We start from the raw sequence: 115343 nt of genomic DNA, 5'->3' as shown, positions 1-115343 counted from the left end.
TGCTGTAGTCATTGCGGCTTACGAGTGGAGGATTATGAACGAAAAGAAGTTACGCAAACGGAAGCTCCAACAGAGGACATAGGATGGGAAGAAGAATTAGCGAGGATATTCCATCAGGGGAATTTGCATGTTTGAGCAGTTGAATCAGAAAGAGATCATTAAGTCTTTGTCACAGAAAGATCTATATATAAACCTATACTTTACGCAAGGCATCTTCTTATTCCTGACGCTCTTGTTCTCATTGGTTTTCAACCAAGGTGTAGACGAATGGGTGGCGTTGTTCCATTTAGAGTGGGGTTCACTTCTTATTTGGACCCTACCTACTGTCGTTATCATTGTTGTACTGGACGTTCTTTTGTGGATAAAGGTACCGAAGAAATGGATCGATGATGGAGGGATCAATGAGCGGATCTTCTCGAATATATCCGTTTTTCACCTCTTTTTGATTTCAATCATTATAGGTGTTTCAGAGGAAATCTTGTTTCGTGGAGTCTTACAAGTGAACATTGGATATGTCGCTTCAAGCTTGCTCTTTGCATTCATGCACATCCGGTATATTACGAAACCTGTCTTACTTCTATTTGTTACTCTATTGAGTTTTCTGCTTGGTTGGATTTTCATGGTCACTGGGAATTTGTTGATTCCGATCGTTATTCATATATGCATTGATTTTCTATTAGGATTGATCATTCGCTATAATTTGTTTTCTGTCCGTAAGGCTAATGAACAATGAAGGTTTTGACCATCAGTGAAGGGGGCTACTCATGTTGAATCAACATGATCAAGCATCGGATTTGCGAGCGAAAATGAACAACGGACATGTGTCTGAGAAAGATGAGGTGGATATCCTCCATCTACCTCCTAGAAGTGAAAAACATCGTTCCAATAAAAAAACCAAGCAAAAAGAGACGACACCATCAGGTAAAATCCACATTTGGATCACCAGGATCATCGTCGTTGCCTTTCTCGGTTTACTCGTATTTACCGTTTTCTATTTTTCGAACGGTTTTGACTTGAATGACGAGTTGAAAAAAGATGCCGTAAAACTGATTGATATCGTGCGTTAAAAGGGGTTTGAAGTGCATGTATACGACATTCCCTCCTAGCATAGGTTTGAATAGGAGGGAATTCAAATGGATGGATTAAGAGTTTGGAAATTCAAGCAATATCAAATATCTGAAGTGACGCTGGAAGTGATCAAGAGTTTGGTGGAGAAAAGACAAAAGGAACAACGATTCGAACAGATCCTGTTGAAATGGTCGTTGTCGCTATTCGTCATCTTGTTCTTTGCGGTCTTATATATCTACTTCTATAAACTTCCTACTCTCGAAACCATGTTCATGAACAATCGCAAGGTCAGTGAGTATTTCATGCAGGATATGCTGTTGTTCGTCCTTTTTGTTGGAGGACTCTTATGTTTTGTCCAAATCATCCTTTATAAGAAGAAACATGTAAAAGCTGAAAGTGAATTCGAAGAGCTCAGGATAGCAACGATTGAAAGAGGAGAAGAACTGTGGGATAAACCAGTTCCATGGAAACATCGTCACGAGGTGTTTGAATGGTTGAAAAAAGACCATGATGTCAACTTATATCATAAGTGATGGTATTGGCAGCCGGTTACATCGGGCACGGGCAACCGAAAAAAGCGTTTGCATCTCTGCAGAAAAGCTGATCGTTGACGCGTACATGTTGTTTCGTAATCAATTGGATTCTTCCAAATGCAACGGTTTCATGATCCTTCATACAGAAAACTTCTACTGGGAGTCCGATTTTCTGGCTGTATTCCAAATCCTGATCGAGAACGAGAGACTTATTCGTAAACTTGGATATGGTCATGGTGTGTCCTCTCCTAACTTTAAATTTTAGAATTTTCTGAAGCGCTTTATCTTACTCATATCTTAATGTAAATTTACATAATTTTCAACCTCTATTGTTTAAATATTCTGATAAAAATTAATTTGTTACACATTCTAGTAGGAAATATCCAAGTGAATCTCGAATGGGTTATAGTACGAATATATCAGGGGGGATACCATGTTTGTCAAAAGCGTCATGATACCAAAAGAAAAGGCTTATATCGTCCAATCTTCCGAGAATTTGAAAGAAGTGTTACATAAGATGGAAGAATATCAGATTGACGGTATGCCCGTAGTGAACGGAAATCATTACGGTGGTCTTGTCACACTCAACAAGATCTATAAGGCGTTTTTCGAATCCGGTATGCAAAGGGATGATTTCCTTGCGCAGACTGTGGCAGGTGATGTTGCTGCTTATAAAGAAGAGTATATCGATGAAGAAGAGATCTTCGAGAATACGTTCTTAAGAGTGAAGGACCGTCCTTTGGTCGCTGTTGTAAACCAAAGTGGTGAACTGAAAGGGGTTATCACAAGGTCAGATATCCTGGAACAGTTCCAGAGCGCATTCGGTATGAAGCGTAAAGGAGTAAGGATTTCATTCTCCTCCTCTGAAGCGGAAGGCCGAATCGCCAGACTTGCAGAGATTGCGAAGCAATTTCATGAGAACATCATTTCACTCACGACGTTCGATGAAACGGATAAGTTCATCCGCAGAATCGTCATGAAAGTGGAAAAGCAGCAGAACATCGATAAGTTCGTAAAAAAACTGGAGGCATCTGGATTCAGGGTCCTCGATATCAAGGAAGATTAAACATGAAAGTCCCTTTCTCTACATAACGTGTAGGGGGAGGGATTCTCTTGTTTACACGATTCTTTTCTCTTATAATCGGATATTGGTCTTTCTATATTGTTGTTATTGAAATTCCTACCACGAATATGCAAGAATTCAGAAGGTGGCTAGGTACATTAATTTTTCAACCTGTTATGTTCGTTACCATTTCGTTTATGAGTATGGTCGGTATCTTAGCTTACGGATTTATGATTAAGAAAACCATCCGTGATTTGAAAGATCGTTCGAAAGGAAGCCTGTTTCAGAAAGCGCTATTCGTAGTCTTACTCCTGACAAGCTGGTATTTTCTTTTTCAGATGAACGTGGTAGTGATGCTGATATTATTACCATGCACCTTCTTTTATGGTATCATTTCGATATTACAGGCGAATAAGCATGTACGAAGACAGGAAGGTGTGGAATGATTTACTTCATCGGTTTTCTATTGTTATGCGGAATCCTATTGATTGTCCATATGTGGGTTGAAGCCCATAAAGTGACTATTGAGAAAAAGGAGATTCAACTTGAACATTATCCTGTAAGCTTCAATGGCTTAAAGGTTTTTTTTATTTCGGATATCCATACAAGGACCATCGATGACCGTCTATTGGATCAGATTGACGAGCCGATCGATTTGGTTGTCATCGGGGGCGACTTGATGGAAAAGGGTGTTCCTTTTGACAGGGTTTCAAGGAATTTAGACAAACTATCAGAAATTGCTCCTATTTATTTCGTGTGGGGGAATAATGATTATGAGGTTGATTTTCGAAGATTGGATGTCCTATTGAAAGATAAAGGTGTTACAATACTTGATAACACTTGTGCACGTTTTGAAACAGATGAAGATGTCTTACACTTGATCGGAGTAGATGATCCGACACTGGATCGGGATGAATTGAGACTCGCTCTGCAAGACATAGATGAGAGAGGATACAGGATCCTGATCAGCCATAACCCGAATATTATGGAGAAACTGCAGAGAGAAGATCGAATCGGTGCCGTATTGAGCGGACATACCCACGGTGGCCAAATCCGCTTTTTTAAATGGGGGATTGCCGCACGAGGTGGCATTAGCCGACATGCCGGTACATTACTATTCATCAGTAACGGATTCGGATATACGCAGCTCCCTTTCAGACTTTGTGCACCGGCACAAACCCATGTATTGACCTTTTCTCGATCGACATCTTCAAAAACCTGAAGAACAACATGACCATCATGAACCTTATTCTTGCACCATCATATAGTGTAGAAAGGGTGGAGTATTGCTGTTAAGGAGGACCATATATGCGATTGGAGCGTTTGACATATAATAAGATAAAAGTGTTCTTAACGTTGGATGACCTTGACGAGCGTGGTATTTCAAAAGAAGAAATGTGGCAAGACCTCCCTAAGGTACATGAGCTATTCAGGGATATGATGCTGGAGGCGGATGATGAGCTTGGCTTCAAAGCTGATGGTCCTATAGCTGTCGAAGTGTTTTCATTACCAGCTCAAGGTATGGTCGTAATCGTTACGAAGGGGCAATCGACCAATGAAGATGAGGACTACGATGATGAATTTTTGGAGCTTCAAGTGACGATGGACATCAGCGACGACGTCTTTTATGAATTCGACGGATTCGATGATCTCATCGCATTGACTTCACGGTTGTATCCGTTAGGGGTCAAAGGTGGAGAGATCTATCACTATAATGGACGCTACTACGCTTCCTTCGAAGAGGAAGATTATGAACGTCTCGATGTTGATATGTTCGTAGCTCTGTTGTCCGAATTCGGAAGTCCATCGACCATAACAAAATGGCGCGTCAGAGAATATGGAAAATTGATCTTAGATGACGATTCAGTCGGAAAGATCAATCACTTCTTCTTAACCGGAAAAGAATAAATGGTTCATAAAGCTTGGCTTCTGCCAAGTTTTCTATTTAGAGGCGTAAATATGGAACTTTGATTCAAAAGCTCAGAATAGTGAAAGAAGGCTTAAGAACAAGGGGGAAATGAACTTAAATACGTGATTCGGTATAGAAAAAGTCGTTCAACCTCAACATAAGAAAGCGTTTACAAAATAAAATGGAAAACTTATATATATCACTTCTCATAATCAGTGCTAGGGTGTATACTATGCATTGAGAAATTGAAATCATACTTATATTTATGGATTTTTCACGGGAGGTAAACCATGTCTGCCAATGAACACGATAACAATGGACAAGACAACGTATTAATATCAACACAAACTGTAATCAATGATGCTTTAGATAAGCTCGGTTATCCAGAAGAGGTATTCGAGCTGTTGAAAGAGCCTGTCCGATTGATGACCGTCCGCATCCCGGTAAGAATGGATGATGGATCGATCAAAATCTTTACAGGATATAGAGCACAGCATAATGATTCTGTTGGACCAACAAAAGGTGGCGTAAGGTTTCACCCGAATGTAACAGAAACAGAAGTAAAAGCATTATCAATTTGGATGAGTCTGAAGGCAGGAATTGTCGACCTTCCATACGGTGGAGGTAAAGGCGGAATCATCTGTGACCCGCGTGATATGTCTTTCCGTGAGTTGGAACGATTAAGCCGCGGATACGTTCGTGCAATCAGTCAGATTGTGGGACCTACAAAGGATATCCCAGCTCCTGATGTGTTCACGAACTCTCAAATCATGGCTTGGATGATGGACGAATACAGCCGTATTCGTGAATTTGACTCTCCTGGATTCATTACAGGTAAGCCGCTTGTATTGGGTGGTTCTCACGGTCGTGAGTCTGCGACAGCGAAAGGGGTAACCATTTGTATTCGGGAAGCGGCCAAGAAGAAAGGGATCAACATCGAAGGCGCTCGCGTCGTGATCCAAGGATTCGGTAACGCTGGAAGCTTCCTAGCGAAATTCATGTACGATGCCGGAGCGAAAGTGATCGGAATCTCTGACGCTTATGGTGGATTACATGATCCAGATGGATTGGATATCGATTATCTATTGGATCGCCGAGACAGCTTCGGAACAGTGACGAAGTTGTTCAAGGATACGATCTCAAACCAAGATTTACTTGAGTTGGATTGCGATATCCTCGTACCAGCAGCGATCGAAAATCAAATTACAAAGCATAATGCCCACAATATCAAGGCATCGATCGTCGTGGAAGCTGCAAATGGTCCGACGACGATTGAAGCGACGAATATATTGACAGAACGCGACATCTTGTTGGTACCTGATGTCCTTGCAAGTGCTGGTGGAGTGACTGTATCCTACTTCGAGTGGGTACAGAACAACCAGGGTTACTACTGGACAGAGGATGAAGTTGAAGCGAAATTAGAACAAGTCATGGTAAAAGCATTCAACAACATCTTGACTACAGCCACCAACCGAAAAGTGAACATGAGACTAGCTGCTTATATGGTCGGTGTTCGTAAAATGGCTGAAGCATCCCGTTTCAGAGGATGGATTTAAGACGATTAAGTTGAAACACACATTAAAATCCCCTATCATCTATATGTATGGTAGGGGATTTTTCCTATGTGTAAGGTGTTAATTACCTTAAAATTAAAGGCTCTCTCCAAAAGGTTATTTGCATTTGAGTCAAGTGCAAAAGCAACCAAGTTTGCGAAAACATCCAAATCAAAAAGCCATACTCACTAATTAATCGTTAATGATCGTGTAAGATTTTATAGAATAAATGTTGTAAATGATAAAGATATAGACATGAAGTTATTAGGAGTGAAGAGAAACCATGCAAGCGGATGCAATCATCGTCGGTGGAGGCCCCTGTGGATTATCTACAGCAATCGCCTTAGAGGGAATTGGTCTCAAACCGATCGTCATCGAGAAAGGAAACATCGTCAATTCCATATATAATTACCCGACACATCAACAATTTTTCAGCACAAGTGAGAAGCTGGAAATCGGCAACATGCCATTCGTTATCGAACAAAGAAAACCGAAGCGAAATCAAGCTCTCTCCTATTACCGGGAAGTGGTGAAACGGAAACAGCTCACGGTTCATACGTTTGAAAAAGTTCAAAAAGTCGAAAAGACGGCTGACGGATCTTTCATTGTCAGCTCGACGAAACAGGATGGGTCTGCAGAGACATATGAAACACCATACGTCATCATCGCTACTGGATATTATGATCATCCGAACTATATGAATGTGCCTGGTGAGGACTTAGACAAAGTTTTCCATTACTTTAAAGAAGCACATCCTTATTTTGATACAGATGTCGTTGTGATCGGCGGTAAAAATTCAGCTGTTGATGCAGCGCTTGAACTTGAAAAGGTCGGAGCTAGAGTGACCGTCCTCTATAGAGGATCTGAGTATTCCGGCAGTGTCAAGCCATGGATTCTTCCCGAATTCGATGCGCTCGTAAGGCATGATAAAGTCAAGATGGAGTTTAATGCAGAAGTGAAGGAGATTACGCCGGACACTGTCCGTTATGAAGCGGATGGAGTGGCGAAGGAAATCAAAAACGATTTCGTATTTGCCATGACGGGCTATCACCCTGACCATTCATTTCTGACGAAAATGGGTGTCTCTATTGAAAATGAAACAGGCAGACCTCTTTTCGATCCTGAAACGATGGAAACGAATGTTGACGGCATTTTCATTTCAGGCGTCATTGCTGCAGGCAATAACGCGAATGAGATCTTCATTGAAAATGGCCGGTTCCATGGTGGACTCATTGCAAAAGAACTCCAGAAACGGAAGAAGGATTGACCGATATCATTTTGGTCAATCCTCTTCTTATTCTATGATCAATTTAGTTCTTCAGAAACGCTTCTCTGATCTCTTCCATTTGATAATCCATTTCTAATGTGACCATCAGTTTGAGGCGTGCTTTCGGTCCATTTAAACCGTTTGTGAAGATGACCCCTTTATCTTTCAACTGTTTTCCACCGCCGTCATAACTGTAGATGTCCTGCACGATACCATTGAAACATCTGGAGACGAGGACGATCGGAATGTCTTCACGAAGGAAAGCTTCCACTTCTTCGACCAATGCAGGTGGGAGATTACCCTGACCGAGTGCTTCAATCACCAGGCCATCAATCTGCATGTTCCGGACGGATTGAAGCAGTTCTTTGTGCATACCCGCATAGGCTTTTAGAAGCACTACCTTTTTTGAAAGACCCAACGTTTTGTAATGCTCCTTATTCACAAGGTTATGGTGAAAGTGGACCCCTCTTTTCGTTACGATCCCTAAAGGCCCGTATTGGGGACTTTGGAATGTGGCAATGTTGCTCGTATGTGTTTTTGTCACATTTTTAGCGGTATGGATTTCATCATTGAAGACGACAAGTACTCCTTTATCTTTTGCTTCGTCACTTGCAGCTACTCTGACGGATGAAATGAGGTTATGAGGCCCGTCCGCTCCAAGTTCATTGCTTGAACGCATAGCTCCTGTCAATATGATTGGAGTGTCGTTTCCATGGAGAAGATCCAACAAGTAGGCCGTTTCTTCCAAAGTGTCCGTACCGTGTGTCACGACGACACCATCCAATTGATTTTGTACTAATTGAGCATGAATATAATTCGAGAGCTCAATCATATGTTCAGTCGTTATATGGGGAGAAGGCAGGTTCAAGAAATCATCCATCGTCACTTCCGCTACCTGGGATAACAAAGCATATGTTTCATGGAGCGGATTGACTTCCCCTGGCAAAACTTTTCCTGTATCTTTATCCTCGCTCATGGCGATGGTACCACCTGTATGAATGACTAGGATTTTTTTCATCATTCTGCTCACCTCAGTTCCAATAGTTTCTCCAAGACTTAACATACCATTTTCCGATGTTCCCGTCTAAATGGAAATGTTCTTCCTCTTTGAAAATATTTGAAGCCATGGAGCATCTGTTCATGATACGATAGAGAAAATAAATTGGAAACGAGACGATTTACATGTTTACGATCTTTTCAGCTGGAATAGCTCCTGGTATAGCCTTGCTATCTTTTTTCTATCTGAAAGAAAAATACAAACCAGAGCCGATATTAATGGTATTGAGAACATTCATCATCGGTGTTCTTCTTGTTTTTCCCGTTATGGTACTTCAATTCGGCATACATGAAGAGATGGTTGTACCAAGTTGGGTGGATGCTTTTCTCGTCTCATCCTTATTAGAAGAGTTCTTCAAATGGTTCTTACTCTACTTTGCTGCTTATCAGCATATTGATTTCAATGATCCTTACGATGGCATCATCTATGGCGTTTCGATATCTTTAGGCTTCGCTACCGCTGAAAATGTGTTGTATCTGTTTTCGAACGGAGTAGAAACTGCAATGTATCGAGCAATGCTGCCAGTACCAAGTCATGCTCTGTTCGGTGTCATAATGGGATACTACCTCTCAAGAGGGAAATCTTCAGAGAAAGGCTCAATCAAACGGCTTTTCATACTGGCATCCCTTTTCATACCGATCCTGTTCCATGGCTTTTATGATTATATCCTTTTCGCTTTCATGCAAAAACGTTGGTTGTTATACATGTTACCGTTTATGGCTTTCCTGTGGTGGCTAGGGTTGAGGAAGATTAAATATGCACAAGTGGCTTCTGAGAGAAAATACCGGAATGCCCATACTCAGAACAAAACAATACTATGATGATGAAATGAAGTCTGGTTTGACCTGATGAGGTCAGTCAGGCTTTTTTTATTACACAAAATCAACTTCGCCTCTTTTGTATAAAATTCCATCAGTGACAAAAACTACGAACATTGAAAAGCTACACAGGATTCAACAGGAGGCTGTAACGATGAAAAGTCGATTTATGTGCTTGAAAGTATGTTTATCCATGATTCTCTTGGTCATCCCCTTGCTCACGGCTCTGAACGTAGAAGAATCGAAAGCGTTTAGTCCTCAAGTCATCCAGCACGGAGCGACAGGGGAGGATGTAGTTGAATTGCAAGCTAGACTGCAATATTTAGGATTCTATAACGGGAATATCGATGGCGTCTTCGGATGGGGGACTTACTGGGCTCTTCGAAACTTCCAATATGAATTCGGTTTGAAGGTGGATGGATTGGCAGGCTTCACCACGAAAAAGAAACTTGCTGATGCTTCCAAATACAATGAAAGCTTTGTAAAGAATAATCTCCGCAAGGGCAAAGACTTCACCCATTACGGAGGACAACCAATCGAGCAGCAAGCTGAAAAAGGGAAAGCGAAAGCGCCATCTGGACAAGGGAAGGCTGCACCTAAAGGTGATCAAAAGCAAACCGCGAAAAAGGGTAAAAACGTGCCGAGCGGCTATTCGGAAAATGATATCCAATTGATGGCGAATGCCGTATATGGTGAAGCCCGGGGTGAACCTTATGTCGGTCAGGTAGCGGTAGCAGCAGTAATCATAAATCGTATCGAAAGCACGTCGTTTCCGAATACGATTTCTGGAGTCATTTTCGAACCCCGTGCTTTTACAGCTGTAGCGGATGGTCAAATCTGGTTGACACCGAATGAGACAGCGAAGAAAGCAGTACAGGATGCGTTGAATGGATGGGATCCGACGGACGGAAGCATCTATTACTTCAACCCGAACACTGCGACTTCTGGTTGGATTTGGACACGAGATCAAGTGACACAGATCGGGAAACATATCTTCGCAAAATAATGGAGGTGAATCGGAATGATTCGAACGATACTCATCACCCTTTTAGCGATTGCAGTAGTTGGTACTGGCTATTGGGGATATAAAGAACATCAAGAGAAAAACGCCGTTTTGATCAATGCGGAAAATAACTACCAAAGAGCCTTCCATGATTTGAATTTCCACGTAGATGCCCTTGAGGAGAAGATCGGGACGACACTTGCGATGAACTCTCGTCAACAGTTGTCACCCGCTTTAGCGGAGGTGTGGCGATTGACGTCTGAAGCCCATAATGATGTCGGACAATTGCCGTTAGCCTTGATTCCTTTTAACAAAACGGAAGAGTTTCTGACGAACATCGGAGAATTCAGCTATCGAATCGCAATCCGTGACCTAGAGAAGAAGCCTCTTTCGGATCAGGAATATAAGACGCTTGAAAAATTGCATCAAAATGCTTCTGAAATCAAAGGTGAATTAAGAAAAGTCCAATCACTGGTCATGAAAGAAAATCTTCGTTGGATGGATGTCGAATTAGCACTTGCGACAGAAGCTGATCCACAAGACAATACGATCATCGATGGATTGAAAACCGTCGACAAGTCCGTTGAGGGGTATTCAGAAGTGAACTGGGGCCCTGAAATGACGAAGATCAGTGATATCAAGGACAATAAATATAAAGCTTTATCCGGAAAAGAGATATCCAAAAAAGAAGCAAAAGATCTTGCGTTCAAGTTCTTGAATTTGAAAAAGGGTAGCAAAGTGATCGTTGAGGCCAACGGAAAAGGCAGCCCATATGAAGCTTATCGAGTTTCCATCAATGAACCGGACACAAAATCGAACATTTATATGGAGCTGACGAAGAAAGGCGGTCACCCTGTTTGGATTCTTCAGGATCGTAATGTGAAGAAAGCCAAAATCAGCCTTTACGAGGGTAGTCAGAAAGCGTTGAAGTTCTTGAAAAATCATGCGATGGATCAAATGGAGCTTTCAACAAGCGACCAATATGACAACATCGGTATTTTCACATATGTGAAAATGCAAGATGATGTTAGGATCTATCCTCAAACCATTACGATCAAAGTGGCATTGGACAATGGGGATATCATCGGGTATGAAGGAATGAACTACTTGGTCGGAGAAAAAGACCGGAAAATCGGTTCCCCAAGTCTTTCGATTGAAGAAGCGAAAGGCAAAATGAATCCGAAGCTGAAAATCATGGAAAATCATCAGGCGATGATTGTAAACGATTTAGGGGATGAAGTGCACTGTTATGAATTCCTCGCCACACTCGGAAATGAAACATTCAGGATTTTCATCAACGCGGATAATGGGTATGAAGAGAAAGTGAAAAAGCTTGATGACCCGAACACACCCGTGAATAGCATGTAGTGAATTCGAGGGAAGGAAAAGCGCAAAATGTGCTTTTCCTTTTTTTATTAAAATGAGATAATAGACCTAATCGAATCATTAAGGGGCGAGGGGAAATATGATTCAAATCGGTGACATTCTTTTCTTGGATATCCATAAGCCTGGCGCAGCACCACTCAAATATAAATGTAAGGTGGAGCATGTCGGGACAGATCGATTGCTTGTTACATATCCGACAAACCTTCGGACGAACAAGTCTGAATTTTTTATGGTCGGAACACGTTTTCACGGGCATTTTACAACGAAAGATAAAATGACATATTCGTTCAATACGGAAATGGTGGATCGGAAGAAAGATCGGCTTCCTTTATTAGTCATCTCTTATCCTGGTGAACAGAACCTGAAAAAGATCCAGCGTAGGGAGTATGTAAGGGTCGATACATCCATTGATGTGGCCATCCACCCGAAAGATGTGCATTTTTCACCATTTAATACGATGACCTCCGATATCAGTGCAGGAGGTTGCGCCATCAATTTGCCTGAGAAACACAAATTGAAGGCAGGGATGGATGTCATCTGTTGGTTGGTATTGCCTTTGAAAGACCGGATCCATTACTCTAAGCAACATGCAAAAGTCATTCGGATCATTGATGGGAAAGATGGCAAAAGGGATAAAGCCCCATTACAGTTCGTTGATGTTTCCGAAAATGATAAGCAGAATTTCCTACGATTCTGTTTTGAAGAACAACTACGCTTCAAAAAGAAAGGTCTCCTTTAATCATGTAAAAAGATCCATGAAATTGGGCATAGATAAATAAGAAACCAATTTCTGAGGATGATATGTCTTGAAAAGGACGGAACGACTCTTCACCAAACTGATCATTTGTCAATTCATCTTTCTCATCATCGCCCAGTTGGTGCTTGCCAATCCTGGTCTGAGAACCTATATGAACAAGGTTTATCAGTATGAAGGGATCCATAATGGCCATAGAGGAGAGACGGTTGAAACGATAGACCACTCCAGTGACCTATGGTATGATGGAAGAGTTGAAAAGGAAGACCTAACTGAGAAGAAATAAATGCGTGAACTTGGCATAAGAAGCGGGTGCTTTACTGCTATCAAAGCCAAGTTTTCTCTATGATTAAAAACAAAAATAATTGGAATACAACGTGATATAGCAGGAGGAAGTATGAGTAATCTAATGAAAATTGCCATCGATGGTCCAGCAGGTGCTGGAAAGAGCACTGTAGCGAAAAAGGTCGCAGATGAATTAACCTATGTATACATTGATACCGGAGCGATGTACCGTTCCATCACTTTGAAAGCACTTCGCGAGGGTATTGATGTCCGTAATGAAGATGCACTGCAATCTTTGTTGCAAACGACAAAAATCGATTTGCAAAAGCAATCAGACCGCCAGATCGTACTATTGGACGATGAGGATGTCACTGAAGAGATTCGTACTTCAGATGTAACGAATAATGTGTCTGAAGTAGCGAAGCATGCGGAAGTCCGAAAAGAAATGGTCAAGCGCCAACAGAAGCTGAGTGAAAAACATTCCGTCGTCATGGACGGAAGAGATATCGGCACGCACGTCATTCCGAACGCTCAGGTGAAAATTTTCCTGATTGCTTCTGTGGATGAAAGAGCGAAAAGAAGACACGAAGAGAACGTATCAAAAGGGATGGCTTCAGACATAGAACAAATCAAGAAAGAAATTGAACAAAGAGACTTGTTGGATTCGCAACGGGAAGTGTCCCCACTTAAAAAAGCGGTGGATGCAATCGAGGTCGACACAACTACGATGACGATTGATGAGGTCGTAGATGCGATTTTGACGATTGTAAGAGAATATGAAAGGGTTTGATGGTTGGTGGCGCTTTATAATTTAGGTCGTTCATTATTCAATGGAATCTTTTACGGAGGGTACCGAATTCAAGTGGAAGGACTTGAAAATGTGCCGAAAGAGGATGGCGTATTGATCTGTTCCAATCATATCAGTTATCTGGATCCGCCATTAGTCGGCTCGTCTTCAGGACGTACGGTCCATTTCATGGCGAAAGCCGAACTTTTTGAAGTCCCGATTTTGAAAAATATCCTACCTAAGATTCATGCTTTCCCTGTCCGTCGCGGTATGAGTGATAAACAAGCCCTACGTAAAGGCTTAGAACTTCTGAGAAATGGGAAAGCGGTCGGACTTTTCCCTGAAGGAACGAGAAGCAAGACTGGCGAAATCGGTTCAGGTCTTGCAGGGGCAGGGTTCTTTGCGATGAAGACGGATGCCAAAGTAATCCCTTGTGCAATCATCGGTCCTTTCAAACTATTCCGCACTGTGAAGATCGTTTACGGACCTGAAATCGACTTCAGTGAATTGAAAGAAAATAAGGCTTCTGCAAAGGACGCAACCGAGAAAATCATGGCAGAAATACGCAAATTGTATGAGGCAAATAAGTCCTGAAGATAGAAGCATAGTTACTTGACAAATCTCGCTATTTGTAAGAAGTTAGAGGAAAGAGAATGGAGATTGAGAATGTTCAAAACATTTTTTTGGACACTCACTTATACATACTCTTTCACTGAATTTTATGTGAAGGGTCTTATATAGTTTCTCTTCGTTTAGACACTTAAGGAGGTAAAGCCAATGACTGATGAAATGAATCAAGAACTTTCAGAAATGAAGCCTTTGGAAACGGGGGACGTCGTAGACGGTACTGTTACAAAGGTCGAGGAAAAGCATGCATTAATCGATGCAGGATATAAAATGGATGGAATCCTGCCGATCAGTGAGCTCTCTAGCTTGCATGTTGAAAAAGTTAGTGATGTTTTATCTGAGGGAGATACATTAACACTTAAAGTGATTAAACTAACTGAAGAAGAACTGGTACTCTCCAAGCGTGCGATTTCTGCTGAAAAAGCTTGGTCTGAGTTAAAAGAAGCTCATGAAAACAATGAAACTTTAGAAGTCGATATCGCTGACGTAGTCAAGGGCGGTCTAGTGGTCGATCTTGGCGTGCGCGGGTTCATCCCTGCTTCCCTTGTGGAAAGACACTTCGTCGAAGACTTCTCTTCTTATAAAGGAAAATCACTTGAAGTCAAGATCGTAGAGCTAGATGAGGAAAACAACAAGCTGATCTTGTCTCACCGTGCAGTCCTTGAAGCGCAAGAAGAATCGAAAAAGCAAGAAGTGCTTCAATCACTAGAAGCTGGTCAAGTACTTGAAGGTACGGTTCAGCGTCTAACAGACTTCGGTGCGTTCGTTGATATCGGCGGCATCGATGGTCTTGTACACATTTCCCAGCTCGCACACCACCGTGTGGAAACACCATCTGAAGTGGTAAGCGAAGGGGATTCTGTGAAAGTGAAAGTACTTTCTGTTGACCGCGATAATGAGCGTATTTCATTATCCATCAAAGAAACGTTGCCTGGACCATGGGATAACGTCTCTGATGTACTTGAAAAAGGTAAAGTCGCTGAGGGTACAGTGAAACGTTTAGTTTCCTTCGGTGCATTCGTTGAAGTGGCACCTGGTGTCGAAGGCCTAGTGCATATTTCAGAAATCGCCAACCGTCACATCGGCACACCAAGCGAAGTGCTGTCCGAAGGCGAAGTCGTGAAAGTGAAAGTGCTGGACATCAATACGGATGAAAAACGTATTTCCTTGAGCATCCGCGCTACACTTGAAGAAGAAAACCGTCCATCGAAAATCGATCCTGAATACAGCAAAGAGACAGATGGAAATTCCGGTTTCTCACTTGGAGACATGATCGGCGATCAACTAAAGAAGTATAAGTAAATGAACGAATGAAGGCGAGCGCATTTGCGCTCGCCTTTTTTAATTTTCGAAAGGTCAACCTGATGACCATAGTCATCATCGATTAGATTCACCTGCACCTCGATTTAATGTTGATTATCCCGTCTCGCCTCTTCTGGGGTATCCATGCGAGTCGCCCCTTTAAAACGCAAACCTCGGTCACGATCAGATTCTACACGTCCTGATTGCTTCAACTTCTTTTCTTGTCTGTCTTTTCCCAATTTCATCACTCCTTTTCAATTAGTTTTAGAAATCGAAGGATTCCTATACATTTTTACACCCTAATAAAGATTCTACAGTTTAGAATTCGCCTTCCATTTCCATACTTATTAAGGATGTGGATTAATGCCAAAACAAGAAGGTGGAGTTGAAAATATGGAAGGTGCTGCATTTTACTGGTTAGCTTGGATTGCTTGGACAATTACGACATTTCTTATGAAGAAAACGAAGGAAAGAGTGTATCTCTCCATCTTCTTTCTCCTACTCATTTACACATCGACCTTCACTTTTCATATCGATCGTTTTTCCATGAATGGAACCCTTTTAATGCTCGCATTAATCAGTTATGCTTACATTGGTATGCAGACTGCCAGAGATACGATGTACAGCATGTTTGTGAGTATCCTGTTATCCCTTGTATATCTCGGTTTGTATGTCATCGTCATGAATGATCCAATTTGGGTCATGTTCAGTTTTCATTTCTTTATGGCGCTTCCGGTGGCATTACTCTCGATTTTAATGCTGAAAACGGTCAGGACTAGACTTTCTGTAGTGATTTCCGCATTGATCCATGGGGAAGTGGGATACACCATTTTCATGTTGGACATGCATCCGATGTATGTTTCTGGATCCTTCATCTTTTTAAATGTCCTAGTAGTGGCGTGCGGAATCGTCTTTCTTTGGACGATGTATGAATCCTTCATCAGCAAGCTGAAGGTGAAGGTGGATCGACCCGTCAAACATGTGAAGGAAGGGGTTCATTAATCGGCCGTTGTTTCCGATGTTGTAGGGAACCTTGTTTTTTGCTAAAATAAATGAGTTCTAATTGTAAATTGATTTTACATACGGAAGATGGATTGGAAATGCACCAATCATAAGGATTGGAAGCATTGAAGAGAAGGAAGTGATGTTATGCGTAAACCGGTTGTAGCTGTTGTCGGACGTCCTAATGTTGGAAAATCGACAATATTCAATCGTATCATCGGGGACCGTCTAGCGATTGTGGAAGACAAGCCAGGCGTAACTCGGGACCGTATTTATAGTTCAGCAGAATGGCTGAATACAGAATTTAATGTAATCGACACAGGTGGGATCGACCTCGGTGACGAACCACTTTTGAAACAGATGAGACAACAAGCCGAAATTGCTATTGACGAAGCGGATGTCATCATCTTCATGGTTAATGGACGTGATGGAATTACTTCTGCAGATGAAGAGGTAGCTCAAATCCTCTTCCGTTCGAAAAAGCCGATCGTACTTGCAGTCAATAAAATCGATAACCCAGAGCGCATGAGTGAGGTATATGAATTCTACTCGTTAGGATTCGGAGAACCAGTCGCCATTTCTGGGGCGCATGGTCTTGGACTCGGAGATCTTCTCGATGAAGTCGTCAAGCACTTTCCTGAGGAAGACGTAGAGGATTATGACGATTCTACAATCAAATTTTCATTGATTGGACGTCCGAACGTCGGAAAGTCCTCCCTCGTGAATGCGATCGTCGGTAAAGAGCGTGTGATCGTAAGTGACATAGCCGGTACGACACGTGACGCAATCGATGCCAAATTCACGAAAGATGGTCAAGAATATGTCATCATTGATACGGCAGGTATGCGAAAAAAAGGAAAAGTATATGAAACCACCGAAAAATATAGTGTATTAAGGGCTTTGAAAGCGATCGATCGCTCTGATGTCGTTCTTGTCGTCTTGAATGCAGAAGAAGGCATTATCGAACAAGATAAGAAAATCGCAGGATACGCTCATGAAGCGGGTCGAGCGGTCATCATCGTCGTAAACAAATGGGACGCGATCGAGAAAGATGATAAGACGCTACGTGACTTCGAACAGAAGATCCGCGATCATTTCTTATTCCTGGACTATGCTCCGATCGTTTTCGTTTCGGCGTTAACGAAACAGCGTCTACACACTCTACTGCCAGTCATTGAGCAGGTAGCTGAAAACCATACAATGCGTGTGAAAACGAATGTATTGAACGATGTCATCATGGATGCTGTCATGATGAATCCGACACCGACTGATAAAGGTAGAAGGCTTAAAATCAATTATGTTACCCAGGTGGCAATCAAGCCGCCGACATTTGTGTTGTTCGTGAACGACCCTGAACTGCTCCACTTTTCGTACAAGCGGTTCATCGAAAATCGGATTCGCGAAGCTTTCGGATTCAAAGGTACTCCGGTTCGCATTATTGCTCGTAGAAAAAATGAATAGGAGGCACTCATGGACATCATCAATATCATTCTTGCGATACTCATCGGTTATTTTATCGGTTCGATCAGTTTCAGTTATCTGATCGCTAAGAAAATCAAGAAGGTGGATATCCGTACGCAAGGGAGCGGGAATGCAGGCGCTACCAACACCCTTCGTGTCCTAGGATGGGGTCCTGCAATCGCAGTATTGCTGTTGGATGCTTCCAAAGGGATTGTTGCCGTATTACTCAGCTATCTATTAGGTGTAGAAGGCTGGGTCGCTTTCCTAGCAGGTCTGTTTGCGATTGTCGGACATAACTGGCCGATTTATTACGGGTTCCGAGGCGGCAAAGGTGTAGCGACTACCATTGGCGTATTTGCCATCCTTGTATTCATTCCTGCCCTCATCGCAGGTGGGGTCGCCATTTTGACGATTGCTTTGACTAGATATGTATCATTGGGATCGCTGTTCTTTATCATTCTTACACCGATTTTGGCAGCCTTTATGGGCGAATATGGGACAGCTTATATCATTCTCGCTACCGTTATCGGCCTTTTATCCTTGTGGCGTCATCGTACGAATATCCAGCGGTTGATGAAAGGTACTGAAAGCAAGTTAGGTCAGAAGAAGGAAGTGACAAGTTAATGAAGAAGATTGCTGTTATTGGTGCAGGTAGTTGGGGAACCGCTTTGGCACTTGTGCTGGCGGATAACCAACATGATGTACGGTTATGGGCTCGTAGAAGCGAGCAGGTGGATGAGATCAATGAACGCCATACAAACCAAAAGTATCTACCGGATGTAGAACTACCTGAAAACATCATTGCGACAAACGACTTGAAAGAAGCTGTCTCCAACACGGATACGATTCTGCTCGTTACTCCGACTAGCGCTTTAAGAGAAATACTGAACCAGATGAAAGAGGATCTGGAGGACAAGGTGACTTTGATCCATGCAAGTAAAGGAATTGAACCTGATACGCTCTATAGAGTGTCAGAAGTGATAGAAGATGAGATTCCTGCAGAGCTGCGTGAAGCCGTTGTCGTGCTTTCCGGACCGAGTCATGCCGAAGAGGTTAGTCTTCGCCAACCGACTACTGTGACGGTCTCTTCCAAAAACCACGAAAAAGCAGAACAGGTCCAGGATCTGTTCATCAACCCGAACTTCAGAGTGTATACGAATCCGGATATTGTGGGTGTCGAACTTGGAGGTTCGTTGAAGAACATCATCGCTTTAGGTGCCGGGCTGTCCGATGGCTTAGGTTACGGGGACAATGCGAAAGCGGCCCTGTTGACACGTGGTCTAGCTGAAATCGCACGGTTAGGAACGACAATGGGTGCACAACCTCTCACTTTTGCAGGATTATCCGGAATCGGAGATCTCGTCGTTACTTGTACGAGTGTACATAGCCGGAACTGGAGAGCAGGTAATCTGCTCGGGAAGGGCAACTCTCTCGATGAGGTCCTGGAAAACATGGGCATGGTCGTCGAAGGGGTACGAACAACGAAAGCGGCCTATCAGCTCGCCAAGAAAGAAGGCGTTGAAATGCCTATTACGAATGAATTGTATGAAGTGCTTTTCCATGACAAGCATCCGAAGGAAGCAGTCGATTCCCTGATGAGAAGAAGCAGGACTCACGAAGGGGAAGACTTGAGCTCGTTGATTTCGAGTCGATATACGTTAAACGAAAAAAATCCTGAATAAAGCACACGAAGTGCCCTCCATCGCATAGGATATTATGAATGTTACGTGTGAGGAGGACTTCGATGGACAGAAATTTCATGGATGACATTGAAAAGAAGACAGGTGTAAAGAAAGAAGATATTTTCAAGCTAGCCGATTCTGTACAAAATGCCAATTTACGTGATGAGAAGACGATTCGCCAATTGATTTCACAGGTCTCTCGTATGGCGGGGGTACCGGTTTCAAAAGAAAAAGAAGATCAGATCGTAAAGGCGATCATAAATAATAATATCCCTCTGGACATGGCCTCGATCGCGAAAATGTTCAATAAGAAATAATATTGAGGTAAAAATAGGCGATTGAGCGATACAGGTATCCATAAATTTGCATAAACTAGCATGGAATGGACATTTGAGCTGCAGCGGGAAATGTTATTTAGTCAATTGCTGGAGAAAAGGCGCCCCTTTTCTTCAGCTTTTATTTTTTATCGCGATGATTCTTTGAGTTGTCCTTTCTTGTTCATATGTTCTATTCAGAAAATGTGCTATAATGAAACCCGGAAATAAGGAGGTAAGCGCATGTCTGAAGGGTTAATCAAGATGTGGATCGCTCTAGCTGCGATCGGACTGATGTTCATATCGGTCATTTCGATATCCATCAGCCGGACGAAATTGAACGGTATCCTCAAAGGGATCATCTCAATCTTTGCATATGCATGTATGATTACTGCAGGGATCCTGCTCATATTTGTCGTGTTCAGCGGTCCCGTTCCAGAGTAATACCTAGTAAGATGATTTTACATAGCTTAGTAAGTCAGGTGATAACATGAAGCGTTTCATATATTTCGTCGTAGGTGTCCTTTCTTTTACACTGTTGACGGGCTGTCTCTATCCAGAGGAGCGAATGGCACAAAATCGAGTACCTTATAAGCAACAGCTCAATACTGTCCAAGATGCGGTCAACCAGTACCGTATGGATAATGGTGTGCTGCCGATTGAGAACCGGGAACAGGGCACTGGCATTTACATCAAGTATCCTATCGATTTCGGAAAACTAGTACCACGGTATATGCCGGAACCTCCAGGCAATTCGTTTGAAAATGGGGGTGTCTTTCAATACGTTCTGGTCGACGTTGAGAAAGACCCTGTCGTAAAGCTAGTAGATCTTGAAACAGTAGAACAGCTTAAAGACTTCAAAATGAAATTACGGTTATATATCCAGAAAAAGGACTACCCACCTTATAAAGATGTTTTGGCGAACAATCGGTATACGCTAAAGCACAAAGAATTAGGTTATAAGGAGCAGCCAGTCGTGAAGAGTCCATTCACAGGTAATAACCTTCCGTTCATTGTAGATGGACAGAATAACGTCTATATCGATTATTCTATGGATCTATACCAGGCACTCCAAAACAAAGAGTATGATTATAAAAAAGGTGATGACATAAGGGACATCCTGATGGAAGATTCTCCATTTGTCCCTGCATTCTCTGTCCCTTATACGGTCGAGAATGATGAGCCTGTCTTTTTATTCGAAAAATCCGAATAATGACAAGTTCTCGGAAAACAAGTTTTTTCTCACCGAAATAGGTATGTTCCCTCTCTTCTACCAATAAAGTGTAGTAAGGGAGGGATTTTTTTCGTTCAATAGGATGGTTATTTCTCCGACGATGAGGTGATCGAACGATCGAATCTACGATATTATTTTTAGTTTTATCACCAGAACAGTCATATTCGTTGGACAACATCATAGACATATATTGTCTATCCCAAACACTACTCTGGAATGGGGAGGGGAACTAATGGAAAAAGTTGATATCTTCAAAGATATCGCAGAACGGACTGGCGGCGATATATATTTGGGTGTAGTGGGGGCTGTAAGAACCGGTAAATCAACTTTCATCAAAAAGTTCATGGAACTCGTCGTACTGCCGAACATAGAGAGCGAGTCTGAAAAGATGCGTGCTCAAGATGAGCTGCCTCAAAGTGCGGCTGGTAAGACGATCATGACGACTGAGCCTAAATTCGTGCCGAATAATGCTGTCAAGATCGAAGTGGATGATGGTTTAGAAGTGAATATACGCTTAGTAGACAGCGTAGGTTATGCGGTACCGAGTGCTAAGGGTTACGAGGACGAAAATGGTCCTAGGATGATCCATACACCATGGTACGAAGAACCGATTCCGTTTCATGAAGCAGCAGAAATCGGTACGAGAAAAGTCATACAAGAACATTCGACCTTAGGGGTAGTTGTCACGACGGACGGTTCAATCGGAGAGATTCCACGTTACGATTATGTAGAATCAGAAGAACGGATCGTTGATGAATTGAAGGAAGTCGGAAAACCGTTCATCATGCTCATCAATTCCGTACATCCGCATCATCCAGAGACAGAGAAGCTGCGAAGGGATCTATGCGAGAAGTACGATATCCCTTGTCTATCGTTAAGTGTAGAAAGCATGACAGAGCATGACATCAACAATGTATTGAGAGAAGTCCTTTACGAATTCCCTGTACTGGAAGTCAACGTTAATCTTCCGAGCTGGGTAATGGTATTGAACAACGAACACTGGCTCCGTAACAGCTATGAAGAGTCGGTTCGTGAGACTGTAAAAGATATCAAGCGTCTTCGTGATGTCGATCGTGTGGTCGGAAACTTCACCGATTATGAGTTCATTGACGAAGCGAGACTTGCTGGTATCGAAATGGGGCAAGGGATTGCGGAAATCGACCTTTACGCACCAGACGATTTATATGATCAAATCTTAAAAGATGTCGTCGGAGTCGAAATCAGGGGTAAAGACCATCTCTTACAGCTCATGCAAGATTTTGCACATGCGAAGTCCGAGTATGATCAGATAGCAGACGCACTCCGCATGGTTAAGCAGACAGGATATGGAATCGCAGCACCTGCCTTATCGGATATGAGTCTTGATGAACCTGAAATCATCCGTCAAGGATCAAGATTCGGTGTCAGGCTGAAAGCTGTCGCACCATCCATCCATATGATCAAGGTAGATGTAGAGTCCGAGTTCGCACCAATCATCGGTACCGAGAAGCAGAGCGAAGAACTGGTCCGATACTTGATGCAAGATTTCGAAGACGATCCACTTTCAATCTGGAACTCCGATATCTTCGGAAGGTCGCTTAACTCCATCGTACGAGAAGGTATTCAGGCGAAAATTTCGCTAATGCCGGAAAATGCGCGGTATAAGCTTAAAGAGACATTAGAACGCATCATCAACGAAGGTTCAGGCGGACTGATTGCGATCATCCTATAATCCAGAAGACTCCAATTGAGTGGAGTCTTTTCTTTTTTTGGATGTGAAGGGTGTATCCTACCCGAAAATGAGAGCAAATGTGATTTCGGGCAGGATCAGAGGTCTATCCTCCCCCAAAATGAGAGCAAATGTGATTTCGGGCAGGGTAAGAGGTCTATCCTCCCCCAAAATGAAAGCAGATATGATTTCGGGCAGGATAAGAGCTCTATCCTCCCCAAAAATGAGAGCAGTTGTGATTTCGGGCAGGGTAAGAGGTCTATCCTCCCCCAAAATGAGAGCAGATATGATTTCGGGCAGGATAAGAGGTCTATCCTCCCCAAAAATGAGAGCAAATGTGATTTGGGGCAGGGTAAGTACTCTATCTTACCTTAAAAAAGCAAAACCCAAGTTTGAGAACAAGATTAATTTGACCGGAATACGATGCAGGTTCATGGCCAATCAACCCCCGAATCACACATAATGAGGACCCGCATTTTGCGGGTCTCCTTTTATTTTTTGCTCGTTTCATGCCTTAGATGTTATGATGGTTTGACGAACCGTTGATATATCTAGATTGAGCGTGAATTGGCTGATATTTACTTTCAATTCGGAAATATACCGAAAAATGATTGAATTTCGGTTCAATATCGTTTAATATAAGGCATGTCAACGTATTGACGCTGTTAGTTCTTTGAATAATTGGTTATAATGACTAAAATGAAACGAACTCATTGAGAGGAGGTGAGTCGTGTGAACAAGACAGATCTAATCAATAATGTATCTGAGCAAACCCAACTTTCTAAGAAGGACGTTTCTAAAACAGTTGACGCTGTATTCGAAGCGATTGAATCTTCACTAAAAGGCGGGGACAAAGTTCAACTCATCGGTTTCGGAAACTTCGAAGTACGTGAGCGTGCTGCTCGTAAAGGCCGTAACCCACAAACAGGTGAAGAGATTGAAATCCCTGCAAGCAAGGTACCTGCATTCAAACCAGGTAAAGCCCTTAAAGACGCTGTAAAGTAATAAGTACATAGGGCATCGGAGGAGAGTCGAACATTCGGCTCTTCTTTTTTGCGTCTAAAGAGGCTATTGTGCTATTATCTGTTTGATACTGTATTAATGAAGGAGCATTGGAAATGGATCATAGCAAAATTGAAACAGCAGTGAGAATGATACTGGAAGCAATAGGAGAAGACCCTGATCGTGAGGGGCTTTTAGATACACCAAGTCGAGTAGCTCGTATGTATGAAGAAGTTTTTCAAGGTTTGAATCAAGATCCTTCAGAGCATTTCAAAACGGTTTTCGGGGAAGATCATGAAGAGCTTGTACTCGTAAAAGATATCCCATTCTATTCCATGTGTGAACATCATCTGGTTCCTTTCTTCGGAAAAGCACACGTAGCATACATACCGAAAGGCGGTAAAGTAACTGGATTGAGTAAATTAGCACGAGCTGTGGAAGCGGTCGCAAAACGTCCTCAACTTCAGGAACGTATTACTTCGACGATTGCAGATTCATTGCTTCGTTCCCTTCAACCGCATGGCGTAATGGTCATCATCGAAGCGGAACATATGTGCATGACGATGCGTGGAGTGAAGAAGCCAGGTTCGGAGACGATCACATCCGCTGTAAGAGGAATCTTTGAAGAAGATCAAGCAGCACGTGCTGAAGTCATGAGTTTGATCAAGTCTTAACTTGGAGGTATGAAAAATGGCAACTTCTGAAAATGAGTTCTTCGTCATCAAGGCGAAAGAAAATGGTGTCAATGTCATCGGTTTGACGCGTGGATCGGATACTCGTTTCCATCACTCGGAAAAACTCGATAAGAACGAAGTGATGATCGCCCAATTCACAGAACACACCTCTGCTGTCAAAGTAAGAGGGAAAGCAGTCATCCAGACTCGTCACGGTGAAATGCATACCGATCAGGACTAACCGGCTTTGAAGTGTCAGAGCTCTCTTCTGCATTGTTCACAAGAGAGCCCTGAACACATTGAACAGGCGTTACATAAAGCTTTGAAGTAGTGAGACCCCTCGTATCTGGTGAAAATATGAACCGTATGATAGAAGGGGTTTTATGATATAATAGACAATACATTATCAACGGAATACATAAGATTAACACGACGATTTCCATTGTGGCATGAATACATTGGAATCGGTGGGGGCTTAGGGCATAATGCAAAAATATGAAATGGACCTGAAAATTTCAGATTTACTTCAAAAGATCAATAAACGCTTACAGCATCCCTATTTGATGCGATATATCGAAAAGCCGGTCATTGATGAAGATAAACTTCTTCTCACATACATCATCTTGAAAGAAAAAGATTTACCTGAAGAAGAACTGGACAATTATGCGATTTCAACCATGCTCGTTCAAATCGCTTTGGATACGCATGAGCGCATCACTTCACATGAAGTTACGACTGACGAGGACAAAAAGAATCGCCAGCTATCTGTGCTTGCAGGGGATTATTATAGTAGTCTCTATTATTATCTCCTTTCTGAGATCAAGGATCTTTCTATGATCCGGACGCTTGCACAGGCAATTCAAGAAATTAACGAAAACAAGATGCAATATTATAAAAACGATAGACAATCCATTGAAAATTCGATGGAAAACATTCATCGGATTGAGTCTTCCTTGCTCTTGAAAACCGCTGATCATTTTCACCTGCCACTATGGAAAGGGATTGCTGATGAGTTTTCTTTCATGAAAAGGATGTTGATTGAGCGTTCAGAGATTCAGAACAACCATTATACACCGTTGGCGGCTAAGGTGATGAATCATCTGAATCGTTCCAAAACAAGCTGGCTATCATTGAAGTTTCAGATTCTGGAAGTTATAGATTCTTATATTCTCCATTCCAAAGAAAGACTGGAGAAATTATGGTCACAAGAACCGATCATGTATACGATTTTGGAGCGCAAAATTGACCACTATATCAAAGAATCAGGGTTTCTGAAGAAGAAATATGCGGAAGAAGGGTAAAAGTATGCAACAAGATTCAAAGGAACAACGTGTCCATCAAGTGTTCGAGTCCATCTCTACAAACTATGACAAGATGAACTCTATCATCAGTTTCCAGCGTCATGTTGCCTGGCGTAAAGACACGATGAAGCGTATGGCTGTCCAGGAAGGGTCCACAACGCTGGACGTATGTTGCGGTACCGCTGATTGGACGATTGCGATGGCAAAAGCAATCGGTAAGGAAGGACAAGCTTACGGACTTGATTTCAGTAAAAACATGCTCAAAGTCGGAGAACAGAAAGTGAAGCATGAAGGAATTCCAAATATCGAGCTTCTGCATGGCAATGCGATGGAACTTCCTTTCGAGGATGGTAAGTTCGATTATGTAACGATCGGATTCGGCTTGCGAAATGTACCGGACTTGAAACAGGTACTGAAAGAAATGTATCGAGTGTTAAAGCCGGGTGGCAAGCTCGTCTGTCTGGAAACATCACAGCCGACGATGCCTGTGTTCCGTCAACTTTACTATGGGTATTTCCGATATCTCATGCCATTGATGGGGCGTATGTTTGCAAAAAGCTATGAAGAATATTCTTGGTTGCAAGAGTCTGCAAAAGAATTTCCAGGCAGGAAAGAGCTCGCCAGGTTATTTGAAAAGACCGGTTTTGAAAATGTTGAAGCAATTCCTTATTCAGGCGGTGTTGCAGCAACACATATCGGTCAGAAACCCATGACAAACACCAAGAATTAAATTAGGTGAAAATATGAAATTGACGACAATCTATTCCCATTTGAGGAATGACTTATCTACAATTGAAAAGGACTTGGAGAAGACGATCGAAGCTCAGCACTCCATCCTACAAGATGCATCGACCCAATTGTTAAAAGCCGGGGGAAAACGGATTCGCCCTGTTTTTGTGCTGTTGTCTGCTCAATTCGGGAAATACGATGTGGAACGTGTCAAAAGAGCAGCAGTCGCATTGGAGCTGATTCATATGGCTTCACTCGTACATGATGATGTCATTGATGATGCCTCTTTAAGGCGGGGAAAGCCTACGATCAAAGCTCAGTGGGACAACAGAGTGGCGATGTACACTGGAGATTATATCTTTGCACGATCATTGGAGTACATCACCTACCTGAACAAAGTCGAAGCGCATCATGTCCTCTCACAAGCGATTGTTGACATGTGTCTTGGTGAAATCGAGCAGATCCGGGATCAGTACAACCTCGACCAGGATATTAAGGATTATTTCCGTAGGATCAAGCGTAAGACTGCACTCTTGATCTCCGTCAGCTGTGAACTTGGTGCGTTGGCAGGAGATGCGGAGCCTGATATTCAACTTCATTTGAAGCGGTTCGGTTACTATGTCGGAATGGCATTCCAAATCACTGATGATATTCTTGATTTTACAGCGACCGAAAAGCAGCTCGGTAAACCGGCAGGAAGTGACCTTCAACAAGGAAACATCACTTTGCCTGTGTTCTTTGCCCGAGAGGACCAATCGTTCGAAAGACATTTACGTGAAGTCATGGATAAACAGACGATTACACGAGTTGAAATTGAAAGTTTGATTGGTGCAATCAAAGAGTTGGGCGCGATCGATCGGTCAAAAGAAATTGCGGATCGATATTTGGAGAAAGCATTTCATGCGCTCGATCAAGTTCCCGATATGAAGGCGAAGCGTTCTTTGCGACAAATTGCTGAATATATCGGAAGACGTAACTATTAAATGTTGTGAAAACGCTTAAAATTTGATAAAATCAACTTCGGACAAGGCAGCACGTCCAAATCATACATAGATAGGAGTGCGTGAACATGGAGAAAACTTTCTTGATGGTTAAACCAGACGGTGTTCAACGTAATTTGATTGGAGAAATCGTAACTCGCTTTGAAAAGAAAGGGTTTACACTTGCAGGAGCGAAATTGATGCAAATTTCGGATGAATTGGCTCAAAACCATTATGGTGAGCATAAAGAACGTCCATTCTTCGGTGAGTTGGTCGACTTCATCACATCTGGACCTGTTTTTGCAATGGTTTGGGAAGGTGAAAACGTAATCGCTACAGCTCGTAACATGATGGGTAAAACAAACCCTACAGACGCTGCACCTGGAACAATCCGTGGTGACTATGCAGTCCAAGTTGGACAAAACATCATTCACGGTTCAGATTCACCAGAAAGTGCTGAACGCGAAATCAACCTTTTCTTCAACGAAGAAGAGCTTGTAAACTATGAAAAAACAATCTCTAAATGGGTTTAACATGAAACACTGACCAGCTGGATCTATCCGGCTGGTTTTTTATTTGTCGTTAAAGGATAGGTCCCATGTAATTCTCCACGAATAGTTATTCTAACGTCCCCCATTTTGGGGTTTTCCCGATTTCAGGGAGGCAAGGTACTTTTGAAAAGCTGTAAACTAACTGACCCTCCTCATAAGAAATAGTGGGAAAACCAATTTCCTTGCCGATATAATAGATAGAAAACAGATAGAGGAGAAGGATGAAATGGATCAGGATTACACGACATTTTCAAATCAGATTAAAAAACATACAGGAATCGATCTCTCTCTTTACAAAGAGGCACAGATGAAAAGGAGACTGATTGCACTGAGGGAAAAGAAGGGTTACGATAGCTTTTCTGACTTTTATGATGCCATGAAGGACAATAACACCCTGCTCGACGAATTTCTTGATCGGATGACCATCAACGTCTCTGAATTCTTCCGAAACCCGACCCGATGGGAAGTGCTTGAAAAGGAAATGCTCCCGAGGCTCTTGAGTGATCGGAAATCGCTGAATGTTTGGAGTGCCGCATGTTCTACTGGTGAAGAGCCATACACGCTTGCGATGCTTTTACGTAAAGCAATACAATTAAAGGACTTTTCCATCTTTGCGACGGATATCGATGAACTCGCTTTGAAGCGTGCGAAATTAGGATATTATCTTGAGAGAAGTTTGAAAGATGTACCAGAAGATATGAAGGCAAAGTATTTTGAGAAAGATGGGATTGGGTATAAAGTAGAAGATATATTGAAGGAAAAGATTACGTTTGCAAAACATAATATGCTCGCAGACCCCTTCAAGTCCGAATTCGATCTAATCGTCTGCCGAAATGTGATGATTTATTTTACAGAAGACGCAAAAGCGGAGCTATACAGAAAATTTAGCACAGCATTGCGGCCTGGCGGGATTTTATTCGTTGGGAGTACAGAACAAATTTTCAATCCGAAACAATTTGGGCTTGAATCGGTGGCTACCTTCTTTTATGTTAAAAAGTAACCTTGTAGAAGAAAGGAACCAGGATATGCGCTATTTAACTGCTGGAGAATCTCATGGACCACAATTGACAACGATCATCGAAGGAATGCCTTCTAACATGAAACTTGAAAGAGAAACGATTGACAAGGATCTGAAGAGACGTCAAAAGGGATATGGCAGAGGAAGACGTATGCAGATTGAATCCGACGCTGTCCAGATTGTTGGTGGGGTACGTCACGGGAAAACGACAGGTGCCCCGATCGCTTTGACTGTTGAAAACAAGGACTGGAAGCATTGGCTGAAGATCATGGGTCCTGATCCGATTACAGATGAAGAACAAGAAAGCATGAAGAGGGTCATCACAAAGCCACGTCCTGGTCATGCTGATTTGAACGGTGCTATCAAGTACGATCACAGAGATATGAGGAATATCCTCGAACGATCCTCAGCTCGTGAAACGACCATTCGTGTAGCGGCTGGGGCGGTTGCGAAGTCACTTCTCGCTGAATTTGGTGTTACCGTTGCAGGACACGTGCGTGAGATTGGCGGCGTAAAAGCGACGGATTTTTCCTTCCAATCATTGAAGGAACTTCAAAATGTGACGGAGGAATCCCCTGTCCGTTGTTTTGATGAAGCGGCAGGTGTGAAGATGATGGAAGCGATCGATCATGCGAAGGAAAACGGGGACTCCATCGGTGGGGTCGTGGAAGTGATTGTGGATGGCCTGCCGATCGGCCTTGGCAGTCACGTTCATTACGACCGTAAACTTGATGCCAAAATCGCCGCTGCTATCTGTAGTATCAACGCTTTTAAAGGTGTGGAATTCGGAATCGGTTTTGAAGCTGCACAACGGCCCGGAAGCGAAGTACATGACGAAATTCTTTGGAGTGAAGATAAGGGATATTACCGCAAAACGAACAATTTAGGTGGTTTCGAAGGTGGAATGACCAATGGGATGCCAGTTGTCGTTCGCGGAGTCATGAAGCCGATCCCGACCTTGTACAAGCCTTTGAATAGTGTCGATATTGATTCGAAAGAGACATTCGCCGCAAGTATCGAGCGTTCAGACAGCTGCGCAGTGCCTTCTGCAAGTGTAGTAGCAGAAGCGGTCGTAGCCTGGGAGCTCGCGAATGCTTTCACTGAAAAATTTGGTAACGAGTCCATTGACAGGATGCGACGCGTTTTTGACGAATATGTTTCCTATACGAAGGAGTTTTAACGTGGAACAGATTCAGGTGAAAACTGAGACAAAATCATATCCTGTTTTGATCGGTGATGGTGTCATCGATCAATTGCAACAGGTTTTGGAGGAGCGAGTACGAGATTGCAGTCGGATTTTGATTATATCCGACAGCAATGTCGCACCTCTATACCTGGATGAGGTCAAATCAAAATTAAGTGGTTACCAGGTGAACGAATGGGTCATTCCTGCTGGTGAAACGAGTAAGTCGATCCGTGAATATGAAAAAGGGATCACGTATGCCCTACGGTGTCAGCTCGACAGACAAGCTTGCATTATCGCTTTAGGAGGCGGGGTTGTCGGTGACCTTGCTGGTTTCATCGCATCTACATATTTGAGGGGGATACGGTTCATCCAGGTCCCGACCACTCTTCTTGCGCATGACAGCAGCGTCGGTGGAAAAGTCGGAATCAACCATACGTCAGGGAAGAATTTGATCGGGGCATTCCATCAACCAGAGGCTGTCTTGTATGACATCCACTTCCTCAAGACTTTGCCTAAAAAAGAATGGAGATCCGGCTTTGCTGAAATTGTGAAGCTGGCTTTGATTCGAGACCCGGATTTTTATGATTATTTAGAGGAAAATGTCCGCTCACTACCGATTGAAGACGAGATTCTGACTGATATCGTCAAGAAAGCAATCAGCATAAAAGCTGAGATCGTAGGTCAGGACGAAAGAGAAGCGGGTATCCGAGCCTACTTGAATTTCGGACATACCCTCGGTCATGCGATCGAAGCAGAAAGCAGATACCAATCCATCACTCATGGGGAAGCGGTGATGATCGGTATGATCTTTGCCATGAAATTGAGTGAGGAACATTTCAAGACAAAAGTCTTTCCAGAAGGATTTTTCACCTGGGTCCATCAGCTAGGTTATTCAGATTGGCATGCCACTTTAAATAAAGGTGGACTGCTCCTCGAAACGATGAAGAAAGACAAGAAATCCCAGGAAAACAAAATCCGGATGGTGCTGTTGAAGAATTGCGGCGATGTCATTCTTCAAACGGTAGAGGATAGTATACTGACAGCTGAATTAGCCTCCTACCGGACTTGGTTGAAGACAATTGCTGCTGACCGGGTTGCTGAGAAATAGAAACTGAAGATATCCCATAAAGAAGAGGTGTATATATGAAGGCGAAAGATCAAGTTTTATCTTTGAAAGCATACAAGCCAGGAAAACCGATCGAAGAAGTGAAGCGCGAGCTCGGTCTGACGACGGTCACGAAGCTTGCGTCGAATGAAAATCCATTCGGATGTGCACCAGCTGTGAAGGAAGCAGTCATGGATGAACTGGACCGGGTTTCAATCTATCCGGACGGTTATGCAGCTGATATTCGGATGAAGCTCGCACAACATTTACAAGTGAAGCCTGAGCAGATCCTATTCGGCAATGGCTCGGATGAAGTGATTGAAATGTTCTGCAGGACGTATCTTACTCCTGAGACCAATACGATCATGGCGACACCGACTTTCCCTCAGTATAAACACAACTCTGTCATTGAAGGTGCCGAAATCATTGAAGTGCCCTTGATGGAAAATGGGAAGCATGACTTGGAGAAGATGCTCCATGCAATCGATGAAAATACCCGGATCATCTGGTTGTGTACACCCAATAATCCTACCGGGTCCTATATTACAGACGAAGAACTCATTACTTTTATGAAAAAGGTGCCTGATCACATCATTGTAGCTGTTGATGAAGCATATAAAGAATACGTCGTGGCAGACGATTACCCGGATACGATCGCGCTTCAACGTCAGTACCCGAATTTGGTTGTCACCAGAACTTTCTCCAAAGCATTCGGATTGGCGTCTTTACGTATTGGATATGGCATCGCTCATGAGGATCTCATGAAAGTGGTAGATCCAGTACGAGAACCATTCAACACTTCTAGAGTCTCGCAAAGGGCAGCAATCACTGCGTTGGAGCACTTGGAATTCATCGAATCATGCAGGAGGAAAAATCGTGAAGGCATGGTCTTGTACGAAGCATTTTGTGCAAAGTATCACTTGTATTATTACCCTTCACAAGCGAACTTCATTCTGATTGACTTCAAAACTCTACAAGGGGACGAAGTGTTCGATTTCTTGTTGAGGAAAGGATATATCGTTCGGTCAGGGAACGCATTAGGCTTCCCGACATGTGTGAGGATCACAGTCGGAAGCAAGGAGCAAAATGAAGGTATCATCCAATGTCTGTCTGAATGGTTGGAGGAAATAGGGATCGATTCTGATCGAGAGACGACCATCATCGATTGATGATCATATGAGTAGGGTGACTCGATAACCGAGTCACCTCTTTCAATAAGGAGAGGTGTTTTCAATGGAGGAACATACTTTAGCGAAAAGAGAAAAAGGCTTGCAAGGTACTTTAAAGGTCCCGGGAGATAAGTCTGTAACGCATCGATCCATCATGTTCGGAGGGATGGCAGAAGGAAAAACGATCGTCCGGGATTTTCTAGACAGTGCTGATTGCCGAAGTACGATGCGATGTATGAAACAGCTTGGTGTTCAGATAGAACAGCTCGGTTCAGAGTTACACATTGTAGGAGTCGGTCGTGGAGGGTTGAAAGAGCCTGAACACGTATTGGATGTGGGCAATTCAGGTACGACGATTCGATTGATGACCGGTATTTTGGCAGGTGCACCGATTTATTCGGTCTTGGTCGGGGACGATTCCATTCATAGGCGTCCGATGAGCAGGGTTGTGGATCCACTTCGGCAAATGGGTGCCGATATTCATGGACGAGAAGATGGGCGTCTTGCCCCGATTTCCATTAAAGGTGGGAAAACGAGAGGTATTCGGTATGAAAGCCCGATTGCAAGTGCCCAGGTAAAATCGGCTTTGTTACTTTGCGGATTAAATAGCGAAGGGACGACAACGGTAAAGGAACCATATGTGTCCAGAGACCATACTGAACGAATGTTGAAATCATTCGGGGTAGAAGTGATGCGGGAAGGCACGTCCGTACAAATCAAAGGCGGGCAGAAATTAAAGGGTACCGATGTTCAGGTCCCCTCCGACATTTCATCAGCTGCATTTTTCATGGTTGCTGCAGCAATAACTCCAGGCAGTTCGATCCGTTTGGAGAAAGTCGGATTGAATCCGACCCGAACAGGGATCATGGATGTTCTCGAGAAAATGGGAGCTACCTATTCCATATCAAACGAACAGACAATCAACGAAGAGCCAATCGGAGATATTGACGTGTCATACTCTAAATTGCGAGGCACAGAAATAAATGGCGAAATCATTCCAAGGCTGATTGATGAAATTCCTGTCATCGCCCTTCTGGCTAGCCAGGCAGAAGGGATCACAACCATTAAAGACGCCTCTGAGCTCCGATATAAAGAAACCGATCGGATTGCAGCAATTACAGACCAATTGAAGAACATTGGAATAGACATCGAGCCGACAGAAGACGGAATGATCATCCATGGTAAACAAAAGGTGAAAGGTGGTAACGCAGACAGTCTCGGCGATCATCGGATCGGGATGATGCTGGCAATCGCTTCTTGTATCAGTGAAAGCCCTGTAACGGTCCGTGACGTATCAGCTATCGGCGTTTCGTACCCGAATTTCTTAAATGATCTGGAGTCTTTATCAGAATAAAAACAATTATATAAATTTTCTAAAAATATATTGATTTTTTATACGAGCTTGTTATAATAATTGTAGTATGGTTTCTCTCCACTCCTATCCATATACATTATGGACAATTGATCCCGGACGACATGTATTTACTACATCGTTGGCGGGGTCTTTTTTTGTTCATGGATCAAAAGAAATCGGGAATTATACTATGCACAAAAAATGATTCGGGTTGTCCAACCAATTGTTCTGAAAATTCTCTTTGATTCATAGCCTGTCTATAACACCAGTGTTTCTATGAGGGGGACAGGTCAATGGAATATATATTAGAGAATGTTTGGACCACAGACCGGAATCCAAAGCAAAAGCATGTGTATGTCAAAGATAATGTCGTTCGATATGTTTCAGAACGGCCATTACGGATGAAGTGTTTCACAGTCAACTCGGCTGGTTTTGACGTCATCCCCGGTTATGTATTCCGAGACTTTTCATTAAATGGCATGGATGATGTATCGTTGAAGGATCATTGTGAGCAATTGGTCAGGATGGGGTGCACATCTGTCGTAACGGCTTTATCTCTCACATACCCAAAAGAGTTCGAACAACGGATATCTGAAACCCGCACAAAATTGAATGCACTGCCGTTCGATTACGCAATCGGGGTCGAATTACCGATGAACAGGATATCCCCGGCTTTGATCCGTACTTGTCAAAAAGCGAAAATCCCATTCATCAACGCCATGGTCGAACAAGAAGAGGATTTGGATACCGTCATCTGGGAATGGGTCCGTAATGTGAATTTCCCATATACGGTTCCCATCATTGCTGATTGGTCTCAAATTCCGTTGCATGAAAAACGTTTGATGCAATTGAAGGAAAAATGGGCACGAATCTGTAAAGAAAAATCGATCGTTACGATCGACGACTTTCCGAATCACGACCAGCATCGATTGAACAAGCATCAATTGCAATGCCTCGGTCTCTATCCTAAAAAAGGATCCTGGGTGACTGGGTGCGATGTCGATTATCTCGTCTACGAGCGAAACGTATCGGTTGATGGGGAAGAGAGAGTCGAGTATGATAAAGGTAAAAATCCAGTGATCGTCGTACAAAACGGAAACATAATCAAAGTTAAAGATGACATTCGATTGAAACAAGGGAATGGGAAAGAAATGCGGATCATCCGTCCCGGTATCTTTCGAGTGATGTCCAACGATTTGTTATAGGAAGAAAGGATGTACATCAATGTCGAGTGTGGAAAATGCAATTGAGAAAATCGACCGTGGAGAAATAGAAGAAGGTCTGAAATTATTAAAGGACCTGCGAGAATCAAGCGATCATGATACATTGCTTGAAATCGCTCAAATATACAACGAACTTGGTTTCATTGAGGAAGCGATCGATGTTACGGAAGAACTCATGGCATTCCACCCGGATGTTGATGAACTGAAGTTATTCGGAGCTGAACTTTACATGGAAATGGAACGGGAAGAAGAGGCGTTACACCTTCTTGCTTCTGTAGAGCCTGGAGCAGAGCAGTACCTCGAAGCCCTACTTCTTTCAGCGGACCTCTATGAACGACAAGGACTGATCGAGGTCGCAGAACAGAAGCTCCTGACTGCCAAGCGTGAAGCTCCGAATGAACCTGTGATCACCTTTGGCTTAGGAGAGTTTTACCTCCATCAAGGGAATTTCAACCGAAGCATCCTTTACTATGAGGAATTGCTCAAGTCCGGATATGATACCTTCAATCACACTTCTACATCATTACGATTAGCAGAGGCTTTAAGTGGCTCAGGTAAATTTGAAGAAGCGCTCACTCATTATGAAAATGGATTGAAGGATGATTCCAACCCAGATGACTGGTTCGGTTTTGCTTTGACAGCGGATCGGATTGGCGAAAATCAAAAAACGATTCAAGCATTGAATCATTTGAAAGAGCTTGATCCACAATATACAACGTTGTACCCGATTCTTGCACATGCGTATGAAGAAGAGGGCGCTCTTCAGGAAGCGATGGATATCTATCTAGAGGGAATGCGTCTGGATGAATTCAATGAAGAGCTGTATCTACAGGCAGGGCAGCTTGCACTACGGTTGAAAGATGAAGAAAAAGGGATTGAGCTCCTGAAACACGCTTTAAGCCTGGATCCAGCCAATATGAAAGCCACCTCCTTGTTGATGGATCAGTATATTGCTAATGAACAATACGAATACGTAATCGATCTAGCTACTGAAGCTGAAAGATATGGTGACCTTTCTCCGGATGCACATTGGAAGACAGCGATGGCCTATAGGGAGCTTGAGGAAGATGAAGGCGCATTAAAACGTTACGAAAACGCATATAATGAACTAGAGGACCAAGCAGAATTTCTTGAGGACTTTGGATGGTATTTGATTGAGATCGGGCAAAGGGACAAAGCGAAGCAACTGTTGCAAAAAGCGTTAGATCGTGACCCTGAACGTCTGCATCTTGAAGAAGAGATTGTAAGGCTTGAGGAAAGATAATGCTTCCGTTCGTTACAGACATCGGTCAACGACCCTAAAAAATTTCCGATTAAGAAGGAATTGGATGATGGCATATCGAACATAGTAAGTAATTATCAACCAGCTTTGGATTATTATATGGCTGTAGGATATTGTAAGATCTCGAACGACACGTGAATGATGGAGGGATTGCAATGGGCAGCACCGTAACAGTCTTAGAGAAAAAAGATTTTCTTAAATGGTTCTTGAACCACTACCAACTAAAAAAACGCGAATGTGTATGGTTGCTCAACTATTTGGTAAGTGATGAGGCGTTGATGGAAAACGTTCATTTTGTTGAAAATGCAGAATACTGTCCAAAGGCAATCATCATGTCTACCAATTGTGTAGATGGTGTACCTTTCAGATTCTATAAGCAAAATATATTGACGACGGATGCTGAAAAATCGTTTCACGATATCCGTCTGAATCAGGACGAAGACGTCTACATCGAATTGAAGTTCAAAGGTGCTTACCGTACACCGCAATATGCAGCCGTTCTAGAAGAAAATCCTCACATTCCAGAGAACATGGTACCTGATAAGAAGTATGGCTTGTGGGCTGAGATGATCCTGGATCAATCGTTCAGTCATTTCAGAAAAAAGTCACTTCAAACTCAGATCGATGAAGCGCTGGACCGTAAGGATTTTGAAAGCTTCGAACGGTTGAGCAAAGAATACAATAAACTTTGAATGAAATGACAAAGATTCTTATATATACGTCTATTTGGTCAGGAAAGTTGATGAAATGTCTGTCCGTTTCAATCGTCACAAAGGTGATGGCTGAGACCGGCAGACATTTTTGTATGCTTCGAAAAATCATTTGAGAGATATAGCTTTATGAACATCCTGACAAGTGATACACTTTGGATTAGATTGAATGGATTGGATGTGAACGATAGAATGAAATGGAGAACGAAGGATATAGATTTATATCATCAGGCAGCCGAGTATGTCGATACTGCGATCATTCCTCTCATTCCGGTTTCCTGGGGATCTCAAAAGAAACAAGTGGTTCTGAAAGGAGAGTTCCCGCAACTGATCTCAGATGAGTTGGAGCGTCAACTGAAAGGCCGTGTCGTCTTATTTCCGCCAGTTACATATTTGGAAAGCGAAAAAGAGGAAGATGTTCTAAATCGGATCAGTTCTTTATCAGATGAACTTCGTCAAGGGGACATGCCCTTTACGGTTTTCATCACTTCGGATGCAAAGTGGAGCGGTGCAGATTCAGATCGTCAGGAACAAATTATCAACATTCCGCCGGTCCCACTTGAACATATGGATGAAGACTATCAAAGGGAGATTGTTTCTGAACAAGTCAAGCATATTCTACAAATTGTCACAAAAAAGTGGCAAAACACTTTCTAGAACGAATAGATTGGTTGAATTGGACAATGATATTATTGACGATGTTTGTAAGTTACGCTATCATGTTAATGTCCTAGTAATATATGTGTAATATGAGAAAATGTCCGGTTGGACTTAGTCTACTGCGTAAGGGGGGAAACCAATGGCCAATAAAGATGAAGTCTCCAGACGACAATTTTTGAACTATACCTTAACGGGTGTCGGTGGATTCATGGCTGCAGGCATGCTCTTACCGATGGTACGATTTGCGATCGACCCTGTCTTAAAAGAAGGTGCCGGTCAAGATATGGTAGCTGTTGTCGAAGAGAGTAAACTAACAAAAGAACCACAGAGATTCACATTCAAAGTAAAACAAAAAGATGGCTGGTATGAATCTGAAGTCACACAAGCTGCTTGGGTGTTCAAAGAAGATAACGGTGATATCGTAGCATTGTCTCCGATCTGTAAGCACCTTGGCTGTACAGTAGACTGGGGGACAAACCCTGCTTATCCAAACCAGTTCTTCTGTCCTTGTCATGCAGGACGTTATAAGAAAGATGGAGAGAACGTACCAGGCACACCGCCGCTTGCGCCGCTTGATGTTTATAAGAAAGAGGTAAAAGACGGCAAACTATACTTAGGTCAAGCAGAACCACAGTAGAAAGGGGCGTAAAAGATGTTACAAAAAATGTATGACTGGGTAGATGAACGTCTTGATATTACGCCTATGTGGCGAGATATTGCAGACCATGAAGTACCTGAGCACGTCAACCCGGCTCACCACTTCTCAGCGTTCGTGTACTGTTTCGGTGGATTGACGTTCTTCATTACCGTCATCCAAATTCTATCTGGAATGTTTTTGACGATGTATTATGTTCCGGATATTATCAATGCCTATGAATCTGTTTATTACTTACAAAATGAAGTCGCGTTTGGTGTCATCGTTCGCGGAATGCACCACTGGGGTGCGAGTCTGGTCATCGTAATGATGTTTCTACATACTCTTCGTGTTTTCTTCCAGGGTGCATACAAGAAACCTCGTGAATTGAACTGGGTAGTCGGAGTTCTGATCTTCGGTGTCATGCTCGGACTCGGTTTCACAGGTTACCTATTACCTTGGGATATGAAAGCGCTATTTGCAACAAAAGTAGGACTTGAAATTGCAGTAACGGTTCCTGTTATCGGACCAGCATTGAAAACATTGTTAGCGGGTGACGCAACGATCATCGGTGCACAGACGTTGACAAGATTCTTTGCAATCCATGTATTCTTCCTGCCTGGTGCTCTTCTCGGGCTCATGGGAGCGCACTTTATCATGATTCGAAAGCAAGGAATTTCTGGACCACTGTAAAATATGCGATAGGATAAAGGAGGGAGAAAGATGCATCGTGGCAAAGGTATGAAGTTTGTAGGGGATTCCCGTATCCCTGCAGAACGAAAGCCGAACATCCCGAAAGATTACTCCGAGTATCCAGGGAAAACGGAAGCGTTCTGGCCAAACTTCCTTTTAAAAGAATGGATGGTCGGATCCGTATTCTTGATCGGCTACCTTATTTTGACGGTCGTTCACGAATCCCCGCTTGAGCGTAAAGCGGATCCAACGGATGCAAGTTACATTCCACTACCTGACTGGTATTTCTTATTCTTATACCAATTATTGAAGTATAAATATGCAGCCGGTGATTTCACACTGATTGGAACAGTCATCATGCCAGGATTGGCATTCGGTGCACTTCTATTAGCTCCATGGTTGGATCGTGGCCCTGAACGTCGCCCGAACAAACGACCTGTAGCAGTAGGAATGATGTTGTTGGCACTCATTTCAATCATCTTCTTGACTTGGGAATCTGTCGTCAACCATGATTGGGAGAAAGCTGAGCAACAAGGTAAGATCGTTGAAGTCGAGATTGATGAATCAGCACCTGGATATAAAGTTTATCAAGAACAGGGCTGTATCGGATGTCACGGTAACAATTTATCCGGTGGAAGCGGGCCTTCCTTGATTGGAACTGGCTTACCACCTGAGGAAATTGGAAATATCGCGAAAAACGGTATCGGGAATATGCCAGGAGGTATCTTTAAAGGTACTGACGAGGAATTACAACAACTTTCCGAGTTCATCGCTGAACTCGAGAAGTAATAAAGTATACTTATAAGGAGAGACTGACAAATATGGTCAGTCTCTTTTTACATCGTTCAATCATCATACATAGTTCGAAAATCTACTTCACGCTAATAAAAAGGAGATAGAAGATGCACACGATTTTGATGTTGTTAAGACACCGTGCATTCCTTTGGATGCTTCTGATCATCAACATTTTAGGAACAATTTATGGATACTACTGGTACGCTGACCAATTGGAACGTACACCGTGGTACTTCCTGCCGTTCGTTCCAGATAGTCCAACTGCCAGTCTGTTCTTCGTATTTGTCCTGATTGCGTTTTTACTAGGGAGGAATTGGCCTCTGATGGAAGCGCTCGCAGCCATCACTCTGTTCAAATACGGAATATGGGCTGTCATCATGAATTTGCTCGGTGGTTCAGTGACAGGTTCATTGAATTTCGTCAATTACATGTTGATCTTTTCTCATTTAGGTATGGCGATCCAAGGCATTTTATATGCTCCTTTTTATCAAATCAAAAGATGGCATATATTTGTCGCTACTATCTGGGTCCTCCATAATGAGATGATTGACTATCTATTCGACATGATGCCGACCTACTCAGTGCTCGATATGTACTATACGGAAATCGGTTACTTCACCTTCTGGTTGAGCATCCTTTCCATTCTCATCGTTTATCTATTAACGATCCGTAAATCTACTACCGATCGTTTCGAGACTCAATAGAATCCGCGTTCTACTCTTGTCCCATCCTACATAAGATGAACTATAGCTTGTACGGTCGTGATGTATAAGAAAGAGTTTTCTTAATAGGAGGGACAAGTTTTATGAGAGGGGTATTTGCTTTATTCCTGATAGGGTGTTTCTTGTTCATTCCATTGACTGTTTTTGCTGACCATGGTGAAGGAGATCATTGGAAGAAGCTGAGTGAGTTATCCTATAAAGCACTGCAACTGACGAAAGAAGAGAAATATGCTGATGCCAAGGATGTTCTCGGATATTTCGAACGTGAATATCATGAATTAGCCGATGCAGACAAGGACTTATCTATCCATCATCTCCGCATTTTTTCAACCAGTTATGATGAATCGGTGAAAGTATTGACGGAAGTCGCTGCTTCCCATGAAGAAAGAGTCAATACCTTGATGGGTTTACACCTACTTGTTGATGCCGTTCATACGGATCACCAGCCGTTATGGAAATCGACACAGAATGAATTGATGAGCATGTTGGAGAAGATGGAAGGGGCAGCCGCTGACCAGGAGTTGCAATCCTTCTATGCGTACTTCAATCAATTCTTGGTGAAGTATGACAAAATCCACCCTGCATTAAGTGTTGATCTACCAGCAGAATTATTGAGCCGAATCGATTCCTATGTAAAATATTTAGATGAAAATCGGTCATTGGTTGTAACGACGGATCATCAGCTGCAACAGATCAAGTTCATAGAAGCAGCCTTGAAAGATGCTTATGACCAGAAGCAAGAGGACAGTGCGGATCCATCCATTTTGTGGCTGATCTTTACGGTCGGAGGCGGAATTATCTCTACATTATTTTACGTCGGATGGAGAAAATATTCAGAGGAAAAGAAAGGCATTCAAACCTTCTCCAAGCAAAAAGAATACAATCGCTTCCGCTAAGTGATATACTTGCTTTATAAAGGGAATCAAAGCGATTAGGAGGGACAATTGATGTTTCTGATCTATTTTCTCCTGTTATTGGCCATTCCACTTTGGGCTCAGTTTCGAGTGAAAAAAGTCTATAGTAAATATGCTAAAGTACCTTCCGCACTAGGGATGTCAGGTGCAGAGGTAGCTCGCAAAATCCTGATGGATAATAACATCCATGATGTAGAAATCGAACCAATCCGCGGGAAACTGTCGGATCATTATGATCCGCGCAGCAAGGTTGTGCGTTTGTCGGAAGATCATTATTACGGACATTCCATAGCAGGGACGGCAGTTGCCGCCCATGAAGTGGGCCATGCGATCCAGCATGCGAACCAATATGGTCCGTTAAGAGCCAGGCATGCCCTTGTTCCTGTCGCATCGATCGGCTCGAACATGTCATATTTCCTCATCCTTATTGGCATCATTTTTGGCGCAGCTGACTTGATTTTGCCAGGTATCTTGCTGATGGCTGGGGCAGTGCTCTTCCAGCTGGTAACATTACCGGTCGAGTTCAATGCAAGCAGCCGTGCGATGAATCAGATTGTACAGCTAGGGCTGATCCGAAATGATGAGGAACGGCAGGCAAGAAAAGTGTTGAATGCAGCAGCACTAACGTATGTTGCTTCCGCACTAGTCGCGTTGTTAGAACTCGCGCGGTTCGTGCTCATTTTCGTCGGAATGAACCAATCTGAATAATGATAAGGTAAAACCGCTTGGTAAAAGCCAAGCGGTTTTTTTTATGTTGTTTCGCCGTTCTTTTTACTGGCATGCGCACCCCAAAAACGCCAAAAACGGAAGATCGCACCCCGCAAGAGGCTCTTGGGCACCCCGAAAACGGGAAAAACGGAAGATCGCACCCCACAAGACGCGCTTAACTCACACTACATCATAAAAAAAGCTGACCTGAACATCATATATTTGATGTTCTAGGTCAGCCTCATCTAATCGTGTAATGGGTTCTTGTTTTCATCCAGGGTGAATCCTTCTCCAAGTACATCATGGACGTCATTGACGGCGACGAAAGCATGCGGATCGATCTGTTGGATCAAGATTCGCAACCGGAAGATTTCATTCCTCGCGATGACGCAATACAAAACCTCTTTTTGCGCACCGGTGAACGTTCCTCTTCCATTCAAGATGGTCGCGCCACGATCGAGCTCTTTGATGATGCGATTGGCGATTTCTGCGTTTTTCTCAGATATGATCATGGCTGCCTTGGCTGCGTATGCACCTTCCTGGATAAAGTCGATGACACGCGCACCAACAAACACGGCAACAAGTGTGTACATCGCTTCTTTATAGTTGAGGTAAGTGATGGTCGCAGACAAAATGACGAAAGCGTCAAAAAGGAACATCGTCTTACCGAAACTCCACCCGACATATTTGTTCACTAGTCTAGCAATGATATCGACACCGCCTGTGGTACCACCATAGCGGAAAATGATACCCAATCCGATTCCGATGAATACCCCGGCGAACAACGCCGCAAGTGTCAGATCCTCTCGGAGTGGAAAGTGAAACCGCAAATGGTATTGGAAGATCCATAGAAAAAAGGACACTGCCACTGTACCGATGATGGTGTATATGAAGGCGTTCCTCCCGAGCAATCTCCAACCTATCAAGAACAATGGAACATTCAATACGAGGTTGGATATGGCAGGATCGATTTGAAAGAGATTATAGAGAATCAGGGTGATACCCGTGAATCCGCCTTCAGCCAGGTTGTTTTCAAGATTGAAATGGATGATGCCGAAACTGAAAATTGCTGAACCGAGTAAAATGAATAATACATTCTTAAGCTTGATCTTAAGCATCCGGACAGCCTCCTTTTAACGTATTCTGTTGATTGAGTGACGGTTCGGTCATACTAACGAATAAGTAGAAATCATACATCACTACCTAACCAATCTATCCATGTCTTTATTATTTGTCAAACCGTTTTGATTTAGCTAACATGAAGTAGAGTATGAAATGAGGTGGAACGATGAACGAACGTACGATGAAAGAGATGCAAGATGCAGTAGATGAATATATCGGACAATTCAAGGAAGGATATTTCAGTCCACTAGCCATGCTTGCGAGGATGACAGAAGAGTTAGGCGAACTATCCAGAGAAGTGAACCATCGTTATGGGGAAAAGCCGAAAAAATCCAGTGAAGATGAACAGTCGATTGAAGAAGAATTAGGAGATCTATTGTTCGTCGTGATCTGTTTTGCGAATTCATTACATATTGATTTAGACGAAGCGTTACGCATCGTGATGGATAAATTCAACACAAGAGATAAAGATCGTTGGACACGTATAGAGGAGGAAACAGAATGAGTGAACGAACCATCCGTATCGTCATAGCTGGTCCGAGAGGAAAAATGGGCAAGGAAGCTGTGAAGATGGTCACCGATACAGAGCACTTTCAGCTGAAAGCAGTCGTGGATACTAAAAACGCAGGAAAGATGCTAAAAGATCTTGAAGATCAGCCAAACCTGGAGATTCCTGTTTTTGATGATCTACGAACGTGTCTTTCAGAAACCGAAACGGATGTTATCATTGACCTGACCAAACCGGATTCCGGTAAAAAGCATCTGGAAATCGCACTTGAGTATGGTGTTCGGCCAGTCGTCGGAACAACAGGTTTTACAGATGAGGAAATCGCACGATTCAGTGAAACAGCAGAAGAGAAAGGCATCGGCGTTGTCATCGCGCCGAATTTTGCTATCGGAGCGATTTTGATGATGAAGTTTTCTCAAATGGCAGCCAAGTACATGCCAGACGTCGAGATCATCGAACAGCATCATGACCAAAAGCTGGATGCACCTTCTGGTACAGCGATGAAAACGGCTCAAATGATCAAAGAGGTCCGTGAACCGAAACAACAAGGTCATCCTGAAGAAACAGAAGATCTCAAGGGTGCAAGAGGTGGGGATGTTGATGGCATCCGGATCCACAGTGTACGTCTTCCGGGACGTGTTGCACACCAGGAAGTTCTGTTAGGTACGACAGGACAAACGTTATCCATCCGCCATGATACGATCGATCGAAGTGCGTTCATGCCAGGTGTGAAAATGTCTGTTGAGACGATCATGAAATTGGACGTATTGGTTTATGGATTGGAAAATCTAATGGAGTAGGGGTAGACAGATGAATATAGCATTGATTGCACACGATAAGAAGAAGCAGGATATCATTAATTTTACAGTCGCATATGCACCTGTTCTGAAAAAACATAAGCTGTTTGCTACCGGGACGACGGGAACGAAAATTTCGGATGCAACAGGCCTTGAAGTGCACAGGTTCCAATCCGGTCCGCTCGGTGGGGATCAACAAATCGGAGCAATGATCGCTGAAAACAAGATGGATTTGGTCATCTTTTTCAAAGACCCGCTAACGGCACAGCCACATGAACCGGATATCGCAGCGCTTATCCGACTTTGTGATGTTTATCAGATCCCTCTTGCCTCCAACATTGCAAGTGCAGAAATTTTTGTCCACGCGTTAGAGCGCGGTGATTTCGACTGGCGTAAAGTGATCCGGGATAGAGAGGAAGGTTAGGTATGAACGATGAACTTGATCTTCTTGCCTTCGGTGCACATCCTGATGATGTTGAAATCGGTATGGCAGGTACACTGATCAAACATGCAGATAGAGGCTTCAAGACAGGAGTCTGTGATTTGACGCTAGCAGAACTGTCTTCCAATGGCAATGTGGAACTTCGTCAGCAGGAAGCGAGACAAGCGAGTGAAACACTCGGTCTGAGTGAAAGGATCAACCTTCACTTGCCAGACCGCGGATTATCGATTACGGATTCCCATATTAGAAAAATTGCGGCAGTCATAAGAAAATACAAACCAAAGGCGGTTTTCGTTCCTTATCCGAAAGACCGTCACCCGGATCACGGAAACTGCACAAGATTGGTTGAGGAAGCCCTCTTTTCGGCCGGAATCCGAAAATTCACGGTGGAGGGAGATTTACCTGCACACCGAATCGAAAAGGTTTATTATTACTACATCAACGGTTATGACCATCCTTCTTTTACAGTTGATATATCAGCAGTCCAAGAGAGGAAGATGGATAGCTTGAAAGCTTATAAGAGTCAATTTACAGCAAGTGAAGACGGTGTAGAGACCCCGCTCAATAACGGTTACCTTGAAACGGTTGAAGCGCGTGACACGATGTTTGGAAAAGAAGCAGGTGTACGTTATGCTGAAGGGTTCTATACTAAACGTCCGATCTTGATGGATCATTTGTTAGGAGAGTCAACATGAAAAAACTGAAAATCGGTATCACATGTTATCCGACAGTCGGTGGATCTGGCGTCGTCGCCACGGAACTTGGAAAAATGCTAGCGAAGGAAGGGCATGAAATCCATTTCATCACATCAAGCGTCCCTTTTCGCCTCGAAAAGTTCTATTCGAACATCCACTTCCATGAAGTCGAAGTGAATCAATATTCCGTTTTCCGTTATCCTCCTTACGATTTGACGCTCGCGAGTAAAATGGCGGAAATCGCAGAACGGGAAGAACTGGATCTGTTGCACGTCCATTATGCTGTCCCTCATGCCATCTGTGCCTATTTAGCGAAGCAGATGGTCGGAGATCACTTGAAGATCGTGACTACTCTGCACGGGACGGACATTACAGTGCTCGGTTATGATCCGAGCCTGAGCGAATTGATTAAATTCGGAATTGAACAGTCAGACTCCGTGACAGCGGTCTCAAACAGTTTGATCGAGCAAACACAGGTCCTGTTGGGCACGGATAAAGAAATCGAGTGTGTATATAACTTCATTGATGAAAAAGTGTACCACCGGACCACTTCTACTGATTTGCGCAAAGAATATGGGATTGGTCCAGATGAAAAAGTGATCATCCACGTTTCCAACTTCCGAGGCGTGAAAAGAGTTCCGGACGTCGTCAATACCTTTCATAGAGTCAATAAGAAAGTTCCTTCCAAACTATTGCTGGTAGGAGATGGCCCAGAGCTTACGGTCGCTTGTCGTCTGACGAAGGAGCTTGGTATAGAAGACGATGTCCATTTCTTAGGGAAGCAGGACAATATTGCAGAATTGTTCTCTATCAGTGATTTGAAGTTGCTCTTATCTGAAAAAGAAAGCTTCGGTCTCGTTCTACTAGAAGCGATGGCATGTGGCGTTCCGGTCATCGGTACGAACATAGGAGGTATTCCAGAAGTCATTGAAGACGGGAAAACCGGTTATGTTTGTAAAGTGGGAGATCTGGATGTCATCACTGAAAAATCCCTTGAGATCCTGCAAAACGACGAACTCCATGAGCAAATGTCAAAGAATGCAATAGAGCATGTCCATACGCAGTTCCACTCACGTAAAATCGTAGAGCAATATATGGATGTTTATGCGAAGACACTCGGTATCAAATCAGTCGAAGTTTAGGAGAGCGGATCATGTCTTTCAGTAAAGCGGAAAAAATCATCGAGCAATTGAAAAACAATGGATATGACGCTTATATCGTAGGTGGTGTCGTCCGGGACCTTCTGTTGAAGAAGAAGCTTGGAGATATTGACATCGCCACTTCCGCTTTACCAGAGGACGTCCAACGGATCTTCGAAAAGACGATTCCGGTCGGCATAGAACACGGTACCGTCATCGTCAGGATGGATGGAGAATCCTATGAAGTGACGACGTTCCGAAAAGAAGGCGAGTATGAAGACTATCGACATCCATCAGAGGTTGAATTCCATGATTCAATCGAATTAGATCTGTCAAGACGTGATTTCACCATTAATGCAATGGCTCTCAGGCAGGATGAGACCGTTTTTGATCCTTTCGGTGGTCAATTAGACTTGGAAAAGAAGCTGATCCGTGCCGTCGGAAATCCACATGAACGTTTCCGCGAAGACCCATTACGGATGATGCGGGCATTGCGCTTCCTCTCAGCACTCGGGTTCAGGTTGGAAAGTGAAACGTATACTGCACTCAAAATGAATGCAGTACTGCTGGACAAGATTTCAGTTGAACGAATACGGGATGAATTCGAAAAGTTACTAGCAGGGGCCCATTGTGAAGAAGCTCTTCAATTCATCAAGGAGGCAAACCTCGATCGGTATTTACCAAATGGTCCATATAAGTTTGAAGTGAATCCCGCTTTTTCCAAATGGGAGAAATTGACCTCTGATGAAGAGAGATGGGCTGGATTCCTCTTGAGGCTGGGTATATCGGAACCGTTCGATTGGCTTCATGCTTGGAAACCTTCCAATCAGAAACGCAAGCAAGTTTCTCATCTTGTAGAATTATATAGAAACGATCCCGATTTCAAAAATCCAATGACCCTCTACCGCAATGGATTGGATCGTTTGAAATCGGTTATGAGATTACAACAGTTTTTTGGATATCAGGTGTCTACGACTCCTCAAGAGATGAATGCAATCTTTGTACAGCTTCCGATCCAGGAGCGATCGGAGTTGGCGATCGATGGGAATGACCTCCAAGCCCTGGTAAATCAGCCGCCTGGACCATGGATTGAGGAACTTTTGGAAAATATCGAGTGTCGTGTCGTATCGGGAACATTGAAAAATGACCCCGGGGAAATTAAGGAGTGGATTACACAATGCAATCAAGCACAAGAGAACGGTTGATCAGTCTTCTTTCGGAATCGGATGACCATATGTCCGGACAAAAGCTCAGCGAAATCATCGGATGTTCACGAACAGCGATATGGAAGCATATCGAAGAGCTGAGAAAGGAAGGGTATGTCGTGGAGGCGGTACAGAAAAAAGGATACCGCATCATCGATCGACCGAATAACCTTCATCCGGGTGAAATCAAACATCATATGGAGACAGAAAAAATCGGACAAGTCATCCATTATGAGCCATCGGTGACATCGACTCAGGAAATCGCCCATAAATTCGCCTTGAATGATGCAGAAGAAGGAACCATCGTCATCGCTGACGAACAAACGTTAGGAAAAGGACGATTAGGTCGTTCATGGCACTCACCGAAAGGAAACGGCATCTGGATGAGCATCATCTTACGACCGAACATTCCACCCCAAAGGGCACCTCAGCTCACATTACTGGCTGCTGTCAGTGTCGTCCAGGGGATCAAGGAAGTGACCGATTTGGATGCCCAGATCAAATGGCCGAATGATATTTTGATTGAAGGGAAAAAAGTGGTCGGGATCCTGACAGAGCTTCAAGCGGAAGCAGATCGTGTCAATTCCGTCATCATCGGGATCGGCATCAACGTAAACACACCAGAAGAGGTTTTTCCAGAAGAAATCAAGAAAATCGCAACCTCATTGAAAGTCCAAAGCGGGAAAGAGATTGAACGAGCCCATCTCGTCCGTGCCATCATGGAAAAGATGGAAAAGCTCTATCATCTATACCTTGAGCACGGGTTTGCCCCGATCAAGCTATTATGGGAAGGTTCTGCAGCAAGTCTTGGAAGGCGGGTAAAAGTCCGTACGATCACTGGAGAGCTGTATGGCAAAGCGAAGGGTATTACAGAAGAGGGTGTCCTTCTCGTTGAAGATGATGAGGGTGAAGTCCATCGGGTATACTCTGCAGATATAGAACTTCCCCAAAACTGATAAATATTTGATATAATGGTCATGTAGGCGGTATCGCTCAGGCGAACTGCACTTTGATTAAACATGTTCATACAAAGTACGTTAAGTAATATGTTCTGCCTTGATCCGAACATTGGACATGGACAGAGGGATGAAAGTTTGTAAGCGTTTTATCTCCTTCTTTCTGTATGTCTGAAAGAAGGTTTTTTATTTGCACGATTTTCCACTTTCATCTTCCTCTGATAATAAAAAAGGAGGAGAAGTATGAAACAGACGGTTGATTTTAAAAAAATGAAGGAGAATGGCGAATCCGTTGTCATGCTCACCAGTTATGATTATCCTTCCGCTAAGATTGCTGAGGAAGCAGGGGTCGATATGATTCTTGTCGGTGATTCACTTGGCATGGTCGTACTCGGTTATGAATCGACGATCCCCGTTACGATGGCAGATATGATCCATCACACGAAAGCGGTCAAAAGAGGTGCAAGGAACACGTTTGTGGTCACGGATATGCCTTTCATGAGCTATCATGCCTCCATTCAGGATGCAATGATCAATGGGGCGAAGTTGATGCAAGAAGCTTCAGCTGATGCCGTGAAAGTCGAGGGAGCAGGAGAGGTTCTTACTGTCATCGAACGTTTGACACAAGCAGGTGTTCCTGTTGTCGGGCATCTAGGCTTGACACCGCAATCGGTTGCTGTTCTTGGTGGATATAAAGTCCAAGGGAAAGATGCAGCAGATGCACAGAAATTGATACAGGATGCAAAAGCGGTAGAAGAAGCGGGAGCCTTCGCTCTCGTCCTCGAATGTGTGCCGAGACAACTTGCTGAAACGATCAGTGCAGAACTGACCATACCGACAATCGGGATTGGTGCTGGACCTGGTACAGATGGTCAGGTGCTCGTTTATCATGACTTGGTCGGCTATGGGTCCCATAGAATTCCGAAATTCGTCAAACAATATACGAATGTCTCCGGACAGATAGAGGATGCGATCCGTTCATATGTTGATGAGGTAAGATCGCATAAATTTCCTGAAGAGAAACATAGTTTCACGATGAAAGAAGAACAGCTTGCTTCATTGTACGGAGGGAAAGTATGAAGGTGATCCGCCACATCTACGAGATGCAACACTTCATCAAGGAGCGGAAACGACGAGGCGATACCATCGGATTCGTTCCAACGATGGGCTTTTTGCATGAAGGTCATGTTTCCTTGATCGAGAAGGCACGGGAAGAATGCGACACTGTCGTGACCAGTATCTTCGTGAATCCTCTCCAATTCGGTCCGAATGAGGATTTCGACCGTTACCCAAGAGACTTTGAACGTGATGAAAGACTCGCGAGGGAGCGCGGCACGGACGTTTTGTTCTATCCTTCAGTGGAAGATATGTACCCTGATGGTGCAGGCGTCCAGATGAAAGTCACAGAACGTACGAACGTATTATGCGGTGAAAAAAGACCCGGTCACTTCGATGGTGTCGTAACCGTTTTGACGAAGCTGTTCCACATCATACAGGCTGATCGAGCCTATTTCGGATTGAAGGACGCCCAACAAGTCGCTGTCGTCAATGATTTGATCGACTCGTACTTCTTCCCGGTAGAATTGGTCGCATGCCCGACCGTTCGTGAAGAAGATGGACTTGCGAAAAGCTCCAGGAATGTCTATTTGAAGGACCACGAACGTTTTGAGGCTCCAAAGCTTTATCAGCAACTGCTCAGAGCCAAAGAGCAGGTACAGACAGGAAAAGCACTTAAAGATGTCCGTCAAGAAATGATTTCTGTATTGGAGGATATTCCATACGGAGAGACGGACTATGTTGAAATCCTATCATACCCTCAATTACAGACGGTGGAGACGTTCGACCGTAAGTTGATCATCGCACTGGCCTATCGTTTCGAAAACGCACGATTGATCGATAATATCATAATAGAAGAAAAGCTTTGAAAGGGGAAAGACAACCATGTTTCGCACGATGATGAAAGGGAAGATCCATAGAGCAAGAGTGACAGAAGCGAATTTGAATTATGTAGGGAGCATCACAATCGACGAGGATATTCTGGATGAAGTCGATATGCTTCCGAACGAGAAAGTACAGATTGTCAACAACAATAACGGTGCACGATTTGAAACATACATCATACCGGGTGAACGAGGAAGTGGGACCATTTGTTTGAATGGAGCAGCCGCTCGACTCGTACAAGAAGGAGACGTCGTCATCATCCTCAACTACACGATGATGACAGAAGAAGAAGCACGGAAGCATCAACCTACCGTAGCCATCATGGATGAACATAATCGTATTATAGAAAAGATCACAGCTGAACCTGCTTCGACTGTGCTTTAATACTTGGAATCGGCCCGATCTGCGGGCCGATTTTTTTATGAGATCAAGGTGGTTTCTCAGACGAGATGGACACTCTTCATTGCACAAATAGTACGGGAAGCGTAGAATAAAGTGAGAGGTTTGGAAAGCTTGGCCGGATTGCCAGCTTTTCTTTTTTTGAGGTGAACGAACAATGAACAACCGTTATGTTGTATTAGACCTGGAAACGACGGGACATTCCCCTAAAAATAAAGATCGGATCATACAAATCGGCTTAGTCGTCGTAGAAAAGGATACCATTGTCGAGCGGTTCTCGACATATGTCAATCCTGCGATGGCCATTCCGACATTCATCACGTCTCTGACCGGGATCGACCAGGCGATGGTTGAAGACGCTCCTATGTTCGAAGATGTTGCGCCACGTCTTCTCCAGCTATTGGATGGGGCTTGTTTGGTTGCACACAATATCAAGTTCGACCTCGGATTTTTGAATGCGGAATTGGAAAAGGCCGGGTATTTCGAATGGAGAGGCATGATTCTCGATACCGTAGAGCTTTCAAGGATCATGATGCCAAACCTAGACTCCTATAAGCTTACACAGCTGTCAGAAGCACTCTCATTGGCTCACGAGAACCCACACCAGGCGGATAGTGATGCAGAGGCAACGGGCTTTTTGCTCATTGAATTGTTGAAGCGGTTGAGCGGTCTTCCATTATTGACGATGCAGAGACTACTTCCTCTCGTCAAAGGGATGCACAGCGATATTGCAGACCTAGTACAGGCAGAAATCGATCGGAAAATGATTCAATTGGAAGAAGAGGAGCCTGCGCTGGAAACCTATCGGCAGCTCGTTTTACGTAAATTGCTTGAGACTGAGCAAGATGAGGATCCTATCGACGAGAATCTTACTCATCAACAAATCGAGGAACAGCTTGAAAAGACTTTGCCCAATTATGAAAAGCGGACAGGTCAAGTGGAAATGATGGATGTAGTCGAACAGTCGCTGACCAATGGACAACATGCTTTGATTGAGGCTGGAACAGGGATCGGTAAGTCTCTAGGTTATCTGATTCCAGGCTTGTTGAACGCAAAAAAGACAGGAAGACCTCTGGTAGTCAGTACACATACGATTCAGCTGCAAGAACAGCTGCTGGACAGGGATATTCCATTGCTGCAGAAGATGGTGCCGTTTGATTTCAAGGCGACTGTCTTGAAAGGACGAAACCACTATTTGTGTTTAAGGAAGTTCGAGCAGCAACTCGATCAGATTTATGACAACAATTATGACGTTCTTCTCGCAAAAGCACAGTTGCTCGTATGGTTGACGACGACAGACGAAGGAGACATCGAAGAGCTGAATCTTCCGTCTGGTGGTCAGTTGTTCTGGCATCAAGTGAAAAGTGATGCCAATTCATGTCTGAACCACAAATGCCCCTGGTTTTCACGGTGCTTTTACCATCGTTCGAAAAGGGAAGCCTATGACGCCGACATCATCATTACGAACCATGCATTGCTTTTTACGGACCTGGTCAACGATCACTCGTTGATTCCTGCTTACCAGGAAGCGGTCATCGATGAGGCGCATCATCTGGATGATGTAGCGAGCGACCATTTCGGATTGCAGACGGACTATTTCGCTTTTCACCGGTTGCTTGATCGGATTGGTACTTCTGAGGACTTGACTGTCAATCTGTGGTTGAAGCTAGAAGACGTCTTGAAATCAGTTGATGTCGACTTCGAAAAGTCAGACCTTCTATCTAGAATGCGGGATTTGAAGTTTGAAATCGATCAATTATTCAGCATGATCAAAACCTATGTACTTTCCAAAGGGCAGAGAAAGTCTGAAATCGGGAAGATCAACTTCCGTTTTTCCATCGATCAAGTCGATCCGACCTGGTATGCTGAATTGAAGGAAATCTTCGCAAGGTGTCAATTGCAAATCAATGATCTGATCCGGGATCTGCGCGATCTTCTCAAAAAAGCGCAAAAGCAGGAAGATCACTTGAATGTAGCTCAAAAAGGCATCCTTGTGGATTATACGGGTCTGTTGAACCGTTTGGATGAAGAACGGAACACACTCGCTCACATGCTGTTATCGTCCAATGAAGAAGAGGTCTGTTGGATTGAAACCGATTATGGTGGTGCGAAGAACGCAGTCTCCATCTTCAATCAACCCATTGATATATCAGATCGTCTGTCGGAAGATTTCTTTGGGAAGAAAAGAAGTGTGGTCCTCACATCCGCTACATTGACGATTCGGAATCGTTTCACTTTCGTGCGTAAGCGTCTCGGAATGGAAGAAGATACATTGACGGTCCAATTGCAGTCCCCATTCGATTATCAAAATCAGTCCAAAATCATGATTCCGACCGATTTGCCGATGATCAAGGACGTTTCAACGGATGATTATGCATCGACCATAGCTGCATCGATTTACCGGATTGCACATGTCACTGATGGAAGGATGCTCGTCCTGTTTACAAGCTATGACATGTTGAAGAAGACGTATCATGCGTTCAAAGAATACGCAGAACCAGAGGACTTTTCATTGATCGGACAAGGAATCGATAGTGGAAGCCGGGCTCGATTGACTAAGAATTTCAAACAATTGAATCGAGCAGTGTTATTCGGAACGAGCAGTTTTTGGGAAGGCGTCGATATCCCTGGTAATGATTTATCGTGCCTAATCATCGTACGACTTCCATTCAATCCACCGGACAACCCAGTCATGGAAGCGCGCAGCGAAAGGTTGAAGAAACAAGGAAAAAGTCCTTTCATGGAATTATCGCTTCCGCAAGCGATCATCCGTTTCAAACAAGGATTCGGGCGACTTGTACGCTCATCCTCCGACCATGGTGCAGTATTTGTATTCGATCGTCGTATCGTAACGACTAAATATGGGAATTTATTCATCAATTCTCTACCAGCAGTCCCTGTTCGACAAGGAACGATGGATCAACTGCTGGATGACCTGAATGACTTTCTCGATTAAGAATCATCGGACCGCATACACTAGGATTAAAGCACACCGTATTCTGCGGAGGGATCCATTGTGTATGCGAAACCATTGATTTTGTTCAGTCTGTTTCTGCTCATGCTGGTGTTGAGCATCATTCCGGTCAAGGATGAACCGGTTCTTTTTATGATGAATGAAACGAAAGGTAACGCCATCAAAGAGCTGAATTTGAACCTTGATTCGAAAGATGTAGCCATCTCTTTTCTTGAATTGAAAAGCGGTGAGTCCACACTCCTTCAGGATAGCACTGGGAAGAGTGGGCTCATCAACACGGGTAGTGGGCAATCAAAATCCCAATTCAAACAACAGATGAAAATCTTCAAAGTCCAACAGATTGACACGTTAGTCCTGACGAACATCGGGAAACAATTTACAGGAAATCTCGACTGGTTGCTGGAACAGAAAAAAGTCAAAACGATCGTGATTGCAGAAGACATCCGAGAGGAATTGGCTGCCAATCATGATTTGACAGACGTAGAAATCAAATCGCTCAAAAAAGGCGACCGGTTCACCATGCTGGATAAAATTCAACTGGAAGTCGCCTATATCGAGTCCAGACCTGAATACAATGTTGGCGGTCTGGCACTTGTCATGAACTATGGAGAGCATCGCTTCCTGTACATGGGGGTTTCCAATAAGGATGCAGACATGGCCATCGTGAAAAATGGACCTCTCGACATCTCCTTATTGAAGGTAGGTGGGTTCGGGCATTACTTCGGTACGAACAAAGCTCTGTTGAAACATACGAATCCACAAGTCGCCATCATTTTTAAAAGGGAAGGCTACACAGCAAGTGATGAGGTATTGAACCGTTTGGATGACCAGTGGGTAGAAGTGTTGAAGCCCTCTGAGGAAGGCATTGTGATGGTAAAATGTAATGAACATACGTACGAAATCACCCAGGTTCCATTGACGACGCCTGAAATGGCTTTCGATGATGAGAATTAAGTATTGAAAAACCAGGTGATTTCATTGAAAATATACACGTAGGACGAATATGAAAAAAGGAGGATGACGGTCGTCATCCTCTAAAAAAGGTGTAGGGAAGGAAGAATATATGGCAGCCGTTTGAGGGGCTGCTTGTTGCTTCGATATCTATATTCTGTCCTGATCGAACCCACTTATTAGTGGAAACAGGAACAACTAATGGGGTGTACTGGTAATGGAGAGTAAAATTGAGATTTTATCAACAGTCAAGGTGCAATCTTCCCCTGACTTATATAAGATTGTGGATGCATTGAACCGTACGCTGAAACATCAGGACTTGATGTTCGGACTTGCCCTTGATAAGGAAGATCAAGAAAAAATGGTATTCACGATCTATCGTACATAGGTGATGAAATGAAAAAGATAATTTATGGCGCAGGAACGTTTTTCCTCGGAACCATTATCATCGGAGCATCTTATTATTATTATGTGTGGAATGAACATGGTGACGAGCAAAATGGAAGTATCGCATTCGCAAAAGAAAAATATGAATTGACGGAAGTCGAGAATACAGAACATTATTACGGATCATACGGCGCATTTGATGTCATCGAATCCAAGGTGGATGGGAAGACCCGATACATTTTTGTCCCTCTTGATAAAGAAGGCGAAACCAGGATGCTCGATGCAGATGACGGTTGGAGCAAACAGCAAGTGAAACAATATATCGAGCAGGAACTGAATCCTGATCAGATTGTATCAATCCGATTGGGTCTAGAGAAATTCAAGGAATCCTCTTCGTTTACACCGGTGTGGGAAATCGTCTACAAAAAAGATGGAAATGCTTATACATTCCATTATATCCGGTTCGAGGACGGTACATTTTTTAAAGCTTATAAAATGAAGCAATAAACCAAAAATCATTATTACTTGTGGAGGTTGAAATATGAAATTAGCGAAGCGTGTAAAAGCATTGACACCATCCAGTACGTTAGCGATCACGGCAAAAGCGAATGCCTTGAAAGCAGAAGGCCATGATGTCATCGGTCTAGGAGCAGGTGAGCCGGACTTCAACACTCCTGCACATATCATTGAAAAGGCAGAGGAAGCGATGCGCGAAGGGTTGACGAAATATACGCCTGCCGGAGGGCTCGGTGAGCTGAAGAAGAGTATCATCAATAAGATGAAAAAAGATCATCAACTTGAATATGATCCGAGTGAAGTGATTGTAACAACAGGTGCGAAACATGCCCTATACAACCTTTTTCAAGCTTTGTTGGATGAAGGGGATGAAGTCATTATACCGACTCCATACTGGGTGAGCTATCCTGAGCAAGTGAAACTTGCCGAAGGGACGCCAGTCCATATTGAAGGTAAAGAACAGAATGGATTCAAAATCACTCCGGATCAGTTGAAAGAGGCGATCAATGAAAACACGAAAGCCTTAGTGATCAATTCGCCCTCTAACCCTACAGGTGCGATCTATTCTGCTGATGAACTGAGACAGATCGGTGAGATTTGTGTGCAACACGATCTTGTCATCGTTTCGGATGAGATTTATGAGAAGCTTACGTACTTTGGTGAGCAACATACGTCCATTGCTGAACTCTCAGATGAGCTGAAGGCTCGTACGATCATCATCAACGGTGTTTCGAAATCCCATTCAATGACAGGATGGAGAATCGGTTATGCTGTAGGGGACAGGGACATCATCAAAGCGATGACGAACCTTGCGAGTCACAGCACTTCCAATCCGACTTCTATTTCACAATATGCAGCGATTGCAGCATATGACGGGCCACAAGAACCTGTAGAAGAGATGAAGCGTGCTTTTGAAGACCGTTTGAATAAAGTGTATGAAAAATTGATTCAAATCCCTGGATTCAAGTGTGAAAAGCCGAAAGGTGCGTTCTACTTGTTCCCGAATGTAACGGAAGCTGTCGAGATGACCGGTTTCGAATCTGTAGACAAATGGGTTGAGGCACTACTTGAATATGAAAAAGTGGCACTGGTTCCAGGAAGCGGATTCGGTTCTCCTGACAATGTACGTCTATCCTACGCAACATCCATGGATGTGTTGGATGAAGCGTTGGACCGCATCCGTAGCTTTATGGAGAAACATCAAAAATAAGAGCCGGTTGTTTAACGGCTCTTGTTTATGTACAATATAAAAAGCTAAATTAACAATGAAGAATCAAAAATGTTGATACATAACATTGGGTGGAGGGAATAGTGTGAAGACCACAGTAACGTTATTAAAAAACCATATTGATGAAGAAGTCACCCTTGGTGCATGGCTTGCCAATAAACGATCCAGCGGAAAAATCGCTTTCTTACAGCTTCGCGATGGGACAGGCTTTGTGCAAGGTGTCGTCGTGAAGAGTGAAGTGGATGAGTCGGTTTGGAACCTGGCAAAATCGATTACACAAGAATCCAGTTTATATGTAACTGGAACTGTACAAAAAGACGATCGTTCTCCAACAGGTGTAGAACTTGTCGTTTCCAACATCGAAGTGATTCATGAATCGGTCGATTATCCGATCACTCCAAAAGAACATGGTACAGAGTTCTTGATGGACAACCGCCATCTTTGGCTACGTTCCAAGAAACAGCATGCCATCATGCGAATCCGTAACGAAATCATCCGCGCAACTTATGAGTTTTATAATAAAGAAGGATTCGTCAAAATCGACCCGCCGATTTTGACAGGAAGCTCAGCGGAAGGTACGACAACCTTGTTCCACACGAAATATTTTGATGAAGATGCTTATCTTTCTCAAAGTGGACAACTCTATATGGAAGCAGCTGCAATGGCATTCGGACGTGTATTCTCTTTCGGACCGACATTCCGTGCTGAGAAATCGAAAACACGCCGTCATCTGATCGAGTTTTGGATGATCGAGCCTGAAATGGCGTTTGTGGAACATGAAGAAAGCCTCGAAATCCAAGAACAATATGTGTCTTACTTAGCACAATCCGTCCTTGAGAATTGTAAAATCGAGCTTCAAACACTCGGTCGTGATATCTCGATGCTAGAGAAAATCAAAGCACCATTCCCGCGTATTTCATACGATGATGCCATCAACCTTTTGAAAGAAAAAGGATTTGATGATATCGAATGGGGCGAGGATTTCGGTGCACCTCATGAAACGGCGATTGCTGAAAGCTTTGACAAGCCAGTGTTCATTACGAATTATCCGAAAGATATCAAAGCCTTCTATATGAAGCCGCATCCTGAGCGTGAAGATGTCGTTCTTTGTGCAGACTTGATTGCGCCTGAAGGTTTTGGTGAAATCATCGGTGGAAGTCAACGGATCGATGACCTCGAGCTGATGCGTAAACGTTACGAGGAACATGACCTTTCTGCTGAAGCGTATGAGTGGTACTTGCAATTGCGTCAATATGGTAGTGTACCTCACTCTGGTTTCGGTCTAGGTCTTGAGCGTACGGTGGCATGGTTATCCGGCATCGAGCACATCCGTGAGTCAATTCCATTCCCACGTCTGTTGAACCGCCTTTACCCTTAAGCAACGTACGAACGTCATTGTGATGATGAAGAAATGCCTCCTTTTGGGGGCTTTTCTTTTTTAACTAGGCTTACTGCGGAAACCGAGCATCCTTAAGCGGAAATCAAAGAATTTTTAAAGAAAACTTGGCGAGACCAAGCCTTTTGTAGGTCGAGCCTTAGTTACCCTTATACTGAAGAAAGTATTTAATACTTTCTTTAAGTGCAAGAGCAACAAAGTTTGCTATGACAGCTTATTTTAAGGTGCTTATTTTCATTCATGTTTGCCACTTATGAAAATTCCACTTTTACATCAAACATGGTTGCCCTACAGTTTGTTATAATGATGAGGAGGTGTAAGAGATGAAAAAAGAAAGCTTTATCAACTGGCTTGAAATGGGGACGATCTCCATTCCGAATGCATTATTGGTGAATTACAACAAATTAGGCTTAGATGAACAAGAAATGATGATTCTCATACATATGCACTCCTTTATCGAAGGTGGCAATTATTTTCCGACGCCAGAGGAATTGTCTGCTCGGATGTCGATTAACACCCAACAATGCATGCAACGTTTGAGGACTTGTATTCAAAAGGGATTGCTGAAGATTGAAGAACAGGACGATCATGACCAACATATCTATTCTGAAATTTATACGTTACGTCCACTATGGGAGAAATTGATCCGTGTCCTTGAAGAAGAAGAAATCGATCAACAACAAGAACGTCAGCAGCAGGATGAAATGCAGATCTATACGATCATGGAGAAGGAATTCGGTAGACCGTTATCGCCTATTGAATGTGAAACACTCTCCATGTGGCTCGATCAAGATGGACATGAACCTCCCATTATTGTCGCAGCGTTGAAAGAGGCTGTGCTTTCAGGAAAATTGAATTTCCGATACATTGATCGTATCCTTTTCGAATGGAAGAAAAATGGCATACGATCTGTAGATGAGGCAAAACAGTACGGTGAGAAATTCCGCCAACAACGTTACAAGAGGACGCCAACCCAACGGGATCAAGAAACCGAAAAGTCGGATTTCCCTTACTATAATTGGCTGGAACAATCCTAACAAAGGACGAGATAGGTTATGTTGACGAAAAAACAGATCAGAGAAGTATTGGATGAAATGGGTGAAATGTTCCCGGACGCCCATTGTGAATTGCATCATTCGAACCCATTCGAATTGACCATTGCGGTCCTGCTTTCCGCCCAATGTACAGACGCTTTAGTCAATAAAGTGACACCAGGATTGTTTGAGAAATATAAAACGCCTGAGGATTATTTGGCAGTGCCTTTGGAAGAGTTAGAACAGGATATCCGCTCGATTGGTTTGTACCGGAACAAAGCAAAGAATATCCGGAAGCTTTCAGAATTGGTGATTCATGAGTATGGAGGAGAAATACCGAAGGACCGCGATGAACTCGTGAAACTCCCGGGTGTCGGGCGAAAGACGGCCAATGTCATCGTATCCGTATCTTTCGGAGTACCTGCAATAGCGGTGGATACGCATGTAGAACGTGTCTCAAAAAGACTAGGCATTTGCAGATGGAAAGACAGTGTTTTGGAAGTGGAGAAGACATTGATGCGCAAAATTCCTGAAGAAGAATGGTCCGTCTCCCACCATCGCTTCATTTTTTTCGGTCGTTATCATTGTAAAGCCCAGAACCCGCAATGTACGGTATGTCCACTCTTGTATCTATGTAGAGAGGGACAAAAACGGATGAAGAAAGTGAAAGTGAATGTCTAAGCAAAATGTTTCGATCCCTGAGACTTTTAAGAATCCCTTATTCTTCCCAGATGGGGATTTTATTTATGATGACCAATGCAATTTAGAACAATTGGCAGCCGTACCTTTTTTGATCGACCTTCTTTATTATCAAGGGAAATTCGAACAAGAAGAGCTCAAGTATGAACAATTGGTAGGCAACCTTTTTTATCTATGGGAAAAAGAGAAAACCGAGATTGCAGATGATTTCAAACGGAGAGATCGGACTGCTGCAAGATCGAAAATGATAAAGGGGATCGGATGGTACCTATCCTTACTGCACTGGATGGATGGACGTGGTGTCGATGATTTAACGGACATTTTCCAATCCATATCGAAAGCTACGGTTCAACCTGTCAATTTGAATGAACGTCTTTCCTTTATACTTGATGCACCCGATCATTATCAATCATTCATCCAGTTGTCAGCGTTGTTTGATGAAACCGAAAAGAAATGGCATACGATAGAACGAAAAAAACAGCATACGGACAAGAATTGACAACATAGGATAATAGCATGATTACGTCGGCAGGAGGTAGGATTCATGCAAATACATGTTGTCAGACCAGGTCAATCCTTATGGGGAATCTCTCAGTTGTATGGTATACCGTGGCAGCAAATCACAGAGTTGAACGGACTTGAATATTCCGACGAGCTCGCGATTGGACAGACGCTGCTCATACCGACTCAAAACCGTTATACGGTTCAACCGGGAGATTCTTTTTTTTCAGTTTCACAAAAAACGGGCGTTTCGGTTCCTGAACTGCAAAAAGCCAATCCTCAGGTAGAAGGTTCTGTCCTTTATCCAGGTCAGGTTTTGAAGGTTCCACAAAAGCCGAAGACAACCACACTCGTGAATGCATATGCCGAACCTTACAAAGATACGATCGATAATGCGAAAACAGTCGGGGATGCACTGAGCTGGCTTGCTGTATTCAGCTATCATGTAGATGAGAAAGGGAACATCAGGCCGCTCGAAAACGATCAGCAGCTGTTGGATGTCGCCAAGGCGAACAATATGAAACCGATCATGACGATCACGAATATCAAGGAAGGTGCTGAATTCGATACGGACCTCGCTACAGCCATTCTCAAAAGCGATGAGGTTCAGAATACTCTCATCTCCAATATTGATAAGGAGATGAAAAATAAAGGCTATAAAGGTATAAACGTGGATTTCGAGTTTCTTGGCAAGGAAAACAAGGAAAGGTACAACTCATTCTTACGGAAATTAGTCAAAAAGATGAGGCCACAAGGCTATGAAGTTTCAACGGCAGTCGCACCTAAAGTGAAAGCCGATCAGAAAGGTGTCCTATATGAAGGGCATGACTACAAAGCACATGGAGAAATCGTCGATTATGTCATCATCATGACTTATGAGTGGGGATGGAGCGGGGGACCGCCTATGCCGGTAAGCCCCCTTCCGGAAGTTGAAAAAGTCCTCCAATATGCCCTTACAGAGATTCCGAAAGAAAAGATCGTGATGGGTGTCAATTTATATGGGTACGATTGGACATTACCGTATGTAGAAGGAGGGAAGTTCGCGAAAGCTTTAAGCGTCCCTCAGGCTACAAGACTCGCATATACGAAGAAAGCGGAAATCCAATACGATCAGGATTCCCAAGCCCCGTTTTATACGTATTATGATCAAGACGGGAAGGAACATATTGTTTGGTTTGAGGATTTGAGGAGCATGGCTGCCAAATTCGATCTTCTCAAAAAGCTCGGGCTGGCTGGAATGTCTTTCTGGAATCTTGCTTTTCCTTATACACCGTTGTGGCCATTGATCAAAGACCGGTTCAACGTAAAAAGGTAAATAATCTGAGCTGTTTTCAAAAACATACTTATAAGCATTTAGAAAAGAGCTCTAATAAAAAAAGGCTGACAGATGACTGTCAGCCTTTCGTATTCAATCAGGCAGATTGACGAGATTGTGTTGTTGGTGGGAGATCGATGCCGAGAGGTGAGGAATCTTCGTCACCACCGTCTCCGTCGTTACCGGATTCTCCATTTCCACCACCGGAATCACCTTCACCACCAGTATTGCCTTCTCCTTCATTACCGCCTTCTTCATTGCCTTCACCGTCGCCGTCACCTTCACCGTCTTCATCACCATCTCCATCGAGAGGAGGGAAGTCACCTTCATCTTCCTCTTCAGGCTGTGTTGTGGTCACTTGGACTGTTGCAGGATCACTTTCTTCGCCGCGTTCTTCACTTACTGCTACGACAGCGAATGTAATCGTTGCATTCGGAGAGAGATTCTCTACGACAAGTTCTGTTTCTTTTTGTTTCGTAAGTTCTTGATATCCGCTGCCATCAATGGAATACAACACTTTGAACGTTGTTCCTTTTTCAAGCAATTCTTTCGGATAAGACCATGTCAATTTTGCTTCTTGTTTCTCCTGGTTGTAATCCGCCTTCAGGTTTTGAGGAGGATCCAATTTGAAATACTCCTGAGAAACATCCGGAAGACTGGTACCACGTACGGCAAGTTCGCGTACGATTTTGTCCTTCGGTGTGAATTCACTTGCACGTTTACCGGAGTCTTCTTCCATCGCAACTTCAACTACCGATTTCGGTCGTTTCCAATCTGAGTTCTTCAAGTTTGCACTTGCTTTTTCCATTACATAATCGAAGAGGATCTTCGAGTAGTCATCCGTTTTTCCTTCAAGGTACAACGGATTGCCATCCTCATCCCGTTTACCATCGTAACCGGTCCATACGGCCATGGTCAGCTCAGAAGAGTACCCAGCGAACCATGCATCCTTCGTCTTATCCTTGAATTCAGCACCATCATCTGCACTGAAGTTGGTCGTTCCCGTCTTACCTGCGACAGGGAAGCTCAAGTTGACTTCATTACGAGCGGTTCCTTTCGTAATGACATCCTTCAGCATATCTGTCACCATGTATGCTGTATAGTCCTCCATGACAGGTTGAGGATCTGCCTCATGTTTGATTTCACGCCCGTCTGGGAACTTGATTTTTGTAACTGTATAAGGTTTGTTATAGACGCCTTCATTACCGAATGCGGCATATGCGCCCGCAAGTTCCATTGGAGTTGGACTCTTACGGAATCCGCCGATTGCATATGAAGGGCTGTAATGCTTATCTTCAACTTCGATTCCGAGTTTCGCTGCGAAATCTTTCGCTTTATCTGCACCGACTTCTTGCCAAGTACGAATCGCTGGTAAGTTGTAGGATTTGTATAAGGCTTTACGGATAGACATGTCACCATGGTGCTTATCATCATAGTTGTGGAATTCATGTCCGTTGATGACGAGTTTGTCATCACTTACTTGCTTGTATGTTGGCCACTGTAAATGTTCGATCGCTGGTCCATAATCTAGGATCGGCTTGATCGTTGAACCGGGTTGTCTTGTATCCATTTGCGTGGCGTAGAAAGCACTGGACGTACTTTTTCGACCGCTTCCGATCGCACGAACTGCCCCGGTTTTCGTATCGGTCACGACGAGACCACCCTGAAGATTTTCTTCTTTGATGATGTTCGTCGTATAAAGAGCTTCTTCTACAGCTTTTTGGGCAGTCGGATCCAGGGTCGTATAGATTTCAAGACCGGATGTGTACACTTGACTTGTGTCCTCGAATCCTGCCATTTTTGCAGCTTCTTTTACAACTTGCGCTTTAAAGGTCTCATAGGAATCCTTCTTAGATTCGATTTCTTTCTTGTCTACATACTCTGACACTTTCATCGCTTTCGCTTTATCGGCTTCTTCTTTCGTAATGAAGCCGTATTTCTCCATCTGGCTTAAAACGACATTACGTCGTTCTTCAGCACGCTCAGGATGTTCGTCAGGTGCATAGTAGGAAGGTGCTTTCGGAAGCCCTGCCAGTAAGGCTGCTTCATGGAGTTCAAGGTCCTGTATGTCTTTTCCGAAATACGTCTTTGCAGCAGTGGCGACTCCATACGCCTGGCTACCATAATAGATCTTATTGAGATACATTTCGAAAATCTGATCTTTTGAATAACGTTGTTCCAATTTGATCGCAAGGTATGCTTCTTTGATTTTACGGGTCATCTTCTTATCACTCGTCAAAAGGGTGTTTTTGATGACCTGTTGTGTGATGGTACTTCCACCTTCAGAACCGAAGCCACTAGTGACGTTGGCAATCGCTGCGCCACCGATCCGGCGGATATCGATTCCGAAATGGTCATAGAACCGGACGTCTTCCGTAGCAATGACAGCATCCCTCATCACTTGTGGAATTTCGTCAAACCCTGCCTTGATCCGTTTTTCATCGCTCGAGATCATACTGAATTCATTGCCTTCCTTATCAAAAAGCTTAGAAGAGACGGGTGTCTCTAGTTCTTTAGGATCCAATTCAGGTGCCTGACTTATCACGGCGAATACTACAATCGCACCAGCAGTGATTCCAATCAACCCGAAAATGAGAAGGAGGGCAGTCACCTTTTTCATGACGCTTTTATTCGGTTTTTTCGATTTCTTATTAGAAGACGTTTGTTTTCGTCTCTGTTGTCGAGAGTTATAATTGTCACTCATCGTTGTTCCTACCTTTCTAAACAGTACCTAACGTAATAACATTCGAATCGAACAAATGGTTTATTACCCTTCAATCGTCAAGGAAAAACAATTGATCGATGATTTTCAAATAATCGATTCTTGGATTGAGACCTAGTTGGATCGGATGTCCATTTTCTTCAAAGTACGTTTTCGGAATCGATTTCCGTCCACCTGTAAATTGCTCGTCCCAGAAATGAAATAAATGTGATGAATCCAAATAGTATACTTCCTGTGTCGATTTGAATCGCACGAGGATAAATGAAATCCCTTCCTGGCCGATCACTTGTTTCATATGATCGATCTGGTGTTGGTGGAAATTCGTCAATGGAAAGGACGTTTTATTCCGTGTTTCTTTCGCTTCAAAATCGATGTATTTTCCTTTATAGACGCCATTGTAGTCTGTCGTGGAGGGTTGCTTGAAATAAGCCTCCTTGATTACCGCCGCACTCCGTTTCGGATAGTCGACGGAAACGATCTGGACTGGAGTCGGTTTTTTGTGAATAACAGACTTGCCGGTCTGCAAATAATAGTCATTGGAATGGTTGATATCCTCTTCAAAAGTCATACCTCTGTTCGCATAAGAACGATCCGGTTGTTTCCCTTTTGAGTTTTGCCTTACCGGTCGTTGAATGGATACGGTAGACTTACGATTCGGATAACGAAAGTCCAAATAAGCCACCTTCCTTTCACAACATGAAATGGATTATAACATTCTAGACGAAATAAAAGTAAAATGGTTTCATGCTGTAACGGATGTTTGTCCATCATCCTTTCAGTATACATGTATAAAAATATACCATATTTATAGTGAATGTCGAGTAAGATCACACATTTAAACGAACGGATGTTTGTAAATGGAGGGAATGAAATGAGTCTGGATACGGTTCTGAAACAGAGACAACATACGAAATTGACAGACTCTGAAGTCGCCCTCGTTACACAGATCAACAAACAGATCGAAAAGATGAATGTCGATAATATATCTCGGACGAAAGCTTATCAAGATTTCTACTTCCGTAATCGAGAAATCTTATGGTCTTTCCTTGCCAGTATGGTGTCTCGTAATGCAGGGTGGAACATGGTCGATCTCCATCTGAAAGAATACAGGCAAATGCTGACTCCAAATGCACGACGATCGATCTTCTATACATATGAACGTGCCAATTGGCTCATCTTCTCGGATGCCTATCCTCAATTGCTTGTTTATGAAGCTTCTAAAAATGCCCGTCGTCCGCTTTTTTACCTGCTCAAGGAATGGAAGGTTTCCGCTTTTATGGAATTGGAGTGGAATCGTTTCTGGCAGGAACAAGATCATGGCAGGATCGATATTGCGCTTATCATCAATGAACAGAACCTGATTCAACACCCCGTCCTGGAACATCCTGAATATCGGAAGGGCGTTTTTTCAACATTGCCTTTCTGGCTTCAAGAACGCTTTCATTTCAGTACGGTTCTATTTCCGACATTAGAAGGGGACTTATTCGGAATATCGGTTTATGGATTCAAGAAGTTGAATAAACGGATCAATGTCGGAAAAAAGCTCCTACAAATCCTATCGAATCCTGCTTATCAAGAGCGATTTGAAACATTCGCCTTGCAAACCGAACCGACTGGAGCAAGAAATGATTATGAACGTTATCTGTCACAAAATCCACGGACGGATCATCGGTCGATCCTCAGGATGGTATATCCAATTATCCGACATGAGCGGCACGATTTTTCGGATTGGTCTTTGAACCATCCGAAAGTTGAACCGTTCTTCCGGGAAGTGAGACTACCGAAGCAGATCCATCTGAATGATTGGTACGAACATAAACGAATGGAGTTATCCCTACTTGCAAAAGTTAAGAGCCACCTCATCAAGAAAAGAGGATGACACGAGTCACGTCACCCCCTGAATGAAATGTTTAAGTGGAAGGGCGGTTCGGTCCTTCTAGTTTCTTATCTCCATAACCTGTCCGTGTTTCTTCTTGAGCTTTCTTCTGCTCTTCTTTAACAGGACCACGTCTTTTTGTCATGATGCGTCACCTCCTAGTGTTAGTATGGTATTCCATACATCATCTATTCAAAAATCAAAAGTGGACAACTGCTGTCGAATCCGTGTCCTCCTAGTGAAAATCCACTTTCTTTGCCGAACGGATACTACTTTTGTCATGCCTGAAGGGGAAGGAAGGTAGGCTCTAGAATAGTAACGGTACCATTATTTCGGGAGGTCCGTACTATGGAAAGATTGGTGAAAACGAAAGTCGTTTCCAGGAAGCTGAATGTCAACCCGACCACCATTCAACGCTGGGTAAAGTATTTCGATATCCCGTGCCCGAAGAACGATCATGGACATTATCTGTTTCGACCTGAGGATATCGAACGGTTGGAAGAAATACAGGACATGCTGCAGCAAGGTTTGCAAATGAGCGACATCAAGCAACAGGAAGAGAAAGGGATCGAAGTAGTGCAACCGAAAAAAGGCAATGCACTGAAGGAAATGGATGCATGCTTCCAACAGCTGCAGGGGCAGTTGGACCAGCTGGAGTCGAAGGTATCACAAAAAGCGGATGAAGTCCTTTCATACCAGGTTCTGCAACATCGTAAGGATATGGATCAGATGTCGACGAAACTGACTGAATTGGAAGAGAAGATGCTCGTATTGGAAGAGCAGCTCCTATTACAAGTGACGGCTACGAATGAAATCAGAACGGAATTCAATCCGACGGTGATCAAACCGAAAAAACGGAACTGGCTGATCAGCCTTTTCACCTTGTAGACAGCATTCGATCGATGGCTTTTATCGACCTCGTTTGATAGGATAGATTCAGCGAGGTGAAAGCATGGACAATAACCATCAAAAATTGAAAGAGCTGACGGTCCGTCTGCGGTCTTTGAACGATCAGGCTCATGCACAATATATCGAAAAGACGACGAAAGATGGGTATGAAGTGGATTTTTACGGAGAAGTGAAGCCTTTTGCGGATGAAGTACAGGAACTGGCTGATCAATGGAAGCCACTTGCGACGAATTGGGCGATTGAAGAGAAGCCGAAGTATGTGTATCCGATTCAAATCAAAGACACACATGAAAACATGACGATCGTCGCCGTTCAAGCTTTCCAGAAGGATACGAGGGAAAAGCGATTCATTGCGATGACGAAATCGATCGAGTACATTTTGAAATCGATCGATGAACAAATCGAAACGTGAGAGGCTGATCTCATCGGATCAGCCCTTATTCGTTTATTCACGAAATTGTAATAGCTCTATACAGACATCCCCATGGGGATGTCTGTTATAATGTAGGAAGCTAATCAAAGAGAGGGCGTGACGCGTATGATGGAGTTTCTTTATTTTCCTGACGATAAGACAGAGTACATCCCCTCCGTCATCATGTTGATCATATTCATGGCAGGGGCCATCATCGCAACGATATTCATCCGTAAGCATTCCGCTAAGGAATTGAGCAAGTTCGAACAGGAACATCAATCCTTAAGTGATGAAAAGGTCTCTGAACCGTCAAATGAACGTAAATGAACAAAGGCTGCCTTCGAGGGCAGCCTTTTCTGTTGTTCACGATTCCGACTCTCCAGATTTGATATATCTGCGGTCTTTCATGAACAAGCGCCAGAAATAGATGAAACCAGGGATCAAGATCGCAAACCCGACGATGTAAGAGACGAACAATGCACGGAACATATTCGGATTCGTAAAACCAGACTCGATCGTCACGGATGGATATACGATATACGGAAGATGACTCGTGCCATATGCATAACTTGCGAGCAAATATTGGATGACGATAGCAAGGACTGCAAAACGCGGCATCTGTCGTTTCGTCCATAATAGAGCGTAGCCGATTAGAAAAACGATCACCGACGAGCCTAACCAGAAAGTGCGCTCCATCATGTTTTCATATAACCATGGAGCTTCCGTCCTGATCGCCAACATGATGAAAAAGGCGAACAATAGGACTACCGGTCCGATTAGCTGAGCATCCCGACGATAGATGACGAAGGCTTCATGGTCGTTCGCTACATTGGAATAATCATAGAGAAGAAGCGAAGACAGAAACAATGTACTGGAGATCGCAAACCCGACAAAGGCGTACGTACTCCAGCTAGTCCATAAAGCCATCATGCTCAATTGTTCGTTTCCATTGATCACATCGATGTAACCACCATGGGAAATCGGCAGAATCAGTATGAGTAGCCCAGGGATCAAGAATCCGGACACCCCTGAAACATATGTCAATATCTTCTCATACTCCTTAGCGGTATGGGAGAAGACGAGGAAGGCACTCCGGACAGCGAGCAATAGGATGACCATACTGCCTGGAATCAATAAAACCGTGCCCAACGTATAAGTTGCACCAGGAAAGAAACTGACGAGTGCGACGACGATCAGTACGATGAACACGTTCGTCACTTCCCATGATGGTGAAAGGTAACGGTTTGCGATTCTCGTCGCCCTCATCTGCCGTTTCCCGAGATAGATCATCGACCAGAACCCTGCACCGAAGTCGATGGTGGCAGCGACTGCATAGATGAACACGAATACCCAAAGTAATGTGATTGCGAGCAAAGCATCTGTCACTGAAAACCCTCCTAATTCTTCTCGATGTCCAATTCCTTTTCAATAGGATGTCTGCGGAAGTAATACCGAAGCACCAGGACGGTCGCGACCATCAAGATGATGTAGATGATGATGAAAAAGATGAACAAAGTACCCAGGTTAGTGGCCGTCGTCACGACTTCTTCCGTCTTCAAGACCCGATAGATGACCCATGGTTGCCGGCCAGTACAAGCAAAAATCCATCCGAATTCAATGGCAAGGATCGACAGAGGTCCAGCAGATATGAAGAGCACCATAAGCCAACGGGGGAACTGTTCCTTTTTGAAAATATGTCGGATCGCAAAACCGATCATCGATAGGAAGATCAACATCGTCCCGATACCGACCATAGCATTGAATAGTGTATGGACGAAAAGCGGTGGCCACAATTCTTCAGGATAGTCATTCAAACCTTTCACTTCCGTGTCGAATCGATCACCTGCAAGGAAGCTGAGCGCCCAGGGGATTTCAATCGCCCATTTCACTTCTTGTGTTTCACGATCTGTGAAGCCTCCGATCGCAAGCGGGGCATATCGTTGCGTTTCAAATAATCCTTCCGCGGCTGCCAACTTTTCCGGTTGATATTCATGTAATAGTTGTGCACTTTCATGTCCGTTCAAGGAAGTCGCTATTGAAAATATGCCGCCGACGACGAGACCGAGCATCAACGCTTTCTGATGAAAACGATAAGCTCTGTTGATCTTCCGTTCTTTCCACATTTTAAATGCAGCAATCGAGGCGATGACGAATGCGCCTGTCATGAACGCGGAGACTGCGACGTGTCCTCCCGTTACAAAAAAGCTGGGATTGAAGAATGCAGCCCATGGATCCACATCCACGAATTCTCCATTCTCGATCCGGAACCCAGCCGGCGTGCCTTCGAATGCATGGACATTCGTAATCAGGATTCCAGAGGCAGCCGCTCCTACGAAAACGAGAAACACACTTAATATCCGCATTGCAGGTGAGAGTCGATCAGCAGCATACACATAAATGGACATGAAGAGCGCTTCTAGGAAGAAAGCATAGATTTCGATCTGGAAGGGAAGGGCGATGACTTTTCCGACCACTTCCATGAACCCTGGCCATAACAGGGATAATTGGACACCTGCGATTGTCCCGGTAGGGATGGCAACCCCGAGCAGGACGGCGAACCCTTTCGTCCATCGGTTGGCCATGATCGCATAATCCCGATCCTTCGTCTTCTGATACATCAGCTCTGCAATAAGGATCATGAGTGGAATGCCGATCCCAAGAGTCGCGTAAATGATATGTACACCCATCGTCGTTCCGAATAGCGTTCTTGCAATCAATAAATCATCCATTTTGAATTTTCCTTTCGAAGTGCCAATGAATGGTAAGTCAACTGCTCTTATTTTGAACAACAAAGAATGATTTATTCGAAAAAAAGAACCGGCTAGTGAAAAGCCAGTTCTTGATCATTTCATTTCTCCATATAATTTCAATGCTTTTTCTCGCTGTGTCTTATGGTCAACGATCGGTTCAGGATAATCTTTACCGATTGTACATCCGTACTCTTCTTGATCAGACTTGCTCATTTTCCAAGGTTCATGGATATATTTTTTCGGTACGTCTTTCAATTCTGGAAGCCACTTCCGGATATAGGCACCCTCCGGATCAAACCGTTTACTTTGCGTTGTCGGGTTGAAGATGCGGAAGTAAGGCACAGCATCCGTACCTACAGAGGCTGCCCATTGCCATCCGCCGATATTGGATGCCGGATCATAATCGATCAATTTACGAGCGAAATATTGTTCTCCATAACGCCAATCCATTAGCAGATCTTTAGATAGGTAGGAAGCGGTGATCATTCGTAAACGGTTGTGCATCCAACCAATCGAATTCATCTGCCTCATGCCAGCATCGACAATCGGAAATCCAGTTTTCCCCTCACACCAGGATTCAAACAGATTCCGATCGAATCGCCAATCCATTCCTCTGTATTTTTCTTGTATTTCTTCATTTCTAGCATAAGGATATTGGGTGAGTACACAATTATAGAAATCTCTCCACGCCAATTCTTTCACATAAGTTTCTTTCGCATCGGAGTCGGATTCTTCCTCTACGAGTGAAAACAGCGTCCGGATGGACAGTGTACCTGTTCTTAAGTAAAAGGATAAGCGGCTTGTTGCATCTTTCGAAGGAATGTCACGCTTGTCATCATAAGAACCTAACCGTTCATTCACGAATTGTTCTGCGTCTTCGAAAGCCTTGGCTTCACCCATTCGTTCCCATTTCGCTTCACATCTTTTCAGAAGATTCCCGAAATTCGTACTCCTAATCTTGTCAGGTAGATGATGATGGTCCTTTAAGGTCTGGAGCGGAACTTGATAAGGCTGTGGTTTATCGATTGTGCGCCAGACTTTGTAATAGGGTGTAAACACCTGATACAGTCCGCCGTCATTTTTGCTAATGTCATAGCTTCCGTGAAGATTGTAATCGAGAAGCTGGTGGAAATCGATATCATAGGCCTCGCATAACTCTCTTACCCGATCATCCCGTTCTTTTCCATATCCCCATTCGTCTTCGTTCGTATATATCCCTTTGATATTTCCGACACTTTCTATCAGATGCTTGATCTGTTCTTCCGGTTTTCCTTCCATTATATGAATCGGAATTCCCTCTTTTTCACAGGTCATCCGGAAATGCTCGACTGTTTGGAAAAAGTAATCGTTGCTCAGATCGATTTCTTCAGTGAATGTCGGATCGACGATGAAAAACCCAAACCATTGCCCACCTGATTTTGTAAGCTCTTCGGCTAATTTATATAGCGCATGGTGATCTTGAAGGCGGAAATCCCTTCGGAACCATAATGCATAAACCTCATCCATTGGAACCACCCTAGTTGAAAGATTTGTCTTTATTCTACTGATAAGAACGACGTAAAGTCCAATCATAAGCGGAGGTTGAATTTATGGATGAATATGAAGGAAATCTATTGAGTGGGGAGTGGGATGCCGAGTCATCTCACTTTATACTGAAGCGGGTGAAACAGATTGAAGTCCAGTCCGTCTTGTCTCAAGGTCAATTCGAAAGGCTTCAGCGATATCTTGCTAACCATGGTGTTGAAGAATCTGTCATGATTACATTACATGACCAGATCCCGATCATCGTATCTTCAGAACAAAGAGAGGAGCTCGATTCTGACCTCCACGGAATCTCCCAATATTGGCATCAACAATAAAATTTCACGTACCGTGTGTAAAGAGGATTTTTGAATCGTACAGAGAACGTATATAAATAGAAGGAGGAGAGGGAATGGAGGAGTATTTGTACAAATTGACGCCTAAAAGGCAAGATTTCATCAATCAAATCACACCAGAGGAAGAAGAAATTCTACAGCAACACTACAAGTATTTAGAGAAGTTGCTTGAATCAGAAGAACTTATTCTGGCTGGACCATGTTTGGATGGCACACTCGGACTGGTCATTCTTCGCACGTCATCCCATGAGCGTGCGATGAAGTTGATGGAAGGGGATCCTGCTGTGTTGAACGGGATCATGGACGCATCGTTGCATCCTTATCGGGTCTCTTTGATGCAGCAGAACTCGCTACATATTGATGGATAAGAGGGGATGATTGAAAAATGGAATTCAAAAGTTATCAAGAGTTTTGGCCGTTTTATCTACAACAGCATTCCAAGCCAGCAACTCGTGCCTGGCATTTTGTAGGGACTAGTTTTGTATTCGTATGTATCGGTGTTGTCCTGTTGACGATGAACTTCTGGTATCTTCTCGCGGCACCGATCATCGCCTATTCATTTGCCTGGATCAGTCACTTCTTCATTGAGGGGAATAAGCCAGCTACATTCGGACATCCGTTCTGGTCGCTTCGTGCTGATTTCCAAATGTTCGGCAGTATTTTGACAGGGAACATTGGAAAAGAACTCGAAAAGCACGTAAAAAAAGAAAAAACGGCTTCCTAGGAAGACCGTATTATTCCATGATTTCACTTTCGACCAATTGATGAACTTCTTCAATCAATTGTCCAGGTGGAATGTTCAGATGTTCTGAAATGATGAAGATCGTTTTGACTGTAGGTACTCTTCTCCCGCGTTCCAACAAGCTGATGAACGACCGGTCGAAACCGGTTAATTCAGCCAGTTTGAACTGGGAGATTTTTTCTACAGTCCTATGTTTACGTATTACAAGGCCGATCGCTTGTTCCAACTTCATAGTAAGTCCTCCAAATGATTTGAAAAAATGACAGCGGACTATAGTCAACATTCTATATTTTAATACAGGTTTCGTCAGACAACAATATGAAATTCATTGATAGCAGAACCATACTTTCAAAATCGCTTGAACCGTCACTCGTTGAGGTTGAATTGGTGTTGTAGCAGCCTGGAGGAGTTCGGTTTTGTAAGGAATGCCATTTCGAGAGGCGGGTTGTTCCTGGACTTTCAAAGGGTTCTTTGTCATACGTACACCCATCACATTAGCAAGAGAACAAGCTTTTCCAAGAGCGTCTTCGTAAGCTTTTTGTAAAGCGACACAATAATAGTCAGATGGATTTGATAGCTCGAAAGATAGACCTCTTGCGACATTTGCACCGGCTTGGATGGCAGTGTCATATACTTCTCCTGCCATATTCATTTGATTGAGGCGTATGCGATACAGATGTTCGACTCGGAAGCCTTTTAAATTCGACTTCCCATCTTCATACTGATAAATGGGTTGTATATTATACTCGGTCGTTTCAATTTGGTTGGTAGGTACTCCAATATTTTGGAGAGCTTTCAAGACTTGTGTTGCACGGTATGCATTCTCTGTGGTGGCTTGTTTGACATCTTCATTCTCCGTCTGTACACCAATCGTCATGTAAATCTGGTCCGGATCTGCCTTGATTGTCCCTTCTCCGTACATTTCCATGACATGAGATAGGTGAAGGAGTTGATTTGCAGGTGTTTGATAAGGATACATACAAACATTCCTTTCCTTAACGGGAAGTCTATATAGTAGACTATGAGCCGGAGTGAGGCGGAAATGTGTAGGATTGAAAAATATTTTTGTTGTAGGTTTGACATTACCGCCAAGATGTTTTATAGTGGGGTTAACGCTATAAAGTTAGTTATATAGACAGTGGGTAGATTGAAGTCGTAGCTGCAAGATGTTGTAGACGATGATGGAATTGTTGTCTAACAACAGTGCAGGTACGAATTTTTTAATACAGCAAAAAGTATAACGTTTAACTTTAAGTGAAATTTGTAAGATTTTCAGGAGGTACAGTATATGAATACTGGTACAGTAAAATGGTTTAACGCAGAAAAAGGTTTTGGTTTCATCGAAATTTCAGAAGGTAACGACGTATTCGTTCACTTTTCTGCAATCCAAGGTGAAGGATTCAAGACTTTAGAAGAAGGTCAAAACGTATCTTTCGACATCGTTGAAGGCGACCGTGGACCACAAGCTTCTAACGTACAAAAAGTTTAATTGAGTTTTTTAACTGACTAAGACTTTAATGGGTGATGTACGTTGTGCATCACCCTTTTTGCGTTTATTAACGCAAATGCCTTCACCCAAATCAATGGAGGTTCCTCGACAAAAGAGGAACACATGCTCCTTACCAAACTACGTATGCATTGCCGCATACCAACCCCTCTATTTATTCTCCCAAAATGATTATTCCTAACAAGAAAAATTTTAAGAGTAGAAAGGAGAAAGGTAAGAGTTAAGCAATAACTGATTCACACTGGCGCGACCTAGGAGTCGTAAGGACGGAAGAGAGGTAGGGCTTTCGTTGTATGAGTTATCTGTTCATTCAAGTCTCGGGTTGTACATGCCTGATTTTGATCGGCATATAGTCACTTTATAGCAAGCGATCTATTCACTAGAGATAGGAGCATGAATCACTGGTTGGAGTGAACATCTCACGGTTTCATTCGACCAGACTTACATAACTGAAATAAATTCATCCGCCAATCTGAAGAAGAACCTTCATTCACACTCCTCAATAATGATCCCGTTCTTTTCTTTTCAACCATCCACATGTATGATGAATAGTATGAAAATTCAAAATTGAATAACGGATGCATTTATGAATAAATGTTTATCTATCAGGTATTCATAAGTAATCTTCATTCGGAAACATACAGTTAAAGTATTCATATTTGCATAACTCTAATCATGCATGTGGAGGGTTTTACATGAAGAAAGGTAAATGGAATGAAGCTGAGGCGATTCTTGACTCGCTACAAGACGATATTGTCGTTACCGATAGGAACGGTGTCATTGTGAAGGTAAGTGACTCAACTGGATTGATTTATGGGGTCAAATCCAAGGATCTGATTGGCAGATCGGTTTATGAACTTGAACAGGAAGGGCTTTTCTCCCCGCTTGCAACCCCATTGGTTCTAGAAGAAAAGAAGAAAGTCACATTTGTTCAAATGACGAATGAAAACAAAAAGCTGCTTGTAACGGGTGTACCTGTCTTCAATGAATCTGGTGAAATCTACAAAGTCGTCAGTTACTCGCATGACGTAACGGAACTTATGGAAATGAAAAATTATATGGAAAATCTCGAAGGTGAAATGGAGCGCGTCAAAAACGAATTAGAAATCCTTCGGAACCGCTTCAATCAAATTGGAGGCATCATATCAAAAAGTCCTCGCATGGAACAAGTATTGAAAACTTCCATCCAGGTTGCTTCAGTGGATGCAAATGTACTGATACTAGGTGAATCCGGAGTAGGAAAGTCGATGTTGGCCCAATTCATCCATAAAAAAAGCCACCGGAAAGAAGGGCCTTTCATAGAAGTCAACTGTGGTTCAATCCCTGATCAGTTATTCGAAGCAGAGTTTTTCGGGTATGAAGCCGGTGCCTTTACAGGTGCAAACCGGAAAGGGAAAGTCGGCTTGGTGGAACTGGCAGAAGGGGGTACCCTTTTCCTGGATGAGGTCGGAGAACTACCGATCGAGCAGCAAGTGAAAGTGTTGAAGCTCATTCAAGAAAAACAATTCTACCGTGTTGGAGGCACGAGGCCTCGCTTCGTCAACTTCCGATTGATTGCAGCTACAAACAAAGATTTGTTGGAAGCGGTAAATGCGAAACAGTTCCGGAAAGACCTCTATTTCCGATTGAATGTCGTTCCTATTACAATCCCATCATTGAAAGAACGGCAGGAAGATATTCTGCCTCTCATAGAGATGTATTTGAAACGCTTCTCAGAAAAGTATGACCGGATGCGCACCATTAATGATGAAGCGATGCGTCTGCTGCTGAATGCAGAGTGGGAAGGTAATGTGAGAGAACTGATGAATGTCATTGAACGATTAGTCGTCACGTCCGGAACAACAGTCATTTCCCCAGAGTACTTACCTGAATCCATCCGGACGAGGGAAGCTTCTTATTCCGATGAAACAGAGGGCACTCTTAAAACGATCATGGATGAGGTAGAAGAAAATATATTGAGAAAGGCACGGATCCGTTATGGTACGACGACAAAGATCGCTTCCGCTTTAGGAATCAGCCAACCTACAGTAGTCAGAAAATTAAATAAATACAAAATAAAGTGACCTTTTTGGCATGAAACTTGCAATTACCTAAGAGTAAGGAAGTACATTTTCCATGCAAAAGGAGTGATCGAGTTGGAAGCGAAAAAAAGACAAGTCGACTTACAGCAAACATCCACTGTATCGATACCTGATAGTGGAAGCCATTCTTTAGGCTCTTATTTGAAATTTATCATCCCATCATTGTTAGGTCTTCTCCTGTTTCTGATTCCAGTGTCCTTTCAAGGTAAAGTGACCATTGGAGTAGGAATACTGGCTGAGTCAGTCAACGGGTGGTTTGCCGACTATATCCCATCCTTCATGACAATCGTATTCGGTTTATCTGTTCTTCTCGTTATTTATGCGAAGATGGTAGATCCACTTTGGTTGAAAACACATCTATTCTTGAAGGAATTATTCGACATCCATCCATTTTGGTTCTCGATGAGAGTAGTCGGTTTACTGTTTGCAGTCATGACCTTATTCAAGATCGGACCTGAGTGGATATGGTCAGATGTAACTGGAGGGACTGTCTTATACGCACTTGTACCGGTGCTTGCCACGTGGTTCTTATTCGCTGGTCTTTTAATGCCATTGCTACTTGAATTCGGATTGATGGAATTCATCGGAACGATGGTCCAGAAATTGATGAAGCCACTGTTCCAATTGCCAGGTCGATCATCGATCGATGCAGTCGCATCCTGGATGGGTAGCGGAACGGTTGGCGTCCTCATCACAACGAAACAGTATGAGGAAGGCTATTACACGAAGAGGGAAGCAGCAGTTGTAGCGACGACCTTTTCGATTACATCCATTGCATTCAGTCTGGTGGTCATCAGCTTCATCGGTTTGGATCACATGTTTGTACCTTTCTATTTGACAGTTGTCGTTGCCGGATTGATCGCCGCAATCGTCTGTCCTCGAATCCCTCCGTTATCTAGAAAAAAAGATACGTATTATGAGCCGGTCGGAAAACAAATTGCGGAAACCGTACCAACGACTACATCCCGATTCAAATGGAGTATTCATCAAGGTGTTGAAAAAGCAGGCCAAGTGAAAGATTTCAAGATCGTGATTCATAAGGGATTACAAAATGTGCTCGATATTTGGTTCAGTCTTATCCCGCTTGTTATGGCGCTTGGTACACTTTCACTCATTATTGCTGAGTTTACACCATTCTTTTCATATTTATCTTATCCATTGATTCCCTTACTTGAATGGATGCAGATTCCCGAGGCATCAGAAGCAGCTCCTGCAATGATTGTCGGTTTTGCAGACATGTTTTTACCTGCCGTATTAGGAAGCGGAATTGAAAGTGAATTGACCCGTTTCGTCATCGCGGCTGTATCACTCACCCAGCTGATCTACATGTCTGAAATCGGAATTTTATTGATCAAATCGAAAATCCCGATTTCATTTTTGGAACTTGTCATCATTTTCGTCCAACGAACACTGATTACTCTTCCGGTCATTGTTCTCATGGCACACCTATTGTTTTTCTAAACGATTTGATTTCCTTAAACAAATGATTGAACTTGGAGGGATAGATTATGTCAATGTCAACTTATGATTGGAATCACCGTTTCGAGAAGATGCCCGATTTGTTAGCTCCCTCGATGGCGAAAGATCATCCGAATCTTCCTGTCGTGAAAGAGGAAGGTTGTTATTATTACGGTGCGGATGGGAAACGATATTTGGATTTTACTTCCGGGATCGCCGTTACGAATACCGGACATCGGCATCCTAAGGTCGTACAAGCGATCAAGGAAGCTGCAGATTCACTCGTTCATGGACCGTCAGGGGTCATCATGTATGATTCCATTTTAAAACTTGCAGAAAACCTCCAAACGATCCTGCCTGAAAAATTGGATTGCTTCTTTTTTGCAAACAGCGGTACCGAGGCTATTGAAGGTGCGATCAAACTGGCTAAACACGTAACCGAAAGACCTTTCGTCGTTTCATTTACTGGATGTTTCCATGGAAGATCGATGGGGGCACTGAATGTAACGACTTCTAAGAGTAAATACCGCAAGTTCCTCAACCCGACGGGGAGTTATCAAATTCCATATGTTGATTTGGATGAGTGCCCTTCGGGAGTCGATGACCCGATCGATTTCGTCGTTTCTAAATTGGAAAAGGACTTTGAAAAGCTATTCAGACATCAAGTATCCCCTGACGAAGTGGCATGTGTCATTTTAGAGCCAGTGTTAGGAGAAGGTGGGTATATCATTCCGCCATCTGAATGGTTACGAAAGATAAGGGAAATCTGTGATCGACATGATATTCTCCTCATATTCGATGAGGTCCAGACAGGATTCGGACGAACAGGGGATTGGTTTGCAGCACAGAAATTCGGGGTCACCCCGGATATCATGGCGATTGCAAAAGGGATTGCTTCGGGATTACCTTTGAGTGCGACAGTCGCCTCCAAAGAACTGATGAAAAAATGGCCACTCGGTAGTCATGGTACGACGTTTGGAGGTAATCCGATTGCCTGTTCGGCAGCTCTCGCTACACTTGAAGTGATGAAAGAAGAACAACTTTGTGCAAATGCAGAAGTCATGGGTGAATATGCCGTCCAAAGACTGATAGAGATGCAACAGAAACATCAGGACGTGATCCAAAGTATACGGGGTGTCGGACTGATGATTGGAATTGAAATCATGGATCCTCAAACCTATAAGCCGAGTGGAGACGCCTTACTTCGCATACTGGATCTCGCACTGGAAAATGGGGTGCTTTATTACTTGTGTGGGAATGAAGGGAATGTCATCCGGATGGTACCACCACTCATCGTAACGAAAGAACAAATTGATGATGGTCTACGGATGCTAGATGAAGCGATCACGATGTACAAAGAAGAGCGGAAGAGAGTAGCTGTCGGCATTTAGAAAATCAATAAGATTGAACATTCTATTAATGAACGGCCCGTTTGGGGTCGTTTTTCATTTTAAATAAATTGTAGTTTTCTGTCATAAGGTTTAATATTAGTTGTAGATAGGTATATGACGTGTAGGAGGTCTCTGAGATGCAACGAAATGAAAAACTATATACATTCCTTATGGAGAAAGCGTCCCAGTTAACAGATGATTGGTATGAATCATTAGATAAAAGTGATCCCTCAGGGGTTTACGCATCAAGCGACCCTGATGTAATCCAAAACCTGAAGAAGCAAAATTATGATTTCCACACGAATCTCATTCGAATTTTCAATGTAGAAGAGAAAGAATTTTTCAGGGATTTCGAAGAATGGGTGGTCAGTGTCGCCAGAGATAAAGAGCATCTCGAAACACCAACTCATTTCATCATGCGTGAATTCATCCGAGTCCGAAAGCAATACATGGATCTGATTGATGAATTCGTAGAATTGCATCCAGGTGAGTATTCATCTTCACAGATTCAGTTATGGAAAGATATGATTGCAAAAGAGTTTGACATTGCGATGGTGAGATTCACTGAGGAGAAGAACAACTATTTGAACGATCAATTGAACGCCCAGAAAGAAATGATCAACGAATTGAGCTCTCCAGTGATTGACCTTTCTGATAACAGAGGTCTACTTCCTTTAGTCGGGGACATCGATACACACAGAGCAAAAGTCATACTGGATAGTACGTTACAACAATGTGCAGACCGGAACATCGAACATCTTTACGTTGATTTATCCGGTGTGTTCATGGTGGATACGATGGTGGCACATGAGTTATTCCAACTCATCAGTGCACTGAAATTGTTGGGTGTCAAAACGACCTTATCCGGAATCCGTCCGGAAATCGCTCAGACTGCCGTTCAACTAGGCATCGATTTTGAAGATATCAACATGACTTCAAAACTTGCTATCGCTTTAAGTAAGTAATATCGCTAGATCTTGAAAGCACCCTAAATGTTGGTGCTTTTTTGTATGGAGAGACATTCTTACCATTCTTGTAGGTATCCCTTTTCCTACGAACGTTTATTCGATAAAATGGAGGGAGAATGGAGTGAACGGTATGAGATTCAGAAAAGATTTGAATGAGATTCTGAAAGTGATGAATCAGGATGATACGATCGCAGCTAACATCGCGCAATGGAAAACACTGCCCGAAAAAGAAGGCAAATCTGTTGAAATTCCAGAGCTTGTACACCCGAAAATTCGTCATGCTCTAGAGAGAAGAGGAATCAATTCTTTATATACACATCAAGCTACAGCTTTCGAGTCGGCAAGGAACAAGGAAAGCTTCGTAGCTGTAACGCCTACCGCTTCTGGAAAGACCCTTTGCTACAATCTACCCGTCTTGCAAGAGGTAGCGGAGAATGAAAACAGTCGGGCGCTCTATCTGTTCCCGACGAAAGCGCTGGCACAGGATCAGAAAAGTGAAATGAATGAGTTCATTGAAGAAATCGGATTGGATATCAAAAGCTATACGTATGATGGGGATACACCATCGAATATCCGGCAAGTGATCCGTAAGGCAGGTCATGTCGTCATGACCAATCCGGATATGCTGCATTCAGCGATTCTTCCTCATCATACGAAATGGGTATCCCTATTTGAGAACCTGAAATATATTGTCATTGATGAACTGCATACATACAGAGGGGTTTTTGGGAGTCACGTAGCCAACGTCATCCGCAGGTTGAAGAGGATATGTGCTTATTATGGAAGTCATCCTACGTTCATTTGTACATCCGCCACCATCGCCAATCCTAAAGAATTGGCGGAGAATCTGACGGGAAATCAAGTCCGGCTCATCGATAACAACGGTGCGCCAGTGGGAAGAAAGCATTTCGTATTTTATAATCCTCCGATTGTAAACAAACCTCTCAACATTCGGCGTAGTGCTACTCTTGAATCGAAAAAGCTTGCCTCTTTGTTTTTGGAAAATGAAGTTCAGACAATCGTCTTTGCAAGAAGTCGAGTGCGAGTGGAAATCCTATTGACCTACCTTCAGGAACTGATCAAGCGGAAGATCGGAAACAAATCGATCAGAGGCTATCGAGGAGGCTATTTACCGAAACAAAGGCGTGAGATCGAACAAGGGTTGAGAAGCGGCGAAGTAATGGGCGTCGTCAGCACAAATGCCTTGGAGCTTGGCGTGGATATCGGTCAGCTTCAAGTCTGTATCATGAACGGATATCCAGGTACGATCGCAAGTACATGGCAACAAGGCGGCCGTGCAGGAAGAAGACAGGGTGAATCTGTTGTCGTGTTGGTGGCAAGTTCATCCCCACTCGACCAATATATCATCCAGAACCCGGATTACTTCTTCAATCGAAACCCGGAAACAGCAAGAATCAATCCAGATAACTTATTGATTTTGGTAGACCATCTGAAATGTGCAGCTTATGAGCTACCGTTCAGAAATGACGAAACATTCGATGGCGTCGAGATAGACGAAATCATGTATTTCCTAACAGAAGAAGGCGTCCTGCACGAACAAGGGGATCGTTGGTACTGGATGAATGATTCTTTCCCTGCTCATAACATCAGCCTTCGCTCTGCATCCCAGGAGAACGTCGTCATCATCGACCAGACGGACGTCGCTAACGTCAAGGTCATCGGAGAAATGGATCGGTTCAGCTCTATGACACTTTTACATGAAGAAGCGATCTATCTACACCAAGGCATCCAGTACCAGGTGGAAAAGCTCGATTATGAAGAGAAGAAGGCATTCATCAGGGAGGTGGATGTCGATTACTATACGGATGCGAACTTAGCTGTTTCACTGAAAGTGTTGGAAGAGGACAAACAGAAAGGGTATCCTCGAATGGATGTGGCGTTTGGAGATGTTACGGTCAACGCGATGGCGACGATCTTCAAGAAAATCAAATTCGGTACACATGAAAATATCGGTTCAGGTCCGATATCGTTGCCGGAAGAAGAACTTCATACATCTGCGACATGGATCAGCTTCCCGCAAGAAATGGTAGAAGGGCTATCCGAACAGGAATTGGAAGAAGGGCTCGTCGGTATATCCAATGTCATGCGTCACGTTGCACCATTGTTCGTCATGTGTGATGTTAGTGACTTGCATGTCGTTCCGCAAGTGAAAGCTTCCCACTCTCAGTTGCCTACCATTTTCTTCTACGATCGTTATCCAGGAGGGATCGGTCTGAGCGAATACGTGTACGAACATATTACCGAAATTCTCAGTGAAGCTGAGCAAGTCATCAAAAGGTGCCCTTGTGAGAAAGGATGTCCGTCCTGTGTCGGAAATGAGATGCAGGCTACTGACATCAAAGGATTGGCATTACGATTTTTATCAGAAGGAAGGAACGATTCGAAACATGTCTTTACAAAATAAATTGAATCGTTTTAAAAAAGAGCTCACGCATGTCGGAACAGATAAGCAGAATATGGAAAATACTGCTCGAAAGGTTTCTCCTGCTCAAAAGACAGATCCTGCATGGACTTCATTTGATGCGATCCAGGCGACATTCGAAGATCAGTACTGTATACTCCGGGAGAAAACGTATGATTGCAACCATAAAATCGGCCCCTATCGAGTAGCGGATTTGTATGATTCCGTATCGCTTTGGAATGATTGGAATCAGTCCCACCCGCTTTCTTCAGCTGGAAGGAAAGCAGAGGACTTGTTGTTCTTTGATACGGAGACGACCGGATTGGGTACTGGAGCGGGAAATACGATTTTCCTTCTCGGCGTCGCGAGGATCATGGAAAACGCAATCCAGGTCAGGCAATATTTCCTCCCGGGTCCTGGCCATGAGACAGCACTTTACCACCATTTTCTGACCGATGTCCAAGATATGGGCAATCTGGTGACATACAATGGAAAGGCATTTGATTGGCCGCAAGTGAAGACAAGACATACATTTGTCCGAGACATGGTACCGAAACTCCCTTCATTCGGACATTTCGATTTACTTCATGCTTCACGACGAATATGGAAAAAGTCTTATGAATCGTTGCGTCTAGCAAATGTCGAACAAGAAATATTGAATATAGAACGGAAAGAGGACACACCAGGATATTTGGCTCCGATGCTCTATTTTGAATATTTAAGAGAGAAGGATCCTGCCATTCTGAAAGGTGTCTTTGAGCATAATGAACTCGATGTACTGACGTTGATTGCATTGTATACTCACTTATCCAATGTGCTGATTGGACAAGGGAAAGAAACGTTGAGTGCTGTTGAGCAATATGAAGTCGCTCGATGGTTCGAAGCAGTGGAGGATGTTGAAGAAGCCAAGCGAAGATATGTTGAATTGAAAGAATCCACACAATCGTTCAAAGCGAAAAAAGCGTTGGCACGCCTCTATAAGAAGGAAAAGAATCTTCCGCAAGCAGAGGTCTTGTGGAAAGAGGTCCTTGGTGAAAAGGAGGATCCAGAAGCTTTCATTGAATTATCCAAGATTTATGAACATACTCATAAGGATTTTGAACGAGCATTGCATTTTGCACAGAAAGGGTATGATACCTGGAAAAATGCAAACCGTATCATCCGAAGGAACGATGAAAAGGATCGATTGTCCTATTGTAAAAGGATTGAGCGTTTGGAAGGCAAAATAAGCTGAAAATTGAGGAAATAATGCAAATGAAATATTCCCCGGGTAAGCGCAAAAACCGATTCTTTTCGCGCTATACCGGGGTTTTTTACATGTTTAGAGACTTTTGTCATAGAAATATTGAAAAAAATGTCGAAACGCCCTATTATTATGAATGGATCATAACATTTTTAGGGGGAATCCGACATTGAGAAGGATGTTAGTTGCACTATTCTTTTTGATGATCGGCCTGACCGTATACTTCATGAACGTAGGTGCTTGACCATTTTCATCAGATGAGGGGGATAACGAGGCGGTTGCCTCAGACAAGTCTCATAGGTTTCTCATACATTAACTACAAAGCAGTAAATAATTCAAAAGGAGAATCTATGGGATGCAATATAATAAGCCTCAAATGATGTGCCCGGTGGTCCATCCACCCAAAAAGTGTGTCAAGCATTTCTGTCATTATAAGGTCGTGCCGCATATCCATCCAGTAATCGAAGAACACGTACACCACAACATTTACCAGCATAAGCATATGCAGAAACATTGTACAAAGTCTTGTTGTAAGACCCATCATAAACATTGTATGGTTCCGCCAAAGTGCGGTTGTCAACATGGCGGAGGCTATGAAGGCGGCTATGGTGGAGGTTATGGTCAAGGACCTCGCCCTTGGTGGTAAAGGTGTATGAACGGACCGAATTCTTTCGGTTCGTTTTTCTTTTTCCTATTTTCAAAAACATGATGGATTTGTCTTTTTTCTACAATTTTGGCAATGGAAAATGTGATACACTAGAAGGGAGTCCATTTCCCTATAAGAGAAAAGGAGTCGAGGGATGATTAAAGTAGTAGCTGTGACAGGGTATAAAGCGCATGAACTCGGCATATTTTCAAATAAGCATGAAGCTGTACCATACATACAAGGAGTCTTGAGAAATCGTCTGATCCAGTTGATAGAAGAAGGATTAGAATGGGTGGTCATGACAGGACAGCAAGGGGTCGAGCTCTGGGCTGGTGAAGTTGTCCTGCAACTGAAGGAGCAATACCCAGAACTTCAATTGGCAGTCCTGACACCATTCGAGGAACAAGAACACAAGTGGAAAGAAGCATCGCAAGAATATTATCATCAGATTCTTGAAGGTGCGGATTTCGTGGACAGTGTATCCAAAAAACCTTATGAAAATCCGGGACAACTACAAGCATGTAACCAGTTCATCATTGATAAGACAGATGCACTTCTTGTGCTATACGATCCTGATCAATCAGGGAGTCCTGAATATTATTTGAAGACTGCGCACAAATATCAGGAAGCGGGTAACGAATATCCTATATTATCGATTTCTTTTTTTGATGTGAACGACTATATTGAAGAACAGAAATCAAACACAGAGGATTGGGCAACATAAACATTAGATGAATATTTCTTGGAAGTTGGTATAATGTTTGATAGAACTTAGCGCATTTCCTCATTATGATATTATAAAGTACTAACGGGGTGACGGTATATATGGATAACAACAAACGTGTTCAATTAACATCAAAGGAAATTTTAGAAAAAGACTTCAAGTCGGGCTTTCGAGGCTATGACCAGGATGAAGTCGATCAATTTCTCGATCTTATCATCAAAGATTATGAACAATTCCAAAAGGAAATCGACCGTTTGACAGAAGAAAACAATAAACTGCGTAAAGAAGTCCAACGTGCAGGAGAACAGCCAAGGCAGCAAAGCAACGGTGCTGGAATCACGAATTATGATATTTTGAAACGCTTATCCAATTTGGAAAAGCATGTTTTCGGTAGCAAATTGTACGATTGATCCAAGGCTACATTCGTTCTGGTTATTATTTACATTGAAAACGTGATGAGCGTCATGTATAATGGAAGTTGACTCTAGCGGTCATATCGTTTGGGTAATCGCTGTACCTCCTTTGAGAGGTATAGAGGAAAGTCCATGCTCGCACAGTCTGAGATGACTGTAGTGTTCGTGCCTAATGAATTCATAAGTTAGGGTACTCTGGTCAAGACTGGAGTAACGGCAAGGAAAACACCTACGTCTTCGGATATGGTGTGAATACTTTGAAAGTGCCACAGTGACGAAGTCCTTCAGGAAACTGCAGGAGTGGAACGAGGTAAACCCCACGAGCGAGAAACCCAAATTACGGTAGGGGAGTCTTCTCGGAGGAATTGAACGAAGAGAAGAGCAGATGTTGGAGAACATCTGGAGATAGATGATTACCACCCACGTACGAGGAGCCTTGCTCTGCATGAGTACTGGGAACAGAACATGGCTTACAAAACGATAGACCGAAAGCCCACTTAAAAGGGCTTTTTTTTATTTTGTCGTTGATTTTCATAGAAATTCACTCCCTTTCCAAAGTTGACCGTGGGAGGATTGTGAATTTCCTTTAAATCACCTTTTTAGAATGACCCTTGAACTGTTATTCAGTATTATGTTGTTGGATTTGAAGCATTTTTGCATGTTTCGGGTATAATGGGAATGAACATACATAGGATTGGAGTCTTTATTAATGAATTTAACGTTGATTGCGACTGCAGCAATGGGGCTGGAGTCCATCGTAGCAAACGAAGTGAAAGCACTTGGATATGAAAACGTACAGGTTGAAAACGGGAAAATCATCATCGAGGCAGATGAGCGGGCCATTCCACGATTGAATTTGTGGCTAAGGACGGCTGATCGGATCAAAGTGCAAGTCGGCTCGTTCAAGGCACTTTCCTTTGAAGAGCTGTTCGAGAAGACGAAAGCCTTACCATGGGGAGATTACTTACCAGAGGATGCAGAATTCCCTGTCATCGGACGTTCAGTGAAATCCAAACTATTCAGTGTATCTGATTGTCAGGCGATTGTGAAGAAGGCGATTGTCGAAAATATGAAGGAAACGTATGGTGTTTCTGGCTGGCTCCCAGAGGACGGTGCGTTTTATCGTGTAGAAGTCGCTTTGCATAAAGACATCGCTACACTCACGATGGATACAAGTGGTGAAGGACTTCATAAACGTGGGTACCGCTACTTGCACAATGAAGCACCATTGAAGGAAACATTGGCAGCGGCATTGATTCAATTGACGAATTGGCGAGCTGATCGACCTTTCCTGGATCCATTCTGTGGTTCTGGCACCATTCCGATTGAGGCGGCGATGATCGCGAAAAAAATCGCACCGGGGCTCAATCGAGAATTCGCTTCTGAAAATTGGTCCTGGCTTGATAAAAAACTTTGGTATCAAGCAGTTGAAGAAGCCCACGACGTGGCTGACTTCGACCTCCCTGTAGATATCATGGGTTGCGATATCGACCATAAGATGATTGAGCTGTCTGAGAATAATACAGACGAAGCGGGATTAAAGGGAGACATCACATACAAACAAATGCAGATGAAAGATTTTCGCACCAAGAAAGAGTACGGATATGTGATTGGAAACCCGCCGTATGGAGAGCGTCTGAATGAACGAGATTACGTAGAAAAGCTTTATCGTGAACTAGGCGAGGTGTTCGGTGCACTGGACACATGGTCGCTCTATATACTCACATCACATGAAGGTTTTGAAGGCTTGTATGGCAAGAAAGCTTCCAAGAAAAGAAAACTGTATAATGGGGATCTTAAATGCCATTATTATCAATACTTCGGGAAAAAACCGCCAAGAAAACACGTCGAGGTTTAAGGATGACGGAAACCACCCATACTAAGTTAAGAAAGACTTAGAAGGGTGGTTCCTTTATGTACGAACGATTCACAGACCTCGAAAGGGTTTCGAAAGCGATGAAAGCGCTCGAACATATCAACAATGGAGATCCTTGTTACACGGAAACCTGTCAGCAAATTAAAAATCAATTGCACCAGGCCATCTCACATGAAACAGGTTACCACAGTGGAATGAGCCAATACTCCAACTTATACGATTGAAAAAGGAAGTGTCTGACCTCCCGAGGGACCAGACACTTTTTTAAATTTCACGTACCGTACTTAATTCTAAAATTATTAAAAGATGTTGGTCCTTAAAAGGGTTTTTTCGATTTTCGTCTAATTAGTAGGATGGAGCACTTTGATACTGGTATATAGAAGGGATTGTTACATATGACGAATACAACAGTACATAAGTCAGAACAAAAGTTCCATGAGCTTACACAACGAATTACAAGCTATAACGAAGCAATCGGTCTTATGGTATGGGATTTAAGAACAGGGGCACCTAAAAAAGGTGTAGAACAACGTTCAGAAGTAATCGGAATGTTATCATCTGAAGTCTTCAAGTTGTCCACATCAGACCAAATGAAAGAATGTCTGGATGCCTTATCAGATGATTCTTTACATCCGAATTTAAACCCGGTCACTAAACGTGCCGTTGAAGAGGCAAAACAAGAGTTTGAACGGAACAGAAAAATTCCGGAGGCGGAATACAAAGAATATATCATTACCCAATCCAAAGCGGAGAATGTATGGGAAGAGGCAAAAGCAAACTCTGATTTCTCCATGCTTCAACCTTATTTGGAGAAGCTCGTCAATTTCAAAAAGAACTTTGTGGGTTATTGGGGATATAATGAACACCCTTACAATACATTGCTTGACCTGTACGAACCAGGTGTTGATGTCAAAACGATCGATCGCGTCTTCAATCAATTGCGTGAAGCAATCGTACCGCTTGTACAGGACGTAGTCGCTTCCAAAAATCAACCGGATACCTCCTTTTTATTTGATCACTTTCCGGCAAGTCAACAGGAGGCATTCAGCATGCATGTCCTAGAGCAAATGGGGTATGATTTCAAGGCTGGGCGATTGGACACGACGAACCACCCGTTTGCAATCGGTTTGAACCCTGGGGATGTCCGTGTTACCACGAAGTATGATGAGAAGGATTTTCGTACAGCTGTATTCGGTACCATCCATGAAGGCGGGCATGCACTTTATGAGCAGAACATCAGTCAAGACTTGATTGGAACACTATTATGTACAGGTACCTCCATGGGGATCCACGAATCCCAATCCCTATTCTGGGAGAATTTCGTTGGACGAAACTACTCTTTCTGGGAAAACAATTATGATACGTTCAAATCCTATTCAAACGGTCAGTTCGACAACGTATCGATGGATGATTACTATAGGGCCATCAATGTTGCCGGACCATCATTGATTCGTATTGAAGCAGATGAGATGACATATCCGCTCCATATCATCCTTCGTTATGAAATCGAAAAGGGACTCTTCAGCGATCAAATCCAAGTGAAGGACCTTCCTGAAGTTTGGAATGACAAGATGAAGGAGTACTTAGGAATAGAACCGAAAAATGATGCAGAAGGTGTACTTCAGGATATCCATTGGTCTGGTGGAGACTTCGGTTACTTCCCGTCTTACGCACTAGGCTACATTTATGCTGCACAGTTGAAAAATGCAATGTTGAAAGACATCCCTGACTTCGATCAAAAACTGAAGGAAGGCAACCTTCTTCCAATTAAAGAATGGTTGACGAAGAATGTGCATCAACACGGTAAAATGAAAAAACCGATTGAAATCATCAAAGAAGTGACAGGAGAAGGATTGAACGCAGAACATTTAATCCAGTATCTGTCCGATAAGTACCGAGGCGTTTACAAAATCGGCTAAACTTAAAGAATCCCCATCTCCTCCTTTAGAGGTGGGGATTTCTTTGTTGGATCTTCATCAAGATCTCTTCTTTTTCTTTTTCATCGATGATGGATAATACATTCAGCAAACAAGTATAGTATGATAACTTCTTCTTGATATGGTTAGACATGAATATTCCCTCCATTTTTTGCATTAGAGCAACTTATTTAGTTGATTACAATATATGTTGCTGTAAGAAAAAGTGGAACCAACAAGTGCCTGTAATAGCAGGAAATCCATTACATCACCACGAATATTATATGGAGGATGTTTGAAAAAGGGCGTTTCGTGAAAGGTTAGAATTAAATACATTTCAATGGGAGTGGTATCAATGGCTTTTCAAAATCCAGATCAATCGAAAATAAAAGACATTCTTCAAACGAAAAAGAGAATCGCTGTTGTTGGGTTATCTGATAAACCCGAAAGGACATCTTATCAGGTTTCCAGCTACATGAAAGACAACGGTTATGAAATCATTCCTGTCAATCCGACAATTGAAGAAACCATGGGGTTGAAAGCTTACCCATCACTTAAAGATGTGGAAGGTCCTATTGATATCGTAAATGTTTTCAGACGTAGCGAAGAACTTCCGGCCATTGCTGAAGAGGCGAAAGAGTTACAACCTGATGTGTTCTGGGCGCAATTAGGGATATTTAATGAAGAAGCTGCGAACATGCTAGAAAATACAAAAACGACAGTCATCATGGATCGTTGCATTAAGGTTGAACACGCATCCATGTAAACGTAATGAACCACTCCACGCAGAGTGGTTCATTTTGGCTTTCAAAAGGAAAATTGAATGAAAACCACTCAAAACGGGCAAAACGAATGGTAATATAAGATTAGAACGGCTTAAGCCTTATGATATAATGGTTCATTGCAGGCATGAATAAAAGATAATAGATGTATAACCGATACTATTGATGAACAATGTAACAAGTAAAACGTTGTATGTGAACAAATGTTCTGATACGATACAATTAAAAAATGTTTGTCTGAGTTTTGAAAGGGGCACGAGGGTTTTGGCTACAAGAGAACAGCTTTCATATAATGATGATGCCATTCAAGTTCTGGAGGGTCTTGAGGCTGTCCGCAAACGACCTGGTATGTACATCGGAAGTACAGATAACCGGGGATTACACCATCTCGTATATGAAATCGTAGATAATGCAGTCGATGAAGCATTGGCTGGGTATGGGAATGCCATCACTGTCAAGATACATAAAGATAACAGCATCAGCGTCGTGGATGAAGGACGTGGGATGCCAACAGGTATGCACAAAACAGGTAAACCGACACCAGAAGTCATCTTTACCGTCTTACATGCCGGGGGGAAATTCGGTCAAGGTGGATATAAAACAAGTGGTGGACTACATGGTGTGGGTTCATCTGTCGTCAATGCACTTTCGGAATGGTTGGAAGTGACCATCCATCGAGACGGCGTCATATACCATCAACGGTTTGTGAATGGTGGAAAACCAGCAACGACGCTCGAGAAAATCGGTACAACTAGAAAAACCGGTACAATCGTACACTTCAAACCGGACCCGAGTATTTTCTCTACAACGACATACAACTTTGAAACGTTAAGTGAGCGTCTTCGAGAAGCTGCTTTCCTTTTGAAAGGCATGAAGATCGAATTACATGATCTAAGAGATAATGATAATGAAAAAGTGGAGTTCCAATTTGATACGGGAATCGAAGCATTCGTCAATTATTTGAACGAAGAAAAAGATACCTTGCATCCTGTCGTCTCTTTTCAGGGATTCCAGAATGCCATAGAAGTCGAATTCGCTTTTCAATTCAATGATGGATACTCCGAGAACATGCTATCCTTCGTCAACAACGTACGGACGAAAGATGGTGGAACGCACGAGTCTGGTTCCAAAACGGCAATGACACGCGTGTTCAATGAATATGCACGGAAAACCGGACTTCTGAAAGAAAAAGATAAAAATCTTGATGGTTCGGACATCCGAGAAGGCTTAACTGCCATCGTGTCGGTTCGGATTCCTGAAGAGAAACTTCAGTTCGAAGGTCAGACGAAAAGCAAACTAGGTACGAGCGATGCTCGATCATCCGTTGACGCGGTCGTTTCAGAGCAGCTCAACTATTTCCTTGAGGAAAATCCGAAAGTAAGTGAGATGCTCGTTCGTAAAGCTGTCAAAGCTTCTCAGGCACGTGAAGCCGCTCGCAAAGCACGTGAGGATGCTCGGAACGGCAAAAAGAAGAATCGTAAAGATTCCATGCTGAGCGGTAAGTTGACGCCAGCATCATCTCGTAATGCTAATAAGAATGAGCTCTATCTCGTCGAGGGGGATTCTGCAGGCGGATCTGCCAAGCAAGGGCGCGACAGACGATTCCAAGCGATTCTTCCGCTCAGAGGTAAAGTCATCAACACCGAAAAGGCTAAGCTTGCCGATATCTTCAAAAATGAAGAGATCAATACGATCATCCATGCCATCGGTGCAGGTGTCGGGGCTGATTTTACGATAAAAGATTCCAATTATGACAAAGTCGTCATCATGACAGATGCCGATACAGACGGCTCCCACATCCAGGTATTGCTGTTGACCTTCTTCTATCGTTACATGAAACCGATGATTGAAGCCGGTAAAGTGTACATCGCCTTACCACCGCTCTATAAAGTGAGCAAAGGAAAAGGCAAGAAAGAAGTCATCGAATATGCATGGGATGAAGACGGCCTCAAACAAGCCATCAAAAAAGTCGGAAAAGGATATACGATTCAACGCTACAAAGGTCTTGGTGAGATGAATGCGGATCAGTTATGGGAAACGACGATGAACCCGGAGACCCGTACACTCATCCGTGTGAAAATTGAAGATATCGCGAGAGCGGAACGTCGAGTATCCGTATTAATGGGCGATAAGGTCGAACCGAGACGTAAGTGGATTGAATCCAATGTCGCTTTTGGACTGGATGAAGAAACCAACATCTTAGAAAACGAGAACTTGGCTGTAGTTGAGGGGGAGTAATGTTTTGGCGAATGCAGAGAAATATTTAGATTTACCATTAGAAGATATCATCGGCGATCGTTTTGGCCGGTATAGTAAATACATCATTCAGGAACGTGCACTACCAGATGCGCGAGATGGCTTGAAACCTGTACAACGACGTATTCTTTATGCCATGTATCAGGATGGCAATGTGTCAGATAAACCGTACCGGAAGTCGGCTAAAACAGTCGGTAACGTGATCGGGAACTTCCATCCACACGGCGATACGTCTGTATATGATGCGATGGTCCGTCTCAGTCAAGATTGGAAAGTCAGGAACGTCTTGGTTGAGATGCATGGAAATAACGGTAGTATTGACGGGGATCCGCCAGCTGCGATGCGTTATACCGAAGCAAGGCTATCACCGATCGCTTCCGAACTGTTAAAAGACATCGAGAAAAATACCGTTGATTTCACACCGAACTTTGATGACACACAAGAAGAACCGGTCGTCTTACCGGCACATTTTCCTAGCTTGCTCGTCAATGGTTCCACAGGGATATCTTCCGGTTACGCAACTGAAATTCCACCTCATCATTTAGGTGAGGTCATTGATGCTGTGACCATGCAGATCGACAATCCGGAATGCACCGTGGACGAATTGATGACGGTCATCAAAGGTCCTGATTTCCCAACTGGCGGAATCATCCAAGGCGTGGACGGCATTAAACAAGCCTACGAAACAGGTAAAGGAAAAATTGTCGTCCGTGCAAAAACTGAAATTGAGGATCTACGAGGTGGACGTCAGCAAATTTTGATTACCGAAATTCCTTATGAAGTGAACAAGGCGAACCTCGTCAAACGTATGGACGAGCTTCGATTGGATAAAAAAGTGGACGGTATTTCTGAAGTGCGTGACGAGACCGATCGTACTGGTCTTCGAATCGTAGTGGAATTGAAAAAAGAAGCGGATTCACAAGGGGTATTGAATTTCCTCTTCAAAAATACTGATCTGCAAATATCGTATAACTTCAACATGGTTGCGATTCACAACCGTACCCCACAATTGATGGGCTTGAGACAATTGATTGATGCTTATATCCAGCATCAGCGTGAAGTGGTCACGAACCGCTCCAACTATGAGCTGAAGAAAGCACAAGATCGTCAACATGTCGTTGAAGGTTTGATCAAGGCCATTTCAATCTTAGACGAAGTGATCTCCACGATCCGTGGTTCGAAAGATAAGAAAGATGCTAAGCAAAACTTGATACAACAGTTTGAATTCACGGAGCCACAGGCAGAAGCCATCGTAACGCTCCAGCTTTACCGATTAACGAATACGGATATACAAACACTCGAAAAAGAAGCGGAAGAACTGAATAAGCGGATTCAAGAATTGCTTGCCATTTTGAACAGTGAACGTAAGTTGCTCTCCGTTATCAAAAAAGAATTATCAAGAGTGAAGAAAACGTATGCAGATGACCGAAGATCCGTCATAGAAGCGGAAATCTCTGAAATCAAAATCAATTTGGAAGTCATGATTCCATCAGAAGATGTCGTCGTTTCTGTCACGAAAGAAGGCTACGTGAAGCGTACGAGCCCCCGTTCTTATGCAGCATCTAATGGTGAACCGCCTGGGATGAAAGAGACCGATCGGGTTCTGAGAACGTTCAACGCCAATACGACCAACACGATGTTGATCTTTACGAACAAAGGGAATTACTTGCACATACCTGTTCACGAGCTGCCGGATATTCGTTGGAAAGATGCCGGTCAACACGTCACGAACATCGTTTCGATCGATCGAGACGAATACATCATCGATTCAATGGTCATTGAAGAATTCAAAAGCGATGAGTTCATCCTGTTCTTTACAAAAAATGGCATGGTGAAGCGAACCGAATTGAGTAATTATAAAGCACAACGATATTCGAAACCGCTCATGGCCCTTAAATTGAAAAATGATGATGAGTTAGTAGATGTCTATATTACAGATGGTCAGCAAGAAGTCTTCATTGCTACACGAAACGGTTATGGTCTCTGGTATGAAGAAGAAGAAATCAGTATCGTTGGACAAAGAGCGGCAGGTGTCAAGGCGATCAATCTAAAAGATGGTGATTATGTCGTCAGTGGCTTTATCAAGGATAAGGAATCGAAAACAGAGATGGTGTTGGTTACAAATCGCGGCGCCGTCAAGAAAATGCGATTGGAAAACGAATTTGAGAAAACAACCCGAGCGAAACGTGGCGTAGTCATGCTACGTGAGTTGAAAAACAATCCACATAGGGTGGTTGAAGTCATACATGTCCAAGACAAGGATTATATCATCATGAAGGCAGAAAAAGGGAAGGAAGAAACCGTTGATCCTGCACAGCTACGTCCAGCTGATCGTTATAATAACGGTTCCTTCATGATAGATGTCACTTCAGAAGGCCCAGTTACGGAAGTGTGGAAAGTGGAAAGAGAAGAAGAGGAATAACATAGTATGTCAGGCTACCTATGTATTTAGGTAGCTTTTTTTCTTATGAGGTTTGTTAAACTAGATACATATCCTGTAATTCGTAAGGGGGGATTCGTTTGGACATTTTTTCAATTCTGATCGGGGTTGGTGTCTTTTTCTTTATCATTTTTCTTGTAGCGATTTCCGCTTCGATTAAAAATCGAAATAAAAACTAGATAGAGGTTCTTTTGTAGTAAGAAGGAACTGTTCGGCAAAACCTAGCTCTAATTTCGAGAAACACATTCCTAATATCGAGAAACGCATCCTTATTTTCGAGAAACGTACAAGGATTTTGGCAAAAAGAACACTTGTATTCGAGAAACAAGCTCTTATCTCACCCCAATTTGCGGTTAGTTTCAATAGGGGTTGTGCAAGTAAATTATAGCGTCCGTATATTTATGTAAAACACTAGGGAATGGAGAAAAAGACGTTGGGAAAGTCAATTTATAAAAGCTTAAAAGGTAAAAAACACATTGAAGAACACTATGAATCGTATATGGCTTCCTTTGAACATGAATTCGAGCGGGAACATGTCATGACACGGTTTGGAAATACACATGTTTTGGTAGGTGGACCTTCTGATGGGAAACCTCTTTTCATCTTACAAGGGGGCAATTGCATCAACCCGATGACATTGTCCTGGTTCTTGCCATTATTGGATATATACAGAGTATACGCTCCAGATACAATCGGACACCCCGGTTATAGTGACGAAGTACGTATATCTGCCAAAGATGATAGTTTTGCAATTTGGGTAAGTGACTTGATGGATCATTTCGGAACCACTAGTAGTGCGTTCATTGGCCCCTCTTATGGTGGAGGGATCATTTTACGGTTGGCTACCTATTTTCCAGAGCGGATTAAAAGTGCAATATTGGTTTCTCCAGCAGGCATTCGCTTGGGATCCAAGTACGATATGATAAAAAGGATTCTCATACCTCTTCTTATGTTCCAGATGACTTCTTCAGACACCTATTTGAGAAGGATAACGGATACCATGTCTGATCACTCCATGAAAGAGGTAGATCATAAAATTATCGGTGATATTTTCAAGCATCTTCGATTAGAACAAGACATGCCGAAACTTACTTCGAGGGACGATCTAACGAATTTTCATGCCCCTACTATGGTCATTGCTGGGATCAATGATGTTTTCTTTCCGGAAAAGAATTTAAAAGCTGAAGCTCATGAAATCATTCCTAATCTGAAATCTTTCATAGGGTTTGAAATGGGACATTTTCCTTCGGGTGATCATCTCATCGAAATGAACAAAGAGATCATGTCATTTTTACAAGTTCACTACTCATGATGACGAGATATGGAGGTGGAAAGCTTGTTCCAAGCAGTATTCATAGACAGGGATGGAACGATAGGGTGATCGATGGACTGATATGGTCGCTGCAGAGGATGCAGGTTGTTATAAGATCTTAGTCAAGACCGGTTCAGGTATGGATGCTTCTGAAAAATACCGAGGTTCGAAGTACTATGGGAAATGGGGAAAGGTAACTCCGGATGTGATAGCGGAAGACTTTGTGAGCGCAGTAGATTGGATCGTAAATAAGGGAAAGAAAGATGGTTACCACACAAAGGGAAAAATGAAGGCAAAATGATCCTCTTTTTCGTTATTACATACTAGTAAAATCAACTTAGAACAACTGAATTGTTTGAAAGGATGTTTCTTTGAAAAAATCATTTTTATTTGGCATTTGTTCATTATCAATATTAGCAATCACTTTGTTTTTTGATGTATCGTTGTTCTTCAAAATATCAGCAATCATGAGTGTTGCTACCATTGCTTTATCTGGCATACTATTAGGTTCATTTGTTCGGAGAACGAGAGATGTACAAAGCGGAGATGCGGATGAAGATCGAAGAAATCGAGAACTTGGCCAAAATGTCGTCTTATTTGGATTGCCCTTTATAGCAGCTACAATTTTTACAACGTTTATCATTTATTAAACAGTAAAAAGCTGGCCATTAAGCCAGCTTTTTAAATAAATTTATTTGTTATTGCTGTTATTCTTCAATAGAACTTTGAGACCTTGTCCCATATCTGAAGCTAGAATGTAATTCTGATCAACAAACACTCCCCAGAAGAAAGCCTGTTCAGGTACATATTGACCGATTTGTTCGGGATTCGCCGGGTCTGTAATGTCTACAGCCCTTATCCCTCCTGCATAGTGAGAGAGATAGAGGGTGTTACCGTGAACCTTAGGATCGTGGACGGTATTTGCAAAAGTAACGCCATCTTCTACATGATCCACGAGATCCGTTTTGAAAGTACTAAGCAGTTTAGGATTCGTTTTATCCTTTATATCAAAAATCCGCGTATAGCCATACGATCTTTCATAACCTTCTCTTGTAGGGTGGTATACTTCTCTTGTTTCAACCAACACATTCCCACCTTTTGCAAGCGCAGAAGAGTGAGCCGCTCCTTGTACATCTGGCCCGAAATCGGTTCTGCCAAGATACTCAACATCATATGGATTTGAAATATCTAGAATGATTGTACCTAGATCCCAGAACGAAAGGAATGCCGTTTTACCTGTCTGATCCGTCATTGTACTATGGTTGAATGCAGGACGGGTTTTTCCGTCTGGTGCATGCCAGTGATATCCATTGAAGTCCTCCGGAACCTCTTCAATCATCCTTGGGTCGAATTCATAAACCGTTTGTGGATTTGAAGGATCTGTGACATCTACTAATGCGAAATCCTTCTGTTCTCCATGCGTATAGTAATCTGCATAAGGGTTAGCGGTCAATACGACTGGTTTGTTCCCTTGAACAGTCAAGTATAGTTCATGTGTGCCTCGTACTCTTTTATCAAGCTCCCAGAATCCAAGCTTTTTCGGGTTGTGTGGATCGTTTACATCATATAAAAGGAAACCACCCTTTGAAAGCGCATTGTTGACATTTAGCTGTTGTACACTTACAACCGCTAAATCTCCTTTGAAATAAGGGGTGTTGACCGTTTTAACAATGACTTTTTCTTGCCATGTACCAGGAATGTCGTCAGCAAACTTCGCAATTTCTACTGGGTTAGAAGGGTCCTTCAAATCGAAGATCCTTACTCCACCGTTCCCGCCACCAGAAGTATGGGTGCCCAGATATGCAAACCCTTTATGGGCATAAACATCAGCTGTGGAATTCTTTTTCCCGTTGTACTCTTTGATTTGAACAGCAGCCGCTTCATTCCAATGGTTGAGGTTCTTCGTTCCTTCCAACTTTGGAATTTTATTTAATTGTTCACCATCTTGTGCTCCCTTTTCTATGGACACATCATCCAAATTATCATGGGCCGAAATTGACGGAGATAACAAAGACAAGCTCATGATCCCTGCTAGTGCTACATTCGTGACAATTTTCTTATTCAAAATAACGCCTCCTTTTGTAAATACTTCCAACAAAATACCACAATACGTTTGAATTTTCAGCAAATTTCTGATAAATGAACCCATTAGCACGCCTTTCGTTTACAATAAATGGGAAATGCTGACTACTTCACAAATAATTTAACCAAATACATGTAAATAGACCTGATTCCAAAAAAGGAGAACAATGGCCAAGTACGTTATAAATTGAAAGGCTGTTTTTTATGCATATAAACCACAAACTCGCTCAACACTATGTTAGAGGAGGTTGTGATGATGGAAAAAGAACGATTTTCTGCTGTACGGAAAGACGAGAACGGAAATATCCAAATGTTCAAAACGAGTTTTGGAAGAGAATTATCTTACCCGGAAGCTATTCAAGAAGTCGATCAAGAGCGGATTGAAGGGGTCAGTGTCATCCGTGAAAAGGATGGGGAAACTTATATCCGCTCCAACCCGGATAACCGAAAAGACAATAATCTAGACGGTCTACCCATTTTTTAGGGCTGGTAAAAAGCCAGCTCTCTTTTCGTGCAAGCATATTTCTTTGCTTACTTTTTGTTAGGTGATATTATACTATATGTAAAATAAGTTACTAAATAAAAGTAACAAAATAACAATTATTAGGAGGAACCAACATGGCAGAAGTACTATACATTACTGCAAATCCTAAATCAGTGGAAGAGTCCCTCGGCTTAACCGTAGGGGAGGCATTCATTCAAGAATACCGGGAAGCCAATCCGAATGATGAGGTCATCCGCCTTGATCTTTATGATTACGATATCCCCTATATTGATACCGATGTTTTCAATGGGTGGGGCAAACTTCAACAAGGAACAGCTTATGAGGAATTGAGCCCAGATGAACAAGACAAAGTAAGAAGAATCAATGTACTTACCGAACAATTCAAGAAAGCTGACAAATATGTATTCGTAACCCCACTTTGGAATTTCAGTGTACCTCCAAAGATGAAAGCGTATATTGATACGATCTCTATTGCTGGGTCCACTTTCAAATATACAGAGAACGGACCAGTTGGTCTCTTGGATAACAAAAAAGCATTACACATCCAAGCACGTGGTGGTATATATTCAGAAGGACCTGCTGCAGAGCTTGAAATGGGTGATCGTTACATTAAAGCGGTCATGGGCTTCTTAGGCGTTGAAGATACAGACTCCATCATCATCGAAGGTCATGCCTTCATGCCGGAAAAAGCGGAAGAAATCAAAACCGCAGCATTGGAAAAAGCTAAATCTTACGCAACACAATTTTAATAAAAAGAGGTTGAACCTGTAATAGGCTCAACCTCTTTTTTGTTTATCTTATTCATCATGTGGTCGATAGGGTACTTGATCAAGCGGGACAACTAAGGAGTAGTCGTATCCAGAAGATTGTGATGGTACTGCACCGTTTTGATAATCCATGACTGAATCATTGAGTGGATTGTCATTCTTCACATTTTCGAATGTGGGAACATGATTAGACGGAATCTCTTTTTGATGATCGAACATTACTATCCTACCTCCTAATTCTGGAAGTTTATTTTCATTTATATTCCACACCAAGTGACCAATACCTTTATACAATATGGAATTTCATGATTTCTTATTCTTCTTGTCCATACCACTGGAATAAATTGCACAAGGTACAGTATTGTAAGTTAACGCCTGTTATGTTACCTTATAGTCACAAGTTACTTTTGAGTCACATTTTAGGAGGAGATAAAAGTGAACAAAGATTTTACAACGATTCTGGATATTCCGGTATCCAGTTCAGAACTCTACAAGGCGATTCACACTGAGGAAGGTGTACGGAATTGGTGGACGAAGTTTGCTAATATCAGTGAAGAGGTAGGAGGCATATCAGAGTTCAGGTTTCCTACAGCTGGATTTTATGTTGTAGCAGAGAATGATCAATTACAACAAAATGAAGTTGTGATCTGGAAAGTCATTGAGTCTCGACACCCTGAAAAGAGCGGGTTTAATGACCTAGAGGATTGGGTCGGAACAACTATCCGGTTTGAAATTGAGCATGTGAACGAAAAGGATTCCCGTCTTCACTTTGTCCATGAAGGCTTAACACCGAAACTGGAGTGCTACGAAGCTTGTGAAAACGGATGGGCGCACTATTTGAACAGTCTAAAGAATTATGTGGTCAATGGACAAGGTGAGCCTTACACAGATGATTCAGAAGACAACATCAAACAAAGTGGAAAGAAGTGAGTGTATACAGGGAGATGCTGTGATCAGCAGTATCTCTTTTTGTATTTTGAGCATAATCGAACACACATTTGCATTTCCGTGATAGAATAAACGAAACACCAATGAAAAGGGGGATTCACGTGCCGCAATTTCTGTTCAAAGTGGTAGAAGTGGAAACGTTGGAGTCGGAATCCGATGATCCCCGTCTTATCAATCGCGTTGCAATCGTAGACGCCGAGGTGATTGATAAACAATCTGGGGATACGATCTACAGAGGCAATTTCGACGTTTTGTTCAATGAAGATGGCGTTTACCCTTCCATAAAAAAAATCAATGCAATCAATGTACCTAAATACATAAAAACGGAATTACTCTTTCAATCCAAACGCTATATCAAACGCTTAAGAAGATGGCTTTAAGTAAGGGCTCGTCCGAGAAGTGATTAACACTTTCTATGGATGGCTCTTTTTTTATGGAAAAAAATGAAACCATTTTGTAAGTCCCTCGTCTAAGTTACGATTTTAAACAATACAGAGAGAAAGGGGTGAATCAAGTGCCTGAATTGGAAGAAGGACGCTCTAATTATACAAGGGATGAAACCATTGTCTATCTTATGGACGAATACGGTGACATGGTGAAGAAACTGGCATTTACATACGTCAAGGATATCAGCCTTGCAGAAGATATTGCACAGGATGTCTTCATCAGTTGCTATCACCACTTACATCAATTTGAAAAGCAATCCAGTTACAAGACCTGGATTTATCGGATAACGATCAACCGTTCATTGGATGTCCTTAAGAGTAGTCATTTTAAAAAATGGCTGCCTTTTAAAGTCGAACGACACAAAGCCGGAAGTGATCTAACACCTGAATTAAAGCTCATCCAAAAAGACGAAAAGAAGTTGATAACTGCATCCCTTCTGGGTATCCATCCAAAGTACAGAGGAATTCTTTATATGTTTTATTATGATGGATTGAAAATCAGAGAGATCAGTGTGATTACAAAGCTAAAAGAAGCGACCGTCAAAACCCGGTTAAGCCGTGGGAAGCAATTATTGAAACAGGAACTTGAAAGGAGAGGTTTAGAGCTATGAAGAACGAACAGTTTGATAACCTCAAAAAACGGTTGGATGATGAAGTTTATCGAGACCTGAAATTTTCTAAAACTGAAAAAGATGAGGTGATGATTCAATTGAAAACGGATCAAAGAAAGAAAACCCGTCCTATTGTCAGATGGAGCATGAGTGTAGCAGCCATTGTAACTTTGTTGTTGTTCGGAGGGATTTTACTTACCCAAGGGTTAGATTCAACAGAAAAAGCAAATCAGCAGACGACCGAACCTTCAGAAGAAACGCTTGCTTCAGATGATACACAAAAAGATCAAACCAAAGAAGATGTCACAGATGATGCGGTGAGCGCAAGTGGGAATGGTTTAAATAAAGAGTGGAAAGATGTATCCGATTTTCACAAAAATGATCCGGAAAACGATGCTGCAGCTCATAGTCTTGGGGAGTTCATACAACAGTATGCAGAAGAATTAAATGAACCTGTTCCAGTTCAATATGAGGATGATCCAGTTTATTACAGATGGCTCGCTGCAACCGTTTCAAGTACTGATCTCAGAAATAAACTTGTGGATGGTGAAGCGATTGAAAAAGATTTCAAAAACTTATTCGATTTAACACTCATCATCCATTGGGAACAGATCAACCGCTATTTACCTTTAAATAAAGAAGGAAATCCTATGGACTATCGCGATGAGTGGCTTGAGCCGAGCGATCGATTAATCCAAGCCATTGAATATTCAAAACAGCTAACCCACGATTTGAACGTGGTAATCAATAAGGATGGGCAAGGAGAAACTTACGGTGTTGCCCATATGCTGGATGGCGAAAAAGCAACGGAAGTAGAACAATTCATTCAGGCGGAAGAATTTAAAGACATGTGGATTGAAGACTAAATAATTTTGCATAGAGTACCGAAAATAAACCGCTTCTCATATGATGGAGCGGTTTTAAATTGTTTGTAAAATTCTTAATCTTGACAACTTTAGCGGATTAAAATAACCTAACCACATACGTTTTCAAAAATGAGGAGGTATCCAATTGATTCGTGTTGCTTTGTTAAGTAAATGGCATGTCCATGCAAAAGATTATGCACGCGAAGCTAGCGAGATAGGAAATATACAGATCAAAGTGGTCTGGGATAACGATGTGGACCGTGGTTCTGAATGGGCAAACGAGTTGGATGTTCGATTCGAAGATAATCTGGAGAATGTCCTCAACGATCCAGATGTTGATGCGGTCATTGTGAGTACTGCGACAAATCTACATAAAGAAGTGATACTAGCTGCTGCAAAGCACAAGAAACATATTTTCACAGAAAAAGTTTTGGCATTCACAGTTGAAGATTGTCAGGAAATTTATCAGGCGGTCAAGGAGAACCATATTGAATTGATGGTATCCCTACCAAGATTGAAAGACGATTATTACTTATATGCGCAAGACGTCGTTGACCAGGGACTCTTGGGTGATTTGACAACCATTCGCTGTAGGGTTGCTCACAATGGTGCCGTTTCTCAGGAGGGTCATCCGAACGGATGGTTGCCATCCCACTTTTTCAACAAAGAACAATGTGGTGGGGGTGCCTTGATTGACCTAGGAGCCCATCCCATTTATCTGACGAACCGTCTAGCAGGACCTGTAAAATCAGTCATGGGTCAACTGCAGCAAACAAAAGGTTTTGAGGTGGATGACAACGCAGTAGCAATTGTTGAATATGATTCTGGAGCGATCGGTATTTTGGAAACGAGTTTTATATCGACTGGAAGTCCTTTTCAGCTTGAGCTATATGGAACAGAAGGTACCTTGTTGATTGAAGACCGAATGATTCGGCTGAAATCTCTACAGTATGGTGAGGATTGGCTAACGCCAGAGGAGCTTCCACGACCAGACGAGACACCTATGGAGCAATGGGTGAATGTAATCCAACACGGAGTGCCTACACGCATATTGGAATCTGATGTGATGGCATTGACCATGGTTAACGAAGCGGCAAAAATCTCCCATGAACAAAACCGGAGAGTCTTAACGAAGGAACTGAGCAATACCATAAAAAATGCATGATCAGGAGGGTGTCCCAATGACGAATAAATTGAAAGTAGCCATAATCGGCGCTGGTGGAATTGCACAAGCCGTACACATCCCTAATTATCTCAAATGTAGTGACCGCATCGAAATTGTAGCAATTTGTGATGTTGTTCCAGAAAAAGCTCGTGAACTCGCAAGTGAAGTGAAAGCTCCTTACGCTTTTTCTGACTACGTAGAAATGTTCAATATGGTTGAAATTGATGCAGTGAGCATTTGTACACCGAACAAATTCCATTACCCTGCAACGATGGCAGCGATTGAAGCGGGATGTCATGTGCTCTGTGAAAAGCCACCTGCAATGACGGTCGAGGAAGCGGCTGAAATGGCAGAAGCAGCAGAAAAGGCAGGCAAAATCCTCACTTATGGATTCCATTACCGTCATGCACCGGAAGTCGAAGCATTAAAACGATTCATCGACCATGATGAGCTGGGGGAAATCTATGCAGCCAATGTACGCGCCATGAGACGGCGTGGTATTCCGGGCTGGGGTGTTTTCACCAATAAAGAGTTGCAAGGTGGTGGACCGCTGATCGATATCGGAGTACATATGCTCGATACGGCACTTTACCTTATGGGATACCCAGAACCAGACACGGTGTTCGGAGTAACTTATCAGAAGCTTGGGAAGCAAAAAGGCGTCGGACTGATGGGACCCTGGGATTGGGAGAACTTTACGATTGAAGATATGGCACGCGGCATGATCACCTTCAAGAATGGTGCGTCCATCCTTTTGGATTCCGCATTCGCTGCTAATGTGGAGAAACATGATGAGATGAACGTGACACTTATGGGAGATAAAGGGGGAGCGGATGTCTTTCCGCTAAAAATTTATCAAGAAAAGCATGACGTGTTAATTGATACAACACCTTCTCATCTTCCTGTAAAAGGGCATCACGAACTTGAAATCGAACGATTCGTTGATGCTTGCTTGTCCGGCACACCAACGATCAGCAATGGGAAAGAAGGGGTCTTCCTACAGCAAATCATCAATGGCCTTTACGAGTCTGCCGAGAAAGGTGAAGCCGTAAAAATCGAATCGATCATCAAAGTATGACTAGAAGGAGGAGAGGCAGATGAATCGTTTGAAAGCCGGCATCATCGGGACAGGATTTTCCGCGATGTCACACTTGGAAGCGGTTAAACGCCTTCCAAACGTTGATGTAGTCGCCATCGCTTCAAGCCAGATGGAGAAAGCGAAAAGCGTCGCACAACACTATAATATCGATAAAGCATATGACAATGTGTCTGATCTGATTCAAGATCCTGATGTGGATGTCATTCATAATTGCTCTTCGAATCAGCTTCATTACCCATTCAATCGGGCAGTTTTAGAGGCTGGTAAACATCTATTATCAGAAAAACCATTAGCCATGAACGTTGAAGAATCCAATGAGCTCTTAGAACTGTCTAAGAAAGTGGGAAGTGTGAGTACAGTCTGTTTCAACTATCGTCACTTTCCTATCGTGCATGAAATGAAAACTCAATTAAGTACCGGTGAACATGGCAGAATGAATCTGGTATATGGCGGGTATGTGCAAGATTGGTGTTTATATGAGACGGATTACAGTTGGAGAATGGATCCAGAAAAAAATGGTCCTTCCCGTGCCATTGCAGACATCGGATCCCATTGGTGTGACACGATCCAATATGTCACAGGTCAAAAAATCGTGGAAGTGTTTGCAGATTTGAAAACCGTGCATCCTGTTCGTAAAAAACCAAAGCAAGAAGTGGCGACCTTTGGAGCCAATCAAACGGCTGAAACAGAAGACGTGAACATTGGAACAGAAGATTACGGCAGTGTACTCGTCCATTTTAATAATGGGATGCACGGGGTTTTTACCGTATCGCAAGTAAGTCCGGGACGTAAGAACAAGTTTTATTTCGACATTACGACGGAGCACACCACCTTCTCCTGGGATCAGGAGAAGCCGAACCGTTTGTGGATTGGAAAACGGAACGAAGCGAATCAAGAGCTGGTGAAAGACCCAGGTTTGCTTTCAACAGGTGCTGCAGACTTAGCGCATTATCCAGGCGGTCATCAGGAAGGATGGCCAGACGGGTTGAAAAACTTGATGATTGACTTTTACAGTACGATTGAAGGAAATAAAGGTAGAGATGCTTCATTTGCAACCTTAGAGGATGGTCATCGTATCATGCTACTGATTGAGGCAATACTCGAAAGTCACCAAACGAAAAAATGGGTCAAAATATCAGAACGGTAGGTGAATGAAATGAAATTAGGTGTTTTCACCGTATTATTTGGAGATCAATCTTTCGAACAGATGTTGGATCATGTGAAAAATAACGGGCTACATGCAGTTGAGATTGGGACAGGCTGTTATCCAGGGAATGCACATTGCAATCTTGATGAATTGTTGCATGATGCAGCAGCAAGAAATCATTATTTGAGCCTTGTAAAAGAGCGTGAATTGACAATCAGTGCATTCAGTTGTCATGGGAATCCATTGTCTCCAGACAAGAATTTCGCACACGAATCCGATGAAACCCTTCGTAAGACGATCAAATTAGCTGCTCTCATGGACGTTCCCGTCGTAAACTGTTTTTCGGGTACAGCGGGAGATGGGGAAGGGGCAAAGTATCCGAATTGGCCAGTTACACCTTGGCCGGGTGAATATCGGGAGGTTTATGAATGGCAATGGGAGAACCGGTTGATTCCTTATTGGAAGGAAATCGGAGAAATAGCTGAAGCGCATGATGTGAAAATCGGCCTAGAACTCCACGGAGGATTCATGGTCCATACACCCTATACGATGCTGAAATTAAGAGAAGCGACTTGTGACGCTATAGGTGCGAACCTCGATCCAAGTCATTTGTGGTGGCAAGGAATCGATCCGGTTGCAGCCATCAAAATTCTCGGTGAAGCGAATGCCATCCATCATTTTCATGCGAAGGATACATACATCGATCAAGATAATGTCAATATGTATGGTCTGACAGATATGCAACCTTATGACAATGTGAAAACTCGAGCATGGACGTTCCGTTCAGTTGGTTGCGGTCACAGCCTGGAAGTGTGGTCCAATATCATTAGTACACTTAGAATCTATGGATATGATCACATCATCAGCATTGAACACGAAGATCCAATCATGTCGATTGATGAAGGGTTCAACAGAGCTGTGGCGAACTTGAAAACGGTCTTAATTGAAGAAAAACCTTCTCAGATGTACTGGGTTTAGGAATCGTTCATCTGAAAAATCGCTCATAAGACTTATAACGGGTTTACTTCAGAGGTGCAAACAAGTAAATATTAAAGAGAAACGCACTGGAAATCACAACGAAAATCAACAGTGCGTTTTTCATTGTTTTATCAGCCCTTCCCTAAACATTTGAGCCAAAACAACATATGAATTCACATATCATTTCACAAGGTCTGAAATAATTATTGGAGGGCTGTGAATTTAGATGTGATTTGTGTATGAATTTCAAAGGAAACTAGAAAAATTTGTTAAAAAATTAGAATGAAACCATATGAAAGTATTTAATAATCGGGCAGTTATCAGGAAGAAAGAATTCTCCTTAATAAAAGGATCTGATAGGGTGAAAACACCAAAATCGTCAAGTCACCTAACGAGAGAAGCTTATTGGTAGGGTGAAAACGCTGAAACCATACAAGTCACCCAACGAAAGAAGCTTTATGATAGGATGAAAACGCTGAAATCATACAAGTCACCCAACGAAAGAAGCTTTTTAATAGGGTGAAAACGCTTAAACCATACAAGTCACCCAACGAAAGAAGCTTTTTGATAGGGTGAAAACGCTTAAACCATACAAATCACCCAACGAAAGAAGCTTTTTGATAGGGTGAAAACGCTTAAACCATACAAGTCACCCAACGAAAGAAGCTTTTTGGTAGGGTGAAAACGCTTAAACCATACAAGTCACCTACCGAAAGAAGCTTTTTGATAGGATGAAAACGCTTAAACCATACAAGTCACCTAACCAGAGAGGCATTCTTATGGGTTGAAAAGCCAAAACCGGTTATCAAGTATAGGAAGGATTACGCCTTTACATTTATTTCGGTAATAAGAGGGAATAGAACACTTAAATCTTCTTTGATACCAACTAATACCAGATATATTGATACTCTATTATTGGGGCTATTCCTTAATAGGATGGAAGTCTCGCTGCCGGAAGTTAGTGACTATAGCATAAATAATATCAGTTTGGAATATCCACCCGAGAGTAATCTTGGGGAACCAATTGGGGACCGCCACGTTGTAATAATTTCTTACGTAGATGAAATAGGTGAAAAAGCACATCATAATGACAAACAGTCGTTCATTTAACGTGAAAAACGGTTCATTTCAAATGATCTTTCACTTAGATGGATCATTGACAAAGGAAAATGGAAATTTATTGATGAGATTGTAAAAGAAAACAAATGACTTCAAAACTTGAAAATGTATATACATAATGAAGATCATAAAATAAGCTTTTGAGCTTAAAGATTCAATTCTGTCTCACTATCATGAGTATACTTTGATATTGAGACGTATTTTCTTTGTTTTTTTATTGAGGGATATAATAAATATTATGTAAACTAGTTAAAGGTAATTAAATTGGGCTAGGTAAGTATTTTCGCCTAGCCCTCTTTTTATGATTTATTGCTATTTCAAGACTCCATAACTGATGATGTTCACATCCGTCTTGATAGATACTTCCGCTTCTGCTAACGCTTTTCCCCAATCGTCCTGGACTGTCTTCCATGCGTCATATTCATAAGCTCTTGCAAACAAGCCTAATCCGATCGGATCGATTTCATTATCTTGAATCTTTTCCAAGAGCCCTTTGTACTCTTCTTCCAACGCTTTCGATATCAGTTTTTCGATGACGTTCTTGTCTTTGTTCATATTGACTTTAAATGGCATTTCGGTGATTAAAATATTCAATTCAGAGTGTATATCGAATGTGAACCTTCCATCTTTGTGTTTGACCTTCACTTCTTGGTCCACCGTTGAAATGTGAAAACTTACCTGCCCCAACCCATTCTTTTTTATTTGAACATGTTCTGGGATTTGGATGATGATATGGACAGGATATTTCACTTCCTTTTGAAGAATCTGAAGCAAGGAACTCTCTCTCGGGTTCAAAGATGTTACGAATTTTCCATCATTATCGAGTAACGCTACCCCTTTGACCACAATTTTGCCATCCTTCTTCTTCAATTCAGAAAGATAAGGTGTGAGTCCTTTTTCGTAATGTTGGTAATGGTAATCTCTCAAGGTTGTCGATGCTGTTATTCCCTGATCATAAGAATTGTCGATGAGGTTGGACAAATACACAGAGATGATTGGTTTTTCTGGCATTTTTGTATTGAGAATATCTGCAATGGAGTCTTCAGTCATGACGAGGCGCGCGTTTGTTGAATTTTTTGCATCTCTATACAGGACATCCAAAACCGAGTAAAGTTCCTGCTGCTCTAACAACTCTTTACTGACCAGGAGGATTTGGAGCTTCCCCCCTACAACAGGTCCATTTGCCTCTGCATTCATCTTCTCTCTTGCTTCACGTAACGTTAACGCAGTTGCAGACAATGTTTCAGTGTTTTCAGCAATCTCTTCACCGAAGATCGGATTGGATTCATATGCGATGATTTGGTTATCCTCAGCAACATCAATTCCAATCGCCAAAGCAATCGTCGTTTTTTCCAAGTCCTTACGATCGCTGCAAGCTGTCAACAAGAAAATCAGCATAATTAACACGATGGTAAACTTTTTCATATTGTATTTCTCCTTACTTTGAAGAAGATCCAAATGTAAACCCAGAGCAACACTGGGAAGACATATGAGAACAAAATGCCAGCGACGCTGATGACCTCACCTGCATAATCCAGTTTTTGAAAGGATGGTTGATAGAACAGGGCTACAACTACTATGGATAAAGTGATCATAATGAGCGGTCGGTTCGAATTCATTTTCCCCGTAAGATGGTTGATTCCGTAGACCGTAAAAAAGAGATAGCTGATGACGGTCATAGATAATATGACAAAGTAAAGTGCCAGGAAGAAGATTTCAAATCGCTCGATAAATGTAAATTCAATCGTCTTCAATAAATTCAAAGTCGGCCATTTAAATTTGTCGAGTTGATCCGGGCTGAAATAGATGAAGCTCATAAGTACTACGATCAGATACACGAACAAAGCGAGAGAATTCGCTATGATGACACCGAGATAAGCTTTACGCTTGTTTCGTAAGAATGGATAGATGAGAAAAATCATTTCAAACCCCAAAAACGAGAGCACAGTTGTTTGCAACGCTCCGAACACAGGAGTCCACCCTTCTTTCAAGACGGGCAAAAGATTCAGCCAATGACTTTCAGTTATAGCGAGAAGCAGGAGTGGCGGCATCCATACGCTGAAATAATACACGAATTCGGAATATCGCCCTATGACAGTAATACCGTTCTTTGTTATGTAATAGATCGGAATCAAGAAAAGTAGAATGATCCAAAAATTCGGAGTCATCGGCAAGATCCATATTTGCATGACATACACACTTGTGAAAACCACGTAAAGTGTAATGAAGGCTAGATAGACAACCCAACAGAGTGAAAATGCTTTACCACCCCATACGCCGAACAAATGCCGAAACAGATCAAATAAAGTATCCTTCTCAAACTTCTGCATGATATTGATAAGAATGAGACTGACGATGACAGCCAGAAACCACCCGATGATGACTGCGATCCATCCATCTGTACCTGCATGGTCAGACACTTCCCTCGGCAGAGTCAACACACCAATCCCGATTTGCGTTTTGTAGATGATGAATATGAATTGTTTAAGGCTGATTCCATTTGCATTGTATTGCATCATTCTTCCTCGCCATCATTCCATTTAGGACCATGTCTATAAGCTTGAATAGGCTTAATGGACCTTGGACGCATTTTCATATATTTAAGAGGAACCCGGATGATCGTATCTTTTAAATCAGATAGAAGTAACGGTGCTACCGGTCTACTATATGGAACGCCTAGTGATCTTATTGAAACCAGATGACCGACGAGAATCATCAATCCAAAAACGATTCCGATGATCCCCATCAAAGAAGCAATGATCATCATCGGGAACCGGATTAACCGTATTGAAGCAGCCATATCTTGATTCGGCATGATGAACGTTGTAATTGCTGTCAGGGCCACGACGATCACCATGATATTACTGACTAATCCCACCTGGACAATCGCTTCTCCAATAACAATTCCCCCTACGATTCCTACCGTTTGGCCAATCGGGGCTGGTAGTCGAATCCCTGCTTCTCGAAGCATCTCCAATATAAGCTCCATTAATAGGGCTTCCAGTATTGTCGGAATAGGCACTTGAGCACGTGACTCCCCGATGGAGATCATTAGATTGATGGGTATCACTTCGTAATGGAATGAGATGACGGCAATATATAGGGATGGTAAAAAAACGGCGATCAAAAAGCCTGTAAATCGTAGGAGTCGGATAAACGAAGCGACAAGCCATCTACTACTATAATCATCAATAGATTGAAAAAAAGAGGTGAACGTCATTGGACCCACAAGCACGCCGGGTGACTTGTCCACTACAATTGCAATCCTCCCCTGAAGAACTTGTGAAGCCGCTGTATCAGGACGTTCAGTCACTTGAAATTGTGGGAAAGGTGAAAACGGGTGGTCTTCAACATACTGCTCAAGTTCACCTGTATTCAAAATCGCGTCAATATCAATCCGTCTAATACGTGTCTCCATCTCTTCAATTAATTCTGGATTAGCAACATCCTCTAAATACAGCATGGAAACTTTCGTTTGTCCTCGTCTACCGACAACCTGCTCTTTCAGTTGAAGTTCGCGATTCGGTAAATAACGTCTGATGAGTGCGATGTTGGTCTTTCCGGATTCAATGAATCCGCTATGCGCGCCTTTGATTGCAGATTCTGCTGTCGGTTCTTCAATCGCCCGTTCCGGCCATTTTTCTGTACCTAGAGCCAACGCAATATTAGAACCTTCTATGAAAAGAATGGTCTTTCCTGAAAGCAATCCGTTCTCAACCTTTGACCAGTGTTCAATGTTCATTACATCACCGACCGTAACGATGGAACGATAATCTTCTACCTTGGTCTTGGCATGAAGCAAGGGCTTGATGATATGCTCATTGATTACATCTATATCCACTTGATTAGTAAAATAGGCAATAGCTGCCTCTCTGCCCGTTTTAGTTTCCAGTTTTCTTACGATTAAATCGGGCGTGTTGCTGAACAATAAATTTAAGGTTTCAAGGTTGGAGTCTAGTTTCTCATATAGAGGGGTTTGGAGAATCTGACGCATATCAGGAGAATGACGATGTTTTCCTCTATTCCATTTCATTCTGCGCATAGTTCAAACCCTCTTTTATGATTTATAGATTGCTTATAGAGTTAGGATGTACGATACATGTCTTCTTATTCTGAACATAAGAAAGAGACTGGCTAGCCACCAGTCTCTTTCCATTCCGTTCCACGATCGTCACCTAATGGACAGGTACTAAAATCACGTGTGATAAATCGAATAAAATCAATTGGGTTTTTCTTGATCCGTCTACAATTTCTATAAAAGCAAACGTAGCGCATGTTTTATCTTCATTCATGTTAACTAAAGTGAATAATGTTGGTGAGGTATCACTATTTTCTAGTGTTAAATACTTTCCACCAAGAATGATGTAATATTGATTGACTCCCGTTCGTCCCGGTGCTGGTGAGTCTGGTGAAAGAGAGATCAAGAGTAGTAATTCTTCATCTGGTCGTAATTGGACGGTGGTGTTATATGAAAGGTATCCATCCCTTGACGCCCGAACTCGATAAGTACCAGCCGGTATTCCTGAAAAAGCGTATACGCCTTCCGAATTCGACGTAACTTCTTCTACTCCTGCCCCATTCTCGTTGTTCAGCTGTATCAATACCCCTGGAAGTGGTTCCCGAGTTCTACTGTTGGTCACTTGCCCTTTAATTTCTCCATCCGCTCCAGGACTTAAAGCAAAATTGATTCCGTCCTTATTTTCACCTCTTTCAAAGGCTAACTCGATTGAGACGGTCAAATAGCCATCCGCATCTGCTGTTACCGTAAGGACCCCTGCAGGCAAATTGCCGATAAAGTAAGTGCCATTTTCATTCGTTGAGGTGTTTCCGACTACGATCCCATTCTGATCTGCAACCGTTACCGTGGCATTATTCAGTGGTTGCCCCTCAATGGATGTCACACTGCCTGAAACAGAAGCAGGATTTACGCTTAAAATGAAGTTTTCAATTTTGCTGTCATTCACGAGTAATGACGAAAAGCGGGACATAGAGCTATACCCTTGTGCGGATGCCCTGAGAGTATAGGTGCCATCATTTAGAGCAGGAAGCGTATATACGCCATTAATATTTGTTAACGCAGCCGCAACTGGGCGATCTAACAAATCATACGCTTCTACGAGAGCTCCAATGATTGGGAGTTCCGTTTCTGCATCTATTACTGTGCCTGTAAACTGACTCGGGAAAGCTTGCAAATTAAAATCGACAAGACTTGGAGACCCCGGTTCAGCTAGGAAGGAAACGATTTGACTTCGATAGTCTGTATTAAGGGCTGCGATGCTGTATTCACCAGGCATAAGTCCTTCATAAGTAAATCTACCGCTCACATCCGTCTGGATTTCAGCAATGACAGTCCCGCCTTGGTTAGCAATTCTGAGAAGTGTATTCTGAAGGGGTTGATCACCTTCACTATTTCGAACCGTTCCGTTTATACTTGTCGTTATCCTAGCGAGTTGTAGATCTGCAAATGTCGTTGAATTCATTTGTACTGAGATGAACTCCGCATCAGCTCCATATAGTCGGTGTGTCGCGATGACAGTATAGTTTCCGCTTGTGATGTCAAGGAATCGATAATGACCTTGTGAATCCGTCAGCGTGGATGCAATGACCGGACCTGATGGGCTGATGAGCCGCAGTTCTACATTCGTCCTCGACAAGAATGCGCCTGTTTCTGTATCCGTAACGATCCCTTCAACACTTCCGGGTGCGGATTCAATGATCAAATTGTTCCTTGAAGTTTGACCTGCTTCTATATATGCACTAAGAGACTGCTGTTCATATCCAGGATGATTGATGAGCATCGTATAGATTCCAGGTGCTAAATCAAACACGGCAAACCCGCCATCCGTTTGGGTTAATACAGTTGTTACAACAGATCGTTTAGAGTCCAGGATTTGTATAGTGACTCCGGCGAGTTGTTCTCCACTCGGAGCGGTTAACGTACCTTGGAGTTCTCCCGTCTCCGGTGTAACAGCAAGAGTGGTCTCTTTCGTTACGCCACTTTCAATAATTGCTCCTTTAGAAGCATTGGTATAGTTTGGAGCTACAGCTGAAACGACAACTTGCCCTTCTGGTAATTTCTCGAACGTAGTCTTCCCCTCTTGATCTGTAACGCCAGAAGTAATGGGAATTCCGGTCTCATTGTAAATATCGGTAATGACTCCTGGTATAGGAACACTAGTATCGTCTTCAATGACCTGTACGGACAGATTGCCACCTAACACACTCAACGGGACCGTTAAATCCGTAACTTCATCCGGTTCGACCGATACACCAGAGGTTTTTGATTCATATCCCTCTGTTGTCACTGTCAGCAAATAATCTCCTGGCTTCACCTCTGGAATTGAGAATGTTCCGTCGGGTTGAGCTAGTACGGAATATACGAAACTGTCATTTTGATCAAAAACATTCAGATAAATGGTTTTATTATTGAGTGGGTTTCCATCTGAATCTGTAACAGTT

Annotated in this window: 123 protein-coding genes and 1 other RNA gene (2 of these 124 only partly in view); 105 read left to right on the top strand and 19 right to left on the bottom strand. The window is 42.9% G+C overall.

The genetic code is table 11. The annotated features are described in order from the left end of the window. The 4 genes from ACSVDE_RS08275 to ACSVDE_RS08260 all read left to right on the top strand — a co-directional run. A protein-coding gene (locus ACSVDE_RS08275; RefSeq protein ID WP_439300441.1) for a RecQ family ATP-dependent DNA helicase crosses the window boundary here: on the top strand, positions 1-135 show its end. The gene continues 1368 nt to the left of window position 1, outside the view; only the last 135 of its 1503 coding nucleotides appear in the window; its start codon lies beyond the left edge, outside the window; its stop codon occupies positions 133-135. After that, the gene (locus ACSVDE_RS08270; protein WP_439300440.1) at positions 128-733 is read left to right on the top strand and encodes a lysostaphin resistance A-like protein; all 606 of its coding nucleotides are present in this window, start codon (positions 128-130) and stop codon (positions 731-733) included. Before ACSVDE_RS08275 ends, ACSVDE_RS08270 begins: the two co-directional genes overlap by 8 nt. Positions 734-764: 31 nt before the next feature. Continuing rightward, positions 765-1067, top strand: coding sequence for a hypothetical protein (locus ACSVDE_RS08265; protein ID WP_439300439.1), 303 nt, complete (start codon positions 765-767; stop codon positions 1065-1067). Positions 1068-1133: 66 nt separating this feature from the next. Next, the gene (locus tag ACSVDE_RS08260) at positions 1134-1601 is read left to right on the top strand and encodes a DUF2663 family protein (protein ID WP_439300438.1); all 468 of its coding nucleotides are present in this window, start codon (positions 1134-1136) and stop codon (positions 1599-1601) included. A gap of 16 nt (positions 1602-1617) precedes the next feature. Here the strand turns inward: ACSVDE_RS08260 and ACSVDE_RS08255 are convergent, their stop codons facing one another. After that, positions 1618-1836, bottom strand: coding sequence for a hypothetical protein (locus tag ACSVDE_RS08255; RefSeq protein ID WP_439300437.1), 219 nt, complete (start codon positions 1834-1836; stop codon positions 1618-1620). Positions 1837-2034: 198 nt separating this feature from the next. Between ACSVDE_RS08255 and ACSVDE_RS08250 the strand changes: the two genes are divergently transcribed. From ACSVDE_RS08250 to ACSVDE_RS08225, 6 genes are all read left to right on the top strand, one after another. Continuing rightward, on the top strand, positions 2035-2667 hold the full coding sequence (locus ACSVDE_RS08250) for a CBS domain-containing protein (protein WP_439300436.1): 633 nt from the start codon (positions 2035-2037) through the stop codon (positions 2665-2667). Positions 2668-2714: 47 nt separating this feature from the next. After that, positions 2715-3110: a hypothetical protein gene (locus ACSVDE_RS08245; protein ID WP_439300435.1), complete on the top strand. Its 396-nt coding sequence runs from the start codon at positions 2715-2717 to the stop codon at positions 3108-3110. Further along, entirely contained in the window at positions 3107-3886 is a 780-nt protein-coding gene (locus ACSVDE_RS08240) for a metallophosphoesterase (RefSeq protein ID WP_439300434.1), read from the top strand. Before ACSVDE_RS08245 ends, ACSVDE_RS08240 begins: the two co-directional genes overlap by 4 nt. An 86-nt stretch (positions 3887-3972) precedes the next feature. Continuing rightward, entirely contained in the window at positions 3973-4572 is a 600-nt protein-coding gene (locus ACSVDE_RS08235) for a genetic competence negative regulator (RefSeq protein WP_439300433.1), read from the top strand. Positions 4573-4863: 291 nt separating this feature from the next. After that, positions 4864-6129, top strand: a complete 1266-nt coding sequence (locus ACSVDE_RS08230) for a Glu/Leu/Phe/Val family dehydrogenase (protein WP_439300432.1) — start codon at positions 4864-4866, stop codon at positions 6127-6129. A 280-nt stretch (positions 6130-6409) separates the two neighbouring features. Next, complete coding sequence (locus tag ACSVDE_RS08225) at positions 6410-7393, top strand: YpdA family putative bacillithiol disulfide reductase (RefSeq protein ID WP_439300431.1); 984 nt, start codon at positions 6410-6412, stop codon at positions 7391-7393. A 43-nt stretch (positions 7394-7436) separates the two neighbouring features. Here the strand turns inward: ACSVDE_RS08225 and ACSVDE_RS08220 are convergent, their stop codons facing one another. After that, positions 7437-8411, bottom strand: a complete 975-nt coding sequence (locus tag ACSVDE_RS08220) for an asparaginase (protein ID WP_439301957.1) — start codon at positions 8409-8411, stop codon at positions 7437-7439. A 164-nt stretch (positions 8412-8575) separates the two neighbouring features. Between ACSVDE_RS08220 and prsW the strand changes: the two genes are divergently transcribed. From prsW to rpsA, 8 genes are all read left to right on the top strand, one after another. Then, complete coding sequence (prsW, locus tag ACSVDE_RS08215) at positions 8576-9271, top strand: glutamic-type intramembrane protease PrsW (protein ID WP_439300430.1); 696 nt, start codon at positions 8576-8578, stop codon at positions 9269-9271. A 151-nt stretch (positions 9272-9422) separates the two neighbouring features. Next, positions 9423-10274 carry a spore cortex-lytic enzyme gene (gene sleB, locus ACSVDE_RS08210; protein ID WP_439300429.1) on the top strand — a complete coding sequence of 284 codons (852 nt, stop codon included), beginning with the start codon at positions 9423-9425 and terminating at the stop codon, positions 10272-10274. Between the two features lie 15 nt (positions 10275-10289). After that, on the top strand, positions 10290-11639 hold the full coding sequence (gene ypeB / locus ACSVDE_RS08205; protein ID WP_439300428.1) for a germination protein YpeB: 1350 nt from the start codon (positions 10290-10292) through the stop codon (positions 11637-11639). A gap of 97 nt (positions 11640-11736) precedes the next feature. Then, positions 11737-12396 carry a flagellar brake protein gene (locus tag ACSVDE_RS08200; protein WP_439300427.1) on the top strand — a complete coding sequence of 220 codons (660 nt, stop codon included), beginning with the start codon at positions 11737-11739 and terminating at the stop codon, positions 12394-12396. A 67-nt stretch (positions 12397-12463) separates the two neighbouring features. After that, on the top strand, positions 12464-12697 hold the full coding sequence (locus tag ACSVDE_RS08195) for a YpfB family protein (RefSeq protein ID WP_439300426.1): 234 nt from the start codon (positions 12464-12466) through the stop codon (positions 12695-12697). 111 nt (positions 12698-12808) lie between these two features. After that, a complete protein-coding gene (gene cmk / locus ACSVDE_RS08190; protein ID WP_439300425.1) occupies positions 12809-13486 on the top strand; it encodes a (d)CMP kinase in 678 nt (225 codons plus the stop codon). A 6-nt stretch (positions 13487-13492) separates the two neighbouring features. Beyond that, on the top strand, positions 13493-14077 hold the full coding sequence (locus ACSVDE_RS08185) for a lysophospholipid acyltransferase family protein (protein WP_439300424.1): 585 nt from the start codon (positions 13493-13495) through the stop codon (positions 14075-14077). 183 nt (positions 14078-14260) lie between these two features. Further along, a complete protein-coding gene (gene rpsA / locus ACSVDE_RS08180; protein ID WP_439300423.1) occupies positions 14261-15412 on the top strand; it encodes a 30S ribosomal protein S1 in 1152 nt (383 codons plus the stop codon). A 104-nt stretch (positions 15413-15516) separates the two neighbouring features. On the opposite strand, the gene ACSVDE_RS08175 is transcribed toward rpsA, so the two are convergent. After that, positions 15517-15651, bottom strand: a complete 135-nt coding sequence (locus ACSVDE_RS08175) for a YpzI family protein (RefSeq protein WP_439300422.1) — start codon at positions 15649-15651, stop codon at positions 15517-15519. A gap of 124 nt (positions 15652-15775) precedes the next feature. Between ACSVDE_RS08175 and ACSVDE_RS08170 the strand changes: the two genes are divergently transcribed. The 30 genes from ACSVDE_RS08170 (at position 15776) to ACSVDE_RS08025 (ending at position 42223) form a co-directional block, all read left to right on the top strand. Then, the gene (locus ACSVDE_RS08170; protein ID WP_439300421.1) at positions 15776-16414 is read left to right on the top strand and encodes a YphA family membrane protein; all 639 of its coding nucleotides are present in this window, start codon (positions 15776-15778) and stop codon (positions 16412-16414) included. A gap of 147 nt (positions 16415-16561) precedes the next feature. After that, complete coding sequence (der, locus tag ACSVDE_RS08165; protein ID WP_439300420.1) at positions 16562-17875, top strand: ribosome biogenesis GTPase Der; 1314 nt, start codon at positions 16562-16564, stop codon at positions 17873-17875. Between the two features lie 9 nt (positions 17876-17884). Further along, positions 17885-18499 carry a glycerol-3-phosphate 1-O-acyltransferase PlsY gene (plsY, locus tag ACSVDE_RS08160; protein ID WP_439300419.1) on the top strand — a complete coding sequence of 205 codons (615 nt, stop codon included), beginning with the start codon at positions 17885-17887 and terminating at the stop codon, positions 18497-18499. Then, entirely contained in the window at positions 18499-19557 is a 1059-nt protein-coding gene (locus tag ACSVDE_RS08155; protein WP_439300418.1) for an NAD(P)H-dependent glycerol-3-phosphate dehydrogenase, read from the top strand. The genes plsY and ACSVDE_RS08155 overlap by 1 nt, the downstream gene beginning before the upstream one ends. Positions 19558-19619: 62 nt before the next feature. Next, positions 19620-19874 carry a stage VI sporulation protein F gene (locus ACSVDE_RS08150; protein WP_226549540.1) on the top strand — a complete coding sequence of 85 codons (255 nt, stop codon included), beginning with the start codon at positions 19620-19622 and terminating at the stop codon, positions 19872-19874. Positions 19875-20114: 240 nt separating this feature from the next. Next, on the top strand, positions 20115-20315 hold the full coding sequence (locus tag ACSVDE_RS08145) for a DUF2768 domain-containing protein (RefSeq protein ID WP_439300417.1): 201 nt from the start codon (positions 20115-20117) through the stop codon (positions 20313-20315). Positions 20316-20361: 46 nt separating this feature from the next. Further along, complete coding sequence (locus tag ACSVDE_RS08140; RefSeq protein WP_439300416.1) at positions 20362-21084, top strand: hypothetical protein; 723 nt, start codon at positions 20362-20364, stop codon at positions 21082-21084. A gap of 253 nt (positions 21085-21337) precedes the next feature. Then, positions 21338-22816, top strand: a complete 1479-nt coding sequence (spoIVA, locus tag ACSVDE_RS08135; RefSeq protein WP_226549531.1) for a stage IV sporulation protein A — start codon at positions 21338-21340, stop codon at positions 22814-22816. 729 nt (positions 22817-23545) lie between these two features. Beyond that, a complete protein-coding gene (locus ACSVDE_RS08130; RefSeq protein WP_439300415.1) occupies positions 23546-23818 on the top strand; it encodes an HU family DNA-binding protein in 273 nt (90 codons plus the stop codon). Positions 23819-23931: 113 nt separating this feature from the next. Then, positions 23932-24489, top strand: a complete 558-nt coding sequence (gene folE / locus ACSVDE_RS08125; protein WP_226549513.1) for a GTP cyclohydrolase I FolE — start codon at positions 23932-23934, stop codon at positions 24487-24489. 16 nt (positions 24490-24505) lie between these two features. Next, a complete protein-coding gene (gene mtrB, locus ACSVDE_RS08120; RefSeq protein ID WP_226549510.1) occupies positions 24506-24730 on the top strand; it encodes a trp RNA-binding attenuation protein MtrB in 225 nt (74 codons plus the stop codon). 244 nt (positions 24731-24974) lie between these two features. Beyond that, positions 24975-25790, top strand: coding sequence for a heptaprenyl diphosphate synthase component 1 (locus ACSVDE_RS08115; RefSeq protein WP_439300414.1), 816 nt, complete (start codon positions 24975-24977; stop codon positions 25788-25790). 4 nt (positions 25791-25794) lie between these two features. Then, positions 25795-26520, top strand: coding sequence for a demethylmenaquinone methyltransferase (gene menG, locus ACSVDE_RS08110; protein WP_439300413.1), 726 nt, complete (start codon positions 25795-25797; stop codon positions 26518-26520). Positions 26521-26533: 13 nt separating this feature from the next. After that, entirely contained in the window at positions 26534-27502 is a 969-nt protein-coding gene (gene hepT / locus ACSVDE_RS08105; RefSeq protein ID WP_439300412.1) for a heptaprenyl diphosphate synthase component II, read from the top strand. A gap of 86 nt (positions 27503-27588) precedes the next feature. Next, entirely contained in the window at positions 27589-28032 is a 444-nt protein-coding gene (gene ndk, locus ACSVDE_RS08100) for a nucleoside-diphosphate kinase (RefSeq protein WP_439300411.1), read from the top strand. Positions 28033-28276: 244 nt separating this feature from the next. Then, positions 28277-29050 (top strand): CheR family methyltransferase, encoded by a 774-nt coding sequence (locus tag ACSVDE_RS08095; protein WP_439300410.1) that lies wholly within the window; start codon positions 28277-28279, stop codon positions 29048-29050. 25 nt (positions 29051-29075) lie between these two features. Continuing rightward, positions 29076-30248, top strand: coding sequence for a chorismate synthase (aroC, locus tag ACSVDE_RS08090; protein ID WP_439301956.1), 1173 nt, complete (start codon positions 29076-29078; stop codon positions 30246-30248). 1 nt (position 30249) lies between these two features. Next, positions 30250-31362, top strand: a complete 1113-nt coding sequence (gene aroB / locus ACSVDE_RS08085; RefSeq protein WP_439300409.1) for a 3-dehydroquinate synthase — start codon at positions 30250-30252, stop codon at positions 31360-31362. A 35-nt stretch (positions 31363-31397) separates the two neighbouring features. Beyond that, complete coding sequence (gene hisC, locus ACSVDE_RS08080; protein WP_439300408.1) at positions 31398-32528, top strand: histidinol-phosphate transaminase; 1131 nt, start codon at positions 31398-31400, stop codon at positions 32526-32528. A 64-nt stretch (positions 32529-32592) separates the two neighbouring features. Beyond that, positions 32593-33882: a 3-phosphoshikimate 1-carboxyvinyltransferase gene (gene aroA / locus ACSVDE_RS08075; protein ID WP_439300407.1), complete on the top strand. Its 1290-nt coding sequence runs from the start codon at positions 32593-32595 to the stop codon at positions 33880-33882. Positions 33883-34175: 293 nt separating this feature from the next. Beyond that, complete coding sequence (locus ACSVDE_RS08070; RefSeq protein ID WP_439300406.1) at positions 34176-35087, top strand: hypothetical protein; 912 nt, start codon at positions 34176-34178, stop codon at positions 35085-35087. 19 nt (positions 35088-35106) lie between these two features. Continuing rightward, positions 35107-36369, top strand: a complete 1263-nt coding sequence (locus ACSVDE_RS08065; RefSeq protein ID WP_439300405.1) for a tetratricopeptide repeat protein — start codon at positions 35107-35109, stop codon at positions 36367-36369. A gap of 173 nt (positions 36370-36542) precedes the next feature. Next, positions 36543-37079, top strand: a complete 537-nt coding sequence (locus ACSVDE_RS08060) for a ReoY family proteolytic degradation factor (RefSeq protein WP_226549464.1) — start codon at positions 36543-36545, stop codon at positions 37077-37079. A gap of 147 nt (positions 37080-37226) precedes the next feature. Continuing rightward, positions 37227-37754, top strand: a complete 528-nt coding sequence (locus ACSVDE_RS08055) for a YpiF family protein (protein ID WP_439300404.1) — start codon at positions 37227-37229, stop codon at positions 37752-37754. Positions 37755-37896: 142 nt separating this feature from the next. Next, entirely contained in the window at positions 37897-38394 is a 498-nt protein-coding gene (locus ACSVDE_RS08050; protein WP_439300403.1) for a Rieske 2Fe-2S domain-containing protein, read from the top strand. Positions 38395-38409: 15 nt separating this feature from the next. Continuing rightward, the gene (qcrB, locus tag ACSVDE_RS08045) at positions 38410-39084 is read left to right on the top strand and encodes a menaquinol-cytochrome c reductase cytochrome b subunit (protein ID WP_226549444.1); all 675 of its coding nucleotides are present in this window, start codon (positions 38410-38412) and stop codon (positions 39082-39084) included. A 30-nt stretch (positions 39085-39114) separates the two neighbouring features. After that, entirely contained in the window at positions 39115-39873 is a 759-nt protein-coding gene (locus tag ACSVDE_RS08040) for a c-type cytochrome (RefSeq protein WP_439300402.1), read from the top strand. A 113-nt stretch (positions 39874-39986) separates the two neighbouring features. Beyond that, entirely contained in the window at positions 39987-40583 is a 597-nt protein-coding gene (locus ACSVDE_RS08035) for a DUF1405 domain-containing protein (protein ID WP_439300401.1), read from the top strand. Between the two features lie 101 nt (positions 40584-40684). Then, positions 40685-41497 carry a sporulation protein YpjB gene (locus ACSVDE_RS08030; protein WP_439300400.1) on the top strand — a complete coding sequence of 271 codons (813 nt, stop codon included), beginning with the start codon at positions 40685-40687 and terminating at the stop codon, positions 41495-41497. A 48-nt stretch (positions 41498-41545) separates the two neighbouring features. Beyond that, entirely contained in the window at positions 41546-42223 is a 678-nt protein-coding gene (locus ACSVDE_RS08025; protein WP_439300399.1) for a zinc metallopeptidase, read from the top strand. A gap of 245 nt (positions 42224-42468) precedes the next feature. Here ACSVDE_RS08025 and ACSVDE_RS08020 read toward each other — a convergent pair whose 3' ends face one another. Continuing rightward, on the bottom strand, positions 42469-43341 hold the full coding sequence (locus ACSVDE_RS08020; protein WP_439300398.1) for a YitT family protein: 873 nt from the start codon (positions 43339-43341) through the stop codon (positions 42469-42471). A gap of 170 nt (positions 43342-43511) precedes the next feature. Between ACSVDE_RS08020 and ACSVDE_RS08015 the strand changes: the two genes are divergently transcribed. The 20 genes from ACSVDE_RS08015 (at position 43512) to ACSVDE_RS07920 (ending at position 62428) form a co-directional block, all read left to right on the top strand. Continuing rightward, the gene (locus ACSVDE_RS08015; RefSeq protein ID WP_439300397.1) at positions 43512-43850 is read left to right on the top strand and encodes a nucleotide pyrophosphohydrolase; all 339 of its coding nucleotides are present in this window, start codon (positions 43512-43514) and stop codon (positions 43848-43850) included. Then, entirely contained in the window at positions 43847-44653 is an 807-nt protein-coding gene (dapB, locus tag ACSVDE_RS08010) for a 4-hydroxy-tetrahydrodipicolinate reductase (RefSeq protein ID WP_439300396.1), read from the top strand. Before ACSVDE_RS08015 ends, dapB begins: the two co-directional genes overlap by 4 nt. A 10-nt stretch (positions 44654-44663) precedes the next feature. After that, positions 44664-45074 (top strand): methylglyoxal synthase, encoded by a 411-nt coding sequence (gene mgsA / locus ACSVDE_RS08005; RefSeq protein WP_439300395.1) that lies wholly within the window; start codon positions 44664-44666, stop codon positions 45072-45074. 2 nt (positions 45075-45076) lie between these two features. After that, positions 45077-45787, top strand: coding sequence for a bacillithiol biosynthesis deacetylase BshB1 (gene bshB1 / locus ACSVDE_RS08000; RefSeq protein WP_439300394.1), 711 nt, complete (start codon positions 45077-45079; stop codon positions 45785-45787). After that, complete coding sequence (bshA, locus tag ACSVDE_RS07995) at positions 45784-46929, top strand: N-acetyl-alpha-D-glucosaminyl L-malate synthase BshA (RefSeq protein ID WP_439300393.1); 1146 nt, start codon at positions 45784-45786, stop codon at positions 46927-46929. Before bshB1 ends, bshA begins: the two co-directional genes overlap by 4 nt. A gap of 11 nt (positions 46930-46940) precedes the next feature. Continuing rightward, a complete protein-coding gene (locus ACSVDE_RS07990; RefSeq protein WP_439300392.1) occupies positions 46941-48131 on the top strand; it encodes a CCA tRNA nucleotidyltransferase in 1191 nt (396 codons plus the stop codon). Then, positions 48104-49087 (top strand): biotin--[acetyl-CoA-carboxylase] ligase, encoded by a 984-nt coding sequence (locus ACSVDE_RS07985; RefSeq protein WP_439300391.1) that lies wholly within the window; start codon positions 48104-48106, stop codon positions 49085-49087. Before ACSVDE_RS07990 ends, ACSVDE_RS07985 begins: the two co-directional genes overlap by 28 nt. Before the next feature lie 243 nt (positions 49088-49330). After that, entirely contained in the window at positions 49331-50167 is an 837-nt protein-coding gene (gene panB, locus ACSVDE_RS07980; protein WP_439300390.1) for a 3-methyl-2-oxobutanoate hydroxymethyltransferase, read from the top strand. Beyond that, positions 50164-51012 carry a pantoate--beta-alanine ligase gene (gene panC, locus ACSVDE_RS07975; RefSeq protein WP_439300389.1) on the top strand — a complete coding sequence of 283 codons (849 nt, stop codon included), beginning with the start codon at positions 50164-50166 and terminating at the stop codon, positions 51010-51012. The genes panB and panC overlap by 4 nt, the downstream gene beginning before the upstream one ends. 16 nt (positions 51013-51028) lie before the next feature. After that, entirely contained in the window at positions 51029-51412 is a 384-nt protein-coding gene (gene panD / locus ACSVDE_RS07970; protein ID WP_439300388.1) for an aspartate 1-decarboxylase, read from the top strand. 172 nt (positions 51413-51584) lie between these two features. Beyond that, positions 51585-54383 (top strand): ATP-dependent DNA helicase DinG, encoded by a 2799-nt coding sequence (gene dinG, locus ACSVDE_RS07965; protein WP_439300387.1) that lies wholly within the window; start codon positions 51585-51587, stop codon positions 54381-54383. A gap of 60 nt (positions 54384-54443) precedes the next feature. Then, positions 54444-55355 (top strand): ComEC/Rec2 family competence protein, encoded by a 912-nt coding sequence (locus tag ACSVDE_RS07960; protein WP_439300386.1) that lies wholly within the window; start codon positions 54444-54446, stop codon positions 55353-55355. 214 nt (positions 55356-55569) lie between these two features. Next, complete coding sequence (locus tag ACSVDE_RS07955) at positions 55570-55740, top strand: YpmA family protein (RefSeq protein WP_226549355.1); 171 nt, start codon at positions 55570-55572, stop codon at positions 55738-55740. An 8-nt stretch (positions 55741-55748) separates the two neighbouring features. Beyond that, on the top strand, positions 55749-56246 hold the full coding sequence (locus ACSVDE_RS07950) for a hypothetical protein (protein ID WP_439300385.1): 498 nt from the start codon (positions 55749-55751) through the stop codon (positions 56244-56246). Positions 56247-56280: 34 nt separating this feature from the next. Next, on the top strand, positions 56281-57465 hold the full coding sequence (locus ACSVDE_RS07945) for a pyridoxal phosphate-dependent aminotransferase (protein ID WP_439300384.1): 1185 nt from the start codon (positions 56281-56283) through the stop codon (positions 57463-57465). Between the two features lie 103 nt (positions 57466-57568). Further along, positions 57569-58861, top strand: a complete 1293-nt coding sequence (gene asnS / locus ACSVDE_RS07940) for an asparagine--tRNA ligase (RefSeq protein ID WP_439300383.1) — start codon at positions 57569-57571, stop codon at positions 58859-58861. Positions 58862-59202: 341 nt separating this feature from the next. Beyond that, positions 59203-59916: a DnaD domain-containing protein gene (locus ACSVDE_RS07935; protein ID WP_439300382.1), complete on the top strand. Its 714-nt coding sequence runs from the start codon at positions 59203-59205 to the stop codon at positions 59914-59916. Between the two features lie 18 nt (positions 59917-59934). After that, positions 59935-60594, top strand: coding sequence for an endonuclease III (gene nth, locus ACSVDE_RS07930; protein WP_439300381.1), 660 nt, complete (start codon positions 59935-59937; stop codon positions 60592-60594). Beyond that, on the top strand, positions 60587-61111 hold the full coding sequence (locus ACSVDE_RS07925) for a YpoC family protein (protein ID WP_439300380.1): 525 nt from the start codon (positions 60587-60589) through the stop codon (positions 61109-61111). The genes nth and ACSVDE_RS07925 overlap by 8 nt, the downstream gene beginning before the upstream one ends. A 45-nt stretch (positions 61112-61156) precedes the next feature. Further along, a complete protein-coding gene (locus ACSVDE_RS07920) occupies positions 61157-62428 on the top strand; it encodes a glycosyl hydrolase family 18 protein (protein WP_439300379.1) in 1272 nt (423 codons plus the stop codon). Positions 62429-62525: 97 nt separating this feature from the next. Here the strand turns inward: ACSVDE_RS07920 and ACSVDE_RS07915 are convergent, their stop codons facing one another. Together ACSVDE_RS07915 and recU are read right to left on the bottom strand one after the other, a co-directional pair. Then, positions 62526-65132 carry a PBP1A family penicillin-binding protein gene (locus ACSVDE_RS07915; protein WP_439300378.1) on the bottom strand — a complete coding sequence of 869 codons (2607 nt, stop codon included), beginning with the start codon at positions 65130-65132 and terminating at the stop codon, positions 62526-62528. 70 nt (positions 65133-65202) lie between these two features. Further along, on the bottom strand, positions 65203-65823 hold the full coding sequence (recU, locus tag ACSVDE_RS07910; RefSeq protein ID WP_439300377.1) for a Holliday junction resolvase RecU: 621 nt from the start codon (positions 65821-65823) through the stop codon (positions 65203-65205). A gap of 198 nt (positions 65824-66021) precedes the next feature. Between recU and ACSVDE_RS07905 the strand changes: the two genes are divergently transcribed. From ACSVDE_RS07905 to ACSVDE_RS07890, 4 genes are all read left to right on the top strand, one after another. Continuing rightward, on the top strand, positions 66022-67029 hold the full coding sequence (locus ACSVDE_RS07905) for a DUF2515 family protein (protein WP_439300376.1): 1008 nt from the start codon (positions 66022-66024) through the stop codon (positions 67027-67029). Positions 67030-67374: 345 nt separating this feature from the next. Then, positions 67375-67914 carry a MerR family transcriptional regulator gene (locus ACSVDE_RS07900; protein WP_439300375.1) on the top strand — a complete coding sequence of 180 codons (540 nt, stop codon included), beginning with the start codon at positions 67375-67377 and terminating at the stop codon, positions 67912-67914. 64 nt (positions 67915-67978) lie between these two features. Continuing rightward, positions 67979-68347, top strand: a complete 369-nt coding sequence (locus tag ACSVDE_RS07895) for a YppE family protein (protein ID WP_439300374.1) — start codon at positions 67979-67981, stop codon at positions 68345-68347. A gap of 126 nt (positions 68348-68473) precedes the next feature. Beyond that, entirely contained in the window at positions 68474-68674 is a 201-nt protein-coding gene (locus ACSVDE_RS07890; RefSeq protein ID WP_439300373.1) for a hypothetical protein, read from the top strand. A gap of 36 nt (positions 68675-68710) precedes the next feature. Here ACSVDE_RS07890 and ACSVDE_RS07885 read toward each other — a convergent pair whose 3' ends face one another. From ACSVDE_RS07885 to ACSVDE_RS07875, 3 genes are all read right to left on the bottom strand, one after another. Continuing rightward, positions 68711-69733 carry a cytochrome d ubiquinol oxidase subunit II gene (locus ACSVDE_RS07885; RefSeq protein WP_439300372.1) on the bottom strand — a complete coding sequence of 341 codons (1023 nt, stop codon included), beginning with the start codon at positions 69731-69733 and terminating at the stop codon, positions 68711-68713. An 11-nt stretch (positions 69734-69744) separates the two neighbouring features. Next, entirely contained in the window at positions 69745-71076 is a 1332-nt protein-coding gene (locus tag ACSVDE_RS07880) for a cytochrome ubiquinol oxidase subunit I (protein WP_439300371.1), read from the bottom strand. 114 nt (positions 71077-71190) lie between these two features. After that, the gene (locus ACSVDE_RS07875) at positions 71191-72603 is read right to left on the bottom strand and encodes a cryptochrome/photolyase family protein (RefSeq protein ID WP_439300370.1); all 1413 of its coding nucleotides are present in this window, start codon (positions 72601-72603) and stop codon (positions 71191-71193) included. 83 nt (positions 72604-72686) lie between these two features. Here ACSVDE_RS07875 and ACSVDE_RS07870 point away from each other — a divergent pair, with 83 nt between their 5' ends. The 3 genes from ACSVDE_RS07870 (at position 72687) to ACSVDE_RS07860 (ending at position 73698) form a co-directional block, all read left to right on the top strand. Then, entirely contained in the window at positions 72687-72956 is a 270-nt protein-coding gene (locus ACSVDE_RS07870) for a hypothetical protein (protein ID WP_439300369.1), read from the top strand. Positions 72957-73030: 74 nt separating this feature from the next. Then, positions 73031-73342 (top strand): YciI family protein, encoded by a 312-nt coding sequence (locus ACSVDE_RS07865; protein WP_439300368.1) that lies wholly within the window; start codon positions 73031-73033, stop codon positions 73340-73342. Positions 73343-73359: 17 nt separating this feature from the next. Next, on the top strand, positions 73360-73698 hold the full coding sequence (locus tag ACSVDE_RS07860; protein ID WP_439300367.1) for an Mpo1-like protein: 339 nt from the start codon (positions 73360-73362) through the stop codon (positions 73696-73698). A 10-nt stretch (positions 73699-73708) separates the two neighbouring features. Here ACSVDE_RS07860 and ACSVDE_RS07855 read toward each other — a convergent pair whose 3' ends face one another. Further along, positions 73709-73948 carry a helix-turn-helix domain-containing protein gene (locus ACSVDE_RS07855; RefSeq protein ID WP_226549287.1) on the bottom strand — a complete coding sequence of 80 codons (240 nt, stop codon included), beginning with the start codon at positions 73946-73948 and terminating at the stop codon, positions 73709-73711. A gap of 93 nt (positions 73949-74041) precedes the next feature. Next, complete coding sequence (locus ACSVDE_RS07850) at positions 74042-74695, bottom strand: SIMPL domain-containing protein (protein ID WP_439300366.1); 654 nt, start codon at positions 74693-74695, stop codon at positions 74042-74044. Between the two features lie 309 nt (positions 74696-75004). On the opposite strand from ACSVDE_RS07850, the gene ACSVDE_RS07845 reads away from it, so the two are divergent. From ACSVDE_RS07845 to ACSVDE_RS07780, 14 genes are all read left to right on the top strand, one after another. Beyond that, positions 75005-75205: a cold-shock protein gene (locus tag ACSVDE_RS07845; protein WP_226549281.1), complete on the top strand. Its 201-nt coding sequence runs from the start codon at positions 75005-75007 to the stop codon at positions 75203-75205. A 713-nt stretch (positions 75206-75918) separates the two neighbouring features. Further along, a complete protein-coding gene (locus tag ACSVDE_RS07840) occupies positions 75919-77286 on the top strand; it encodes a sigma-54 interaction domain-containing protein (RefSeq protein ID WP_439300365.1) in 1368 nt (455 codons plus the stop codon). Between the two features lie 66 nt (positions 77287-77352). Then, positions 77353-78765, top strand: a complete 1413-nt coding sequence (locus ACSVDE_RS07835; protein ID WP_439301955.1) for a YjiH family protein — start codon at positions 77353-77355, stop codon at positions 78763-78765. A 53-nt stretch (positions 78766-78818) separates the two neighbouring features. Then, positions 78819-80153: an aspartate aminotransferase family protein gene (locus tag ACSVDE_RS07830; protein ID WP_439301954.1), complete on the top strand. Its 1335-nt coding sequence runs from the start codon at positions 78819-78821 to the stop codon at positions 80151-80153. Between the two features lie 137 nt (positions 80154-80290). Further along, positions 80291-81118 (top strand): STAS domain-containing protein, encoded by an 828-nt coding sequence (locus ACSVDE_RS07825; protein WP_439300364.1) that lies wholly within the window; start codon positions 80291-80293, stop codon positions 81116-81118. 133 nt (positions 81119-81251) lie between these two features. Next, positions 81252-83546 carry a DEAD/DEAH box helicase gene (locus ACSVDE_RS07820; RefSeq protein ID WP_439300363.1) on the top strand — a complete coding sequence of 765 codons (2295 nt, stop codon included), beginning with the start codon at positions 81252-81254 and terminating at the stop codon, positions 83544-83546. After that, positions 83530-84777, top strand: coding sequence for a ribonuclease H-like domain-containing protein (locus tag ACSVDE_RS07815; RefSeq protein WP_439300362.1), 1248 nt, complete (start codon positions 83530-83532; stop codon positions 84775-84777). Before ACSVDE_RS07820 ends, ACSVDE_RS07815 begins: the two co-directional genes overlap by 17 nt. 364 nt (positions 84778-85141) lie before the next feature. Further along, positions 85142-85432 (top strand): CotD family spore coat protein, encoded by a 291-nt coding sequence (locus ACSVDE_RS07810; RefSeq protein ID WP_439300361.1) that lies wholly within the window; start codon positions 85142-85144, stop codon positions 85430-85432. A gap of 154 nt (positions 85433-85586) precedes the next feature. Then, the gene (locus ACSVDE_RS07805; protein ID WP_439300360.1) at positions 85587-86156 is read left to right on the top strand and encodes a DUF1273 domain-containing protein; all 570 of its coding nucleotides are present in this window, start codon (positions 85587-85589) and stop codon (positions 86154-86156) included. Between the two features lie 101 nt (positions 86157-86257). Next, the gene (gene gpsB, locus ACSVDE_RS07800) at positions 86258-86566 is read left to right on the top strand and encodes a cell division regulator GpsB (protein WP_439300359.1); all 309 of its coding nucleotides are present in this window, start codon (positions 86258-86260) and stop codon (positions 86564-86566) included. An 86-nt stretch (positions 86567-86652) separates the two neighbouring features. Beyond that, positions 86653-87047, top strand: an RNA gene (gene rnpB, locus ACSVDE_RS07795) — RNase P RNA component class B. A 231-nt stretch (positions 87048-87278) separates the two neighbouring features. Further along, positions 87279-88427 (top strand): THUMP domain-containing class I SAM-dependent RNA methyltransferase, encoded by a 1149-nt coding sequence (locus ACSVDE_RS07790; protein WP_439300358.1) that lies wholly within the window; start codon positions 87279-87281, stop codon positions 88425-88427. Positions 88428-88483: 56 nt separating this feature from the next. Continuing rightward, complete coding sequence (locus ACSVDE_RS07785; protein WP_439300357.1) at positions 88484-88669, top strand: hypothetical protein; 186 nt, start codon at positions 88484-88486, stop codon at positions 88667-88669. Between the two features lie 171 nt (positions 88670-88840). Continuing rightward, positions 88841-90364, top strand: a complete 1524-nt coding sequence (locus ACSVDE_RS07780; RefSeq protein WP_439300356.1) for a carboxypeptidase M32 — start codon at positions 88841-88843, stop codon at positions 90362-90364. Positions 90365-90389: 25 nt separating this feature from the next. Here ACSVDE_RS07780 and ACSVDE_RS07775 read toward each other — a convergent pair whose 3' ends face one another. Continuing rightward, complete coding sequence (locus tag ACSVDE_RS07775; RefSeq protein WP_439300355.1) at positions 90390-90515, bottom strand: hypothetical protein; 126 nt, start codon at positions 90513-90515, stop codon at positions 90390-90392. A 201-nt stretch (positions 90516-90716) separates the two neighbouring features. Between ACSVDE_RS07775 and ACSVDE_RS07770 the strand changes: the two genes are divergently transcribed. The 5 genes from ACSVDE_RS07770 to ACSVDE_RS07750 all read left to right on the top strand — a co-directional run bounded on the left by ACSVDE_RS07770 (position 90717) and on the right by ACSVDE_RS07750 (position 97452). Then, positions 90717-91127 carry a CoA-binding protein gene (locus ACSVDE_RS07770; RefSeq protein ID WP_439300354.1) on the top strand — a complete coding sequence of 137 codons (411 nt, stop codon included), beginning with the start codon at positions 90717-90719 and terminating at the stop codon, positions 91125-91127. Positions 91128-91407: 280 nt separating this feature from the next. Continuing rightward, a complete protein-coding gene (parE, locus tag ACSVDE_RS07765; RefSeq protein ID WP_439300353.1) occupies positions 91408-93381 on the top strand; it encodes a DNA topoisomerase IV subunit B in 1974 nt (657 codons plus the stop codon). Between the two features lie 4 nt (positions 93382-93385). Beyond that, positions 93386-95821 carry a DNA topoisomerase IV subunit A gene (gene parC, locus ACSVDE_RS07760; protein WP_439300352.1) on the top strand — a complete coding sequence of 812 codons (2436 nt, stop codon included), beginning with the start codon at positions 93386-93388 and terminating at the stop codon, positions 95819-95821. Positions 95822-96272: 451 nt separating this feature from the next. Then, positions 96273-97151 carry an alpha/beta fold hydrolase gene (locus ACSVDE_RS07755; RefSeq protein WP_439300351.1) on the top strand — a complete coding sequence of 293 codons (879 nt, stop codon included), beginning with the start codon at positions 96273-96275 and terminating at the stop codon, positions 97149-97151. 82 nt (positions 97152-97233) lie between these two features. Further along, positions 97234-97452, top strand: a complete 219-nt coding sequence (locus ACSVDE_RS07750; protein ID WP_439300350.1) for a hypothetical protein — start codon at positions 97234-97236, stop codon at positions 97450-97452. A gap of 36 nt (positions 97453-97488) precedes the next feature. Here the strand turns inward: ACSVDE_RS07750 and ACSVDE_RS07745 are convergent, their stop codons facing one another. After that, positions 97489-97650 (bottom strand): hypothetical protein, encoded by a 162-nt coding sequence (locus ACSVDE_RS07745; protein ID WP_439302033.1) that lies wholly within the window; start codon positions 97648-97650, stop codon positions 97489-97491. Between ACSVDE_RS07745 and ACSVDE_RS07740 the strand changes: the two genes are divergently transcribed. Next, positions 97619-97801 carry a hypothetical protein gene (locus ACSVDE_RS07740; protein WP_439301953.1) on the top strand — a complete coding sequence of 61 codons (183 nt, stop codon included), beginning with the start codon at positions 97619-97621 and terminating at the stop codon, positions 97799-97801. The genes ACSVDE_RS07745 and ACSVDE_RS07740 overlap by 32 nt on opposite strands. A gap of 41 nt (positions 97802-97842) precedes the next feature. Here ACSVDE_RS07740 and ACSVDE_RS07735 read toward each other — a convergent pair whose 3' ends face one another. Beyond that, positions 97843-99216 (bottom strand): LVIVD repeat-containing protein, encoded by a 1374-nt coding sequence (locus tag ACSVDE_RS07735; RefSeq protein ID WP_439300349.1) that lies wholly within the window; start codon positions 99214-99216, stop codon positions 97843-97845. 270 nt (positions 99217-99486) lie between these two features. Between ACSVDE_RS07735 and ACSVDE_RS07730 the strand changes: the two genes are divergently transcribed. After that, positions 99487-99717, top strand: coding sequence for a DUF3892 domain-containing protein (locus ACSVDE_RS07730; RefSeq protein WP_439300348.1), 231 nt, complete (start codon positions 99487-99489; stop codon positions 99715-99717). A gap of 134 nt (positions 99718-99851) precedes the next feature. After that, positions 99852-100487 (top strand): FMN-dependent NADH-azoreductase, encoded by a 636-nt coding sequence (locus tag ACSVDE_RS07725; protein ID WP_439300347.1) that lies wholly within the window; start codon positions 99852-99854, stop codon positions 100485-100487. Positions 100488-100535: 48 nt separating this feature from the next. On the opposite strand, the gene ACSVDE_RS07720 is transcribed toward ACSVDE_RS07725, so the two are convergent. After that, the gene (locus ACSVDE_RS07720) at positions 100536-100724 is read right to left on the bottom strand and encodes a hypothetical protein (protein ID WP_439300346.1); all 189 of its coding nucleotides are present in this window, start codon (positions 100722-100724) and stop codon (positions 100536-100538) included. A gap of 216 nt (positions 100725-100940) precedes the next feature. Here ACSVDE_RS07720 and ACSVDE_RS07715 point away from each other — a divergent pair, with 216 nt between their 5' ends. The 8 genes from ACSVDE_RS07715 to ACSVDE_RS07680 all read left to right on the top strand — a co-directional run bounded on the left by ACSVDE_RS07715 (position 100941) and on the right by ACSVDE_RS07680 (position 107765). After that, positions 100941-101435, top strand: coding sequence for an SRPBCC family protein (locus ACSVDE_RS07715; protein ID WP_439300345.1), 495 nt, complete (start codon positions 100941-100943; stop codon positions 101433-101435). Between the two features lie 119 nt (positions 101436-101554). Next, entirely contained in the window at positions 101555-101833 is a 279-nt protein-coding gene (locus tag ACSVDE_RS07710; protein ID WP_439300344.1) for a hypothetical protein, read from the top strand. A 134-nt stretch (positions 101834-101967) separates the two neighbouring features. Then, positions 101968-102510 (top strand): sigma-70 family RNA polymerase sigma factor, encoded by a 543-nt coding sequence (locus ACSVDE_RS07705; RefSeq protein ID WP_439300343.1) that lies wholly within the window; start codon positions 101968-101970, stop codon positions 102508-102510. After that, positions 102507-103376 (top strand): hypothetical protein, encoded by an 870-nt coding sequence (locus tag ACSVDE_RS07700; RefSeq protein WP_439300342.1) that lies wholly within the window; start codon positions 102507-102509, stop codon positions 103374-103376. Before ACSVDE_RS07705 ends, ACSVDE_RS07700 begins: the two co-directional genes overlap by 4 nt. Positions 103377-103521: 145 nt before the next feature. After that, complete coding sequence (locus ACSVDE_RS07695) at positions 103522-104541, top strand: Gfo/Idh/MocA family protein (RefSeq protein WP_439300341.1); 1020 nt, start codon at positions 103522-103524, stop codon at positions 104539-104541. Between the two features lie 16 nt (positions 104542-104557). Beyond that, entirely contained in the window at positions 104558-105619 is a 1062-nt protein-coding gene (locus tag ACSVDE_RS07690) for a Gfo/Idh/MocA family protein (RefSeq protein WP_439300340.1), read from the top strand. 19 nt (positions 105620-105638) lie between these two features. Then, positions 105639-106787, top strand: coding sequence for a Gfo/Idh/MocA family protein (locus ACSVDE_RS07685; RefSeq protein WP_439300339.1), 1149 nt, complete (start codon positions 105639-105641; stop codon positions 106785-106787). Positions 106788-106796: 9 nt separating this feature from the next. Further along, a complete protein-coding gene (locus tag ACSVDE_RS07680) occupies positions 106797-107765 on the top strand; it encodes a sugar phosphate isomerase/epimerase family protein (protein WP_439300338.1) in 969 nt (322 codons plus the stop codon). 1431 nt (positions 107766-109196) lie between these two features. Here ACSVDE_RS07680 and ACSVDE_RS07675 read toward each other — a convergent pair. The 4 genes from ACSVDE_RS07675 to ACSVDE_RS07660 all read right to left on the bottom strand — a co-directional run. Continuing rightward, complete coding sequence (locus ACSVDE_RS07675; RefSeq protein WP_439300337.1) at positions 109197-110309, bottom strand: Ger(x)C family spore germination protein; 1113 nt, start codon at positions 110307-110309, stop codon at positions 109197-109199. After that, the gene (locus ACSVDE_RS07670) at positions 110306-111403 is read right to left on the bottom strand and encodes a GerAB/ArcD/ProY family transporter (RefSeq protein ID WP_439300336.1); all 1098 of its coding nucleotides are present in this window, start codon (positions 111401-111403) and stop codon (positions 110306-110308) included. The genes ACSVDE_RS07675 and ACSVDE_RS07670 overlap by 4 nt, the downstream gene beginning before the upstream one ends. Next, positions 111400-112926, bottom strand: a complete 1527-nt coding sequence (locus ACSVDE_RS07665) for a spore germination protein (RefSeq protein WP_439300335.1) — start codon at positions 112924-112926, stop codon at positions 111400-111402. The genes ACSVDE_RS07670 and ACSVDE_RS07665 overlap by 4 nt, the downstream gene beginning before the upstream one ends. Before the next feature lie 133 nt (positions 112927-113059). Further along, positions 113060-115343, bottom strand: the final stretch of a protein-coding gene (locus ACSVDE_RS07660; RefSeq protein ID WP_439300334.1) for a carboxypeptidase regulatory-like domain-containing protein. The gene runs 8012 nt beyond the window's last position; 2284 of the gene's 10296 nt are visible here — the last part of the coding sequence; its start codon lies beyond the right edge, outside the window; its stop codon occupies positions 113060-113062.

The sequence above is a fragment of the Pseudalkalibacillus sp. Hm43 genome (assembly GCF_051842935.1).
Taxonomy (GTDB): domain Bacteria; phylum Bacillota; class Bacilli; order Bacillales; family Fictibacillaceae; genus Pseudalkalibacillus.
This window is presented reverse-complemented; position numbering and strand designations above follow the sequence as displayed.

Bases quoted from the DNA above. Each gene is read 5' to 3' on its own strand.
- ACSVDE_RS07895 (WP_439300374.1), top strand. From the start codon at position 67,979: ATGGACAATAACCATCAAAAATTGAAAGAGCTGACGGTCCGTCTGCGG.
- ACSVDE_RS07920 (WP_439300379.1), top strand. From the start codon at position 61,157: ATGCAAATACATGTTGTCAGACCAGGTCAATCCTTATGGGGAATCTCT.
- mtrB (WP_226549510.1), top strand. From the start codon at position 24,506: ATGGCAACTTCTGAAAATGAGTTCTTCGTCATCAAGGCGAAAGAAAAT.
- ACSVDE_RS08260 (WP_439300438.1), top strand. From the start codon at position 1,134: ATGGATGGATTAAGAGTTTGGAAATTCAAGCAATATCAAATATCTGAA.
- ACSVDE_RS07840 (WP_439300365.1), top strand. From the start codon at position 75,919: ATGAAGAAAGGTAAATGGAATGAAGCTGAGGCGATTCTTGACTCGCTA.
- ACSVDE_RS07825 (WP_439300364.1), top strand. From the start codon at position 80,291: ATGCAACGAAATGAAAAACTATATACATTCCTTATGGAGAAAGCGTCC.
- ACSVDE_RS08070 (WP_439300406.1), top strand. From the start codon at position 34,176: ATGGAATATATATTAGAGAATGTTTGGACCACAGACCGGAATCCAAAG.
- ACSVDE_RS08150 (WP_226549540.1), top strand. From the start codon at position 19,620: ATGGACAGAAATTTCATGGATGACATTGAAAAGAAGACAGGTGTAAAG.
- ACSVDE_RS07855 (WP_226549287.1), bottom strand. From the start codon at position 73,948: ATGAAGTTGGAACAAGCGATCGGCCTTGTAATACGTAAACATAGGACT.
- ACSVDE_RS08235 (WP_439300433.1), top strand. From the start codon at position 3,973: ATGCGATTGGAGCGTTTGACATATAATAAGATAAAAGTGTTCTTAACG.
- ACSVDE_RS07935 (WP_439300382.1), top strand. From the start codon at position 59,203: ATGAAAAAAGAAAGCTTTATCAACTGGCTTGAAATGGGGACGATCTCC.
- panD (WP_439300388.1), top strand. From the start codon at position 51,029: ATGTTTCGCACGATGATGAAAGGGAAGATCCATAGAGCAAGAGTGACA.
- ACSVDE_RS07805 (WP_439300360.1), top strand. From the start codon at position 85,587: ATGATTAAAGTAGTAGCTGTGACAGGGTATAAAGCGCATGAACTCGGC.
- ACSVDE_RS07785 (WP_439300357.1), top strand. From the start codon at position 88,484: ATGTACGAACGATTCACAGACCTCGAAAGGGTTTCGAAAGCGATGAAA.
- cmk (WP_439300425.1), top strand. From the start codon at position 12,809: ATGAGTAATCTAATGAAAATTGCCATCGATGGTCCAGCAGGTGCTGGA.
- ACSVDE_RS07845 (WP_226549281.1), top strand. From the start codon at position 75,005: ATGAATACTGGTACAGTAAAATGGTTTAACGCAGAAAAAGGTTTTGGT.
- ACSVDE_RS07850 (WP_439300366.1), bottom strand. From the start codon at position 74,695: ATGTATCCTTATCAAACACCTGCAAATCAACTCCTTCACCTATCTCAT.
- ACSVDE_RS07915 (WP_439300378.1), bottom strand. From the start codon at position 65,132: ATGAGTGACAATTATAACTCTCGACAACAGAGACGAAAACAAACGTCT.
- ACSVDE_RS08015 (WP_439300397.1), top strand. From the start codon at position 43,512: ATGAACGAACGTACGATGAAAGAGATGCAAGATGCAGTAGATGAATAT.
- ACSVDE_RS08255 (WP_439300437.1), bottom strand. From the start codon at position 1,836: ATGACCATATCCAAGTTTACGAATAAGTCTCTCGTTCTCGATCAGGAT.
- ACSVDE_RS08240 (WP_439300434.1), top strand. From the start codon at position 3,107: ATGATTTACTTCATCGGTTTTCTATTGTTATGCGGAATCCTATTGATT.
- ACSVDE_RS07720 (WP_439300346.1), bottom strand. From the start codon at position 100,724: ATGTTCGATCATCAAAAAGAGATTCCGTCTAATCATGTTCCCACATTC.
- ACSVDE_RS08065 (WP_439300405.1), top strand. From the start codon at position 35,107: ATGTCGAGTGTGGAAAATGCAATTGAGAAAATCGACCGTGGAGAAATA.
- ACSVDE_RS07790 (WP_439300358.1), top strand. From the start codon at position 87,279: ATGAATTTAACGTTGATTGCGACTGCAGCAATGGGGCTGGAGTCCATC.
- dapB (WP_439300396.1), top strand. From the start codon at position 43,847: ATGAGTGAACGAACCATCCGTATCGTCATAGCTGGTCCGAGAGGAAAA.
- ACSVDE_RS07680 (WP_439300338.1), top strand. From the start codon at position 106,797: ATGAAATTAGGTGTTTTCACCGTATTATTTGGAGATCAATCTTTCGAA.
- der (WP_439300420.1), top strand. From the start codon at position 16,562: ATGCGTAAACCGGTTGTAGCTGTTGTCGGACGTCCTAATGTTGGAAAA.
- folE (WP_226549513.1), top strand. From the start codon at position 23,932: ATGGATCATAGCAAAATTGAAACAGCAGTGAGAATGATACTGGAAGCA.
- ACSVDE_RS07725 (WP_439300347.1), top strand. From the start codon at position 99,852: ATGGCAGAAGTACTATACATTACTGCAAATCCTAAATCAGTGGAAGAG.
- ACSVDE_RS07775 (WP_439300355.1), bottom strand. From the start codon at position 90,515: ATGTCTAACCATATCAAGAAGAAGTTATCATACTATACTTGTTTGCTG.
- ACSVDE_RS07990 (WP_439300392.1), top strand. From the start codon at position 46,941: ATGTCTTTCAGTAAAGCGGAAAAAATCATCGAGCAATTGAAAAACAAT.
- gpsB (WP_439300359.1), top strand. From the start codon at position 86,258: ATGGATAACAACAAACGTGTTCAATTAACATCAAAGGAAATTTTAGAA.
- ACSVDE_RS08170 (WP_439300421.1), top strand. From the start codon at position 15,776: ATGCCAAAACAAGAAGGTGGAGTTGAAAATATGGAAGGTGCTGCATTT.
- ACSVDE_RS08020 (WP_439300398.1), bottom strand. From the start codon at position 43,341: ATGCTTAAGATCAAGCTTAAGAATGTATTATTCATTTTACTCGGTTCA.
- ACSVDE_RS07875 (WP_439300370.1), bottom strand. From the start codon at position 72,603: ATGGATGAGGTTTATGCATTATGGTTCCGAAGGGATTTCCGCCTTCAA.
- ACSVDE_RS08145 (WP_439300417.1), top strand. From the start codon at position 20,115: ATGTCTGAAGGGTTAATCAAGATGTGGATCGCTCTAGCTGCGATCGGA.
- ACSVDE_RS08155 (WP_439300418.1), top strand. From the start codon at position 18,499: ATGAAGAAGATTGCTGTTATTGGTGCAGGTAGTTGGGGAACCGCTTTG.
- ACSVDE_RS08220 (WP_439301957.1), bottom strand. From the start codon at position 8,411: ATGAAAAAAATCCTAGTCATTCATACAGGTGGTACCATCGCCATGAGC.
- aroC (WP_439301956.1), top strand. From the start codon at position 29,076: ATGCGCTATTTAACTGCTGGAGAATCTCATGGACCACAATTGACAACG.
- plsY (WP_439300419.1), top strand. From the start codon at position 17,885: ATGGACATCATCAATATCATTCTTGCGATACTCATCGGTTATTTTATC.
- hepT (WP_439300412.1), top strand. From the start codon at position 26,534: ATGAAATTGACGACAATCTATTCCCATTTGAGGAATGACTTATCTACA.
- ACSVDE_RS08035 (WP_439300401.1), top strand. From the start codon at position 39,987: ATGCACACGATTTTGATGTTGTTAAGACACCGTGCATTCCTTTGGATG.
- ACSVDE_RS08230 (WP_439300432.1), top strand. From the start codon at position 4,864: ATGTCTGCCAATGAACACGATAACAATGGACAAGACAACGTATTAATA.
- mgsA (WP_439300395.1), top strand. From the start codon at position 44,664: ATGAATATAGCATTGATTGCACACGATAAGAAGAAGCAGGATATCATT.
- panC (WP_439300389.1), top strand. From the start codon at position 50,164: ATGAAGGTGATCCGCCACATCTACGAGATGCAACACTTCATCAAGGAG.
- ACSVDE_RS08055 (WP_439300404.1), top strand. From the start codon at position 37,227: ATGAACATCCTGACAAGTGATACACTTTGGATTAGATTGAATGGATTG.
- ACSVDE_RS07945 (WP_439300384.1), top strand. From the start codon at position 56,281: ATGAAATTAGCGAAGCGTGTAAAAGCATTGACACCATCCAGTACGTTA.
- ACSVDE_RS07870 (WP_439300369.1), top strand. From the start codon at position 72,687: ATGGATGAATATGAAGGAAATCTATTGAGTGGGGAGTGGGATGCCGAG.
- ACSVDE_RS07900 (WP_439300375.1), top strand. From the start codon at position 67,375: ATGGAAAGATTGGTGAAAACGAAAGTCGTTTCCAGGAAGCTGAATGTC.
- ACSVDE_RS07830 (WP_439301954.1), top strand. From the start codon at position 78,819: ATGTCAACTTATGATTGGAATCACCGTTTCGAGAAGATGCCCGATTTG.
- ypeB (WP_439300428.1), top strand. From the start codon at position 10,290: ATGATTCGAACGATACTCATCACCCTTTTAGCGATTGCAGTAGTTGGT.
- ACSVDE_RS08050 (WP_439300403.1), top strand. From the start codon at position 37,897: ATGGCCAATAAAGATGAAGTCTCCAGACGACAATTTTTGAACTATACC.
- ACSVDE_RS07745 (WP_439302033.1), bottom strand. From the start codon at position 97,650: ATGCCAGATAAAGCAATGGTAGCAACACTCATGATTGCTGATATTTTG.
- ACSVDE_RS07670 (WP_439300336.1), bottom strand. From the start codon at position 111,403: ATGATGCAATACAATGCAAATGGAATCAGCCTTAAACAATTCATATTC.
- ACSVDE_RS07880 (WP_439300371.1), bottom strand. From the start codon at position 71,076: ATGGATGATTTATTGATTGCAAGAACGCTATTCGGAACGACGATGGGT.
- qcrB (WP_226549444.1), top strand. From the start codon at position 38,410: ATGTTACAAAAAATGTATGACTGGGTAGATGAACGTCTTGATATTACG.
- aroA (WP_439300407.1), top strand. From the start codon at position 32,593: ATGGAGGAACATACTTTAGCGAAAAGAGAAAAAGGCTTGCAAGGTACT.
- ACSVDE_RS08225 (WP_439300431.1), top strand. From the start codon at position 6,410: ATGCAAGCGGATGCAATCATCGTCGGTGGAGGCCCCTGTGGATTATCT.
- ACSVDE_RS08095 (WP_439300410.1), top strand. From the start codon at position 28,277: ATGGATCAGGATTACACGACATTTTCAAATCAGATTAAAAAACATACA.
- ACSVDE_RS07925 (WP_439300380.1), top strand. From the start codon at position 60,587: ATGTCTAAGCAAAATGTTTCGATCCCTGAGACTTTTAAGAATCCCTTA.
- ACSVDE_RS07685 (WP_439300339.1), top strand. From the start codon at position 105,639: ATGAATCGTTTGAAAGCCGGCATCATCGGGACAGGATTTTCCGCGATG.
- sleB (WP_439300429.1), top strand. From the start codon at position 9,423: ATGAAAAGTCGATTTATGTGCTTGAAAGTATGTTTATCCATGATTCTC.
- ACSVDE_RS07810 (WP_439300361.1), top strand. From the start codon at position 85,142: ATGCAATATAATAAGCCTCAAATGATGTGCCCGGTGGTCCATCCACCC.
- dinG (WP_439300387.1), top strand. From the start codon at position 51,585: ATGAACAACCGTTATGTTGTATTAGACCTGGAAACGACGGGACATTCC.
- ACSVDE_RS07985 (WP_439300391.1), top strand. From the start codon at position 48,104: ATGCAATCAAGCACAAGAGAACGGTTGATCAGTCTTCTTTCGGAATCG.
- ACSVDE_RS07675 (WP_439300337.1), bottom strand. From the start codon at position 110,309: ATGAAAAAGTTTACCATCGTGTTAATTATGCTGATTTTCTTGTTGACA.
- ACSVDE_RS08265 (WP_439300439.1), top strand. From the start codon at position 765: ATGTTGAATCAACATGATCAAGCATCGGATTTGCGAGCGAAAATGAAC.
- ACSVDE_RS08060 (WP_226549464.1), top strand. From the start codon at position 36,543: ATGGGCAGCACCGTAACAGTCTTAGAGAAAAAAGATTTTCTTAAATGG.
- ACSVDE_RS08250 (WP_439300436.1), top strand. From the start codon at position 2,035: ATGTTTGTCAAAAGCGTCATGATACCAAAAGAAAAGGCTTATATCGTC.
- bshA (WP_439300393.1), top strand. From the start codon at position 45,784: ATGAAAAAACTGAAAATCGGTATCACATGTTATCCGACAGTCGGTGGA.
- ndk (WP_439300411.1), top strand. From the start codon at position 27,589: ATGGAGAAAACTTTCTTGATGGTTAAACCAGACGGTGTTCAACGTAAT.
- ACSVDE_RS07865 (WP_439300368.1), top strand. From the start codon at position 73,031: ATGGAGGAGTATTTGTACAAATTGACGCCTAAAAGGCAAGATTTCATC.
- ACSVDE_RS08040 (WP_439300402.1), top strand. From the start codon at position 39,115: ATGCATCGTGGCAAAGGTATGAAGTTTGTAGGGGATTCCCGTATCCCT.
- ACSVDE_RS07950 (WP_439300385.1), top strand. From the start codon at position 55,749: ATGAAAAAGATAATTTATGGCGCAGGAACGTTTTTCCTCGGAACCATT.
- ACSVDE_RS07780 (WP_439300356.1), top strand. From the start codon at position 88,841: ATGACGAATACAACAGTACATAAGTCAGAACAAAAGTTCCATGAGCTT.
- spoIVA (WP_226549531.1), top strand. From the start codon at position 21,338: ATGGAAAAAGTTGATATCTTCAAAGATATCGCAGAACGGACTGGCGGC.
- ACSVDE_RS07905 (WP_439300376.1), top strand. From the start codon at position 66,022: ATGAGTCTGGATACGGTTCTGAAACAGAGACAACATACGAAATTGACA.
- panB (WP_439300390.1), top strand. From the start codon at position 49,331: ATGAAACAGACGGTTGATTTTAAAAAAATGAAGGAGAATGGCGAATCC.
- ACSVDE_RS07820 (WP_439300363.1), top strand. From the start codon at position 81,252: ATGAGATTCAGAAAAGATTTGAATGAGATTCTGAAAGTGATGAATCAG.
- ACSVDE_RS07690 (WP_439300340.1), top strand. From the start codon at position 104,558: ATGACGAATAAATTGAAAGTAGCCATAATCGGCGCTGGTGGAATTGCA.
- ACSVDE_RS07750 (WP_439300350.1), top strand. From the start codon at position 97,234: ATGGTCGCTGCAGAGGATGCAGGTTGTTATAAGATCTTAGTCAAGACC.
- ACSVDE_RS07665 (WP_439300335.1), bottom strand. From the start codon at position 112,926: ATGCGCAGAATGAAATGGAATAGAGGAAAACATCGTCATTCTCCTGAT.
- ACSVDE_RS07890 (WP_439300373.1), top strand. From the start codon at position 68,474: ATGATGGAGTTTCTTTATTTTCCTGACGATAAGACAGAGTACATCCCC.
- bshB1 (WP_439300394.1), top strand. From the start codon at position 45,077: ATGAACGATGAACTTGATCTTCTTGCCTTCGGTGCACATCCTGATGAT.
- ACSVDE_RS08115 (WP_439300414.1), top strand. From the start codon at position 24,975: ATGCAAAAATATGAAATGGACCTGAAAATTTCAGATTTACTTCAAAAG.
- ACSVDE_RS07770 (WP_439300354.1), top strand. From the start codon at position 90,717: ATGGCTTTTCAAAATCCAGATCAATCGAAAATAAAAGACATTCTTCAA.
- ACSVDE_RS08270 (WP_439300440.1), top strand. From the start codon at position 128: ATGTTTGAGCAGTTGAATCAGAAAGAGATCATTAAGTCTTTGTCACAG.
- ACSVDE_RS07740 (WP_439301953.1), top strand. From the start codon at position 97,619: ATGAGTGTTGCTACCATTGCTTTATCTGGCATACTATTAGGTTCATTT.
- ACSVDE_RS08030 (WP_439300400.1), top strand. From the start codon at position 40,685: ATGAGAGGGGTATTTGCTTTATTCCTGATAGGGTGTTTCTTGTTCATT.
- prsW (WP_439300430.1), top strand. From the start codon at position 8,576: ATGTTTACGATCTTTTCAGCTGGAATAGCTCCTGGTATAGCCTTGCTA.
- ACSVDE_RS08140 (WP_439300416.1), top strand. From the start codon at position 20,362: ATGAAGCGTTTCATATATTTCGTCGTAGGTGTCCTTTCTTTTACACTG.
- hisC (WP_439300408.1), top strand. From the start codon at position 31,398: ATGAAGGCGAAAGATCAAGTTTTATCTTTGAAAGCATACAAGCCAGGA.
- nth (WP_439300381.1), top strand. From the start codon at position 59,935: ATGTTGACGAAAAAACAGATCAGAGAAGTATTGGATGAAATGGGTGAA.
- ACSVDE_RS07730 (WP_439300348.1), top strand. From the start codon at position 99,487: ATGATGGAAAAAGAACGATTTTCTGCTGTACGGAAAGACGAGAACGGA.
- ACSVDE_RS07700 (WP_439300342.1), top strand. From the start codon at position 102,507: ATGAAGAACGAACAGTTTGATAACCTCAAAAAACGGTTGGATGATGAA.
- rpsA (WP_439300423.1), top strand. From the start codon at position 14,261: ATGACTGATGAAATGAATCAAGAACTTTCAGAAATGAAGCCTTTGGAA.
- ACSVDE_RS07815 (WP_439300362.1), top strand. From the start codon at position 83,530: ATGTCTTTACAAAATAAATTGAATCGTTTTAAAAAAGAGCTCACGCAT.
- ACSVDE_RS07955 (WP_226549355.1), top strand. From the start codon at position 55,570: ATGGAGAGTAAAATTGAGATTTTATCAACAGTCAAGGTGCAATCTTCC.
- menG (WP_439300413.1), top strand. From the start codon at position 25,795: ATGCAACAAGATTCAAAGGAACAACGTGTCCATCAAGTGTTCGAGTCC.
- ACSVDE_RS08200 (WP_439300427.1), top strand. From the start codon at position 11,737: ATGATTCAAATCGGTGACATTCTTTTCTTGGATATCCATAAGCCTGGC.
- ACSVDE_RS07860 (WP_439300367.1), top strand. From the start codon at position 73,360: ATGGAATTCAAAAGTTATCAAGAGTTTTGGCCGTTTTATCTACAACAG.